Origin of the sequence: Roseovarius roseus, assembly GCF_043355935.2 — a bacterium.
In the GTDB taxonomy this organism is placed as follows: Bacteria; Pseudomonadota; Alphaproteobacteria; order Rhodobacterales; family Rhodobacteraceae; genus Roseovarius; species Roseovarius roseus.
Genome location: NZ_JBHFPE020000004.1, coordinates 221009 through 331879 on the forward strand (window position 1 = coordinate 221009; position 110871 = coordinate 331879).

The following is a 110871-nucleotide window of genomic DNA, read 5'->3' on the forward strand; positions in this document are numbered from 1 at the left end:
ATGCCGGCATTGTTGACGATGGCGCCAAGGCCTTCGGGACCCAGCGTTTCGCGGACGCGGGCGACCAGGTCGGCGCGCGCCTCGGCGTCGGACAGATCGCCCTGGAAATGATCGGTGGCGCCCGCATGCCAGGGGCAGCGATTGTCGAAGGCGGTACGCGAGACGGTCATCACCCGCCACCCGGCGGCCTGGAACGACTTGACGGTCGCGTGACCAATACCGCGGCTTGCGCCTGTCAGAAGCAGGGTTTTCGTGCTCATAAGGGGTCCCCTGGATCATGGCCTGCATTATGCGGCCCGCGCAGGAGTAGTAGACCCGGTGCGGCCCATGTCAACGGCTGACCCGGCGCGCAGCGGCGCCCGCGTCTAGATGTATGACCGTTCGCTCAGGGGCACATCCGCAATCTCGCGGATCAGCATACCGGTCAACACGTCCTCGGCGCGGTTGAGGGTGCGCCCCGGATTGCTGACCATGTGAATGTCGATGGCGGGCAGATTCGTCTCGGGCGGCAGTTGCCAGAGCCGTCCCGCCGCCACGTCGCGCGCGGCAACGTGGACGGGCAGGGCGCCGATGCCGACATTCGTCATGATCATGCGCCGCACCTCGGAAAGGCTGGACGACACGCCCTTGAGATCGGGCCGCATCCCGGCCTGCTGGCGCAGGCGCGCGAGCTCGTAAAGGGGACCAGCGGCGGAATCGGTCTGGAATGACACCGCCTGCTCGCCGCGCAGATCGCGCAGCTTGAGGCCGGTCTTGCCAAAGAGATGATGGCCTGGCCCGCAGTAATGGCCGAAATATTCGCGGTAAAGCACGCGGTAGTCCAGCCCATGCGCCGGATGCGACACGAGGCAGAGGCCGAACGCCACGCGATTGTGCAGCACGCGCGCGATGACTTCCTCGCTTTCGGCGATCGACAGCGTGTAGGTGACATCGGGATGCGCGGCGTTGAACCGCTCCAGCACGGCATCCAGATGCGGGCTGATGACGTGGCTGGCCAGCGCGATCGAGACATGGCCGGTCACCTTATCCTCGGCCGCGCCCAGAAGGGTGGGCAGCTGCGTGACGGCGCCGAACATCGTGCAGGCCTCGCGATAAAGCGTCTCGCCCGCCGGGGTCACACTGAAGTGCGTCGATGAGCGGTTGATCAACCGGCGCCCTACCTGATCCTCCAGCCGCTTGAGCGCCGAGGAAATCGTGGGCTGTTTGAGGCCGAGAAACGTGGCCGCGGGCGTGATGCCGCCCTCATCCACCAGCACCATGAACGTGCGCAGCAGGTTCCAATCCAGATTCCACGCAAAGCGATGCTCATAAAGCGGCGTCATAGGTTTCATCAATCCAACGCATTTCTTTTATTTATTTGCACGATGTTTGGCCCCTGTGCAAACATCTTGTCAGACCAGACCGCCGGGGCGGGCGCGGCGCGATGCGCGGCGCTTGGCCGGGTGATCTGTGCCTGCCAAAAAAGAAAACCCAAGGGGAGAGACCAACATATGACCACACCTACATCCATGATCCGCCGCACCTTTCTGGCGACCACCGCCCTCGCCGCCGCGGCCCTGATCGCAGGCCCCGTCGCCGCGGACGAGCTGGAAGGCATCAAGGAGCGCGGCGTTCTGAAGATTGCCATGACGGGCCAGTACCCGCCCTTCAACTTCGTCAACGAATCCAACGAGGTCGTCGGCTTCGATCCGGCCATCGGCACCGAGATCGCCAAGCGCATGGGCCTCGAGACCGAGATCGTCACCACCGCCTGGGACGGCATCATCGGCGGCCTGATCGCCAATAAATATGACGCTGTCGTCGGCTCGATGTCGATCACCGAAGAGCGCGACAAGGTCATCGACTTCGTCGGCCCCTACTATACCACCAGCCGCGCGATCTTTACCAATGCCGGCTCGGACCTGACCACGGTCGAGGGTCTGGATGATGCGGTCGTCGGCGTCACCCTGGGCGAGACGCACGAGGAATGGGCGCGCGAGCAGGGCTATAACGTCAAGACCTACAAGGGCCTGCCGGAACTGCTGCTGGAGCTGACGAATGGCCGCGTCGATGCCATCGTGAACGATTCGATCCCGGTCATGCTTGCCATGAAGAGCGGTCAGTATGACCTTGCCGTGATCGAGGATCCGTCGGCCGAAAAGGTCGGCGCCGGTATCGCCATCCGCGAGAACAACCCCGAACTGGCCGCGGCCATGCAGGAGGCGCTGGACGCGATGATGGAGGACGGCACCTACATGGAAATCGCGAACGAGTGGGTTGGTGGCGACATCCGCTGATAGGCACTGACTTTCAGGCCCGCCGGACGCTTTGGCGGGCCTGAACTATCGTTGAGGCGCGAGACGACCATGACCACCACTTACGGACATCTGACATGGGAGGACGTGCGCGATGCCGACAAGGATCGCGTCGTGATCCTCTCGGTCTCGGCGACAGAGGACCACGGCCCGCACATGCCGCTGGATACGGATACCGTTCTGGGCATGGCCGTGGCCGAGGGCGTGGCGACGGCCGCACCGGGCGAGGTGTTCGTCATGCCGCCCATCCCATATGGCTTCAACGAGCATCACAAGGATTTTCCCGGCGTCATCTGGATCCAGCCCGAAACGCTGATCGCATTCGTGACGGACGTCACCAAGTCCCTGGCGCATCATGGCTTTCGCCGGATCCTGCTGCTGAACTCTCATGGTTCGAACCATCCGGTACTGGACCTTGCTGCGCGCAAGACGGTGATCGAGACGGGGATCATCTGCGTTTCTGCCTCCTACTGGAACCTCATGTCGGATCGCATCAACGAGATCCGCGCGTCGGATCTGGGCGGGATCGCCCATGCGGGTGAATTCGAGGCAGCCATGTATACGCACCTGCACCCCGAGCGCGTGGACCTGTCAAAGGCCGCTACGCAGAACCTGCACGATCCGAAGTCGAAATTCTTCAATCTCGACCTGGCGGGCAAGGGCGGCGGCGCGATGCTGATGCGCTGGTGGTCCGAAGTGTCGCCCGATGGCACGATGGGCGATCCCACCGTCGCCACGCCCGATAACGGCAAGAAATTCCTGGAGGCGGCCATCGAAGAGACGACCGCACTCATCCGCGAAATCCGCGCGCTGCCCATTCTGGAGCGCACGGACCATCACTGAGGGCGCACGCCCCTGACACCTGGAGACCGCCCTTGGACATCGACCTGATCCTGCGCGTTTACCCCTTTTTCCTCGAGGCTGCCTGGGTCACGGTGCAGCTCTCGGTGCTGACCTGCTTGCTGGGCCTTGCATGCGGAGCCGTCGGAGCGGCGGCGCGGCTGTCACGGCTGGCGCCGATCCGGTGGATCGCAGCTACCTATGTCAGCCTCTTTCGTGGCACACCGGCGCTGATCCAGATCTTCATCCTCTATTTCGGCGGCCCGCAGATCGGCATCAACCTCGATAGCTTCGCGGCGGGCACCATCGCGCTGGGCGTCAATATCGGCGCCTACATGACCGAGACGATCCGCGGCGCCATCATATCCGTCGACCGCGGCCAGACCGAGGCGTCGCGCACGTTGGGCATGAGCCGGGCGCAGACCATGCGCAAGGTGGTCTTGCCGCAGGCCGCGCGCATGATGATCCGGCCCCTTGGCGTCAATATCAACGCACTGATCAAGGGCACGGCCCTCGTCGCGCCGATTTCGGTGATCGAGCTGACCTACACCGCGCAGCGCTTCATCGGCTCCACCTACAAGCCGTTCGAGATGTTCCTGCTGGCGGGCATTCTCTACATGGCAATCATCTATGTGGTGGGCCATGGCATCAAATGGCTCGACCGCCGGGCACAGATCGTATGAGCCGCGCCGCATTGACAGGAGGCCGCCATGGGTCTTGATTTCACAGTCGTCCCCGAATATTTCGACGTGCTTTTGTTGGGCATGGCCTGGACCGTCGCCATCACCATCGGCGCGGGACTGCTCAGCTTTTTTGGCGGCATCATATTCGCCGTGATCGCGCTTTATGGCCACTGGATCATTCGGCTGCCATTCCGTCTCTTTGCCTGGCTTTTCATGGGCACGCCGCTCCTCTTGCAGCTCTTCCTCATCTATTTCGGCCTGATCGAGATCGGTATCGACCTGCCGGCCTTCGTTGCCGGTGTGATCGGCCTGGGTCTTCATTTCGCGGTCTATAATTCCGAGCTGATCCAGGCGTCGATCCTGGCCGTGGACAAGGGGCAGTACGAGGGTGCGCGCACGCTGGGCCTGTCGCGCGGGCAGACGCTGCGCCGGATCGTGATCCCGCAGGCGGTCCGCGCGGTGATCCCGCCCATGGGTAACAACATGATCGCGCTTCTCAAGGACAGCGCTCTGGTGTCGGTGATCGGCGTGGCCGAACTGACGCTGGCCGCGCAGCAGGCGATCAGCCGTACCTATCGCCCCTTCGAATTCTATATCGCCGCCGCCGCCTGCTATTACGTCGTCAACCTGTGCCTTGAGGCCGGATTGCGCCGCCTCGAGCGCCGCATCGCGGCCTCGCGCTAAGGAGCCCCCCATGACAGATACCCCCTTCATCCAGATCCGCCACGCCGCCAAAAGCTTTGGCGCGCTGGAGGTCCTCAAGGATATCAACCTGACGGTCGAGCGCGGCCAGATCGTGGCCATCATCGGCCCCTCGGGTTCGGGCAAATCGACCCTCCTGCGCGCCATCAACGAGCTGGATCCGCTCAGCTCAGGCGAGGTCTGGCTGGAGGGCGTGCAGATCAACAAGAAGCTGCCCCATCGCCAGTATGAAAAGCACGTGAACCAGGTGCGCCAGGACATCGGAATGGTGTTCCAGCACTTCAACCTCTTCCCGCATCTGAACGTGCGCGACAATATCACGCTGGCGCCCAAGATGCTGAAGGGCCTCAGCACCGAAGAGGCCAACAAGCTGGCCGAGGAACAGCTGGCGCATGTGGGCCTGTCGGAGAAGATCGACGTCTTTCCCTCCCGCCTTTCGGGTGGGCAGAAGCAGCGCGTCGCCATCGCCCGCGCACTGGCGATGAAACCCAAGGTCATGCTCTTCGACGAGGCGACATCGGCGCTCGATCCCGAGTTGGTCGAGGAGGTCAACCAGGTGATGAAGACGCTCGCCGAAGAGCACATGACGATGATCATCGTCACCCACGAGATGGATTTCGCGGCCAGCGTCTGCGACCGCGTCCTTTTCATGGATCAGGGCGTGGTGGTCGAGGAAGGCCCGCCCGATGTGATCTTCAAGAACCCCCGCGAAGAGCGCACCAAGAATTTCCTGCGCAAGCATCTCAGCCGCTAGGGCCCTCAAATGTCACATCTTTTCTACCAGACAAAATCGCCCCGCCCGGTGCTGGACCGCGCCGAGGGCATCTACATGTATGCCGAGGACGGCAAGCGTTATATCGACGGCTCGTCAGGTGCGATGGTGTCGAATATCGGCCATTCCAACCCCGCAGTGCTGGACGCGATGCGCGCCCAGATGGAGAAATCCACCTTCGGCTATCGCCTGCATTTCCAGACCGAGGCCTCCGAGGAGCTGGCAGAGAAGATCACCCGGCTGACGCCCGCAGGTCTCGACAAGGTGTTCTTTGTCTCGGGCGGCTCCGAGGCGGTGGAAAGCTGCCTGAAAATGGCGCGGCAATATGTGCTGACCCGAGGAGAGGCGCAGCGCTACAAGGTCATCTCGCGCTATCCCAGCTATCATGGCTGCACGCTGGGGGCGCTGAGCATCACCGGCATGTCGACCATGACATCGCCCTTCGATCCGATGATGGCCCGCATGCCCAAGATCCCGGCGCCGCGCGCTTATCTGGACGGACTCGACCCCGAAGATCCCGCGACCGGCCTGCACTACGCGAATATGCTGGAACAGAAGATCCTCGACGAGGGCCCCGAGACCGTCATGGCCTTCATTGTGGAGCCCGTCGGCGGCGCGTCGACCGGCGCGCTGGTCCCACCCGCGGGCTATATGCAGCGCATCCGCGAGATCTGCGACCAGTATGGCGTGCTGCTGATCCATGACGAGGTGATGACCGGGGGCGGGCGCACCGGCGCCTTCTTTGGCGCCGAGCATTGGGGCACCGCGCCCGATCTCATCTGCCTCTCGAAAGGCTTCGGCGCGGGCTATGCGCCCTTGGGTGCGATGATCGCGCGCGAGGATATGGTCGAGGCGGTGATGGAGGCGGGCGGCTTCATCCACGGCTTCACCTATGCAGGGAATCCGCTCTCCTGCGCGGCAGGCTCGGCCGTTCTGGACGTGATCGAGAAGGAGGGCCTCGTCGCCAATTCCGCCGCGATGGGCGACAAGCTGGCCGAGCGTCTGCGCGGCCTGATGCAGCGCTATCCCCTGATCGGCGACGTGCGCGGCAAGGGCCTTCTGACGGCGTTCGAGCTGATGGCGGATCGCGCCACCAAAGAGCCGCTGCCGAAGGGCCTCAATGCGCATAGCCGCCTCGTCGATATCGCCTACGACAACGGGCTCATCATCTATTCGCGCCGCACGCGGGGCGGGACGTCGGGGGATCATTTCCTTGTCTGCCCACCGATGATCGTGACCGAGGATCAACTGGACGAGATGACGGATATGCTCGACCGCTCACTGGCGCAGTTCATGGCCGAAATGCCCAAGGAAGCGGCGGAATAGATGTCCAGGATCATCATCACCTGCGCGATCACCGGCTCGATCCACACGCCCTCGATGTCGCCCTACCTGCCGATCACGGCGGACGAGATCACCGAGCATTCCATCGGCGCCGCCGAGGCGGGGGCGGCGATCCTGCACCTGCATGCGCGCGATCCCGAGGATGGCCGCCCCTCGGCCGCGCCCGCGCATTTCAATGCCTTCCTGCCGCGCATCAAGCAAAGCTGCGATGCCGTGCTGAACCTGACGACAGGGGGCAGCGCGACCATGACGCTGGATCAGCGGCTTGCCGCCCCGCTGGTGGCCGAGCCGGAGATGTGCAGCCTCAATATGGGCTCGATGAATTTCGCGCTCTACCCGGCGGCCGAGAAGATCACCGAGTGGAAATACGATTGGGAGAAGCCCTTTCTCGAGAATTCTGACGATCTGATCTTCAAGAACACGCCGCGCGACATGGCCCACATCCTGACCGAGATGGGCGAAAAGCGCGGCGCGCGGTTCGAGTTCGAGTGCTACGAGGTGGGGCATCTTTATATGCTGAAGCATTTCGTGGATCGCGGGCTGGTCAAGGGGCCGCTCTTCATCCAGTTCGTCTTTGGCGTGCTGGGCGGGATCGGGCCGGACCCCGAGAACCTGACGCATATGAAGGCGATCGCCGACAAGCTTTTTGGCGACGATTACACCTTTTCCGTGCTGGCGGCGGGCCGCCACCAGATGCCGCTGATCACCATGTCAGCGATTCTCGGCGGCCATGTGCGCGTCGGGCTTGAGGATTCGCTGATGATCTCGCGCGGCACGCTGGCGAAAAACAATGCCGAGCAGGTTTCCAAGATCCGCCGCATTGTCGAAGACCTTGGCCGCACCGTCGCCGCACCTGATGAGGCGCGCGCAATGCTTGGGCTCAAGGGCGGGGACCGGACAGCGATCTGAGCGTCAGGCGGATTGTCGCGACAAACCCTTGGTATAACGGGCGCTTGGGCGCCTCTCCTCATCTATCGCTATAAGGTGCAGTCAGCGATTGTCAAAGAGCGCGGGGGCCCCGTCGTGCCGCCGCAGGATGTCGGTGATCGCCTCCTGCGGGGCCTCGATGCAGACGGTCAGGCGCAACGGATCATGCGCCAAAGTGCGCCGGTCGTGCACCGATTGCCACGGCAATCCGGCGCGCAGCGCGCCGCCATTGCCCTCAACCACACCAACGCCACCGGTGACGTTATGGAGCAGCTTGCTGCCCGCGCCGAAGAGATGCGGCGGGGTGACCGAGCCGTAACATTGCAGGCTGATCCAGCTTGCGACGACCACAGGCGCAGTCAGGATCAACTCTAGCACGCCAAAGGCCTCGTCGGCGTGCAGGATTTCAGCGGTATCAACCCGCTCTTTCAGGGCCAGCTCGCGGCTCAGGCGCAGCGTTTGGGCATCCGGCCCATGCGCATGCAAATTTCCTAGCGCATCGCGTAAAAGCTTGCCCGCATAGACCGGCCCGGTCGCCTCGACAAAGGCAAACAAGGATTCGGCGGTCAGGTTGAACCGGCCCCAGGCACTCGCCGCGCGCGCGGCAAGGCGCGCCGAGAGGGCGGCGCTGACCTCGTCGGGGCCGGTGGCGCTGCTGGTCGGGCTTTGGGTCAGGAGAACCGGCCGCCGCGGGTCGTCCACGTCCGGCGCAAAGGCGCGGTGCAAAGTGGTCAGGCCGAAAAATCCGGCAAAGCCGAGCGTCTGGATTGACGGGCCAACCCCTCCAGCGCGCGGCGAAACACTTCGGAGCGCACGTCGATGCAAAAGGCTGTCTGCAGGCTGGGGCGCGCATGCTGCAGTTTTACCGCCGCGCCTGACAACTGCGGGGCCAGTGCGCGTTGCGCCGCGCGCTTGGCGGCCTCCTGCAGCACGGCAAGGGCGATCTGAGCCCATTCATCGGCGATCTTGGGCGCATAACGGGTCAGCAACGCCTGCGCCCACAGGATGCGGATGGTGAGCATGTCGGTGGTGATGGGATCCACCCCGCTCGAAAGTTCGGCCTGCCAGAGGCGCTGGCGCGCCAAATGTGCCCAGCCGCCAAGGCCCTGCAACAGTTGGTGAAAACAAGTCTGCGCCGCCTCCATCGCCGGCAAAGCTGGGCGGGCCAGTCGATGCCCGAGGCGTCGGCGGCCAGCTTGGCAACGGTGGGCAGGGCGCGCGGCGGGATGTCCGGCGCGAGCGCTGCCCGTTTGAGCGCGGCGATATCGCCGGGCGCGCCCTTCGGGGAGGTTTTCAGCGCGGCGGCAATGTCTGCGTCGATGACAGTGCCATCCGCGATTTTGGCCGCAGACGCCTCGGGCACCATCGTGGCGCGGGCCCCGGCGACGCGGGTCAGCAAGGCAGACACGTCATCCAAAGGCATGCTCGACTGGCCAATATAGGGGTTGACCGCGACCGAAGAGGAGAGCGGCCAGAGCGGCGGGATCGCGCGGACGGCCCCCCCCCTCGGACATGGCGATCAGATCCAGACGCGGGCAGAAGTAGCCGGCATAGGTATAGGCCTTCATGTGGTGGCGGGTGTGGGCTAGGCCCAGCCGCGCAGCAGCCGGTCCTCGACCGCGTTGATGTAAAGTCCGTTCGAAAGATGGATGCGCAGGCCCTTCGCTGCCGGGCGGTGCGACCAGAGCGGCAGCGCCGCCTGCGCCAGCGCGACAAGGCCGAAGCTGAGCAGCGCCAGCAGGATCAGCGTCCATTCCAGATCGCCCGGCGGCGGCGTCATGGGCAGGGTGCCCGAGGTTATCCAATCGGCCAGCCGCTGGAGTACCACATAGCTGGCCACCGCGATGCCCGACAAAAGCGCTGTGCGCTGCGTCGGCGCGCGGGGTGCCGCATCGGCAAGTCCCTGCGCCAGCAGATAGGCGACACCGAAGATCAGGATCGCCCCCAGCGCCCGCGCCTGCGGCGATTTCGCGCCAAAGCTCAAGGCAAGATCCGTGGCGACGTAGACGCAGACATAGATCGCGATGGCCGGCGCAAAGGCGCGCGCGCCATTGGACAGGCTGGGCACCGCCACTGGGCCGGAACGCCGGGTCGACGCGACCAGCGTGACCGCACCACCCGAGGACAGGAACGCATGCGCCCTGTAGAGTGAATGCGCCACGATATGCAGCAAGGTCAGCGGGAAAAGTGCGATGCCGCATTGCAGGATCATGAAGCCCATCTGGGCTACAGTCGACCACGCCAGGGATGCCTTGACCGTCGGCTGGGTCAGCATCACCAGCCCGCCGAAAAGCGCGGTAAAGCCGCCGATCAGCACCAGCCCGGCCAGCACGGCAGCCGTGCCGCCCTCACCGGCGCCCAATGCGATGAGCCGTTTCATGGCCCACACCCTGTCCGAGTAGCCGGTCAGCGTCGTCGGCACCCCCGCGCGAGAGGGCGCCCCTGGCGATCGCAGCGCGCTATTGGTGGCGCATCCGGTGATCGTGCCTGCCTCCGAAAGCCCGCTGCGCGCGGGGTTCGACATACTCTGCACGCGGCTTCGGGTCGAGCCGGTGCTGGCTGCCGAGGTCGATGAGATGGCGATGATGCGGCCTCTGGCGTGCGAGGATATCGGGCTGGCCGTGCTGCCGCCCATCGTGGTCAAGAACGAACTGGCGTCGGGCCTTTTGCGCGAGGCGGCGCAGGATATCGGCCTGTCCGAGAAGTTTCACGCCTTGACGGTGCGGCGGCAGCTTCCCAACCCGCTGCTGGCACCGCTTCTGACGCCGCGCTAGGCCCCACCGATCCGCGCCGCGACCGCATTGGCTGAGGCCAGCGCGCCTTCCATCAGGCCGCCCATGTCATCGGCCATTTCGGCCCCGGCAAAGAGCAGCCTCCCGTCCCAGAGGCCGGCGACCGCGCGCGGCAGGCCATAGGCTGGATGCATGCGCGGGGGATGGCGGTCCGCCTCGGTCGCCGTCTCGGGCGCGGTGGCCCAGTCCATGAGTGCGGTGGCAATCGGCGCCCGCGCTGCAGGGCCAAAGAGGCGCGCCAACTGGTCGATTGCGGCGTCCTTGAGCGCTTGGGCATGATCCCTGCGCTGATCTGCGGGCACGCCGACAAAGCCAAAGAGCGCGGCGGGGGCGCCATTCGGCCCCGACGCGTCGTGGATTTCGGCGAGCGGTCCGATCGCGCTGACCGCGTCGCCCGAGAGTGCCGCGTCCCGCCAGAAGGGCGCGTCATAGGCTGCGACGAACTTGGCATGGCCGGCCATCCATGTGGGGATCGCGGTGAGGGCGCGCATCGCGGGTTCCGGCAGCGCGGGCGATGTGGTGAGGCGCGCCGCAATCCGGGGCGGTAGGGCCAGAACGGTCGTCCCCGCACGGCAGATACGGCCATCCTCCAGCGTGACCTGACCCGCCTCGGACAGTGCCTGCGCGGGCGCCGAGAGGTGCAGCCGCTCCTGCGGCAGGGTGCGGGCCAGCGCGTCGATCAAGCGCGCCGCGCCGCCCTCGATCCGCAGCGCGCCCGCCATCGAGGCATAGCCCGCGCCCTTGTGAACTCGGCCAGCCGCATCCTCAGCCAGGGACAGTCCTTGGGAATACTGGGCAAAGCTGCGCAGACCCAGATCCTTCAGCAACGCCGCCATGCGGGGCTGACCGGGCCAGAGCCATGAGGGGCCCAGCTCGACCGCCCCGCCGGGCAGCTTCAGCGCGTCGATGCGCCCGCCCAAGCGGTTGCGCGCCTCGAACAGTTGAAAATCGATTCCGTCATTCTGAAGCTGCCGCGCCAGTGCCAGACCGGAGAGGCCGCCACCGATGATCGCCACGTCGGTCTGCATGTCATTGGCCCTTGCGCTGGTCATGTTGCGGCTGATTTGGCACGCAGGGCAACGCGCGGCAAGGCCCCGGGGGTATTTCGAGACCCTTGGGAGAAGCGGCTCGGGTAGGGACAGGTCGCGTCACCCCAACTGATATGCGGATGGCACCGCACGGATCGAGAGGTTTGAGGTCGCGCAGCTGCGGCGGTATGCGTCAAATCTCGTCGATCTCGAACACCCATTCGCCCGGCGCGATGCGGTTCTCGATCTGGCGCTTGATCCAGTCGTCGATCTCTTCGGGCGCGAAGAGGCCGCAGCGCGACAGCGCGCGGCGGTGGTCGATCGCGTCGCCCAGATATTCCAGCATCACCGCCGAGGCCGCAGGCTTGCGCCCCCGGCGCATCGAGCCGCCCGTCTGGACGCCGCGCAGATGACCCGGGCGCGGTGTGTAGGATGGGTAGAGCATCAGCTGCGTGATCGAACTGGCGGCCAGCACGTCATGCTCGATGATGTGAATCCGGTGGCCAAGGTGAAAGGCGAGCCCTTCATATTTGCCCACGAACCTTTCATGGTCGCGGTCGGGGTCGATCCCGGTCTCGATATTCTTCCACAGATAGCGTCCATCTTCTTCCGATATGACGGCAAGCGAGCGGGTGATCTTTCCGGGATACCCGAAGGTATAGAAATAGCGGAAATACCAGCCGGTATAGCGTGCCATCTCGCCCGAGAGGCGATGGAGCCGCTCCAGCGCATCGTAATACTGAGGCGCGGCGGGGCTGCGCGGTGTGGGTTTGCGGAGCGAGATCAGGCTGGCGAAACGGGGCGGGTCCATCAGCAACTCCGATTCGGTCACGCCGAAGAAGTCGCAGATCCGCTGCATGTTATGCCGCGAGGGCCGCACGGTTCCGGCCAGATACTTGTTGAATTGCTGCCGATTGATGCCCAGCCGCCTGCAAACCTCGGCAATCGAGGGCAGCAGGCTGCAGGCATAGGCGAGATTGCTAGCGAAAGGATCATGGGTCATGTGCCTATCGCATAGTGACGCACAAATAGTGTCAAGTGCCGCGTATTTGCGAAATTGCGGGAGCGGCGGCAGAAGCGTTTACTTGACCCGAAATCACACCTCAAGACATGGGTGCGCCACATGCAGACAGTCACTGAATTTCCCCACCCGGTGCGCGAGATCGAGCATACCGAAATCACGATGCCGGACGGCACGCGCCTCGCCGCGCGGATATGGATGCCGGAGGATGCAGAGGGCGCGCCGGTGCCCGCGATCCTCGAATACCTACCCTACCGCAAGAATGACGGAACGCTCGCGCGCGACATCGCCCGCGCGCCCTATATCGCGGGGCATGGCTATGCCTATGTGCGGGTCGATATCCGCGGCTGCGGCGAATCCGAAGCGGTGATGAAGGATGAATACACCGCATCCGAGCTTCAGGATGGCTGCGACATCATCGCCTGGATGGCCGAGCAGACCTGGTGCGATGGCAATGTCGGCATCGTCGGCATCTCCTGGGGCGGCTTCAACGGGCTTCAGATCGCTGCATTGCAACCTCCAGCGTTGAAGGCGGTGGTCACGCTCTGCTCGACCGATGATCGCTATGCGGACGACATTCACTACATGGGCGGGACGATGCTCTGCGAGCAGATCAGCTGGGCGGCGACGATGTTCTGCTTCAACACCGTCGCCCCCGATCCGCGCCATGTGGGCGAGCGCTGGCGCGAGATGTGGATGGACCGGCTGAAGGGCAGCGGCCTCTGGCTCAAGAACTGGCTCGGGCATCAGACGCGCGATGCGTTCTGGAAACACGGCTCGATCTGCGAGGATTATTTCGCCGTGCAGGTGCCGGTCTATGCCGCCTCGGGCTGGGCCGATGGCTATCCGCGCACGGTGTTTCGCCTGATGGAGAACCTGACCTGCCCCCGCAAAGCGCTGGTTGGCCCTTGGGCGCATAAATACCCCCATATCGGCGCGCCGGGCCCCGCCATCGACTGGCTGAGCGAGGAGCTGCGCTGGTGGGATCAATGGCTGAAGGGTCGCGAGACCGGCGTCATGGACGAGCCGCAGATGCGGCTCTTCATGCAGGATCACGCAGCGCCGCAAGGCAGCTACGCGGCGCGCGAGGGCCGCTGGGTCAGCGAGCCGTCCTGGCCCTCGCCGAATGTCTCCCGCGTGGCGTGGTCAATGGCCGAGGATGGCTCTCTGGCGCGGGACGACGCGGGGCAGGGGACGGCGCATGTGTCGACCCCCGCGACGGTGGGCCTGCAGGCGGGGAAGTGGTGCTCTTACGCCAACCATGGCGATCAGCCGGTCGATCAGGGGCCGGATGACGACGCGAGCGTGACGTTTGAGACCGCGCCGCTGGAGGCTGATTTCGAGATTGCGGGCGATGCGACGCTCGACATCACCTTCACCTGCGACAAGCCCGTGGCGCTGATCGCCGCGCGGCTTGTGGACGTGGCCCCAAATGGCAGTGCCACGCGCATCAGCTACGGAATGCTGAATCTCACGCATCGCGATAGCCACGAGCATCCCGAGGATCTCGTGCCGGGTCAGGGCTACACTGCCCATGTTCCGCTGAAACATGTGGCCCAGACGCTGCGCAAGGGGCACAAGCTGCGCCTTGCGCTCTCGAACACCTATTTCCCGATGGCCTGGCCCGCGCCCGAGCCTGCGGTTCTGACGCTCGATCTGGCCCATTGCACCCTGACCCTGCCCGAGCGGAGCGGCCCCGATGGCGAGCTGCGCGATCTGGGTACGCCCGTCGCGGCGCCGCCCCTCCAGACCGACACGCTGGAAAAGGGCGGTTTCGACTGGAAGGTCGAGCGGCTGGAAAGCGGCGGCGCGCGTGTCATCATCACGGATGATGACGGCACCTTCCGCATCGTGGATAATGACCTGACCGTCAGCACGAAATGCGTCGAGACCTACGAGCTTGCCAGCCCCCATGACCATGCCCCGACTGCACATATCATATGGAAGCACAGCTCGAGGCGCGGCGACTGGGCCACGCGCTCCGAGACCGAGACGCATGTGACGACGACGCACACCCACTGGCTGATCCGTGCCAAGCTACGTGCATGGGAGGGCGAAACGCTGGCCCATGAAGAAGAATGGAACGAGAGCATAGCGCGCGACCACGTCTAGGGCGCGCGCACCGCAAAATGAATGACGGGCGTCCAGCGAGGCGCACCGCGAAACCCCAAGGAGGATAGAATGTCCAAGACCACACACACCATCACCCTCGGCCGGCGCGGCTTCCTGCAAGGCGCCGCCGCAGCGGGCCTTGCGGCCGGCACCATGCCGCTGTCCAATGCGCTCTATGCCCAGTCGGGCAGCGTGCTGCGCGCCTTTTCCTATGCCGATATCGACAAGCTGGACCCCGGTTTCTACCAGAACGGCTACAATGTCGACGTGATGAACTGCATCTATTCCAAGCTGGCGCGCTACAAGCCGGGCCGCGAATGGGAGATCGAACTGGAGGCCGCCGAGGAGCTGGAGCAGATCGACGACACGCATATCCGGTTCAAGCTGAAGCCCGGCATCATGTTCTCGGGCGGCTATGGCGAGATGACGGCCGAGGACGTGAAATTCTCGTTCGAGCGTGTGCTGGAGCATGACAGCCCGGTCAAGGGCGATTGGGGCCCGCTGCAATCGGTCGAACTGGACCCCGAGGACAAATACGCCGGTACCATCGTGCTGGAAAAGGCGTTCCAGCCGCTATGGACCATCACCATCCCCTACGGCGTCGGCCATATCGTGTCGAAAAAGGCCGTGATGGAAGCCACCGGCGATGGCAGCGATTTCAACATGACCCCGCCGGCCTTCTCGGGGCCCTACATGCTCGATGAATGGAAGCCGAACCAATACGTCAAGATGGTGCGCAATCCCGACTATTCCGGCGATCTCAAGCCCGGTTATGACGAAATCCGCATCATCCCGATGGACGACGAGAAGGTGGCCGAGCGCGCCTATGAGGCGGGCGATCTGGACTATACCGCGATCACCCTGTCGAGCCTCGCGAACTACAAGGCGAACCCGCCCGCTAACACGACGATCGAGGAATACCCGTCTCTCTACTATGTCTGGGTGGGCATGAACCTCGAAAACGACGTGCTGAAGGACGAGAATCTGCGCAAGGCGATCCAATACGCGATCAACGTGCCGCAGATCATGGATGCCGCCTATTTCGGCGAGGCCGCGCCCTCGACCGGCCTCATCGCGCCCGGTCTCACCGGCCACCGCGAGCAGTCCATCGTGCCGCCCGAGGGCGATCTGGACAAGGCGCGCGCGTATCTGGAGAAGGCGGGCGGCGCCCCGTCGCAGCCCATCACGATCGACACGCTGAACGCGACGACATGGAAGACCATCGCCGAGGTCATCCAGGCGCAGTTGGGCCAGATCGGTATCCAGGTGCAGGTCAATGTGCAGGATAGCGGCTCGTTCTGGACGCTGGGCATGGAGAGCGAGGGCGAGCGCTGGAAGGACATGCAGTTGGTCATCAACCGCTTCTCGATGCTGCCGGATCCGTTCTATGCGACCTCGTGGTTCACCACCGAGCAGGTCGGCGTCTGGAACTGGGAGCGGTTCTCGAATCCCGAATTCGACAAGCTGCACGAGGCCGCGCTGAGCGAAGAGGATAGCGAGAAGCGCGCCGAGATGTATCGCCGGATGCAGGACATGATGGAGGAGTCGGGCGCCTACCGCTTCCTCACGCATGAGGGCAGCCCGGTGATGTTCCGCGATGATGTGGAACCCGCGTTGCGGCCTGATGCCCGCCCGCTTTACCTGGGCTTCAAGCCAGCCTGAGCCGCGCCTGACCTCGGCGGCCCGGCCCCTGACCGCATGACAGGGGCCGGGCCACGCCATGTTGATGACCCCCTTGCCGCGTCCGCGCGCGGCGCAAAAGAAAGGCCGCGAATTTCATGGCACTCTACGCATTCCAGAGGGCCCTGCTGTCTGCGCTGATCATCGTGGTCGCGGTGACGCTGCTCAACGTGATGCTGCACCTCGTGCCGGGCGATCCGGCGGTGATGGTCCTCGGGCCGCGCGCCACGCCTGAACTGATCGAGCAGACGCGGCAGGCGATGGGCCTTGATCGACCCTTTGCCGTTCAGATGATGACCTTCTTCGGCAATCTCCTGCGCGGCGATATGGGCATCGACGTATTCACCGGCCGCTCGGTCACGACCATTGTGTTGGAGGCGTTGCCTTACACGCTGGCCCTGATCAGCGTGTCGATCCTCTGGGCCGCAGCCATCGGGATTCCGCTGGGCGCTTATTCGTCGATCCGGCGCAACACCTCGATCGACCGGATCACGGGTATCCTGTCGGTTGGCACGATTTCGATCCCGTCCTTTGTCATGGCCCTTTACGGCGTGCTGATCTTCGCGGTCTGGCTGGGCTGGCTGCCGGCCATCGGTGCGGGCGAGGGGTTTGGCGATCAGATCATCCACCTTATCCTGCCTGCCTTCGCCGTCGGCGTCAGCTGGGTCGGCTATATCGCGCGCATCGTGCGCGCCGCGATGCTGGAGGTCATGGGCGAGAACCATGTGCGCATGGCCCGCGCCTTTGGTCTGACCGAGCAGCGCATCACCCGCGCCTATGTGCTGCGCATCGCCGTGCTGCCCGCCGTCACACTGATCGGGGCAGGGGTCGCGCATCTCTTCTCGGCGGCGGTTTTCGTCGAGGTGATCTTTGCCCGCCCCGGCATCGGCGCGCTGATCGTCTCGGCGGTGAACGAGCGGAATTATCCCATCGTTCTGGGCGCCGTGCTGATCACCACGGCGATCATCGTTCTGGCGACGCTGATCTCGGATCTCATCATCGCGTGGCTGGATCCGCGCCAGCGCGAGGGGCTGTGACATGAGCGAGACCGCATCCTACAGCCAGCCCTCGGCCTTGCGCATCTATCTGGGCCAGCTGGCGCAGAACCCGATGGGCCTGATGGGGCTGATCCTTGTGCTGATCATCGTCGGCACCGCCATTTTCGCGCCTTGGCTGGCCCCATACGATCCCAACCAGATCATGATCGGCCCGCGCATGGGCCCGCCCTCATGGGCGCATTGGCTGGGCACGGATCATCTGGGCCGGGACCTTCTGAGCCGGGTGATCGCGGGCGGGCGCATCGCCATGCTGGTCGCCATCGCCACGCTGGGCGCGGCGATGACCATCGGCCTCGCGCTGGGGTTGATCGCGGGATACGGGCCGAAATGGCTGGACAACATCCTCTTGCTGGTCTTCGACGCGATCCGGTCCTTTCCGGTGATCGTCTTCGGCCTTGCGGTCGTCACGCTGATCGGCCCATCGCTCTATACCGTGATCCTGGTCGTGGCGATCACGTCGATCCCGATCTATGCGCGCATCGTGCGCACCCAGACGATGGCGCTGCGCAATGCCGAATTCATCCTGGCCGAAAAGGCGATGGGCGCCAGCACCTTCCGCATCCTCGGGCTTCACGTGCTGCCCAACGTGCTGGGCCCGCTCCTGATCCTGGCCTCGATGGACGTGCCCATGGTCATCGCGACCGAGGCGGGGCTCAGCTTTCTCGGGATGGGCGTGCGCCCGCCTGCGCCCAGCTGGGGGACGATATTGAACGACGGCTACAATTTCATCCGCAATTCGCCCTGGCCGGTGATCGCCGGATCGGTGCCGATCATCCTCGTCACGCTGGGCTTTACCTTCCTTGGCGAAGCGCTGCGCGACATCTTTGACCCCAAGCTGAGGCGTGATCCATGAGCGCAGGGACCCTTCTGGATGTGCGGGGCCTCTCGATCGAGTTCGCCACCCCGCGCGGGCGCCTGCGGGCACTGCGCGATATTGACCTGACCGTACCCAAGGGCCGCATCATGGGGCTGGTAGGTGAGAGCGGTTGCGGCAAGTCCACGCTGGCCTACAGCCTTGCGGGGCTCCTCTCGGCCAATGGAGAGGTGACGGGCGGGCAAATCCTGCTGAACGGCGCGGACGTCACCAAGATGTCCGAGCGGCAGCTGCGCGATATTCGCGGGCAGCGCGTGTCGATGATCTTTCAGGACCCGATGACGGCACTCAACCCGGTCATCACCATCGGGCGGCAGATGCTGGATATCCAGTATCGCGACGCGGGCTCCAAATCGCAAAAGCGCCAGCGCGCCGCCGATATGCTGGACCGGGTCGGAATCCCCGACGCCGCCGCGCAGCTGGGCGCCTACCCGCACCAGTTTTCGGGCGGGATGCGCCAGCGGGTCTGCATCGCGATGGCCCTGTTAACCAGGCCTGACCTTCTGATCGCGGACGAGCCGACAACGGCGCTGGATGCCACGCTGGAGGTGCAGATCATCGAACTGCTGAAAGAGCTGCAACAGGAGATCGGCTGCGCTATCGTCTTTGTCTCGCATCACCTCGGGACGGTGGCCGAGCTGTGCGACGATGTGACCGTCATGTATGCGGGCGAGGTCGTCGAGCAGGGCAGCGTCGGCGATGTGTTCCACCGCGCGGCGCATCCCTATACGCAGGCGCTGTTGGAATGCGATCCGGCCCGGATCAAGGTGGCGACGCGTCACCTGCCGACGATTGCCGGCACGCTGCCCGATCTGGTGGACGTGCCGCCGGGCTGCATCTTTGCCGGGCGCTGCACCCATGCGTGGGATCGGTGCCGAACCGAACATCCCGGCCCCTATAGCGCCGACAGCGCAGGGCATCGCGCGAAATGCCATCTTCTGGACAGGGAGGGCCCGGCATGAGCGCGCTTCTGGAGGTCGAAAACCTTTTCATCCGCTACCCCGCGATGGGCCGTGTCCGCGCCGCCCTCACCGGCGCGGAGGCCGAGTTCGACGCCGTCGCCGGTGTCTCGTTCACACTTGGCAAGGGCGAGACGCTGGGCCTTGTCGGCGAAAGCGGATCTGGTAAATCCACCATCGCGCGCAGCCTCATGGGCCTCAAGCGGGCGCATTCCGGCACCGTTCGCTTTGACGGGCGCGACATCACCGCCGCGGGCGCCGCGGAATACGCGCGGCTTCGGCGCGAAATTGCGATGATGTGGCAGGATCCTGTCGGCTCCCTCTCGCCGCGGCTGACGGTGGGCAGTCTTGTGACCGAGCCGCTGAAAATTCACGGCAAGAGCGCCGATATGGGCCGCGAGGCCGCGCGCCTTCTGGAAATGGTGGGGCTGCCTGCGCATTTCGCGGGGCGGTTTCCCCATCAGCTCTCGGGCGGGCAGGCGCGGCGTGTGGGCGTGGCGCGCGCGCTGGCACTGGACCCGCGCCTTGTCATCGCGGACGAGCCGACGGCAGGCCTGGATATGTCAGTGCAGGCCGAGGTGCTGAACCTCCTGGCTGAGATGCAGGAGCGGCTGGGCATCGCGATCCTGGTGATCACGCACAACCTGAACGTCGTGCGGCATATCACTGACCGGATGGCCATCATGTATCTGGGCCGCTTTGTCGAACAGGGGCCGACCGGCGAGATATTCAGCACGCCGCGCCACCCCTACACCGAGGCCCTACTCTCCGCCAATCCCGAGCCTGACCCCGATGCCGCTCATGCGCGTATCACCCTGACCGGCGAGATGCCCAGCCCAAGGCAGCGGCCCACGGGCTGCGAATTTCATGGCCGCTGCCCCAAGGCGCGTGATCTGTGCCGCAGCGAGGCGCCGGGCCGCACGCAGATGGGCGACGATCACAGCTATACCTGCCATTTTCCGGTCTGCAGCTAAGGGTCGCGCGGAAGCGGGATCGGCCCGCCCGGCGCCCATATCAGGTGCCGGGTTCGTGCCCTAGCTGCAGATCTGCGTGGCGCGCTTGCCGTATTCAGAATAGGCATCCCAGAATCGCTCATCACTGGCGCGGTCCGACTGGCGAACATCTTGGGCCGCCTGCGGATCACCATAGAATTTCACTGCGCGCAACTGGTCCGAGCGGCTCAGGCTCTGGTCCGCCACCGCCTGAATGCAGCCGCAAAGCTGGTTCGTGCGCGCCCTGCGATCCGAAGCAAGACAGGCTGACCGGATCGGGCCGCTTGCAGTCGGGGCATAGATGGGAGCCGGCGCGCGCGCGTTGCCAGCCCTTTCAAAACGATTCACGCCGCCGCAGGCTGCAAGGCTCAGCATCAGTCCGACGATCAGGGTATTTCTCATCCGTGTGCCTCAATTCGTGCCGTTTTTTCTGCCCGTTGCAGGGCGGGCCTGCCCGTGCCTGTTTGCCCGATCCGCGCCCGGTTTTCAATTCGGAAGATGCGGTGGGCTGCCTCATGCGCATAGCGGTGCGGACAGGGGGCACGGGCGCTGCCGATCCACCTTGACCAGACATGCAATCCCATACATATCCCGTTGCATGACAGACCTTGCACATATCCGCAATTTTTCCATCGTGGCGCATATCGACCACGGTAAATCCACGCTGGCCGATCGCCTGATTCAGCAGACCAACACGGTCGCGGAACGGGACATGAAGGAACAGATGCTGGACAGCATGGATATCGAGCGCGAGCGCGGTATCACCATCAAGGCGCAGACCGTCCGGATCAACTATACCGCCAAGAATGGCGAGGAATACATCCTGAACCTGATCGACACGCCCGGCCATGTCGATTTCGCTTATGAGGTCAGCCGCTCGATGCGCGCGGTCGAGGGATCGCTTCTGGTGGTGGACTCGACGCAAGGCGTGGAGGCGCAGACGCTGGCCAATGTCTATCACGCCATCGACGCCAATCACGAGATCGTGCCGGTCCTCAACAAGATCGACCTGCCCGCCACCGATTGCGAGCGTGTGGCCGAGCAGATCGAGGATGTGATCGGCATCGACGCCTCGGGCGCGATCCGGGTCAGTGCCAAGACCGGGCAGGGCATCATCGAGACGCTGGAGGCGATCATCGAGCATCTGCCGCCGCCGACCGGGGACGTCAACGCACCGCTCAAGGCGATGCTGGTCGACAGCTGGTATGACCTCTACCTGGGCGTTGTTGTGCTGGTGCGCATTATGGACGGCGTTCTGAAAAAGGGCGACCGGGTGCGCATGATGCAAAACGGCAGTGTCCACCAAGTCGAGCGTATCGGCGTCTTTCGCCCCGCGATGACCGTTGTCGACAAGCTGGAGCCGGGCGAGATCGGCTTTATCACCGCGTCGATCAAGCAGGTGCGCGACACCAAGGTCGGCGACACCATCACCCATGACAAGGCGCCTTGCGCCACGCCTCTGCCGGGTTTCAAACCGTCGGTGCCGGTGGTGTTCTGCGGCCTCTTTCCTGTCGATTCCGCCGAGTTCGAGGACCTGCGCGATGCCATCGAGAAGCTGGCGCTGAACGATGCCTCCTTCAGCTACGAGATGGAGACCTCCGCGGCGCTTGGCTTCGGTTTTCGCTGCGGATTCCTGGGGCTCTTGCATCTTGAGGTCATTCGCGACCGGGTGGAACGCGAGTACAACATCGAGCTGATCACGACCGCGCCGTCGGTCATCTACAACGTCTACATGAAGGACGGCACGCTTTTGCCGCTGCACAACCCGGCGGACATGCCGGATCTGAGCACGGTCGATCATGTCGAGGAGCCGCGCATCAAGGCGACCATCCTCGTGCCGGATGAATATCTGGGCGATGTGCTGAAGCTCTGCCAGGACCGGCGCGGCATTCAGGAGGATCTGACCTATGCCGGCGCGCGCGCCATGGTGGTATATGATCTGCCGCTGAACGAGGTTGTCTTCGACTTCTACGACCGGCTGAAATCGGTGACCAAGGGCTATGCCAGCTTCGACTACCAGATGACCGGCTATCGCACCGACAATCTGGTCAAGATGTCGATCCTCGTGAATGACGAGCCGGTCGATGCGCTGAGCATGATGGTGCACCGCGACCGCGCCGAAATGCGCGGGCGTGCAATGGTCGAAAAGCTCAAGGACCTGATCCCGCGCCACATGTTCAAGATCCCGATCCAGGCGGCCATCGGCGGCAAGGTCATCGCGCGCGAGACGCTGTCTGCGATGCGCAAGGACGTGACGGCCAAATGCTATGGCGGCGATGCCAGCCGCAAGAAGAAGCTGCTGGAAAAGCAGAAGGCGGGCAAGAAGAAGATGCGCCAGTTCGGCAAGGTGGATATCCCGCAAGAGGCGTTCATCTCGGCGCTCAAGATGGATAACTGACCCGGTCAGGCAACCAGCATCTGGGATGCGGGCCGCGCCCGGATAGTGGACATCGGCCAATCTTCGGGGTGGTGGACCAATCCGCGCAGGACGGGCGTGAAGTGGCAGATGTCGATCTGCTTTCGCAGCGCAGCGGTGCCGCGCAGGCGGCGCGCGGTGACCTGGTTCGGCCAGATATCATTGGATGGCGGTATGTGGCTGTCAGCCCGCCCTTCGATGCCACGGGTCAAGCAGCGCAGTATGGCACGCGGACGCGTATTCGTCGCGATGGGGGCGCTGGCCGTGACAACCGAGCAAATACGGTTTCCGACACAGACCATCGCATCGACCCGAGGTGCCCGATCTCCCGTCAGGGCCGTGATGGCCGTGCGTAACGCGGATTGCGCCAATTGCATGCTATGCGCCCCATCGGGAAGCGGGGCTGTTACGGAGTAGCTGTAGGTCGAATCGATGGATGTATGGCTCATGCCGCCAATCTGCCGTCTATGTCTTAAGGTATCATTGAGCCGGACTGATCACGCGGCAAAGCGCGCAAAAAAGGGGCAGCCCAAACCGCCACCCCCTTGTTCGATGTCGTCGGCGGCGTTCAATCCGCCTCGTCTTCGATTGCTTGGCCCGTGTTTTGAACATCTTGGCCAAAGCCTTCGACGGTGTTGCACGCGGCAAGGCCAGCGATTGCGATCAGGGCGATTACGAATTTAGGCATGTCATATCTCCTGTTGGGGTATCAACGCGACAACGCAGCCGCGAAGCCAACGGTTCCCGCCTGACGACATGACATGGATCAAAGCGGCGGCATACCTTGCGCGTTAGGGTGCGCCTATCTGAACACCGTCCATGAAGGAGCCTTGTCATGTGGATGCTCGCCAGTTTTCTGAATATAATCATCGGCACCACCCTGGCAGGGATCGCCGTCATCGTCGCGCTGGTCGCGGGCTATGATGACATGAATGGCGTGATCGTCGCCGCCGTTGTCGGCTTTGTCATCAGTCTTCCCGTGACGTGGTATGTTGCGCGGCAGATCATGCATCTGCGCAAGGGCCAAAAGATTTGACAGACCCGCGTCTGTCCATGTCGTAGATGTGTTCGGAACTGTCGGGGCGTGCTGTCATGCGCGCCCCTTTTAATTGTGGGGCAAGCCTCCGAATGAGAACCGCCCCCGAACCGAAGGGCACGGAGGCGGCGGAATTCAACGAGGCGCCGTCAGGCGTGGTGGTGGATCAGCCGTGCTGCTTGGCTTCGGCGGGCTTGGCCCCAGAAGGCTCTGCGATCTTGGCCTTGGGGTTGAGCGGATCGTCCTGACGCTGAACCGAACCCTCGAAATGGGCGCCGGACTCAATGGCGATCGTCTTGTGGATGATGTCGCCTTCGACGCGGGCGGTCGAGGTCAGGCGCACCTTCAGGCCGCGCACGCGCCCCACGATGCGGCCATTGATCACGACGTCATCGGCGATGACTTCGCCCTTGATCGTCGCGGTCTCGCCGATGGTCAGCAGGTGCGCGCGGATGTCGCCCTCGACGGTACCTTCGACCTGGATGTCGCCGGTCGTCTTCATGTTGCCGGTCACGTGCAGGTCCGAGGACAGGACCGATGCGGGCGGCTTGGCCTTGGGGGCCTGCGCCTTGTAGTCGCCTTGGGGCGCTGCGGGCTTCGACGCGTCCTGCGGCTTGTCATGGCCTGCCGGCTTGGGCGCGTCGGCCTTTTGCGGGCTCGGGTCGTTGATTTTGCTTTTAGAAAACATCTCTCGCAGCCTTGATATATGTCATTGGGTTGACGGCATTGCCGTTAACGCGAACCTCATAGTGTAAATGGGTGCCGGTTGACCGTCCAGAGTTTCCCATATCACCGATATGGTCTCCACGCGAGACTCTTTGTCCCTTCGTCACGCGGATTTTAGATTGGTGCGCATAGCGGGTTTCGATACCGAAGGCGTGCTTGATCTTGACCAGCCGTCCATAGCCCGAAAGCCAACCTGCATGGGTTACGACGCCATCGGCGGTCGCGTAGATCGGCGTGCCCGTGGGCCCGGCCATGTCAGTGCCCGCATGCATCCGGCCCCAGCGCTTGCCAAAGCCAGACGTGTAGCGGAACGCGCTTTTGAGGGGCAGGGCGAAGGGCGCCTTTTCGGCGGCGATTCGGTAGAGGTTCAGGCGATCCATCTGGTTGAGGATGCCATTGGCGCGCGCGGCGTCGGGCGAAGGCTCCTCGCCGCGGGTCGAAAAGCTGAGCGGCATGAGCGGGCCGCCCTGACCGGAATAGCCCTTGCGCACGGTATCGAGCATCGTGTCGGTGTTCATGCCGGCGGCACGGAACATCTTGTCCAGCGGCTCGACCGAAATGGTCATCGCATCCTCGAGCTGGCGGAAGATCTGATCGTTCTGATCCTGCATCAGGCGGATCTGCGCCTGCATCTCGTCGGCCTGGAGAAGCGCATCCTGCGCGTCGGCGGTGATCTGATCACGCTCGGCGGCGGTATCGGCCAGCGCGGCCGTCAGAAAATCGACGGGGCTGGAGCCGGTCTCGCTATCCTGCGCCAGCGGGCTGTCGGCGCCGGAAGTCTCAAGCTGCGCGGTCAATGTCTCGGTCTTGTCGCGGGCGGTGTCCCGCTCCTGCATTGTGCGGCGCAGGGTGGCCTGGATGACCCCGATGCCGGTCTCCATCTCGCGGCGGCGCGTTTCAGACGCCAGAAGTTCGGATTGCATCACCGAGATCTGCTCGAGCGCCGAGTTGAAACGCTCCTGCGCGTCGCGGGCCTCGGCGGCGCGCTTGTCCCGCTCGGCGCTCAGATCGTTCAGGCGCCGCTCGTAGGTGCGCTGGTCGCGCTTGGCCTGCTCACGAAAATTGCCCGACCCGATGCTGTCCATCAGCAGAATGGCAGTGGCGATGATGGCCCAGCCAACGATCAGCGATACGCCGGTGAAGGCGATCAGCTGTGTCGCGGGCCGCAGCCGCATGAAGCGCGTGTCGGTGTCCGAGCGCAGGAAGATCCGGCGTTCTGGAAAATGGCGCTCAAGAAATGCATGAGTTGCGATTGCGATACGTGTACGCAAATGTCCGTCCCCGATTATTCCGTTACGTCCCGTCGCTGGCGCGCGTCGTTGGGTAGGCTGCGCAGCACCTTGGGCTTTTGCTTAGCCAGCACAGGCAAGATGGGCAACTCTTTTGCAGCCAATCGCGGCCAAACGGCGGCGGGGGGCCGATAAATGGCAGATTATTGCCGATCTGCAACGGCTTGAGCGAGGATTTGCAGGCTTTGGCTGCGCCCCGATGCCGCAGAGGGCGCCGCCCCCTTGCGCTGGACGCGCCGCGACACGGGGGGCTAGTGGCAACCCCCTCGGCAAAGGGGATGGGTATTTTCACCAAGAAAAAACACGGGCAGGCGAAGCCGTCTGCCGGCCTTTTGTGAGGCGGTCAGGCACCGCGCGGATCAAAGTGCGCGCACGGCGTCCAGCACCTCGCTCGCATGTCCGGGCACCTTCACTTTGGGCCAGATTCGCGCAACCCGGCCATCCGCGCCGATCAGGAAGGTGCTGCGCTCGATCCCGAGAAATGTCTTGCCGTACATCTGCTTTTGCTTCCAGACGCCATAATCCTCGCAGGCTGTGCCCTCGGCATCGGAGGCCAGCGGCACGGTCAGGTCGTGCTTGGCGGCGAATTTCTCGTGCTTGGTCACGGTATCCTTGGAAATGCCGACCACCTTGACGCCCGAAGCCTCGAATTCCGGCAGAAGCGCCGAGAAGTCGCGCGCCTCGTTGGTGCAGCCGGGCGTGTCGTCGCGCGGGTAGAAAAAGAGGACCACGGGCGCGCCCGAAAGCTCCGTAAGCTGAATTTCGCCGCCGCCGCCCAAAGGAAGCGTGAAATCGGGCGCCATGTCTGAAATATCGGGCATCTGTGATCCTTGGGTCTACTTGTGTTCGTGATATATTAGTGTGGTGCTGGCCGAATGCAAAAGGCAGCACGCACGAGCTATCAGGCGCTCCGCTGTCACCGCCATCGCCCCCGAAGGAGCAAATGAGCAAGTATCCTCCCTCTCATCCTCCGGCCGAGCCTCGCGCACCGGATGCACAGGCTGCGCACAAGTCGCGCCACGCGCGCCGCAGGCGGCGGCGCAAGGCCGGGCTGTGGTCGCTGCTGAGCATGGCCGTGCTGGCGGCGGCGGTCGCGGTCTTTGCACTGTCCTATCTTGGTGCGCCTGTGGTTGTGCCCGACTGGCTGCGCAGCCGCATTGTCGAGCGGATCAACGCGGAGGCGGGCGGCCTGAACGTGGATCTGCGCGAGATGGTCGTCGTGGTCGACGAGGGCTGGACCCCCCGCCTTGCCTTGCATGACGTCACGCTGCGCGGCCCGGATCGCCGCGTCATCGCCACCCTGGCCGAACTGGGCGGCACTGTGGCGCTGCGCCCGCTGCTGCAGGGACAGGTTCAGCCTTCGCAAATCCGTCTGTCGGGTTTGCAGGTGAGCCTGCGGCGTAATGATGAGGGCGATGTCGGTCTCAAGCTGGGCGGCGCCGCCCCTGCGAACGGGGCGGTCGGCCCGGCCGCACCGCGCGATGTCAGCGGCCTCATCGCGCAGGTGGACGAGGCGCTGACACGCCCCGCCATGGCCTCTTTGCGCCGGGTGCATGCGGACAACATGACCCTGCGCTACGAGGATGCGCGCACTGGCCGGGCCTGGACCATCGACGGGGGCAAACTGGCCGCGACGCGCGAGGGCGGCACGCTGCGCATGCGCGGGGATTTCACCGTACTGGGCGCGCGCGCCTATCCCAGCACGCTCGAGATGAGTTTCTCCAGCCGGATCGGCAGCAGTGCGGCGCAGCTGGGGCTGAACTTCTCGGACCTGCCGGCGGGCGATCTGGCGATGCAATCACCGGCGCTGACATGGCTCGATGCGCTGGATGCGCCGATCTCGGGCGCGCTGCGTGCCCGGCTGGATGCCGAAGGTCAGCTTGGCCCGCTCAATGCCAGCTTGCAGATCGGCAAGGGCGCGCTGCGCCCCACCGCAGGCACGACGCCCATCGAATTCGATGCGGCGGGCAGCTATTTCACATATGATCCCAAGGCGCAGACGATCACCTTCGAGGCGGTTTCGATCGAGAGCAAATGGGTCTCGGCGCGCGCCGAAGGCATCGCCCACATGATTGGTGGGCAAAGCGGCTGGCCCGATGAATTCTTGACCCAGCTCCGGGTGACCGACATCACCGCCGATCCGGCCGACCTCTATGATGCGCCCGTCGCGTTGGACGGCGCGACGCTGGACATGCGGCTGCGGCTGGCGCCGTTTCATCTTACGATCGGCCAGCTGAGCCTTTCGGACCAGGGGCGGCACCTGGTGCTGGAGGGCGACCTGCGCGGCGGCGAGGCGGGCTGGGATCTGGCGCTGGACGGGCGGATGGACCAGATCGACCGCGACCGCCTGATGGAGCTGTGGCCCGAGGCGGCCGTTCCCAAGACGCGTACATGGGTGTCGCAGAACGTGTCCGAGGCGCAATTGCGCAACGTGCAACTGGCCGTTCGCTCACCCCCAAAGAATCGGGCGGATGTTTTTCTCGGGTTCGATTTCGAAGGGCTCTCTACCCGCTTCATGAAGGAGATGCCGCCCCTTCAGGAGCTCTCTGGCACGGCGCGGCTGCTGGACGGGCGCTTTGCCATTACTGCCGATAGCGGTTGGATCCAGCCGGACGAGGGCGGGCGCATCGACATATCCGGCACCAGTTTCGCCGTTCCCGATGTCGAAGTGCACGAAGCGCCCGCCGAGGTTCAGGTGCGCACCAACAGCAGCATCACCGCCGCGCTGTCCCTGATGGACAACAAGCCATTCGAGTTTCTGAGCAAGCAGGGCAGGCCTGCCGCGCTGGCCGAGGGCAGCGCACAGGTCGCGGCGCAGTTGGGCTTTCCGCTGAAAAAAGAGCTCAAGACACACGAGGTCGATTTCGATGTGCAGGGCAGGCTGAGCGATGTCAGCAGCGATGTTCTGGTCCCGAACCGGGTGCTGAGCGCCGAGGCGCTAACCGTCAGGATCAATGAGGACGGTTTGCGGGTGGCCGGCGATGGTCGCTTGGGCGAGGCGCCATTCACCGGTGCCTATACCGCCGCGCTGGGGCCGGACTCGACCGGCAGCCAGGTCAAGGGGACCGTCACGCTCGATCAGGCCTTTGCGGATGAGTTCGGGATCGGCCTGCCGCCGGGCAGCCTCGGGGGCAGCGCCAAGGGCGATGTAACCGTGGATCTGGCCAAGGATGGCACGGGCAGCTTCGTGCTGACCTCCGATCTGGCGGGGCTGGGCCTGTCCCTGTCGCAACTCAACTGGAGCCTGACGCGCGCGTCGCGCGGCGCGCTGGAGGTGCGGGGCCGTCTGGGCACGCCGCTTCAGATCGAGGCGCTGTCGCTGGACGCGCCGGGCCTGAGCGCGGCGGGGAGCGTCAGCCTGACGGATGCGGGCCAGTTGGATCGCGCGACCTTCTCGCGCGTCTCGGTCGGCGGCTGGCTGGATGCGCCGGTGACGCTGGTCGGGCGGGGCAAGGGCGCGGCGCCCGGCGTCGAGGTAACGGGCGGCGAGGTGGATCTGCGGCGCGCCGATCTGGCCGGATCGGGCGGCGGCACGGGTCAGGGCGGGCCTGTCTCGCTGGCGCTGAGCCGCCTGATCGTCTCGGATGGTATCGCGCTCAGCGACTTTCGCGCGCAGCTGGACACGGCCAATGGCGCGGACGGCACCTTTACCGGGCGCCTCAATGGCGGTGCACAGGTCCGCGGGCGGGTCGTGCCGCAGGACGGGCGCAGCGCCTTTCGCATCGTCACCGAAGATGCGGGCGGCGTTCTGGGCTCGGCTGGTGTGCTCAAGCAGGCGCGCGGCGGCGAGATGGAGCTGATCCTGACGCCTGCCGGGGCGCCCGGCACCTATGAGGGGCAACTGACCGGCGGCGACATCTGGCTGACCGATGCCCCCGCGCTGGCTGAACTCCTAAGCGCGATCAGCGTGGTCGGGCTGCTGGAGCAAATGGCGGGCAGCGGCATCCATTTCAGCGATGTCGACGCACGTTTTCGGTTGGGGCCGGAGCGGCTGACGCTTTACTCCGGCAGTGCGGTGGGCGCATCGATGGGCATTTCGATGGACGGCTATTACTATCTCGCGAACAAGCAGATGGACATGCAGGGGGTGGTGTCGCCCCTTTATATCGTGAACGCCATCGGCGGCATGTTCACCCGGCAGGGCGAGGGGCTGGTGGGCGTGAATTATACGCTGAGGGGCGGGGCGGCGGCGCCGAAGGTGTCGGTCAATCCCTTGTCGCTGTTGACACCCGGCATGTTCCGCGAGATTTTCCGCCGCCAGGCGCCCAGCCCGCCCGATGCCCGCCCGCCTGGAACCGCAGGGTCCGAGCCGGAGGCCAGCGCGCCAGCACCATCGCCCCCGCGCCGACAGGACCTGGGCGGCCAGGGCGGTATCAACAGCCGGTAGTCTCGGCCGCAATTAGTAGAGGCCGCGCGATGCAGCTGAGCGACTTCGATTATGATCTGCCGGACGATCTGATCGCCGTGCGCCCCGTCCGTCCGCGCAGTGCGGCCCGCCTGCTGGTGGCCGATGGCCCGGATCTGACCGATGCGCATGTCGGCGATCTGCCGGACTGGTTGCGTCCGGGTGATCGCTTGGTGCTGAACGACACACGCGTCATTCCGGCGCGCCTGTCGGGGCTGCGCACCCGCGACGGCGCGCAGGGCCGCACCGAGGCCCGGATCGAGGTGACGCTACTGCAACCGCGCCCCGATGGCGGGTGGAGCGCGCTGATCAGGCCGCTGAAGAAGTTGCGCGAGGGCGAGGTGGTGGTTTTCTCGGACCGGCTGAGCGCCACGCTGGTCGCCAAGGAGGACGGGCAGGGCGCGCTGACCTTCAACCTGAGCGGCGACGATTTCGACGCCGCGCTGGCCGAGGCGGGCGCGATGCCCCTGCCGCCTTACATCGCTGCGCGCCGCGCTGCGGACGCGGCGGACAAGGACGACTACCAGACCGTCTGGGCGCGCCACGCGGGCGCCGTTGCCGCGCCTACCGCATCACTGCATTTCGACGCGCCGCTGCTGGAGGCGCTGGCCGCGCGCGGCGTTGCCATGACACATGTGACGCTGCATGTGGGCGCCGGCACCTTCCTGCCCGTCAAGGTCGAGGACGTGACCACCCACAAGATGCATGCCGAATGGGGCGAGGTGACCGAGACCGCCGCCGCCGAGATCGCCGCGACCAAGGCCGAGGGCGGGCGCGTCATCCCGGTGGGCACCACCGCCCTGCGCCTGATCGAAAGCGCGGCGCGCGCCAGCGGCGCCATCGCGCCCTGGACGGGCGAGACGGATATCTTCATCTATCCCGGCTTCGATTTCAAAGTCACCGATGCGCTGATGACCAATTTCCACCTGCCCAAATCGACGCTGATGATGCTCGTCTCGGCGCTGATGGGGCAAGACGAGCTGCGCCGGATCTACGCTCATGCGGTCGCTCAGAGATACAGGTTTTTCTCCTACGGCGATGCATCCTTGTTGATCCCGCGCTGAAACGCTGCCAAGGGCGAGGGCGACACGACCGTCCTTGAGTCGCATTCAAGGCAGACACACCGCGCATCTCCGGGCCAGATTGCCCGGCGCATGACCCCGGGAGAGACGACATGTTCAAGGTTCTATCAGGCGCATGGGCGCTTCTCTTTGGCATGATGCTGCTGCAGGTCGGCAACGGCATGCAGGGCACCCTTCTGGGTATCCGCGGTGAGATCGAAGGGTTTTCAACCTTCGCGATGTCGCTGGTCATGTCCGGGTATTTCGTCGGCTTCCTCTTTGGCTCGCGGCTTGCGCCCGAGATGATCCGGCGTGTGGGCCATGTGCGCGTGTATGCGGCGCTCGGCTCACTGATCTCGTCGGTGATGCTGCTTTATCCCACCTGGACGGACCCCTGGGCCTGGGGCCTCGCGCGCGTGCTGATCGGGTTTTGCTTTTCGGGCGTCTATGTGACCGCCGAGTCGTGGCTGAACAATTCGGCCAGCAATGAGAACCGCGGCAAGGCGCTGTCGCTTTACATGATCGTGCAGATGATCGGAATCGTCTCGGCGCAGGGCCTGATGATCGTCGCCGATCCGGGCGGCTTTATCCTGTTCATCATCCCGTCGGTCCTGATTTCGATCTCCTTCGCGCCGGTTCTGCTGTCGATCAGCCCGACTCCGGCCTTCGAGGCGACCAAGCCGATGACGCTGCTGCAGATCTATCACACCTCGCCGCTGGGCTGCGTGGGCATGTTCCTGCTGGGCGGCATCTTCTCGGCGCAGTTCGGTATGGGCGCGGTCTATGGCGGCAAGGCGGGGCTGAGCGTGGGCGAAATCTCGGCCTTCGTCTCGGCTTTCTATGTCGGCGCGATGCTGATCCAATATCCGCTCGGCTGGCTTTCCGACTGGATGGATCGCCGTCTGTTGATCATGATCGCCAGCGCAGGGCTGGCAGCTGGGGCGGTCCTCGCCATGATCTTCGGCGCGAATTTCACGATGCTGCTGACCGCGGCCTTTATCGTGGGCGGCCTCTCCAACCCGCTGTATTCGCTGCTGATTGCCTATACCAACGACTTCCTCCAGCATGAGGATATGCCGGCGGCGGCCAGTGGTCTCGTCTTCATCAACGGCCTCGGTGCCATCGCGGGCCCGGTGACAACCGGCTGGATGATGTCAGTGATGGGGCCGCGCGGATTTTTTCTCTATATCGCGATCCTAGGCGCGGCCATGGCCATCTATGCCGCGTACCGCATGACACAGCGCCCGACACAGGTCGTCGATCCGGTCGAAGGGTACACGCCGGTCATGCCCTCATCGTCGCCAATGGCCGTGACCTATGCTCAGGAATACGCCGTTGATGTCGCACAGGAAGAAGAGGCCGAGGAGGCCGCCCGCGAAAGCGCGGCGTGAGCGGAATTTCGCGTTTGTAGCAATACTTTACTGTCCATGGCCGCCGTCATGGCGGTAATCTGACAGATACGGCGGCGCGGCAATTGAGGAGTTGAACCCGTGACGGCACCAGAGGAAATCCTTGCCTTCTGGCTCGATGATGTCGGGCCCAAGGGCTGGTACGCGCCCACCGATGCGCTGGACGCGCAGATCCGGGACCGCTTCGAACCTGCATTGCAAAGCGCGCGCAACGGCGCCTATGGCCTCTGGCTGACCTATCCCACCGGAACGCTGGCCTATATCATCCTCATGGACCAGTTGCCGCGCAACATGTTCCGCGGCGCGGGCACGGCCTTTGCCACGGATCGCCATGCGGTCGCCGCCGCCAAGGCCGCAATCGGGCGCAAGTGGGACATGATGATCGACGAGCCTGCCCGCCAGTTCTTCTACCTGCCGCTCATGCATTCCGAGAACCTCTGCGATCAGGAGCGCTGCATCCGCCTGATTTGTGAGCGTATGCCCGAGACGGACGACAGCCAGCTTTTGCACGCGCGGGCGCATCGCGAGGTGATCCGCCAGTTCGGCCGCTTCCCCTATCGCAATGAGGCGCTGGGCCGCAGATCCACGCCGGCCGAGACGGCCTATCTCAAGGCGGGGGCCTACGGGCACACGGTCCGCCAGCTTCAGCAGAAAGACGCCGCCTGACTAAGAGCGGGTCAAACCGAAATCAGACCGCTACCCCGCCGCATCCGACCTGTTCGGGTGCGGCGTTTGCGTTGTGCCTGCGCGCAAGGTGGTTTAGCATTGAACTAAATAGCATCCCAGTTCAGCATTCCGGAGACCCACATGGCCCCCAAATCCTTTGACCTGATCGTGATCGGCGCCGGTCCCGGCGGCTATGTCGCCGCTATTCGTGGCGCGCAGCTGGGCCTCAACGTCGCCATTGTCGAGCGTGAGAATATGGGCGGCATCTGTCTCAACTGGGGCTGTATTCCGACCAAGGCGATGTTGCGCTCCTCCGAGGTGTTTCACCTGATGCATCGCGCCAAGGAATTCGGGCTGAAGGTCGAGAAGGTGGATTACGATCTCGACGCCGTCGTCAAACGCTCGCGCGGGGTGGCCAAGCAGTTGTCGGATGGCATCGGTCATTTGATGAAGAAGAACAAGATCACCGTCTTTCGCGGCGAGGCGACGCTGCCGGCCAAGGGCAAGGTCGCGATCAAGATGGACAAGGGCGATGACGAGGAGCTGACGGCAAAGAACATCGTCCTTGCCACCGGCGCCCGCGCGCGCGAGTTGCCGGGGCTGGAAGCCGATGGCGATCTGGTCTGGACCTATCGCCACGCGCTCCAGCCCGTGCGCATGCCCAAGAAATTGCTGGTCATCGGCTCGGGCGCGATCGGGATCGAATTCGCCAGCTTCTACAACACGCTTGGCGCCGAGACGACGGTGGTCGAAGTGATGGACCGTATCCTGCCCGTCGAGGATGCCGAGATCTCGAAATTCGCGAAAAAGCAGTTTGAAAAGCAGGGGATGACCATCCTGCAGAAGACCGGCGTGAAAAAGCTGGACCGCGCCAAGGGCAAGGTGACCGCGCATATCGAGGCGAATGGCAAGACCGAGAAACACGAGTTCGACACCGTGATCTCGGCTGTCGGGATCGTCGGCAACACCGAGGGTCTTGGGCTGGAAGAGCTGGGCGTCAAGATCGACCGCACCCATGTGCTGACCGATGAATACTGCCGCACCGGCGTCGACGGCCTCTATGCCATTGGCGACATCGCCGGCGCGCCATGGCTGGCGCACAAGGCCAGCCATGAGGGCGTCATGGTGGCCGAGCTGATCGCGGGCAAGCATCCTCATCCCGTCAAACCCGCCAGCATCGCGGGCTGCACCTATTCCAACCCGCAGATCGCGTCTGTCGGCTATACCGAGGCGAAGGCCAAGGAGCTGGGGCATGAGATCAAGGTGGGGCGCTTCCCTTTCATCGGCAACGGCAAGGCTATCGCGCTGGGCGAGGCCGAGGGCATGGTGAAAACCATCTTTGATGCCAAGACCGGCGAGCTCTTGGGCGCACATATGATCGGGGCGGAAGTGACTGAACTCATTCAGGGATATGTCGTTGGCCGCCAGTTGGAGACGACCGAGGAAGACCTGATGAACGCCGTTTTCCCGCATCCCACGCTGAGCGAGATGATGCACGAAAGCGTCCTCGACGCCTACGACCGCGTCATCCACATGTAAGCGGCAATGCCGTCGCTCAACCGGATCGTGATGCAGCGAACCTCGCGCGAATGGCTGGAGGCGCTGCCTTTGCTTGCCATGGATGCGGCCGAGATTTCAGGCAAGAACGGGCGGCGCTACACGTTTCGCAGTTACACGCGCTTTCGCTATCCCGAGTATGACATCTGCGAGGGTCCGTTCCTGTCGCAGGACGGTCTGGTGCAGAAATTCGACATCGTGCTGGCCAATCAGGTGTGGGAGCATCTGGACCGCCCCTATGCCGCCACGCGCAACGTGCTGCGAATGCTGCGGATGGGCGGCTATTTCTGGCTCGCCGTGCCATTCTTCGTGCGCTACCACGGTGCGCCTCACGACTGCACGCGCTGGACGGCGCGCGGACTGACCAATCTGCTGATCGAGGCGGGGTTCGACGCGGCGCAGATCAAGGCGGGACAGTGGGGCAACCGGCAGGCGGCGGCCCGCAACCTCGAGGACAAATGGCCGCCAGTCTACGACCCCGCGATCGATGATCTGACCAACGATCCCGATTATCCCATCTGCGCCTGGGCGCTGGCGCAAAAGATCTAGCGCGTCTTGGCCTTTAGCCAGTCGCGCAGCGCCTCGGCATTGTTATGCGTTTCGTCCTTGGCGCCGTAGATCAGGGTCACGCGGCCCCTCCGGGCCCGCTCTGCCAGATCGGCGGCGGCGCTGCAGTTGCTGAGCTCGGAATGATAGCGGCGCTGGAATTCCTCCCACTTGTCCGCATCGTGGTCGAACCACTTGCGCAACGCGTCGCTGGGCGCGACCTCCTTGCACCAATCGTCGAGGGCCAAATCCTCCTTGGAGACACCGCGCGGCCAGATCCTGTCGACCAGCACGCGATAACCATCATTTTCCGCCATCTCGTCATAGGCGCGGCGTGTGCGTATATCCATGATAAGCCTCCTTTCTGCGTGAACGCCAGCAGGCAGGCAAAGTTTCAAATCTTCACGTTCCACTTATGTTCGTTAATACGGGTTGGAACGGCGGGCGCGCTACACTATCTGTGTAGCCTCAAACTTGGGGGCACCATGGCCGAGCTGAAAAACATCGAAGTGCGCGGCGCGCGCGAGCATAACCTGAAGAATATCGACGTCGATATCCCCCGCGACCAACTGGTTGTGATCACGGGCCTTTCCGGCTCGGGCAAGTCTAGCCTCGCCTTCGACACCATCTATGCCGAGGGCCAGCGCCGCTATGTCGAATCGCTGAGCGCTTATGCGCGCCAATTCCTCGACATGATGCAAAAGCCGGATGTCGATCATATCAGCGGGCTGTCACCCGCGATCAGTATCGAGCAGAAGACGACGTCCAAGAACCCCCGCTCAACCGTCGGGACCGTGACCGAGATTTACGACTACCTGCGACTTCTATTCGCCCGTGCGGGCACACCCTATTCGCCTGCCACCGGCAAGCCGATCGAGGCGCAGCAGGTGCAGGACATGGTCGACCGGATCATGGGCATGGAGGAGGGCACGCGCGCCTATCTGCTGGCCCCGATCGTGCGCGACCGCAAGGGCGAATACCGCAAGGAATTCATTGAGCTGCGCAAGAACGGCTTTCAGCGCGTCAAGGTGAATGGCGAGTTCTACGAGCTGGATGAGCCGCCCACGCTGGACAAGAAGTTCCGCCATGATATCGACGTTGTGGTCGATCGCCTCGTAGTGAAAGAGGGCCTTGAGACGCGGCTGGCCGATAGCCTGCGCACCGCTTTGGACCTCGCCGATGGCATCGCCGTTTTGGAAACCGCGCCCAGCGAGGGCGAGCCGGAGCGCGTGACCTTTTCCGAGAAATTCGCATGTCCCGTGTCGGGGTTCACCATCCCCGAGATCGAGCCGCGCCTCTTTTCCTTCAACGCACCGTTCGGGGCCTGCCCGGTCTGTGACGGCCTCGGGGTCGAGCTCTTCTTTGACGAGCGGCTGGTGGTGCCCGACCAGAACCTCAAGATCTATGACGGCGCGCTGGCCCCGTGGCGCAAGGGCAAGAGCCCCTATTTCCTCCAGACGATCGAGGCGATCGCGCGGCACTACGAATTCAACATGAAGACCAAGTGGAAGGACCTGCCCGCCCATGTGCAGCAGGTTTTCCTGCATGGCTCGGGCGAGGACGAGATCGCGTTCCGCTATGATGAGGGCGGCCGCGTCTACAATGTCAGCCGCGTTTTCGAGGGCGTGATTCCGAACATGGAGCGCCGCTATCGCGAGACGGACAGCGCCTGGGTGCGCGAGGAATTCGAGCGCTACCAGAACAACCGCCCCTGCGGCGCCTGCGAGGGCTACCGCCTGCGCGAAGAGGCGCTGGCGGTCAAGATCGCGGGCCTGCATATCGGCCAGGTCGTGCAGATGTCGATCCGCGAGGCGCTGGAGTGGGTGACCGAGGCGCCGGCGAGCCTCAGCAACCAAAAGCAGGAAATCGCCCGCGCGATCTTCAAGGAGATCCGCGAGCGGCTGGGGTTCCTGAACAATGTCGGCCTCGAATACCTGACGCTCAGCCGCAATGCCGGCACGCTTTCGGGCGGCGAGTCGCAGCGCATCCGGCTGGCCAGCCAGATCGGCAGCGGGTTGACTGGCGTCCTCTACGTGCTGGACGAGCCCAGCATCGGCCTGCATCAACGCGACAATGACCGGCTGCTGGGCACTCTGAAAAACCTGCGCGATCAGGGCAATACCGTGATCGTGGTCGAACATGACGAAGAGGCGATCCGCGATGCGGATTACGTCTTCGACATCGGTCCCGGGGCGGGCGTGCATGGCGGGCAGGTGGTCAGCCACGGCATTCCCTCGGCGGTGGCCGCCGATCCGAACTCGATCACCGGGCAATACCTTTCGGGCACCCGCGAGATTTCGGTGCCGGCCAAGCGCCGCAAGGGCAATGGCAAGAAGCTGAAGGTCGTTAAGGCGACGGGCAATAACCTGAAAGACGTGACCGCGGAATTCCCCTTGGGCAAGTTCGTCTGCGTGTCGGGCGTGTCGGGCGGGGGCAAGTCCACCCTGACCATTGAGACGCTGTTCAAGACCGCCTCGATGCAGCTCAACGGCGCGCGCCAGACGCCCGCGCCCTGCGAGACGATCAAGGGGCTGGAGCATCTGGACAAGGTCATCGACATCGACCAGCGTCCCATTGGGCGCACACCCCGCTCGAACCCGGCCACCTACACGGGCGCCTTCACGCCGATCCGCGACTGGTTCGCCAATCTGCCCGAGGCCAAGGCGCGCGGCTACAAGCCAGGGCGGTTCAGCTTCAACGTCAAGGGCGGGCGCTGCGAAGCGTGTCAGGGCGACGGTGTCATCAAGATCGAGATGCATTTCCTGCCTGATGTCTATGTCACCTGTGAGACCTGCCAGGGCGCGCGATACAATCGGGAAACCTTGGAAATTCGCTTCAAAGGCAAGAGTATAGCCGACGTTCTTGATATGACGGTTGAAGATGCGCAGGAGTTCTTCAAGGCGGTGCCGAGCATCCGCGAGAAGATGGATGCATTGGTGCGCGTCGGGCTTGGATACATCAAGGTCGGCCAGCAGGCGACGACCCTCTCAGGCGGTGAGGCGCAGCGCGTGAAGCTTAGCAAGGAGCTGGCCAAGCGCAGCACGGGGCGCACGCTCTATATCCTCGACGAGCCGACGACGGGCCTGCATTTCGAGGATGTGAAAAAACTGCTGGAGGTGCTGCACGAGTTGGTGGATGGCGGCAATACCGTGGTGGTGATTGAACATAACCTCGACGTGATCAAAACCGCTGACTGGATCATCGATATCGGCCCCGAAGGCGGCGATGGCGGCGGTGAGGTCGTCGCGGTTGGCACGCCCGAGTCCGTCGCGGCCGAACCGCGCAGTCATACCGGCCATTACCTTGGGCCCATGCTGCGCCCCCGCAAGGTGGCCGCGGAATGAGCTGAGCTCCGTCCGGTGTCATATGCGCCGGGCGGTGCGCTGCTTTGCTTTCGGCTGCGCGAACCAGGCCTGGGCCGTTTTCAGATCGGCGGGCTTGCCCAGGAAATAGCCTTGGGCCAGCGGGACACCCAGACCATGCAGGGTGTCGAGTTCGGCCTCCGTTTCGATCCCCTCTGCGACGATGGCGGCGTTGATTTCAACCGCGAACCGCACCAGGGCAGCGCCAAGTGAGCGGCGCACGATGTCCGCGTCGATACCGCTTGTCAGGGACATGTCCAGCTTGATGATGTCGGGATGCAGGCGCACGATATGTTGCAGACCCGAATAGCCCGCGCCCGCGTCATCGATGGCAAGGCGCACGCCCCGGAAGCGCAGCGCATCCAGTTCTTGCAGCAGGCAGTCATAATTTTCGACCATCGCGTGTTCGGTCACTTCCAGCACGATCCGCTCGGCTGGCCAATTGGCGAATACTGCGCCCAGCCGCCCGGAGGCGACAGTGGCCGGCGACGCATTGACCGAAACATAGACATGGGCGGGCAGCTGCGCCAATGCGGTCAGGGCGTCTTCGATCACGCAGATTTCCAACTCCACCTGCAGGCCTACACTAGCCGCCTCATCGAACCACAGGTTCGGCGGGCGATAGGGTTGCGCGCGAAAGCGGCAGAGCGCCTCAAACCCCTTTGGCCGACGCGCGGCGGCATCCATGATGGGCTGGTAGACGATGTCAAAACTGCGCGCCGTGAGGACGTCGCTGATGCTGCCATGCACAGCGTCATGGATGACGCGCGCCGCGATCTTCTCGTTGACCTGCTCGGCCGAGAGCCCCGCGAAGGCGCGCATGACCTCCAGATCGCGCGGCGTCAGGTCGGGCTTGGCCGTGCGGCTGAGGCAGCAGAACATGCCATAGGCGCTGCCGTCGCGGCGGCGTATCGGCACGCTGACATGGCTCTTGATAGGGATGGCATGGGTCAGCGAAAGGCCTTTGCACAACGGCTCGTCCGCGGTGTCGGGGATGAGTTCCGGCAGGCGGCCCGCCAGAATATGGCGGCAATAGACCTGATCGAGCGGCATCGTGGTGCCAACATGAGCCAAATCCTCCAGACCCGGCGCGCTGACCGCGCGAAAGATCAGATCGTCCCCGATGAATTCGGACAGATAGGCGATTTCCATGCCCAAATGACCGCGCACGAATTCAAGTGCGGCATCGATCGTCTCATCCCCGCTGCCGCGGACGACCCCTATAACGTCCGGGATCAGGCTGGCGATATCGCCAGCGAGGAGAGGGGTGGCAGTAGACGGCTTGGTCAGCATACGGGGCACCTGGCGTTGCAAGGAGCCGTCAGTCTTGGGCGATACCTGCAACCAAACCGTTACCGTCGGCGCCATCTCCCGCGGAAGATGGGGACAAGTTTATCGATCCACCCTGGCCTTGCTCCGCGCATCCGTATCTCCGGGGCGCGGGCGACGCGGACGCTCAGAGCTATCGCCGAGGAAGTGCCCCAAGGGCCGCAATCCCTCGATCTCGTCGCAGACGATCTTGACCACGATCAGGACGGGCACCGCGACGACCATGCCGACGACCGACCAGATATAGGCGAAAAACGCGACGATGAGGAACAGGATCGGCGTGTTCAGCTGCATACGGCGCGAGATCAGGAGCGGCGTCACGAGCTGCCCCTCGATAGACGTGAGCGCCATGTAGGTCAGGAAGACGCCAATCGTCTCCCACCCCGTCGAGAGCGATACGAAGGCGACGAGGGCCGCAATGCAGGCACCGGCGACCGCACCAAGAAAGGGCACGAAATTCAGCGCAAACCCCATCACCCCGATCGCGATGGCGTTGGGCACGCCCCAGAGATACATGGCGGTGCCGATCGACAGGCCCAGGATTGCGTTGATGATGGCGATACCGCCCAGGTAACGGCCCAGCCGGTCCTCGATGGTCTTGATGATCTCGACGGCGCGGCGCTTGTCCTTGAGCTTGGGCAGGCTTTCGACCGTGCGCAGAGCAAAGAAATCACCCGAGCCAATCAGGAAGAAGGTGAGGAAGATGGCAAAAATGACCTGGCTCAGCACCTTCGGCGCCATCGTCAGGATCGTGAGGGAGGTGGACGTCTCCGAGACGACCTCGACCTCCATCGTGGGCTTTTTATTATCATTGCCGACCGCTTTGTCGATCGCCTCGGCGGCATCGTTCACCTTTTCCAGCGCCCCGGTGCTTTCGCCGAGCTTGCTCTGCATCTCCTGAATGAGGCGGGGCAAATCATCGACAAGATTGCTGACCGGCTCGAAGAACCAGGCAATGGCAATACCGACGCAGACGAAGAGGAAGGCGGTGAAAATCCCTGCAATCAATATGCTGGGCAGTCCCAATCGCTCGAGCATGCGGCGCGGGCGGCTGAAGACGAAATACGAGAGGATCGCGGCAGTGACCGGGATCAGGAAGTTGGCAGCCGCCACCAGAGCCGCCACCAGAACGACGATGAAAATGCCGATCAGCGGCACATAAATGCGTTTCTGCGCCTTCATTTCGGCAATGTCCCCCAAGTGACCGCTTGTCGCGTTCATTCAGGTCATAACGCCGGCGCCACAGGATCGGTTCCGCAGCCTTTACCTTGCCGCGGAACCAAATCTATCCTAGCCGCGCCCGCGAGCCGAGAAGCGCGGGAGCATGGCGCTGAAATCGCGGCCCCGCCCACCTTCTTCCTCGACAAAGCGGGCATAGATCTCGCGCGCGGCGGTGCCCATCGGCGTGTCGGCATCGACGGCCTCGGCGGCCTGCTGGGCAAGGGTCAGGTCCTTGAGCATCAGCTCGGCGGCGAAGCCCGGCTTGTAATCATTGTCGGCTGGGCTTTTGGGGCCGATGCCGGGGGCGGGGCAATAGGCGTTCATGGTCCAGCTATAGCCCGAGGACGTGCTGACCACGTCGAACATCGCTTGCCGGTCCAGCCCCAGTTTGTCCGCCAGTGCAAAGGCCTCGCATGTGGCGATCATGGTCGCGCCGGCGATCATGTTGTTGCAGATCTTGGCCGCCTGGCCGTTGCCGGACGGGCCGCAATGGACGGCCTTCTGACCCATGATGTCGAACAGGGGCCGCGCGGTCGCGAAAGCCTCGGCATCGCCGCCGACCATGAAGGTCAGCGTGCCGCCCGCCGCGCCGCCGACACCGCCCGACACGGGCGCATCCAGCGCGAGAAGGCCCGCCTGCTGCGCGTCGCGCGCCACGTCGCGGGCACTCGCCACATCGACGGTCGAGCAATCGAGAAGGATGGCGCCCTTGTCCATCGCGGGAATGACCTGGGCCGCGACGCTGCGCAGGACATCGCCATTGGGCAACATGGTCAGGACGACCGACGCACCGGCGGCGGCCTCTTCGGCGCTGGCCGCGACGGCGACGCCTTCGGCACTGACGCCTGCCGGATCAAAACCCGTCACATCATGGCCCGCCGCAGCCAGATTGGCCGCCATCGGCCCGCCCATATTGCCCAGCCCGATAAATCCGATTTTCATGACAAGCCCTCTCATATATCTGAAATTTCGTGCAGATTAGTCCCATAGGATGGGCGGCACAATGCGCAGGGGCGCGGAATTCGGTCGAATTCCGCCAAGCGCAAAACAATGGTTTTGCCCGGCCTAGAGACCGTCGTGGAATTCCTCGATCAGATGGGCGACCACTTCGCGCAGCGCGCCGTCGCGATCCTTGCCTGCCGTCGCGGCGGCCTCGAAGGTGCGGCGCTGGCGGTCGGCGCTGGTGCCTTGGGCGGCCATGCTGCGCGCATGCGTCACCTCCGCAACCGAGCCGAAATGCGCGGCGTCCTCCTCGATCAGCTCTACCATTTCGTCCATCAGCACGGGCATGGGGACGATCTGGCCCAGGCCGAAATCGATCAGCCCCTCGCGCACGCCATAGCGCTGTGCGCGCCAGCGGTTTTCCGAGATGAGAAACGTCTCGTAAATGCGCCAGCGCTGATTCTTGACGGAAAGCCGCCAGAGCATCCGCGCCAGCCCCTGCGTCAGCGCGGCCAAGGTCAATGCATCCTCCATGCGGGGCTGGACGTCGCAGATGCGCGACTCGATTGTCGGAAACTTGGACGAGGGGCGCAGGTCCCACCAGATTTTCGAGGCATCCTCGATCACGCCCAGATCGGTGAGGACATGGGTCGCGCGTTCGAACTCGCCAAAACTGCTCATGCGCGGCGGCAGACCGGTGCGGGGCAGATTGTCGAAGACCGTCAGGCGATAGCTGTCGAGGCCGGTATCGTGCCCCTGCCAGAAGGGCGACGAGCAGCTGAGCGCCAGAAGATGCGGCAGAAAATAGCTGAGCTGGTTCATGATATCGATGCGCCGGTCCGGCGCGCCAACGGCCACATGCACATGCATGCCGCAGATCAGCATACGCCGCACGACCCCCGCCAGATCGGCCGAGAGATCGTTATAGCGGTCCTTGTCGGTATGCTTTTGCTCGCGCCAGCGCGAAAAAGGATGGCATGAGGCCGCGATGGGCGCGAGGCCGAATTTCGAGGCTTCGCGGGCGATACAGCTGCGCAGGCGGCGCAAATCCTCGCGCGCGTCGCTGACTGTCGCGCAGACCTTGGTGCCGATCTCGATCTGGCAGTTCAAGAATTCGGGGCTGACCTGATCCTGCAACTCGCCACGGCACGCCTCCATCAGCGCTTCGGGCGCGTCGGTCAGCGCCATGGTCTCAATATCGACGAGAAGATATTCCTCTTCGATGCCGATGGTGAAGTCGGGCTCGTCCAATCCCATGCGCGCCTCCTGTGCAGGAGGTCCAGCAAAGCGCAGGTCGCGCGCCGTGCCAAGAAAATTCGAATTTTCTTAGGCAAAAGCCTTCATAAAGGCTTTTGGCGCCCGGATGTGCCCGGGCGCCAAAATGTCATCAATCCGCGAGTTTGAAGTGGAACTCGCCGCCTTCCTTGATTCCGCTGGGCCAGCGCGACGTGACGGTCTTGGTCTTGGTGTAGAACTTGAACGCGTCGGGGCCGTACTGGTTGAGATCGCCAAAGGCCGATTTCTTCCAGCCGCCGAAGGTGTAGTGGGCCAGCGGCACGGGGATGGGGAAGTTGATGCCGACCATGCCGACATTGACGCGGTTCGCGAAATCGCGCGCCGCATCGCCGTCGCGGGTAAAGATGGCAGTGCCGTTGCCCATCTCGTGATCCGAGGCCAGTTTCAGCGCCTCTTCATAGCTGCCCGCGCGGATCGTGGTCAGGACAGGACCGAAGATCTCCTGTTTGTAGATATCCATGTCGGGCGTCACTTTGTCGAAAAGGTGCGGCCCGAGGAAAAATCCATCCTCATAGCCCTGCAGGCTGAAGCCGCGCCCGTCGACGACCAGCTCGGCGCCCTGATCGATGCCGGACTGCACCATGCCTTCGATGCGCTTTTTCGCCTCGGCGGTCACGACGGGGCCGTAATCCATCTCGGTGTCCGAGGTGTAGGGGCCGACCTTCAGCTTCTCGATGCGCGGCACCAGCTTCTCGATCAGCTTGTCGGCGGTTTCCTCGCCCACCGGGACCGCGACCGAGATCGCCATGCAGCGCTCTCCCGCCGCGCCGTAGCCGGCGCCGATCAGCGCATCGGCGGCCTGATCAAGGTCGGCGTCGGGCATGATGATCATGTGGTTCTTGGCGCCGCCAAAGCACTGCGCGCGCTTGCCGTTCGAGCAGGCACGACCGTAGATATACTGCGCGATCGGGGTCGAGCCGACAAAGCCCACGGCTTTGATGTCGTCATTGTCGAGGATCGCGTCGACCGATTCTTTGTCGCCGTTGACCACCTGGCAAATACCATCCGGCAAGCCCGCCTCGGTCCAAAGCTCGGCCAGCATGAGCGGGCAGGAGGGGTCGCGTTCGCTGGGCTTGATGATGACGGCGTTACCGGCTGCAATCGCCGGGCCCATTTTCCACATCGGGATCATGGCGGGGAAGTTGAAGGGCGTGATGCCCGCAACAACACCCAGCGCCTGGCGCATCGAGTAGATATCGATGCCGGTCGAGGCGTTGCCGGAATATTCGCCCTTCAGGAAATGCGGCGCGCCGATGCAGAATTCGATCACTTCCATGCCGCGCTGCACATCGCCCTTGGCGTCGGGGATGGTCTTGCCATGCTCGCGGCTGATCGCCTCGGCCAGCTTGTCCATATCGCGGTTGATGAGGCGCACGAACTCCATGAAGATGCGGGCGCGCTTCTGCGGGTTGACCGCTTCCCATTCGACCTGGGCCTTGGCGGCGTCGGCGACGGCCTGGTTCAGCTCGTCCACGGAGGCAAGCGGCGTCTTGGCCTGCACTTCGCCGGTGGCGGGGTTGTAGACATCGGCAAAGCGGCCCGATGTGCCCTTGACGTGCTTGCCGTTAATGTAATGCGTGAGTTCGGTGGTCATGAAAGCCTCCCATTTGCGATTGTGCGCAGCATAGTCTTGCAAAATTGCGCAGAAAAGAGGCAATATTACCAAAGCTATTTTGCGTTTTTGCAAAGGTACTGCCATGCAGCCTCAATGGGACGATCTGAGGATATTTCTGGCCGTCGCGCGCCTTGAGAGTCTCTCGGCCGCCGGGCGCGTGCTCAAGATCGACCCGGCCACCGTGGGGCGGCGCATCACGCGGCTGGAGGAGGCGCTGCGCGCGCCGCTTTTTGCCAGGTCGCCGCAGGGATATGCGCTGACGGGCGAGGGGCAGCGTCTGATGGGCCACGCCGCCCGCGCCGAGCAGGAAATGACCGCCGCCTTCGAGGATCTGTCGGGGCAGGGCGCGCAGCTGAGCGGGCAGATCCGGCTGGGCTCGCCCGATGGGTCGGCCAACTTCCTGCTGCCGCAGGTCTGTGCGCAGATCGTCGAGCAGAACCCGGATCTGGAGGTGCAGATCGTCGCGCTGCCGCGCGTCTTCAACCTGTCGCGGCGCGAGGCGGATATGGCCATCGCCGTCAGCGCGCCACTGGCCGGGCGTCTGAGCGTGCAGAAGGTGACCGATTACCGGCTGAGCCTGGTGGCGTCGCGCGACTACCTGCGCAACTCGGCGCCGATCAACAGCGTCGAGGATCTGCGCGATCACCGGATCGTTGGATACATTCAGGACATGATCTTTGACAAGGAACTGGACTACATGGCGGAGGCCGGGCTGCCGCGCGTCGATCTGGCCAGCAACTCGGTTTCGGTGCAGTTCAGCTGGATCCGGCAGGGGGCGGGAATCGGCATCGTGCATGATTTCTCGATCCCCTTCGGCCAAGGCTTGGTGCGGGTGCTGCCGCATGAGGTCAGCCTCACGCGCAGCTTTTATCTGATCCGCCATGTGGACGACCGGCGGCTCGACCGGCTCAACCGTTTTGCCGAGGCGCTGGCGGCGGGGATGCGGCGCGAGGTCGCCCGGCTGGAGGGGCAGGGGTGACGCGCGCTTGACAGATGCTGCGGTGCCATTACGCTGGATCAACCGGCGGGCATTCCGCGGGCACTGCCGGACGCAATGCCGGAGATCACAAGGGGGCGCTAGATCATGCTGGTTTCACAAATTCTCAAGGCCAAGGGCGATGCCGTCTTCACCATCTCGCGGAAGACTCTCATCTCGGATGCGGCGGCCACGCTGGGCGCGAAAAGCATCGGTGCGCTTGTCATCACCGATGGCAAAAAGGGCGTTGTCGGCATTCTGTCCGAGCGAGACATCGTGCGCGCGCTTGGCGATCGGGGGGCAGGGTGCCTCTCTGACAGTGTCGAGGCGCTGATGACGCCCGATCCGTTCTGCGCCGGTCTGGGCGACACGGGCGAAGAGGTGCTGGGCCGCATGACCGAGGGCCGGTTCCGCCACATGCCTGTGCTGAAGGATGGTGAACTGGTGGGTATCGTCACGCTGGGCGACCTGGTCAAGGCACGGCTGGAAGAGCTGGCGATGGAGAACGCGTCGATGCAGGGCATGATCATGGGCCATTGAGCCGCTGCGCCCTTGCAATTCGCGGGCGCCTCGTGCCTTTTGGCGCAAATTACAGACGGATGACCCCTCATGCGCATCGGCCTCTACCCCGGCACCTTTGATCCTGTCACGCTGGGTCATATCGACATCATCCGACGCGCCGCGCGGCTGGTCGACCGCCTGGTGATCGGCGTCGCCATCAACCGCGACAAGGGCCCGCTTTTTACCTTGGACGAGCGTGTGGCGATGCTGGAAGCGGAGGCGGCGCGCATCACCGCCTCGAGCGAGGCCGAGATCGTCGTGCATCCGTTCGAGAACCTGCTGATCAACTGCGCGCGGGATGTGGGCGCGCAGGTGATCGTGCGCGGCCTGCGCGCGGTCGCGGATTTCGAATACGAGTTCCAGATGGTCGGCATGAACCGCGCGTTGGACGCGGATATCGAAACCGTTTTTCTGATGGCCGATACCGGCCATCAGGCCATCGCATCCAAGCTGGTCAAGGAAATCGCGCGGCTGGGTGGGGACGTGTCGACATTCGTGACCCCGGACGTCAACGCGGCGCTTCTGGCCAAGTTTGGCTGAGGCCCGAGGCGAGCCGCCTCAGCGCCAGAAGGCGAGCCATTCGATGAGATCGCCCAGCTTGGCCCCGAGAAAGATCAGCCCGCTCATGCCTTGGAGATAATAATCCAGCACCAGCGCCAGCACGATCAGCCCGAAAAGCCAGAGCGCGATGCGGTCGGTCATGTCAGCGCCCTTTCAAATGGCATACGGCCCCGCGCCTTGGTACAGACGGGGGCCGCATCTGGCAATATCGCGGCGGCTTAGCCCAGCCGTCCCATCAGCGCGGCGACGTCGGCCATGCGGCAGGAAAAGCCCCATTCGTTGTCATACCATGCCAGGACGCGGACCAGCGTGCCGCCGACGACCTTGGTCTGCTCGGGGGCAAAAATGCTGCTTTCCTCGGTGTGGTTGAAATCGATGCTGACCTTGGGCGCGGGATCATAGGCCAGAATGCCCTTCATCGCGCCTGCCGCAGCTTCGGCCACGACGGCGTTGACCTCCTCGGCGGTAACGGATTTCGAAGCCACGAAGGTCAGGTCCACCGCCGAGACATTGGGCGTCGGCACGCGGATGGCCGAGCCATCAAGGCGGCCTTTCATCGCGGGCAGCACCTCGGACAGGGCCTTGGCCGCGCCGGTGGAGGTGGGGATCATCGACATCGCCGCGGCGCGGGCGCGGTAGAGGTCCTTGTGGCGGCGGTCCAGCGTGGGCTGATCGCCGGTATAGGAGTGGATCGTGGTCATGATGCCACTCTCGATGCCGATGCCCTCATGCAGCACCTTGGCCAGCGGGGCGAGGCAGTTGGTGGTGCAGGAACCGTTCGAGATCATGCGCTCGCTTGGCCGAAGATCGCCATCGTTGACGCCCATCACCACGGTGCGGTCCACGTTCTTGCCGGGGGCCGACAGCAGAACCTTGCCCGCGCCACGCTCAAGATGCTTTTTCGCCTTCTCGCCATCGTTGAAGTTGCCGGTGCATTCCAGCACGACGTCGCAGCCGTCCCAGTCCAGCTCGTCCATCTCGTAGGTCGAGAACATCTGGATCGCGCCGCGCCCCAGATCCATCGTGCCCTCGCCGATGGTCACCGTGCCGGGAAACCGGCCATGCACGCTGTCGAAGCGGATCAGATGCGCTGCCGTCTCCAGCGGACCGGTGGCATTCAGTTTGACCACCTTGATGTCCTCGCGGCCCGTCTCGCTGATATGGGCGAGGGTGGCGCGGCCGATGCGGCCAAATCCATTGATGCCGACATTGATGGTCATGGGGATGAACTCCTTGGCAGGTTTTAGCGTTTGCTGGCATATACGGGCGCGCGGGCCGTGCTGAAAGGTCAAAATGCCCGCCTTTTGGGATGTTAGCGCTATATTACCTGAGCGGCCTTGCACCTCTGCTGTGCTCGGCTACCTTGCCACGAAAGATTACGGGACCAGAATATGAGCGGACTACTGGCGCTACTCGATGATGTGGCGGCCATCGCCAAGGTGGCGGCGGCCTCCGTCGATGACGTGGTGGGGCAGGCGGCCAAGGCGGGCGCCAAGGCGGCCGGTGCGGCGATCGACGACGCCGCGGTGACGCCGAAATACGTGCATGGCTTTGATGCGGCCCGCGAGTTGCCGATCATCTGGCGCATCGCGCGGGGATCACTGCTGAACAAGTTGGTGTTTCTGCTGCCCGCCGGGCTTGCGCTGAGCGCTTTTGCGCCCTGGGCTGTCACGCCGCTTCTGATGCTGGGGGGCTGCTATCTGTGCTTCGAGGGCGCCGAAAAGGTGGCCCATGCGCTGGGATGGGCGCATCACGAGGAAAGCCACATGAAGACGGAGCCCGACGATCCGGCCCATCTGGAAGAACAGAAGGTTGCCGGCGCGATCAAGACCGATTTCATCCTCTCGGCCGAAATCATGACCATCGCGTTGGCCGCAATTCCGCCCAGCAGCTTCTGGATGGAGGCGGGCACGCTGGCCGCTGTTGCCGTGATGATTACCGCGGCGGTCTATGGCGCGGTCGCGCTGATCGTGAAGGCCGACGATTTGGGCCTGTTCATGGCAGCCAAGGGGCAGCTTGGCGCGACGCGCGGTCTGGGCCGCGGGATCGTGGCCGCGATGCCCAAGGTTCTGGCGCTGCTGGTGATCATCGGCACGGCGGCCATGCTCTGGGTGGGCGGCAACATCATCCTGCACGGGCTGGCGAATCTGGGCTTTTCCTGGCCCTATGACCAGATCCACCATCTGGCCGAAATGGCCACCCATGGGCTGGAGCAGGGGCGGGCAGCTGTGCAATGGACACTTGTCGCGGCGATGGACGGTGTCGCGGGGCTGGCGCTGGGCATGGTGCTGATCCCTATCGGAACCAATGTCATCACACCGATCTGGCAACGGATGCGAAAGCTCAATCCGGTGGTCTGATCTTAACCAATTGGAAACCACGTCCGGCGCAGGCTGTGCGCATGCACATGCCCGCACGATATCTTGAGCACGAGGTTTGGGAAGACTATTTGGAAAATAGTCTTCCCTCATCACATCAAAGCAGCGATTTCACCTTTTCGGCGACCGCCTCGGCCGTGATGCCGAACTTCTCGTAAAGGACATCGGCGGGGGCCGAGGCGCCGAAGCTGTCCATGCCGACAAAGCCGGACTTGGCCGCGCGGCCGCGCTCACCGCAGAGCCATTTGTCCCAGCCCTGCCGCACGGCGGCCTCAACGGCGACACGCACCGGACCTGCGGGCAGCACGCGCTTGCGCACCGCCTCGTCCTGCGCCTCGAAAAGCTCCATGCAGGGCATCGACACCACGCGGCACCCGATCCCCTCGGCCTGCAGCAGATCGCGCGCCTTCATCGCGATCTCGACCTCCGAGCCGGTGGCCATGATGATCGCCTGACGCTTGCCCTCCGCATCGGCCAGCACGTAGGCGCCCTGCGCGGTCAGGTTCTTGTTGCGGTGCTCGGTCCGCAGGGTGGGCACGTTCTGGCGCGTCAGCGACAGGACAGACGGCGTCTCCTTGGTGGTCAGCGCCAGTTCCCATGCCTCGGCGGTCTCCACCGTATCGCAGGGGCGGAAGACCCAAGTGTTGGGCGTCGCGCGGCTGATTGCAAGGTGTTCGACCGGCTGGTGCGTCGGGCCGTCCTCGCCCAGACCGATGCTGTCATGGGTCATGACAAACACGGTGGGCACGCGCATCAGCGCGGCAAGGCGCATCGCAGGGCGGGCATAGTCGGTGAAGCACATGAAGGTGCCGCCATAGGGCCGGATGCCGCCATGCAGCGCCATGCCATTCATCGCGGCGGCCATGCCATGCTCGCGGATGCCCCAATAGACATAGCGGCCCTTGCGGTTATCGGTGTCGAAAACGCCCAAATCCCCCGTCTTGGTGTTGTTCGATCCGGTGAGGTCGGCCGAGCCTCCGACGGTCTCGCGCATGATCGGGTTCACGACCTCCAGCACCATCTCGCTGGATTTGCGCGTGGCGACCTTGGGGCCCTCCTCGCTGATCTGTTTCTTCAGCGCCTTGATGCGCGCGCTCAGCTTCTTGGGGGCGTCGCCGTTGAGGGCCCTGGTGAATTCGCTCTGACGGCGCTCGGTCGTTTCGGCAAAGCGGGCTTGCCACGCCTTGCGTTCGTCAGCGCCGCGTGCGCCGATCGCTTCCCATGCCTTTTTTACATCGCCCGGCACTTCGAACGGGCCGGTGGTCCAGCCATAGGCGGCCTTGGCGGCGGCCATCTGATCCTCGTCGGTCAGCGCGCCGTGGCCTTTGGACGTGTCCTGCGCCGCGTGACCCAGCGCGATATGCGTCTTGCAGGCGATCATGCTGGGCTTTTTCGAGCCCTTGGCCTTGGTGATCGCCGCGTCGATCTCGTCCGGATTGTGCCCGTCGATCTCGATCACCTGCCAGCCCGCGGCGCGGAAGCGCTTGACCTGATCGGTGCGGTCCGACAGCGATACCTTGCCGTCGATGGTGATATCGTTGTTGTCCCAAAAGACGATCAGCTTGCCTAGGGAATGACGCCCGGCCAGCGTGATGGCTTCCTGGCTGATCCCCTCCATCAGGCAGCCATCGCCGGCGATGACATACGTGTGGTGATCGACCAGCTTGCGGCCATGCCGCGCGCGCAGCATCTCTTCGGCCATGGCAAAGCCGACCGAGTTGGCGATGCCCTGGCCCAGCGGGCCGGTGGTGGTCTCGATCCCCTTCGCATGGCCATATTCCGGATGGCCCGCCGTAATCGCGCCCCATTGGCGAAAATTCTTGATCTGCTCCAGCGTCATGTCCTCGTAGCCGGTCAGATGCAGCAGCGAGTAAAGCAGCATCGAGCCATGGCCAGCGCTGAGGATGAAGCGGTCGCGATCCGGCCAATCGGGTGCGGAGGCGTCGAATTTCAGGTGCTTTTCATAAAGCACGGTGGCGACATCGGCCATGCCCATCGGCATCCCCGAATGCCCCGAATTGGCGGCGTGGACCGCGTCCAGCGTCAGGGCGCGAATGGCGGTCGCTTTGGACCAGTGATCGGGATTGGCTTTGGCGAGGGCGGTAAGATCCACGGCAGCGGTATCCTTATGGAAGGGGGCTTGTCTGCCCGCCTCAATACCAGCCCGGCCCCGAAGTTCAAGCGCCGCCACACCGGACACAGGCGCACCGCCGCCTTCCGCCGCAAGGGGGGAAGCCTTTTTGCAAGCCATTCGCTAGACTTGGCACCATTAGGGCATGTTGCGATTCGGCGTGCCCTGTAGGAGAGTTGGGGCAGACAGTTGAAAAGGACATTGACGCGATGAGCGATATCGACGCGATGCAAAGCCGTATCATGGCGGCGCTGGACCGGATCGGGCAAGGGCTGGACGGGCTGGGAGCGACGAATGATCAGGCCGGCGACCCGGGCGAGGTAGAGGCCCTGCGCCAGCAGGTCGAGGATGAGCGGCTGGCGAATGCCCAGCTGGAAGAGCGCGTAAAGCAGCTGAGCGCCCGCGCCCGCGAGGCCGAGGCCAGCCTGGAAGAGTTCAAGGCCGCCGCCAGCGAGGCCAAGGCCGAAGAAGACACGCGCGCCAAGACCCTACGCAAGATCGACGGCAATCTGCAATCGCTCCGCCATGCCAACCAGCAGCTGCGCGACAACAACGCCAAACTGCGCGATGCGAATGCCAAGGGCGTGGCCGAGCCGCATCTGATCAACAAGGCGATGATGGCCGAACTGGACGGCCTGCGCGCCACCCGCGCCGCCGACCGGGCCGAGATGGACGCCATTCTTGGCGAGCTTGCCCGTATGGGTGTGACAGGGGATGGCAGTGCGGACGGGTCCGAGAGCGCCAAGGCCAGTGGAAACGGAATGGAGGAGGCATGATGCCCGAAGTTGACATCGAAATCGGTGGCCGCACTTTCCAGGTTTCCTGCCAGGCCGGGGAGGAGCATTTCCTGCACTCCGCCGCCAAGATGCTGGATGACGAGGCATCGGTGCTGGCCGCGCAGATCGGACGCATCCCCGAGGCGCGCATGCTGCTGATGGCTGGCCTCATGCTGGCCGACAAGACCGCTGGCCTGCAGGACAAGCTGGCCGAGATAAGCGACACGCTGGCCGAGCGCGAAGCGGAACTGGCTGGCCTGCGGGACGCGCCGCCGCCTGCGCCCGAGCGCGTCGAGGTTCCGGTCGTGCCCAGCTCTATCACCGACACGCTGGCCGAAATCGCCGCCCGCGCCGAGGCGCTGGCCGAGACGGTGGATGGCAAGAAGGCCGGTTGACACCTCTGCAAGCCGATGGCGAGGGGGTGTGACGTGGCAGGGCGGCGGGATGCCGCCCTGACGTGTTTCACGTGCAGAACATAGGCCGAACATCTCTTTATCTTGCGCGCAGGGGGCGCTATGGTCCCGCCCATGAGCAGTTTTGACGAATCCGACGCGTTCGAGAGCGCCTCCCTGTCTTCGCGCGCAATGGCCGCGCGGCCCGCGCCGTATCTTGATGGCCTGAATCCCGAACAGCGGCTGGCGGTCGAGACGATGGACGGCCCCGTCCTGATGCTGGCAGGCGCCGGCACGGGCAAGACCAAGGCGCTGACGACGCGCATCGTGCACCTTCTGAACACCGGACGCGCGCGCCCCAATGAGGTGCTGGCCGTCACCTTCACCAACAAGGCCGCGCGCGAGATGAAGACCCGCGTCGGCGCACTCCTGGGCCAATCCATCGAGGGGATGCCGTGGCTGGGCACGTTTCACTCGATCTGCGTCAAACTGCTGCGCCGCCATGCCGAGCTGATCGGCGTAGAGGGCGGTGGAAATCTGGCTGACGTGATCGAAGCCCCGGCGCGCGACGTCACGCTGAAGTCGAACTTCACCATTCTCGACACGGACGACCAGCTGCGTCTGCTCAAGCAGTTGGTGCAGGCCGCCGGCATCGACGATAAACGCTGGCCCGCCCGCCAATTGGCCGGTGTCATCGACAACTGGAAAAACCGCGCCTGGACGCCGGACCGCGTGCCCGCCGCCGAGGCGGGCGCCTATAATGGCAAGGCCGTCACGCTCTACAAGCAATACCAGCGCCGCCTGATCGAGTTGAACGCCGTGGATTTCGGCGATCTGCTCTTGCACGTCGTCACGATCTTCCAGACGCATGACGACATCCTCCAGCAGTATCAACGCTGGTTCAAATATATCCTCGTGGACGAGTATCAGGATACGAACGTCGCTCAATATCTATGGCTGCGCCTATTGGCCGGCGGTCACAAGAATATCTGCTGCGTCGGCGATGACGACCAGTCGATCTATGGCTGGCGCGGCGCAGAGGTGGGTAATATCCTACGGTTCGAAAAGGATTTTCCCGGCGCGCATGTGGTCCGGCTCGAGCAGAATTACCGCTCGACGCCGCATATCCTGGCTGCCGCCTCGGGCGTGATCGCGGGCAATCAGGGGCGGCTTGGCAAGGAGCTTTGGACGCAAGAACAGGAGGGCGAGAAAGTCCGCCTCATCGGCCATTGGGACGGCGAGGAAGAGGCGCGCTGGATCGGCGAGGAGATCGAGGCGATGCAGCGCGGCACCCGCGGCCAGCGCCCTTATGGTCTTGACGATATGGCCATCCTCGTTCGCGCTTCGCATCAGATGCGCGCTTTTGAGGACCGCTTTCTGACTATCGGCCTGCCCTACCGCGTCATCGGTGGCCCGCGCTTTTACGAGCGGATGGAGATCCGCGACGCGATGGCCTATTTCCGCTGCGTGACCTCGCCTTCGGACGATCTGGCCTTCGAGCGGATCGTGAACACGCCCAAGCGCGGCCTCGGCGACAAGGCGCAGCAGAAGATGCAGGTGACCGCGCGCGAGAACGGCGTGCCGCTGATCGAGGGTGCGCGCATTCTGGTCGCGGAGAAAGGCCTGACCGGCAAGGGCGCGCGCGAGCTGTCGCTGCTGCTGGATGGGCTCACCCGCTGGGGCCGCATGGCCGGGGATGCCGCGATCAGCCATATTGAGCTTGCCGAGATCATCCTGGACGAATCCGGCTATACCGAGATGTGGCAGAACGACAAGACGCCCGAGGCGCCGGGTCGGCTCGAGAACCTCAAGGAACTGGTCAAGGCGCTGGAGAATTTCGAGAACCTCACCGGCTTTCTCGAACATGTCAGCCTCATCATGGACAATGAGAGCGAGAATGAGGGCCAGAAGGTCAGCATCATGACCCTACACGCCGCTAAAGGCCTGGAATTTCCCGCCGTCTTCCTGCCCGGCTGGGAGGATGGCCTTTTCCCCTCGCAGCGCTCGATGGACGAAAGCGGTCTCAAGGGCGTCGAGGAAGAGCGCCGCCTTGCCTATGTGGGCATCACCCGAGCCGAGGAGATCTGCACGATTTCCTTTGCGGGTAACCGACGCGTCTTTGGTCAGTGGCAATCGTCCTTGCCCTCGCGTTTCATCGATGAGCTGCCCGAGGATCATGTCGATGTCCTGACCCCGCCCGGCCTCTACGGTGGCGGCTACGGCGCGGCGGGCATGGCAGGGTCGATGGGCGGCGTGCAGAACAGCATCGACGCCAAGGTGGCCGAGGCGAATGTCTACAATTCCCCCGGCTGGAAGCGGATGCAAGCGCGGGCGGGCCAGCGCCCCACGGCGCAGCCGCGCGAATCGACCTCGCCGGTGATCGACATGGCCGCCGCCTCGTCCCACACGGTGGGCGAGCGGGTGTTCCACCAGAAATTCGGCTATGGCGAGATCATCGGCCTCGAGGGCGACAAGCTGGAGATCGCGTTCGAGAAGGCGGGCACAAAGAAAGTCGTCGCCCGGTTCGTCACCAGCCCGGATGACGTGCCCTTCTAGCGCGTCCCGGCTTCTTCTTGCCAGAAATATCCCCGCCGGAGGCCCCAAATCTCTTTTGGCGTCTGGCCTGTCATCAGGCGTTGTGCGGCGGTATCGAATCCGCCACAGTGAAACTTCCAAGGTGCTGCGCAACCGCGCGGAGAATTGGGAAGCCGGTGCAAATCCGGCACTGCCCCCGCAACGGTAAGGGTGGGCGAGACGGTGCAAGACCACTGGGCGTGAACGCCCGGGAAGGGCGCCGGATCATGGGCCAATCGCGGCCTGGCCCCCGAAGTCCGGAAACCAGCCTTGGGAGTGACGTCAAACCGCGTGGGGCGGTGTGGACGCTGCTGCCGGGCCTCGTTCCTCGCATGTCAGCCTCGCACGCCATCCTGCGCCCCAAGTGGCCCGGGGTGCGGCCAAGGAGTGGATAAGACATGGGTGTAGTACAGATCCTGCATGGTCTGGAGCGTAGCGACGCCGTGGGCGCGGATGCGGATGCGGTGGCGCGGCTGGGCTTTCTGGAATGGGCCTTTGCCCTGCCGGGGGCCGCCACGCCGGAGGCGGCGCGCGCCGCGCTGAAGGCCGCTCCGGACGAGGCGCGCAGCCCGGCGGCACGGGCGTTTGTCGGCTTTCTTACGGAGGCCACGGTTTATACCGCGCCCCGCGTCCGGCGTGGCCGCGCGGCGCGTTTGCACTAGGCAGCGCGCTACCGCGCGTGCCAGCGGTCCTTGATCGCGGCATAGAGGCTGGAGGCGGCGAATAGGATCGCGGCGGCACAGACGATGGTCGGCCCGGTGGGCGTGTCCAGCGTGTAGGATGCCCTAAGCCCGGCCCATGCCGCTGCCACGCCCAACCCGGCGGCGATGACGGCCATCGCCTCGGGTGTGCGGGCGAATGGGCGTGCGGTGGCCGCAGGGATGATCAGCAGGGCAGTGATCAGCAGCGCGCCCACCACCTTGATCGCCACAGCCACCACGATGGCCAGGGCGAGGGTCAGGATCAGTTCCTCGTGCTTGGGGTCGATCCCGTCAGCGCGGGCCAGATCCGGGTCCAGCGTCGCGGTCAGGAGCGCCGACCAGCGCCAGCTGACCAGTGCCAGAACCAGCGCCGCGCCGCCCCAGATCACCCCCAGATCGCCGCGCGAGACCGAAAGGATATCGCCAAAGAGAAATGACATCACGTCGATGCGCACCCCTTGCAGAAAGGACACGCCCACGAGGCCGAATGCCAGCGCCGAATGGGCCAGCACGCCCAGCACCGTGTCCACGCCGCGCCCGCGCCCCGAAAGGGCCGTGACCAGTGTCGCCATCGCCAGCGCGACCACCAGCGCACCGGCAAAGATCGGCAGGGACAGTGCCAGCGACAGGGCGACGCCCAGAATGGCCGCATGGGCGGTCGCATCCCCGAAATAGGCCATGCGCCGCCAGACGACAAAACACCCGAGGGGCGCCGCGGCCAGTGATGTGCCGATCCCGGCCAGCGCCGCGCGGGTCATGAAGTCATCGAGCATCAGTCACCTACCTTTGCGTGCGGTGCGCCATGATCATGCGCGCATTCCTCGCCATGGACATGGTCGTGATGGTGCCGGTAGAGCGCCAGCGCCCCTTGCGTGCCTTCGCCGAAAAGGGCCCGGTAGACGGGCGCCTCGGCCACGACTTCGGGCGTGCCTTCGCAGCAGACATGCCCGTTGAGGCAGATCACGCGGTCGGACGCGCTCATCACGACATGCAGATCATGGCTGACCATCAACACGGCGCAGCCCGTCTCGCGGCGCACATCTTCGATCCGGCGGTAGAACGCGGCGGCGCCGGGCTGGTCGAGGCCCGCGGTCCCCTCGTCTAGCATCAAAAGCTGGGGGTTCCGCAGCAGGGCGCGCGCCAGCAGGACGCGCTGAAACTGCCCGCCTGACAGGCCTGCCATGGGGTGCCCACCGATATCGGGCACGCCCGCGCGCTCCAGCGCATCGCGGGCGGCCTCGCGGCTGACGCGGCGCGGAAGGCTGAGAAAGCGCGAGACGGTGATCGGCAGCGCCGCATCCAGCACCAGCCGCTGCGGCACATATCCCAGCCGAAGGTCCGGGCGACGCGTGATGCGCCCCGCGCTGGGGCGCACCCCGCCCAAGAGGGCGCGTAAGAGCGTAGACTTGCCCGATCCGTTGGGGCCGACGATGGTCACGATCTCGCCGGGGGCCATGGCGAAATCGACGTTCTGCAGCACGGTGTTCCGGCCATACCGCACGCTGAGCCCCTTGGCTTCGATCAAGGGCTGGGTCATGCGGTGGCGCCTGCCGGGGCGCTCTCACGGCACCGGGGGCAGAGCCCGACGGCCTCGCGCACCGTGCGCTCGATCTGGAACCCCGCATCACCCGCTGCGCGCGCCAATTCGCCCGCCTCGGGATCGGTGTCCACCTCGACAACGCGCTGGCAGGCGCGGCAGATCAGGAAAACGGGGGCGTGGCTTTGATCGGAATGGGTGCAGGCGGTAAAGGCGTTCAGCCGCTCGATCCGGTGGGCCAGCCCGTGACTGACCAGAAAATCAAGCGCACGGTAGGCGACGGGCGGCTGCGCGCCCAGACCCTCGGCCCGCAACACCTCCAGAATGTCATAAGCCCCGAGCGCCTTGTGCTCGCCCAGCAGAATCTCGAGCACGCGCCTACGGACGGGCGTGAACTGCAGACCTTGCGCGGAACATTGCCGCTCGGCGGCGCGCATGCCGGCCTTGATGCAGCCGTCATGGTCGTGCGTTTCAAAAGGGTCTATCGTCATGGCGCGGAGTCCTGGCTTTGGGCACAAAGAAGGTTGATATGTTATACTATATCATGTACCTCACTGCGAAGTGTTACATAATCACATGAGGTCAGGATGTCCACGCAAAGATACAAATCCCTTCTTCTGGGCACAGCGGCGCTATCGGTTTCGGCCAGCATCGCGGCAGCCGAGGTGCCAAACGTGGTGACGGATATCGCGCCTGTCGCATCGCTGGCCGCCCGTGTCATGGACGGGCTGGGCACGCCCCAGCAGATCGTGCAGCCCGGCGCGTCGCCCCATGGATACGCCATGCGCCCCTCTGAGGCGGAGGCGCTGTCGGGCGCGGATGCCATCTTCTGGATCGGGCCGGAGCTGACGCCATGGCTGGACCGCACGATCCACACCGTTGCGCCGAACGCGGACGTCACCGAGCTGCTTCACGCGCCTGAGACCTTCGTTCTGGCCTTCCGCAGCGGCGCAAGCTTTGCCGAAGAAGGCGAAGCACATGACGGGCATGAGGACCATAGCGAGCATGTGGATGAGGCCGATGAGAACGGCCACGACCATGAGCATGAGGCCGATGACACCCATGAAAGCGATGAAGGCCATGCCGGGCACGATCATTCGGGGGATGACCCGCATGCTTGGCTGGACCCAGAGAACGGCAAGGCATGGCTGGGCGTGATCGCAGGCAAGCTGTCGCAGCTGGACCCGGAAAATGCCGAGGTCTATGCCGCCAATGCCGCCGAGGGGCGCGCAGAGATCGATGCGGCTGCCGCTGAGGTCGAAACGCTGCTAGCGCCGGTGGCGGATGCGCGCATCGTCGTCTTTCATGATGCTTACCACTACTTCGAGCATCGGTTCGACCTGCACGCCGTCGGCGCCATCGCCGCAAGCGATGCCTCCGATCCCGGCCCCGCACGGATCGAGGAAGTGCGCGGTGTCATCGAGGACATGAACGTCACCTGCGTTTTGTCCGAGCCGGCGTTCAATCCGGCCTTCGTGGACACGGTGACCGAAGGCGTCAGTCTGCGCAAAGGCGTGATTGACCCGCTGGGCGCCGATCTGGAGCCGGGCCCGCAGTTTTATCCAGAGCTGATCCGCGACGTGGCCCGACGGCTGGCGGCATGCGCAGGTTAGGCGCGATCCGAACAGGGGGCGGGTGGACCGCCCCCCGCACGATCGGCGCGCTGGCGCTGATCGCGGCGCTTGCCATGCCTTCGGGGCGCGGCGAGGCGCATCCGCATGTCTTCATCGACGGGGCCTTGTCGCTGATCTTTGACGATCAGGGGCGGCTGGCGGCGCTGCGTATTGGCTGGTCCTATGATGAGTTCTATTCGCTCGTGATGATCGAGGATAAGGGCCTCGATGCCGATGGCGACGGCACGCCAGAGCCCGCTCAGTTGGAGGCGTTTGCTGGCAACGACGTGGATTGGGCCGCAGGGTTTCCGGGGGATGTGACGCTGATGCGCGATGGCGCGGCGGTCACATTGAAGGGCCCCGTGCGGCACCGAGCCTATTTTGAAAACGGCCGGATCGTCACGACACATGTGCGCCCGCTGAGCGCGCCGCTCGACTTGGGCGAGGGCAATGTGATGGCGCAGCTTTACGATCCCAGCTTTTTCGTGGCCTATGACGTGCCTGCGCTGCCCACGATCGAAGGGGCCGAGGGCTGCGCCGTGACGCGGCAGGACGCCGACACGGACAAGGCCTATGAGGAATACGGCGACAAGCTTGCCTCGGTGGATATCGGCGAGGATCCCTATGTCGAGGTCGATCTGGGTGATATCGGCGTTCTTTTTGCAGACAGGTTCATCGTGACATGCGCCGCACCCTCCTGATCCTCGTGCTGATCGGCGCGGCACTTGGCGCGGCTTTGTGGACGGGCATGGATGCCTCCGTCGCGCGGTGGTCCTCTTCGTGGCAGCGCGAGTTCCAGAACGGGCTGGCGGGGGCCTTGCGCGCCCTGCGTAGCGGTGATGCGGGCGCTTTCGCGTGGCTGATGGGGCTGTCATTTGCCTATGGCTTTGTCCATGCGGCGGGGCCCGGCCATGGCAAGCTGCTGATTGGCGGTTATGGCATGGCGGCCCGCGTGCCTGCGGTGCGCCTGTCGCTGATCGCCATGGCGTCATCCTTGGGGCAGGCGGGCACGGCCATCGCGCTGGTCTATGGCGGGATGCTGCTGCTGGGCTACACCCGCGCGCAATTGACCGGTCTTGCCGAAGGGGCGATGGCCACCGTCTCGGCCGCCGCGATCGGGCTGATCGGTCTTTGGCTGATCCTGCGTGGCATGCGCAAGCTGCTGCTGCGGCGCCGCCCCGTGCACACCCACGGCGCCGAGTGCGGCTGCGGCCACAGCCACGCGCCGACGGCGGAGGAGGTGGCGCAGGCCCATGGGCTGCGCGGCACGCTTGCGCTGATCGGTGCGGTGGCGATCCGCCCCTGCACCGGGGCGCTGCTGCTATTGGTGCTGACATGGCAGATGGGCATCCCCGCCGCGGGAATCGCCGGAACGCTGGCCATGGCGCTGGGCACCGGGGCCGTGACCGTCGCCGTGGCCCTCATGGCAACTTTCGCGCGCGAAGGCGCGCTCGGCTCGGGCGCAAAGGGTAGCGTCATCCAGGGCGCCATGCCGATTATGGAAATCGCCGCTGGCGCCTTCATCGCGCTGATATCGCTGCAAATGCTGGCGTGGCTCTGAGGCTTGGGGCAGGCGGCGGTGGTAGGCCCGGCAGGACTTGAACCCGCAACCAAAGCGTTATGAGCGCTCTGCTCTAACCAGTTGAGCTACAGGCCCGCCTGCCGCGTTTCCTACGCAGCGGGCGCGCCCGCGTCAAGGCTTTGAGATTGCGCCTGTCGCCGCGATAAGCTAGGCCCTCCGTCAAATCTGAGGAGAGCCTTATGTCCGATCCCAAGACTGGTGTGAGCTATGCCGATGCCGGCGTCGATATCGATGCGGGCAATGCCCTTGTCGAGCGGATCAAACCCGCCGCCAAACGCACCGGGCGGCCCGGCGTGATGTCGGGGTTGGGCGGCTTTGGCGCGCTCTTCGATCTCAAGGCGGCGGGCTATCACGACCCTGTTCTGGTGGCGGCGACGGACGGCGTCGGAACCAAGCTGCGCATCGCCATCGACACCGGCCATGTGGACGGCGTGGGCATCGATCTGGTCGCAATGTGCGTCAACGATCTGGTCTGCCAGGGGGCCGAGCCGCTCTTCTTCCTCGACTATTTCGCCACCGGCAAGTTGGAGATGGATCAGGCGGCGCGTATCATTGAGGGCATTGCCGAAGGGTGCGCGCGCTCGGGCGCCGCGCTGATCGGCGGTGAGACGGCCGAGATGCCGGGCATGTATCCGGCGGGCGATTTCGACCTAGCCGGTTTTGCCGTCGGCGCGATGGAGCGGGGCGCGGCCCTGCCCGAGGGCGTGGCCGAGGGCGATGTCCTTTTGGGGCTTGCCAGCGACGGCGTTCATTCCAATGGCTATAGCCTCGTGCGCAAGCTGGTCGAAATGTCGGGCCTTGGCTGGGACGCGGATTGCCCTTGGACCGAGGGCACGCTGGGCGCCGCATTGCTGACGCCGACGCGCCTTTACGTGAAACCCGCGCTGGCGGCGATCCGTGCTGGCGGCGTGCACGCGCTGGCCCATATTACCGGCGGCGGCCTGACCGAGAATCTGCCGCGCGTTCTGCCCGAGGATCTGGGCGCCGATATCGATCTGGGCGCATGGGAATTGCCGGGCGTTTTCAGCTGGCTGCGCGAGACCGGCGGCATGGATGAGGCCGAGCTGCTCAAGACCTTCAACTGCGGGATTGGCATGATCGTCGCCGTGGACGCCAGGCAGGCGGATGCGCTGGAGGAGTTGCTGGCCGAGCAGGGCGAGACGGTGGACCGCCTAGGCCGTGTCACCAAAGGCGCGGGCATCCGCTATAGCGGCGAGCTCAAGTGACGAAACGCGTCGCCATTCTTCTGTCCGGCGGCGGCTCGAACATGGTGGCGCTGGTAGACAGCATGACGGGCGATCATCCTGCGCGCCCCGCGCTGGTCCTGTCGAACCGCGCCGATGCGGGCGGGCTGCAAAAGGCCGCCGCGCGCGGTATCGCGACCGAGGTGGTCGATCACCGCCCCCATGGCGAGGATCGCGCGAGCTTCGAGGATGCGCTGCATAGCGCGATCATGGCGCATGAGCCGGATATCATCTGCCTCGCGGGGTTTATGCGCGTTTTGACCGAAGGCTTTGTCAGCCGCTGGCAGGGCCGAATGATCAATATTCACCCGTCGCTTCTGCCCAAATATCGGGGCCTTCATACCCATCAGCGCGCGCTTGACGCGGGCGAGTCCGAGGCGGGCTGCACCGTGCACGAGGTGACGGCGGCGCTGGATGATGGCCCTATCCTGGGGCAGGCCCGCGTGCCCGTCGCACCGGGCGACACCGCTGAGACCCTCGCCGCCCGCGTGCTGGAAGCCGAGCATCGTCTCTATCCGGCAGTCCTGCGCCGCTTTGCTGCCGGGGACCGCACGCCGATCCATCTGCCCTAGGCGCCGCGTTCGGCGCCGACCCCGTTTCAATCCGCGCCGATCCGGCCTATAGCGGCGCAACAAACCAAAGCGAAAGAAGCCGTTCCCTTGATCCAGACCCTCACCACGACCGAAGAGCTGGCCGAATTCTGCGCCCGCGCCGCCGAGTATCCCTACGTCACCGTCGACACCGAATTCCTGCGAGAGCGGACGTATTACTCCAAGCTCTGTCTCGTGCAGCTGGCGTTTCCGGGCGAGGATGACGAGAACGCGGTGCTGGTCGACCCGCTGGCCGAGGGTCTGTCGCTGGAGCCACTCTACGCGCTCTTCCGCGATGAGAGCACGGTCAAGGTGTTCCATGCCGCGCGCCAGGATCTGGAGATTTTCTACGTCGATGCGGGCCTCATCCCGTCGCCCCTCTTTGACACACAGGTGGCCGCGATGGTCTGCGGGTTTGGCGAGCAGGCGGGATACGAGACGCTGGTAAAACGCATCGCCAAGGCGCAGGTCGACAAATCCTCGCGCTTTACCGATTGGTCGCGCCGCCCGCTGAGCGATGCACAAAAGAAATACGCACTGGCCGACGTCACGCATCTGCGCAAGATCTACGAGTTTTTGGCCGCCGAGCTGGAGAAATCGAGCCGCGACAAATGGGTGGCCGAGGAGATGGCCGTGCTGAACGCGCCCGAGACGTATGTGACCCGCCCGGAGGACGCATGGCAGCGGATCAAGACGCGCAACAATGGCGGCAAATACCTGGCCATTGTGCGCGAGCTGGCGCGGTTTCGCGAGGAGTACGCGCAGGCGCGCGACGTGCCGCGCAGCCGGATCTTCAAGGACGACGCGCTGGTTGAACTGGCGGCGACCAAGCCCGCGAATATCCAGGATCTGGGCCGCTCTCGCCTCTTGCTGCGCGAGGCCCGCAAGGGCGAGATTGCCGATGGTATCCTCAAGGCGGTGGCCGATGGGCTGGCGACACCCGCCAGCGCACAGCCGCAGCCCGATCTCAGCCGCGAGCGGCTGCAGGTGAACCCCGCCATTGCGGATCTTCTGCGCGTCCTGCTCAAGGGTGTGGCCGACCGCGAGGGCGTGGCGTCCAAGCTTATTGCGACGGCGGCCGATCTTGACGCCATTGCTGCCGGTCAGCGCGATGTGCCCGCGCTCAGCGGCTGGCGGCGCGATGTGTTTGGCGCGGAGGCGCTGCGCCTTTGCGCGGGTCAGATCGCCTTGCGCGTCAAGGGCAGCACGATCGAGACCGTCAAGCTGTAAATCTAACTGAAAGCGAGCTGCAAATCAGCGGCGCGAGACGGCGCTGTTGGTCTGCCCCAAGACACGGATTTCACTCGACTCCAGCAATGTCTGGGTCGAGATGAAGTGGCCTGCGCTGACCCGCCTGGTCTGCTCGGGGCCTTGCGGTGTGTCGTTGCGCTGAACCGCGCGCAGCGTGTAGGTCAGAACGCCGTTCACCGGCTCGCCCTTGTTCTCGGGCATGAGGCGCACATCATACGCCCCCTGGCGCAGCGACAGGCCCGTCGCCTTGACAATCGCGCCGCCGGACGAACGCTCGATCACGACATTCTCGACCGCGTAAATCGCAGTGCCTTCATAGGTTTCCGCGTCGGACTTGCGCTGAAAGATGCTGTTGCGCCGCTCTTCGGGGATCAGCGGGTTTGCCGCTGCCTCTGCTGCGGTCGGCGCGGGCGCCGTGCGGCTGCTGCCGAACCAGTTGGCCGGGTTCGCGCGCGAGTCGCGAAACCCCGAACAGCCCGCAAGGGTCAGGCTGGAAATCGTCACGAGGGTCACCAGTCTGCGCATCGGCAAAGGTCCTTGTCAAAGGGTCTGAAACTCGGCGGACCCTAGCAGGACGCAGCGCCCAAGCGCAAGCGCGCACGCCCGTTTCCAGCGCCTTGGATGCGCATGGCCGGGCTGGACCTTTGCCCCGCGCGCGCCTAACTCTGGGCCAACGAGCAAGAAGGAGCGGAGCATGGCCCAGCCGGCATTCGAAGAGATCGTCGAGGATTTCGAGTTTCTGGAGGATTGGGAGGATCGCTATCGCCACGTGATCGAAGCCGGGAAGGCGATGGAGCCTCTGGACGATGCGCTGAAAGTGTCCGCCACCCGCGTCGAGGGCTGCGCGAGCCAGGTCTGGCTGCATCCGCAGATCGAGGGCAGCACCTTCCGCTTTGATGGCGACAGTGACGCGCTGATCGTGCGCGGTCTCATCGCGGTGCTGCGGGCGCTTTACAATGACCTTCCCGTCTCAGAGGTGCCGCGCGTCGATGCGGGCGGCGAGCTGGCGCGGCTGGGCCTGACCGATCACCTCTCGGCACAGCGCTCGAACGGGCTGAGGGCGATGATCGAGCGGATCAGGGCCGTGTCGTCTGAAGCGTCGAGCGCGGGGTGAGGACGGCATATGAGTATTTGAAACCAAGATGAAGCAGGGGCGCGCCTTGGCTTCATCTTGGCAAAAATACTCAATCGCGGCCCGATATCAGGCGAACCGCTCGGTAAACGAGGCGCGGAAAATATGTGACAGCTCGTCCAGCGGAGCCTTTGAGCTGCCCATGCGCACCGCGTCTCCGGTGAATTTGCCGACACTGGTCACGGTCACGCCTGCCTTGGCGGCCTCCGTCATCAGCGCCTCGGCTTGGTCGAAATTGCAGGCGACGAGGTAGCGGGCCTGATCCTCGCCGAAGAGTGTGGCGGTATCGTCACTATCCAAATGCACGCCCACGCCCGCCGCCTCGGCCATTTCGAAGGCGGCAAGGGCAAGGCCGCCATCCGACAGGTCGGTGCAGGCGGTGATCAGGCTGTGATTGTCGCGGATGAAGTCGCCATTCCGGCGCTCGGCGTCGAGGTCGACATGGGGCGCATCGCCCTCGGCGCGGTTGAAGACTTCGGCCAACAGGGCCGACTGGCCCAGATGCCCGTGCGTGTCGCCGACCAGCAGCGCGACATGGCCCTCGCGTGCCTGGCCAATGATGGCATGGTCGGGATGGGCGATGAGGCCCACGGCGCCGATGGTCGGCGTCGGCAGGATCGCCGCGCCGTCAGTCTCGTTATAAAGCGACACGTTGCCCGACACGATAGGCATGTCGAGCGCGGCAACGGCCGCGCCGATCCCTTTGATCGCGCCAACAAGCTGGCCCATGATCTGCGGCTTTTCAGGATTGCCGAAATTCAGGTTGTCGGTGCTGGCCAGCGGCTTGGCGCCAAGCGCGGTCAGATTGCGATAGGCCTCGGCCACCGCCTGCTTGCCGCCCATCTCGGGGTTGGCCTGCACGTAGCGGGGCGTGACATCAGAGGTGAACGCCAGCAGCTTGTCGGTGCCATGCACGCGGATCAGACCACCGCCCAAGCCGGGGCCGCGCACGGTATCGGCCATGACCATCGTGTCATATTGCTCGTAGACCCAGTCGCGGCTGCAATAGTTGGGCGAGCCGATCAGGGCGCGCAGCCCGTCGATGGGGTCGATCTGCGGAACCGATGCCGCGTCCAGCGCCTCGGCAGGGACGGGCGCATCCCACGGGCGGTCATATTCGGGCGCGGTGCCCGACAGGGCCGCCAGCGGCAGGTCTGCCTTGACCTCGTTATTGTGCATGATGAGAAAGCGGTCCTCGGCGATCGTCTCGCCCACGATTGCGAAATCCAGGTCCCACTTCTCGAAGACGGCGCGCGCCTCTGCCTCCAACGACGGCTCGAGCACCATCAGCATGCGTTCCTGGCTCTCGGACAGCATCATCTCGTAGGCGGTCATGTTCGTCTCGCGCTGCGGCACGGCTTCGAGGTTGAGCCGCACGCCAAGGCCGCCCTTGTCGCCCATTTCCACGGCCGAGCAGGTGAGGCCCGCGGCGCCCATATCCTGGATCGAGATCACCGCGCCGGTTGCCATGAGTTCCAGCGTGGCCTCCATCAAGCGCTTTTCGGTGAAGGGGTCACCCACCTGCACGGTGGGGCGCTTTTCCTCGATCGTGTCGTCGAACTCGGCCGAGGCCATGGTCGCGCCGCCAACGCCGTCGCGGCCCGTCTTGGCGCCCAGGTAGACCACCGGACGGCCAACGCCAGAGGCTGCAGAGTAGAAGATCTTGTCGGTCTCGGCGAGGCCAGCGGCAAAGGCATTGACGAGGCAGTTGCCATTATAGGCCGGATCGAAGCGCAGCTCGCCGCCCACGGTGGGCACGCCGAAGGCGTTGCCATAGCCGCCGATCCCCTCGACCACGCCATGGACCAGTTGGCGCGTCTTGGGGTGGTCCGGACTGCCGAAGCTGAGCGAGTTCATCGCTGCGATGGGACGCGCGCCCATGGTGAAGACGTCGCGCAGGATGCCGCCCACGCCTGTCGCCGCACCCTGGTAGGGCTCGATGTACGAGGGGTGGTTGTGGCTTTCCATCTTGAAGACCACGCACTGCCCGTCGCCGATATCGACGATGCCGGCGTTCTCTCCCGGACCGCAGATCACCTGGGGGCCCTCGGTGGGCAGGGTGCGCAGCCATTTCTTGGAGGATTTATAGCTGCAATGCTCGTTCCACATGGCCGAGAAGATGCCGAGCTCGGTGAATGTCGGCTCGCGCCCGATGATCTCTAGGATACGCTCGTATTCGTCCGGCTTGAGCCCGTGAGCGGCGATCAGATCAGGGGTGATGTCCGGCTCGGTCATGGGATGATGTTCCTTCGGGCTGTCGGTTCTAAGGCGTTTGGCGCCTCTTTATTCGATTGAGCGCGAGGGGGGAAGGGGGGCTTGGCCATTGGACGTGGTGGGCCGGGCGGGGCCTTGACTGCCGCGCGCTGCCTGCGTCCTATGCAGGCAAAGGGAGGCGCATCATGCAGATCAAGAACAATCCGTGGCGCGGCAAGGGCCTGCCCGAGAACGCACTGGCCGATATCCCGTGGCCCAGCACCGATGCCGAGGCGCCGCGTACCCTTCTGGCGCGCTGTCCTGCGGCGGGCGCGACGCCCTTGGTGACAGCCGAGGGCTTCGGCCCCTCGGTCTGGGTCAAGGACGAGCGCGGGCGCATGAACCTCGGCAGCTTCAAGGCCCTCGGCGCGGCATATGTCATTGCGCATGAGGCGCAGGAGGCGGCGGGCCAGATGGAGGACCGAGACATGATGCGCATCCTGGATGGACGCACCTATGTCACCGCCAGTGCGGGCAATCACGGCATGTCCGTCGCTGCCGGAGCGGCAATTTTCGGCGCGCGCGCGGTCATCTATCTGGCGGCGCCGGTGCCGGAGAGTTTTGCGGACCGCCTGCGCGCGCGCGGCGCCGAGGTGGTGCGCGCCGGGGACAATTACGAGGCCAGCATGGCGGCCGCGCAAAAGGCGGCGGACGAGAATGGCTGGACGCTGCTCTCGGACAGCTCGTGGCCGGGATATACCGATCTGCCGCATCGCCTGATGGAAGGGTATCTGGCCATGGCCGCAGAAGCATCCGAGCAGATGCCGCAAGCGCCGACGCATATCCTGCTGCAGGCCGGTGTCGGCGGTCTGGCTGGGGCCTGCGCCGCGCATTTCCGTACCGTCTGGGGTGATGCTCCCCGCATCATCGTGGTCGAGCCGGAAGCGGCGCCGGCCCTTTTCGATAGCATCGAGGCGGGAAAGTTCGTGCCGAGCGACGGGCCGGTCTCGAATATGGGCCGCCTTGATTGCAAGGAGGCGTCACTGATCGCGCTGAAAGGACTGGCGCGCGATGCGGATGCCTTTGCGCTGATCTCGGATGACGAGGCGGCGGCGGTGTTGCCCGAACTGGCGGCGCTGGGGCTCGATACCTCCGAATCGGGCGGCGCGGGGCTGGCGGCGCTGTCGCATCTGGGCCTGCCCGAGGATGCCCGCGTGCTCTGCATCCTTAGCGAAGGGCCCGCCGAGTGACGCGCGGTTTCGCCCGCGCCGAGTTCGCGGCCCGGCTGGCGTCCGCGCAGGCGCGCATGGATGCGGCCGGGCTGGGCGCGCTCTTGCTGACGACCGAGCCGGAAATTCGCTATTTCACTGGCTTTCTGACCCGGTTTTGGGAGAGCCCCAGTCGCCCCTGGTTCCTCGTCCTGCCAGTATCGGGCGCGCCCATCGCCGTCATTCCCAGCATCGGCGCCGCGCTGATGGCGCAGACATGGGTGGCCGATATCCGGGTCTGGCCCGCGCCGGACCCCGAGGATGACGGGATCAGCCTTCTGGCGGCCACCTTGCGCGAGGTGGGCGGGCCGGTGGGCATGCCCTCGGGGCCCGAGAGTTATCTGCGCATGCCGATGGCCAGCTTTGCGGCGGTCAAGGCGGCGGCGGGGCTGGAGTTTGCCCATGACCACGGCATCGTCGCGAGCCTGCGCGCGGTAAAATCCGAGGCCGAGATCGCCAAGATCGCTCGCGCCTGCGCAATCGGCAATCGCGCCTTTGACCGGGTTTCGGAGATTGCCCGCGAGGGGCGCGCGCTCAGCGCTGTTTTCCGGGATTTCCAGCGCCTTTTGCTGGAGGAGGGGGCTGACCTTGTGGCCTATATTGCGGGTGGCGCGGGGCCAGATGGCTATGGCGACGTGATTTCGCCCGCCTCAGACGCGCCGCTGGTGCGGGGTGACGTGCTGATGCTGGATACGGGCGCCGTCTGGGATGGATATTTTTGCGATTTCGACCGGAATTACGCAGTAAGCGCGGCCTCCGGCAATGCGGCGCTGGCTCATGCGCAGCTGGCCGAGGCCGTGCAGGCGGGACTGGAGGTCGCGCGCCCCGGCGCGCGCGCCTGCGATGTCTACGCCGCGATGGCCGCGATCACTGGCGCGGGCGAGGGATCGGGGCGGCTGGGCCACGGCCTTGGCATGCAACTGACCGAGGGGCTATCGCTGATCCCGCAGGACCGGACCGAGCTGGTGCCGGGTATGGTCATCACGCTGGAGCCCGGTGTCACGACGGGGCCGGGCACGATCATGGTGGCCGAGGAGGATATCGTCATCCGAGAGGGCGGCGCCGAGCGGCTGACCCGATTTGCTTCGGCAGAGCTGCCGGTGGTTTGAGGCGAAGAAGCTTCCTCAATTGTCGTCGCGCCGTTCCTCGGCCTTGGCCCGGTTCCAAAGGGCGTCCATTTCGGCCAGATCGCTCTGATCGGGCGTCTTTCCTGCCTCGGCCAGCAGCGCCTCGATCCTGGTAAAGCGTCTTGTGAACTTGGCATTGGCGCGTCTGAGCGCCGCCTCTGGGTCGATCTTCATGTGGCGCGCCAGATTGGCCATGACGAACATCAGATCTCCGAACTCTTCCTCCGCATGGCCCTTATCACCGCTGGCATGGGCCTCGGCCAGCTCGGCCACTTCCTCGGTGATCTTGTCCAGCACGCCATTCATATTCGGCCAGTCAAAGCCGACGCGCGCCGCGCGTTTCTGCAGCTTGACCGCGCGAAGCAAGGCGGGCAGGCCCAAGGCAACGCCGCTGAGAGTTCCGGTTTCGGCCCGCGACGCGCGTTCGGCGGCTTTGATCACCTCCCAGTCGCGGGTCTGCTGCTCGGCGCTCTTGTCGCGGCTCTCATTCCCGAAGACATGCGGATGCCGCGCGACCATCTTGTCCGCGATGCCGTTCGCGATGTCATCGAAGCGAAAAAGGCCGCGGTCCTCGGCGATCTGCGCATGAAAGACGACCTGCAAGAGCAGATCGCCCAACTCACCCGTAAGATCGGACCAATCGGCGCGCTCGATCGCGTCGGCGACCTCATAGGCCTCCTCGATCGTGTATGGGGCAATGCTGGCGAAATCCTGTTCGATATCCCAAGGGCAGCCGGTTTCGGGATCGCGCAGCGCGCGCATGATCGCCAGAAGGCGCGGCAGGCCGCCCTTGGGGTCGTGGATGAGGGCATCGGTCACTGTCATCTCCTTCCGCTGGCGGGCTTGCATCTGGAGGGGTTTGTCTTACAGGGTGCTGCATCGGCGCAAGAGCGAAAGGGGCCATCATGGGACTGGAAGACGCAAGCAGCACGGTTGATGAGGCATTCACCCGGCAGGACAATCGCGGTCTCAGCTTCGAGAATACCTTCGGCGGTGCCACGTCATTCTTGCGGCGGCGCTATACCAAGGATCTGACCGGCGTCGACATCGCCGTGACGGGCGTGCCCTTTGATCAGGCGGTGACCAACCGCACCGGGACGCGCCTTGGCCCGCGCGCGATCCGCGAGGCAAGCACGCTGCAGACCGCCGATGCGCCCTATGGCTGGGGGTATGATCCGATGGAGGCATTGAACATCGTCGATTACGGCGATCTGGCGTTCGATTACGCGATGGTGCCCGAGTTTCCGGGGCTTCTGACCCAGCATATCAAGGGCATCCTCGATGCGGGTGCGGCCAGTGTCGTGCTGGGAGGGGATCATTACATCAGTTTTCCCATCCTGAAGGCCTATGCCGAGAAGTTCGGCCCGATGGCCTTGCTGCATTTCGACGCGCATACGGATACGTGGGCCGACGATAATTTCGACCGGATCGACCACGGCACCATGTTCTACAAGGCGATCAAGCTGGGCCTGATCGATCCGGCCAAGTCGGTGCAGGTGGGCATCCGCACCACGGTGCCCGATACGATGGGCATGAACATCATTGACGCGCGCGACGTGCATGAGGGCGGCACCAAAGCGGCGGTGGAGAAGATCAAGGGCATCCTCGGCGATGCGCCGGTCTATCTGAGCTTCGACATTGACGCGCTGGACCCTGCCTTTGCCCCCGGCACCGGCACGCCGGTCTGGGGCGGGCTGACCAGCGCGCAGGCGGCGATCATGCTGCGCGATCTGGCGGGGATCGACCTCAAGGGCGGGGATATCGTCGAGGTCTCGCCGCCGTTCGACACGACCGGCGCGACGGCCATTGCGGGGGCGCATGTGGCGACGAATATCATTTGCCTGCTGGGGTGGAACGATCACGGCGGCGGCGCATGAGGCGGATCAGGGAATGAGTATTTTCCTCCAAGATGAAGGCGCGGGCGCATGAGGTGGGTAGCCTTGGCAGTTCTGCTTGTGATTCTGGCGCTGTTGACTTGGATCAGGCTGGCGCCGGATGATGTGGCCCGCTGGCATGTGTTGCCCGAGGCGGTCGAGGACAAGGATCTGGAAGGCGGCGTGATGCTCCGCGTCACCGGTGATCTGGCGGCGCTGGACAAGATCATCCGTGCCGAGCCGCGCACACATGTCCTGGCCGGGTCGGTCGCCGAAGGGATGGTGACATATGTCACCCGCTCGCGCGTCTTCGGCTTTCCCGACTACACGACCGTCCAGCAGCAGGGTGAGCAGATCGCCCTCTACGCGCGGTTGCGCTATGGCAAGTCAGATATGGGCGTCAACAAGGCCCGCGTGGAGCGTTGGCTGACTGCTCTGCGGCAGGGATGAACTGAGGCAGCCATCGCTGATCTTGCGCCACATGGGTACGTTCAGCGACATCTGGCACTGCGCCATGAAGGTCTTGCCGTCGACATGGAGGCAGGTCATTTCACCCAATTCGACACGCGCGCCGGATTTGTCGGTGCAGTAGCAATCGATTGTCTTGCCGCCCATCGTGCCATCGGCCAGCGCCGGGGCGGCGGCCAGGAAAAGGGCGAGGGTGAGTGCGTTGCGCATGGCGGGAAGTATATCACGCCTCCGCGTCTTGACCAAAACATTTGAATGAAGGACATGGGGGCCATGGTTCCATTCGACAGGTTAGAGCAGATCGTGCAGCGCTTCGAGTTTCTCGAGGCCAAGATGTCTGCGGGCGGCGGCGATATTGCCGCGCTGGGCCGCGAATATGCCGAGCTGCGGCCCGTGGTCGAGGAAATCCGCCACTACAAGACGCTTCTTGCCGATATCGAGGGCGCCCGCGCCATGCTGGGTGATCCCGAGATGCGCGAGCTGGCCGAGGATGAGCTGGAAGAGCTGGAGGAGCGCCTGCCGGATGTGGAGGCGGCGCTGCAGCTGAGCCTCTTGCCCAAGGATGAGGCCGATGCGCGCCCTGCGATGATCGAGATCCGGCCCGGCACCGGCGGCGAGGAAGCTGCGCTGTTCGCAGGTGACCTTCTGCGCATGTATCAGCGCTATGCGGAAAGCAGGGGCTGGAGCCTCGAGATCATCGAGATGAGCCAGACCGAGCTGGGCGGGATCAAGGAAGTCGTAGCCCATGTGAAGGGCAACCACGTCTTTGCCCGGCTCAAGTTCGAAAGCGGCGTTCACCGGGTCCAGCGCGTGCCGGAAACCGAGAGTGGCGGGCGCATCCATACCAGCGCGGCAACTGTGGCGGTGCTGCCCGAGGCTGAGGATGTGGATATCCGGATCGATCCCAATGATTTGCGGATCGACACGATGCGCAGTTCGGGTGCGGGCGGGCAGCATGTGAACACCACCGATTCGGCGGTGCGGATCACGCATATTCCCAGTGGCATTGTCGTCACCAGCAGCGAGAAATCCCAGCACCGCAACCGCGAGATCGCGATGCAGGTGCTTAAGACGCGGCTCTATGATGCCGAGCGGAGCCGTGTTGATTCGGCGCGCAGCGCCGACCGCGCCGCGCAGGTCGGCAGCGGCGATCGCAGCGAGCGCATCCGCACCTACAACTTTCCGCAGGGCCGGATGACGGATCACCGGATCAACCTGACGCTCTACAAGCTCGACCAAGTCATGCAAGGCGATCTGGACGAGGTGATCGACGCGCTGACCGCCGATGCGCAGGCGCAGATACTGGCCGAGATGGGGGCGTGAGCCCTGTGCGCAGTATCGCGCAGGCGGTGCGCGAGCTGGCAGCCGTGTTTGAACAGGCCGGCATCGACAGCGCGGCGCGAGATGCGCGAGTGCTAATGGCGGGGGCGCTGGGCATTGGGACGGGACGGCTGTCCCTGCATGAGGGCGACGCGTTGGCGCCTGATACGGAAGCGCGGTTGCGCGACTACGCCGCCCAGCGGCTGGAGCGGCGGCCCATATCGCATATCCTGGGGCGGCGCGCATTTTACGAGCATGAGTTCGAAGTCACGCCCGACGTGCTGGACCCGCGCCCCGAAACCGAGGCTTTGGTGAGCGCGGCACTGTCCGGCCCGTTCGATAGCGTTCTGGATCTGGGCACGGGGTCGGGGGCCATCTTGCTGTCGCTGCTTGCTGCGCGACCTGAGGCGCGTGGGGTCGGCACAGATATCAGCCAAGCCGCGCTCGGCGTGGCGGGGCGCAATGCGGCACGGCTGGACGTGGCAGACCGCGCGAAGCTGATCCGGTCGGACTGGTTCGGGGCGGTCACGGGCCGGTTCGATCTGATCGTGTCAAATCCGCCTTACATCGCCGCCACAGAAATGGCGGACCTCGCGCCGGAATTGGCATATGAGCCGCGCGTGGCGCTGACAGATGAGGCCGACGGACTGACGGCCTATCGCGCGATCTGTGCCGGGGCAGGCGCGCATCTGGCCGCAAACGGCCGCGTTATGGTTGAAATCGGCTGGAAGCAGGGCGCCCGCGTGGCAGAGCTGATGCAGGAGGCGGGCCTTGCCGATGTGCGTATTCTGCCTGATCTGGACGGGCGCGACCGTGTCGTTTGTGGCCGCGCCGAACCCTAGCACTGACGTTGGGATCGGGCAAAGACCGCGCAGGAGGTCGAAAAAGCGCTTCAAAACCGGCGAAATTGCATAGTTTTCCCTTGTGTGGGGGGCTGTTGCGTGGTTAGTGGAGGGGTCGACGCGGTGGATACCCAAATCTCGGGTGGTCCCGCGCGACGCCAAGCCAACATAGCCGAACCCGGTTTTATGCATGTGCGCATCGGGCGCCTCTCGGGTTTACCACGGTTCTAGAAACAAGGCTGGACAGCAGACCTATGAGATCATCGAAGTCACGTTCGCGCAACAAGTCGAACAGAAACCGCCCCAATTCGGTCGGCAACGTCGTCAACCGCGTGTTCGACAGTTCCGGCCCGGAGGGCAAGGTGCGCGGCACGCCGCAGCAGATCATTGAGAAATACAACCAGTTGGCGCGCGATGCCCAGTTGGCGAATGACCGGGTTGCGACCGAGAATTTCCAACAGCATGCCGAGCATTACCTGCGCCTTCTTGGGGCCGCGCAGAAGGAGCTGGACGCCAAGCGCGATCAGGATGCCAAGCGCGAACAGCAGGAGCGCGAAAACCGCGAGCGCCAGGCCGAGCGCGACCGCGAGCGGAATCAGCGCGACGAGAACCGCAATGATGCCGGGGATGCGCCGCAGCCCGATGCCCACGACACGCAGCAGGGCGAGGACGAGGGTGGGAGCACCCTGGTCGAGACGCCCGAAAGTAAGGCGCCTCCCAAACGCGCGCCGCGAAAGCCGCGTCAGAAGCCATCCGGCCCCGACGAGGGCGCTGCACATGGCGGCGAGCGCGCGCAGGATCACGGCGAGCGCAGCGATGGAGGGCCCGACGATGCGGACGCCCCCAAGTCCAAGCCGCGCCGTCCGCGCAAGCCGAAATCCGAGCAGGGCGACGGACAGAGCGGTGACGCATCACCCCCGTCATCCGAGACGGCGGCGGAATAATCGAGCCATAGCGATGATATTTGCAGGACCGGGCGTTGCAGACTTGCGGCGGCCGGTCTTGTCGTTTTCGGGGGGCGATCCCGTCAGCCGGCCACAGGACGATCCGCGTAGCGCGTGGGCTGCGCAAAAAAAAGGCCGAGCACTAAGCTCGGCCATAGTCCAACAGGGAGGTATGACGGAGACGCCGTAGCGGCGTTCCCGTCAAAAGAGCAGTTAGTGCCTGTTTGGGGGCCAATCAAGAAAAATTCCAAGATCTTGTGTCATGGCCGCTATGCAGAAAATGCATAGCAGGTGAAAACGTCAGCTAATCTTCTGATCTTTCACGGTTTTGCGGTAGGCAAAGATCTCTTGCTGGACGAAGTCGCGAAAGGCGGCAATCCGCTGAGAATGGCGCAGTTCCTCGGGGTACGCGAGGAAAACCGGCACTTCGACTGATTCTACCTCAGGTAGTACGCGAACGAGGCCCGGAAAATCATAGGTGAGGTAATCGGGCAGCACGCCGATTCCCAGATGGTTGAGCACCGCCTGAAGCACGCCGAAGTAATTGTTCACCGTCAGCATCGAGGCGATGTCGTTGGCAACCAGCTCCTTGACGAGGTAGGTCGCGGCGCTGACCTGCGCTGAATTGATGTTCTGGCAGATCAGCCGGTGATCGCACAGATCCTCGACGCTGGTCGGCGCGGCAGTCTTGGCCAGGTATTCTGGCGAGGCGTAGAGCCCCATATGCACGCCCATCAGGCGCTTGCGGATCAGGTCGGCCTGGCTGGGCTCTTTCATGCGGATGGCGACATCGGCCTCGCGCATCGGCAGGTCGAGGACGCGCTCCTCCAACATGAGGTCGATCTTGAGATCGGGGTATTTCTCGTAGAGCTTGGCCAGGCGCGGGGCCAGCCACAGGGTGCCGAAGCCGATCGTTGTGGTCACGCGCAACTCGCCAAACACCTCGTCCTCGCTGTCGCGGATGCGGGCGGTGGCGGCATCGAGGCGTTTGACCATGGCGCGGGTCGCGTCGAACAGCAGCTCGCCCTGCTCGGTCAGAATCAGGCCGCGCGCGTGGCGGTGAAACAGCGTCGCGTTCAGCGCCTCTTCCAGCGACCGGACCTGGCGCGAGACCGCCGATTGCGACAGGTGCAGCTGATCGCCCGCATGGGTCAGGCTGCCGGCATCGGCCACGGCGTGAAAAATTCTCAGCTTGTCCCAATCCATCGCGCCCTGTCCCATCGGCTGTTAATTGCTGACAGCCTTAGCAAAGAAATCCCCCTCCTGCATAGAATCATCGCGCCGCGCGGTGGATTGAGCGCGCAACTGCGGCAGATCGGTATGGCGTGGCTGCGTGGCGGCGATTAGGGTCGCGCCCACGCGCAACATGCGTTCGGTGGAGAGATTGGCGATGGCGGTAGGGATTTTCGACAGCGGTCTGGGTGGGCTAACGGTGATGGATGCGGTGGCCGCGCGCCTGCCGGATCAGGCGTTGGTTTACCTTGGGGACAACGCCCATGCGCCTTATGGCGTACGCACCGCCGATGATATCCACGCGCTAACGCGCGCCGGGGTCGAGCGGCTCTGGGCCGAGGGCTGCGATCTTGTCGTGCTGGCCTGCAACACCGCCTCGGCGGTTGCGCTGCGCCGCATGCAGGAGGCGGGCGTGCCCGAGGGCAAGCGCGTGCTGGGCGTCTTCGTGCCCCTGATCGAGGCCCTGACCGAGCGTCAATGGGGCGACAATTCGCCGCCCCGCGAGGTGAATGCCCGCCATGTGGCACTGTTTGCAACGCCCGCGACGGTCAGCAGCCGCGCGTTCCAGCGCGAGCTGGCCTTTCGCGCCATCGGCGTCGATGTCGAGGCGCAGGCCTGCGGCGGTGTCGTGGACGCGATCGAGGAGGGTGACATGATCCTGGCCGAGGCGCTGGTGCGCAGCCATGTCGACGCCTTGCGCCGCAAGATGCCGCAGCCGCAGGCGGCGGTGCTGGGCTGCACGCATTACCCGCTGCTGCAGGACGTCTTCCAGCAGGCGCTTGGCCCCGAGGTCACGGTATTGTCGCAGCCCTCGCTGGTGGCGGATAGCTTGGCCGATTATCTGACGCGGCGCCCGGCGATGGCCGGGCAGGGCAGCGGCCTGCAGTATCTGACCACGGGCACCCCGGCCCGCGTGTCTGACCGCGCGACGCAGTTCCTGCGCCGCCCCGTCCGGTTCGAGGCCGCCTGAGGGAGCAATTGCCCGGCGCGCCGCGATGGCGTAAGCCTGCGGAAACTTGGTTGCGCGCAGTATCGAAAGGCCCGTCTCATGCACAATATCGCCATTCTGGGCGCCTCGGGCTATACCGGCGCCGAGCTGGTCCGCCTGATCGCGGTCCATCCCGAGATGCGGATCACCGCGCTCGCCGCCAATTCCAAGGCGGGGCAGAGCATGGCCGAGGTTTTCCCGCACTTGCGGCATATGGATCTGCCGGACCTCGCGACGATCGACCAAATCGACTTCTCCGGCATCGATCTGTGCTTTTGCGCGCTCCCGCACGCCACCAGCCAGGAGGTGATCGCGGGCCTGCCGAAGGATCTGAAGATCGTCGATCTCAGCGCCGACTTTCGCCTGCGCGATCCCGAGGTCTATCAAAAATGGTATGGCCACGCGCATGCCGCACTCGATTGTCAGGCCGAGGCGGTCTATGGGCTGACGGAGTTCTACCGCGACCAGATCCGCAGCGCGCGGCTGGTGGCCGGAACCGGGTGCAACGCGGCGACGGGGCAATACGCCCTGCGACCCTTGATCGCAGGCGGCCTGATTGATCTCGACGATATCATCATCGATCTCAAGACCGGCGTCAGTGGGGCGGGCCGCAGCCTGAAGGAGAATCTGCTGCATGCCGAGCTGAGCGAGGGCGCGCATGCTTACGGCGTCGGCGGCACGCACCGCCATCTGGCGGAGTTCGATCAAGAATTCTCGGCCATTGCAGGGCGTTCTGTAAAGGTGCAATTCACACCGCATTTATTGCCTGCAAACAGAGGGATAATCGCCACTGTTTATGTAAAGGGTGGGGCGCAGCAGATCCATGAGGCGCTGCGGGACGCCTACGCGCCCGAGCCGTTCCTTCAGGTGCTTCCCTTCGGAGAGGTGCCCAGCACGCGGCATATTCGCGGCAGCAATTTTTGTCATGTCGGTGTCAGCGGCGACCGTATCCCGGGGCGTGCCATCGTCATTGCGGTGCTGGACAATCTGACCAAGGGGTCGAGCGGTCAGGCCTTGCAGAATGCCAACCTGATGTTAAATTTGGACGAGACGACTGCGCTGATGGCGCCGCCCGTCTTTCCCTGAACTCTGCTTGAGGAACCAACCGCATGGCGATGAAATCGCTCAAGAAAAAGCGCAGGGTCCAGATCGTCTCCGTGGCGGCGGTCGCGCTGGTCGTGTCGACGGGTTTGATTGGCTATGCGATGCGCGACGGGATTAACTTCTTCCGCTCGCCCACGCAGGTTGTGGCCGAGCCGCCGGGTCCGGGCGAGGTCTTCCGCATCGGGGGGCTGGTCGAGACGGGCAGTCTGCGGCGCGGCGTGGGCTCGGAAGTGACGTTCAGCGTCACGGATGGTGGGGCCAGCGTGCCCGTTGCCTATGTCGGCGTACTGCCCGATCTTTTTGGCGAAGAGCAGGGCATGGTCGGCCTTGGCAGCTATGACGGCCAGACCTTCCGCGCGACCGAGATCCTGGCCAAGCATGACGAATCCTACATGCCCAAAGAGGTTGTGGACGCTCTGAAAGAGCAGGGCGTCTATCAGGAGCCGGTCGGCCAGTAAGCGCAGCATTAACCATTTGACTGGCAGTTTCTGCACGAGGTCGGGGGCGGTCCCCGGCAAGTGAAGTGCAGGGGTGCCAATGGACCAAGTGCGCGAAATCGCCCGAGAAATCGTTGCCCGCGAGGGTGGCTACGTCAATGATCCCGATGATCCCGGTGGTGCGACCAAACATGGTGTGACGGTGCATACGATGCGCCGTCTGGGATTGGATCTGAACGCGGACGGGCACATAGATGCGTCGGACGTGCGCCAGATCAGTGCCACGCAGGCCGAGCAGATTTTCGTGCAGCATTACTACGAGGGCCCCGGCATCAACCGGCTGCCGCCGGTCCTGCGCGCCAGCGTTTTCGACATGTATGTCAATGCGGGCGCGAACGCGGTGCGTATCCTTCAGCGCCTCCTGTGCCAGATGGGTCAGCAAGTGGCCGTCGATGGCGTGATCGGCCCGCGCACCGCCGAGGCCGCGCAGATCGCCGCGCAAACCGCGCCGCATCACATCGCCGACGCCTATGCCATTGCGCGGCGCAATTATTATCTGCGTATCGCGGACAAGCGCCCCACCAGCCGCAAGTTTGCCCGCACGAAGGCGGGCGGCAAGGGCGGCTGGATCCTGCGCGCCGAAGAGTTCATGTCGCCGCGCTATCATCTCAGCCCCGCGGAATTTCGCGCGCGGGTGGCGGCATGGCAATGATGGAGCGCATCCTGACGCTGCTCTTCGGCGACGGGCGCAACGTGGTGGCGCGCACCGCCGAGGTTTTCCGCGAGAATGCCGAGGCCGGGGCAAAGCGCCGCACAGAAGAGCGCGGCGCGGCGGTCAGCCAGTTCGACGCCGAGTTCGGGGCGGGGCAGCAGGGCCTCTTTGACCGGATCATGGACGGCGTCAATCGCCTGCCGCGTCCGGCACTGGCCCTTGGCACGCTGGGCCTTTTCGTTGCGGCAATGGTCGATCCCGTCTGGTTCGCCGCGCGGATGCAGGGCATCGCGCTGGTGCCCGAGCCGCTCTGGTGGCTTTTGGGGGTGATCGTTTCGTTCTATTTCGGCGCGCGCCATCAGTTCAAGGGTCAGGCCTATCGCCGCTCGATCGTGCAAAGTGCCGCCCAGGCACCCCGCATCGCCGCGAGTATCCGGGCGCTTGAGTCGGCCCATGCGGGCGGAGCCGAGGATGCGCCCGAGGAGGCCGCCGAGGCGCCCAACCCCGCCCTGCGCGCCTGGCGCGAGCAGGAGCGGTAGCCGCCCGCGACAATCTGAACCGCCCCGCATGATTTTTCTCATTGGTGGAGAAGGCGCGGGGCGGTTATAGAGGGGCATGATTACAGAACTCGGCCATTTCGCCCTTATCCTCGCCCTCGCCCTGGCCTGCGTGCAGGCCACCGTCCCGCTGATTGGCGCCCATAAACGCTGGAGCGGCTGGATGGCCGTCGGCGATACGGTGGCGGGCCTTCAGTTTCTGATGATCGCGATTTCCTTCGCGGCGCTGACACATGCCTTCGTCACTTCGGATTTCTCGCTGCGGCTGGTGACGCTGAACAGCCACTCGGCCAAGCCGATGCTTTACAAGATCACCGGTGTCTGGGGGAATCACGAGGGCTCCATGCTGCTCTGGGTGCTGATCGTGGCGCTCTTTGGCGCCTGTGCTGCGTGGTTCGGGGGCAACCTGCCGCCGGGTCTGCGGGCCCGCGTGCTGGCTGTTCAGGGCATGATCGGGATCGCGTTCCTCGCCTTCATCCTGTTCACGTCCAACCCCTTCCTGCGCCTCGCCACGCCGCCGCTGGACGGGCAGGATCTCAACCCGCTTCTGCAGGATCCGGGCCTCGCGTTCCACCCGCCCTTTCTCTATATTGGCTATGTCGGCCTTTCGATGACCTTCAGCTTTGCCGTGGCTGCCCTGATCGAGGGGCGGGTCGATGCGGCCTGGGGCCGCTGGGTGCGGCCCTACACGCTGGCGGCTTGGGTTTTCCTGACCATCGGCATCGCGATGGGCAGCTGGTGGGCCTATTACGAGCTGGGCTGGGGCGGTTTCTGGTTCTGGGATCCGGTGGAAAACGCCAGCTTCATGCCGTGGCTCATCGCTGCCGCGCTGCTGCATTCGGCCATCGTGGTGGAAAAGCGCGAGAGCCTGAAAAGCTGGACCATCCTTCTGGCCATCATCGCCTTCGGTTTTTCCATGATCGGCGCGTTCATCACGCGCTCGGGGGTGCTGACCTCTGTCCATGCCTTCGCCAATGACCCCGAGCGGGGAATGTTCCTGCTGGGAATCACGGCGCTTTTCATGATGGGCGGTCTGACCATGTTCGCGGCCCGCGCGGGCGCGATGCAGGCGCGGGGGGTCTTTGCCCTGTCCAGCCGCGAATCCATGCTGGTGGCGAATAACGTGCTACTGGGCGTGGCGGCCTTCGTCGTCTTCGTCGGAACCATCTGGCCGCTGGTGGCGGAACTGTTCTTTGATCGCAAACTGTCGGTCGGCGCGCCCTTCTTCAACATGGCCTTCACGCCCTTCATGATCCTGCTGGGTCTGCTGCTGCCTATCGGGGCGATGATGCCGTGGAAACGTGGGCAGATGCGGCGCGTGTTGCGACAGCTGGCTCCGGCGATGGTGCTGGCGTTGGCGGTGCTGGGCCTGGCATGGGCCATCCAGACCGGGCGCAGCCTGATGGGGCCAGTCGGATTGGCGCTGGCGACATGGCTGGTCGCCGGTTCGGTGATCGACCTCTGGTCGCGCACCGGAAGCCGCGGCGATATCGCCAGCCGGGCAGGGCGCCTTGCACGCCTGCCGCGCGCCGATTGGGGCAAGGCGACAGCTCATGCGGGCCTTGGTGTGACCATGGCGGGCATCGCGGGCCTTCTGGCTTGGGAGGCCGAGGATATCCGCGTGGTCAATGTCGGCGAGAGCTTTGATCTGGCCGGCTATACCATCACGCTCGAGGATGTGCGCCGCAGCGAAGGACCAAACTATCTGACCACGACTGCGGATATGCGCCTGTCGCAGGACGGCGAGACGCTCAGCATGCTGCAACCGGAAAAGCGCTTTTATCCCGTGGCCGAGATGCCCACGACCGAGGCGGCCATCGATAACGGGTTCTTTCGCGATGTCTATGTCGTGATTGGCGATCCGCAGGATGACGGCGGCTGGGCTGTCCGCACCTATTACAAGCCGCTCGCCAACTGGATCTGGGGCGGGGCGATCCTGATGGCCTTGGGCGGCGCCTTGTCGCTGAGCGATCGGCGCTACCGCGTCGCCGCGGGCGCGCGTAAAGTGCCCCAAGCGGTGCCGGCCGAATGAGACGGCTTGCCCTAATCCTCGCGCTGATTGCAAGCCCCCTCATGGCCGTGCAGCCTGACGAGGTTCTGGACGATCCGGCGCTTGAGGCGCGTGCGCGTGCGCTCTCCGAAGGGCTGCGTTGCCTGGTTTGCCGCAATGAGAATATCGATGCATCGAACGCACCCCTCGCGCGCGACTTGCGGCTGTTGGTGCGCGAGCGGCTGATGGCGGGCGACACGGATGACGAGGCGATCAATTACATCGTGGATCGTTACGGCGAATATGTCCTGCTCAACCCGCGCGCGACGGGCAGCACGCTTTTTCTGTGGCTGGCCGGACCGGCCATGTTGCTGCTAGGGGCGGGAATTGCCGTGATCTACATCCGCAAACGGGGTCAGGCAACGCCCGAGGACGGTCAGCTCAGCGATGACGAGGCCGCACGCCTGCGCGACATTCTGAACAGATGAGCCCGAGATGAGCCGCTATTCCGTCATCACGCTTGAGATCGACGATGCCGTTGCGGTCCTGCGGCTTGACCGACCCGAGAAGATGAATGCGCTCAACGCGCAGATGCGGGCCGAGATCACGGATGCGGTGATTGCGGCGGGAAAGTCCGCGCGTGTGCTGGTCATCACCGGCAATGGCCGCGCCTTTTGTGCGGGCCAGGATCTGAGCGATGCGGGAAACGCGGCGGCGCTGGATCTGGAGCGTGTGCTGCGCGATGAGTACGCCCCGATGCTGCGCGCCATCGCCGAATGCCCGATCCCGACCATTGCGGCGGTCAACGGCGTGGCTGCCGGCGCCGGCGCCAACCTGGCCCTCTCTGCTGATGTGGCCATTGCCACCGACAGCGCCACCTTCATTCAGGCATTTACCCGTATCGGATTGATGCCTGATGCTGGCGGCACCTATTGGCTACCGCGCCAGATGGGGGCGGCCAAGGCCATGGGCGCGGCCCTCTTCGCCGAGCCGATCAGCGCCCGCGATGCCGCTGACTGGGGCATGATCTGGGAGGCTGTCCCGGACATGGAATTCGACAGCCACTGGCGCGCCCGCGCAGCGCATCTGGCGGCAGGCCCGACCGAAGCTTACCACCATCTCAAGGCCGCCCTGCGCGCCAGCTGGCAAAACTCCCCCGAAGCGCAACTGGATGTCGAGGCGCGACTGCAAGGCGCGTGCGGCCAGACCCGCGACTTCAAGGAAGGCGTCATTGCATTTCTGGACAAGCGCAAGCCATCCTTCGAGGGGCGCTAGGCCAAGCGGGCTGCGATGGAGGCCTGTTTCTTCATCGCTTGCGCCTTCAGCGGCGTCAGAAGGTCGGCGGGGTGTTGGCCCAAAGGATGCGTGCGCGCGTCACGCCGGGGTTGCGATAGCCGTGCTTGCGATGCGACTTGAAATGAAACGCGTCACCAACGCCCAGGAGGAACACCTCGTCGTCCAGAAGGAGTTCGATCTGGCCTTCAAGGACAAATCCCATTTCTTCGCCGACATGGTCGATCTGCCCGTCGCTTGATCCGCCCGGCTCGACGATGTGGATATTGCATTGCAGCATGTGATCGGGCGTGCAGGGGATCACCCGTTCTAGGCTGAGGCCGGTGCCCTGCCGCACCATGTCGATCTCCAGTATCGGCCGGGCGCCCGCGCGCGACACCGACCGTTCCGCCGCATCCTGTTCGTCAAAGAAAACATCTAGGTTCAATCCCAGTGTCTGCGTGACCCGGTGCAACAGCGCCAGTGATGCCTCGGCCTTGCCGTTCTCGACCTTGGACATGTGTCCCTCGGACGTGCCGCTGCTTTCCGCCAACTCCTTGAGCGTCATGTTTTTCAGCCGTCTGGCCGACTTGATCCGTGGACCGATCATCTGATCTCCTTCGCACAGGGCCGTCGCGTTCGCTTTTACAAGAGGCTATGCCAGCGTTTCACCTCCAATATCAAATCGCTGTGCGATGACATATGCAAGATACTTGCATGGACGCGCGGAATACGCATAGGCTGATGGCAGGAGGATGCGCTCTTGAGGAGGGGCGCGAACAGAAAAACCGGACAGGGCGCCGTGGGGCTTTCGCGTGCGCACCCGTTCGGAGAAACAGGGAGACAACCAATGACAAAACACTCAGCTTTCAACTATCTGTCCGCACCGATGCGCAAACTTGCGCTGGCTGGCACGATCGCCGCTGCCGGTCTGGGCGTAGGGGCCCCGGCGCTGGCCCAATCCGTTCTCAAGGTCGTTCCGCACGCCGATCTGCGCAATATCGACCCCATCTGGACGACGGCCTATATCACGCGAAACCATGGATACCTCGTCTTCGACACGCTGTTCGCGATGGACGAGAACCTTGAAGTCCAGCCGCAAATGGCCGAGGGCCACGAGGTCAGCGAGGACGGCCTGACCTACACGATCACCTTGCGCGACGGGCTGCAGTTCCACGATGGCGCGCCCGTTACCGCCGAGGACGCGGTGGCCTCGATCAAGCGCTGGGGCCAGCGCGACGGCATGGGCCAGAAGCTGATGCGCGTCACCGAAAGCATCGAGGCGGTCGATGACAAGACCTTCACCCTGACCCTGACTGAGCCCTATGGCCTCGTGCTGGCGTCCTTGGGCAAGATTTCGTCGAATGTGCCGTTCATCATGCCCAAGCGTCTGGCCGAAACCGACCCGAACGCGCAGATCGAAGAGATCATCGGCTCGGGCCCGTTCAAGTTCGTCGCCGACGAGTGGCAACCGGGAAACCAGGTGGTCTACGAGAAATTCGCCGAATATGTCCCGCGGGATGAGCCGGCCAGCTATGCCGCCGGCGGCAAGGTCGCCAAAGTCGATCGCATCGAATGGCGCTATATCCCCGACGCCGCCACTGCCAGCCAGGCACTGATGGCCGGAGAGGTAGACTACTATGAGCAGCCCGCCGTGGACCTTTTGCCGATGATCCAGTCGGATCCTGGTATCAAGGTCGAGACGGTCGATCCCTTGGGTACCCAGGGCGTTATCCGCTTCAACTTCAAGCACCCGCCCTTCGACAACAAGCTGGTGCGGCAGGCCGCGATGTGGTCGGTTCAGCAGGCCGATTACATGTATTCCATCATGGGTGATCCCCAATATTTCGAAGAGTTCTGCGGCGCTTATTTCATGTGCGGCGGCCCCTATGAGACCGATGTGGGCAGCGAAGCGCTTCGCGAGAAGGATATCGAGAAGGCCAAGGCACTGCTGGAAGAGGCCGGGTATGACGGCACGCCTGTCGTGATTCTGGACCCGACCGACGTGCCGGTGGCACATGGTCAGGCGCTGGTCACCGCGCAGGCGCTGCGCGACATCGGCATGACCGTCGAGCTTGCGGCGCTGGACTGGGCGACGATGACCTCGCGTCGCGCGGTGCGGGAATCGCCCGAGAACGGCGGCTGGAATATCTTCCCGACCTGGTGGCTGGCGGCCGATCAGCTGAACCCGATCACCAACATCTCGGTCGCGGCGTCGGGTGACAATGCCTGGTTCGGCTGGCCCGAGAACGAGAAGATCGAGGAGCTGCGCAACGCCTTCGCCGCCGAGACGGATGTCGAGAAGCAAAAGGCCATTGTCGAAGAACTGCAGGCCGAACTCTATGATTTCGTGCCGTACATCCCGACCGGGCAATACTACCAGCCGACCGCCTATCGCGACAATGTGAGCGGCGTCCTGGAGGCACCGGTGCCGTTCTTCTGGAACATCTCGGTCGAATAAACTCTCCCTGACTTGGGCGGCGCGTGGCATAATGCGGGCGCGCCGCCATTTTTCACAGGGACGGAGCGCACCCCATGATTGCCTATGTCATCCGCCGTTTGCTGGCCACAATCCCGATCATGGCGCTGGTCGCCGTGTTCGTGTTCATGCTGCTGCATCTAAGCCCCAGCGACCCGGCGCTGATCATCGCGGGCGATTTCGCCACGCCTGAACAGGTGGACGAGATTCGCCGCCAGCTGGGCCTGAACGAACCGCTTTACCGGCAGTTCATCGGCTGGGCCGGCAACCTTCTGCAGGGCGACATGGGCAAATCCATCTATTCCGGCCTGCCGGTCACAACGCTGATCGGCCAGCGGGTCGAGCCGACCCTGATGCTGACCCTCTGCACGATGCTCATCGCCATCACGTTGGCCATCCCGCTGGGTGTGATCGCCGCATGGAAGGTGGGCACCTGGATCGACCGTCTTGTCATGACGCTGGCCGTCTTCGGCTTTTCGGTGCCGGTCTTTGTCATCGGCTACCTGCTGATCCTCGGGGGCTCACGCAAGCTGGGCTGGTTCCCGGTGCAGGGCTATACCAGCATCTTCGACAGCTTTACCGGGTTTCTGTCACATATCACGTTGCCCGCGCTGGCGCTCGGTGCGGTCTACATGGCGCTGATCGCGCGCATGACCCGCGCCACCATGCTGGAAGTGCTGAACGAGGATTACGTGCGCACCGCCTATGCCAAGGGCCTCGCGACGCGCAAGGTACTGGTAAAGCACGCGCTGAAAAACGCGATGGTGCCGATCAGCACGACGATCGGCCTGGGTGTTGCGCTGCTGATCGGCGGTGTGGTGGTGACCGAGACGGTCTTTGCCATTCCCGGCCTCGGGCGCCTGACGGTTGATGCCGTTCTGCGCACGGATTATCCGGTGATCCAGGGCGTGATCCTCGTCTTTTCCTTCACATATGTCCTTCTCAACCTGCTGGTCGATCTCAGCTACGTGCTCTTCGATCCGCGCATTCGCTACTGACGCCGGAGCCATCGCATGACCGACACGATCAAGGATCCGCCCCTTTCGGCACGCCTGCGCCACCGCGCCGGCGTGGTGGGCGAGAGCCTGCGCCGCAATCCGACCATGCTATTCGGCCTCACCGTGCTGGTGGTCATGGCGTTGATGTCGTTCCTTGCGCCGTATCTCGGCCTGCCCAGCCCGATGGAGCAATCGCCGCGCGACCGCCTGCAGGACCCGTCGGGCGAGGCGTTCTTCGGCACCGACATGTATGGCCGCGATCTTTTCAGCCGCGTCTTGCACGGCGGGCAGGTGTCGCTGGTTGTGGGCCTTTCGGTGGCGGCGCTCTCGACCGGCTTCGGCCTTGCCATTGGCCTCATCTCGGGCTTCATGCGCAAGGTCGATGCGGTGCTCATGCGGGTGATGGATGCGCTGATGTCGATCCCGTCGATCCTCTTGGCCATCGCGCTGGTGGCACTTTGGGGTAGTAGCGTGCCGAACGTGATTCTGGCCCTGACCATCCCGGAAATTCCGCGCGTGGTGCGCCTTGTGCGGTCAGTTGTCCTGATGCTGCGCGACCAGCTTTATGTGCAGGCGGCCATCGCCGCGGGCACCTCGACACCGCGCATCCTCATCCGGCACATCCTGCCCAACACCATCCCGCCGCTGATCGTGCAGGCCACCTATATCTGCGCGCAGGCGGTGATTTTCGAGGCGTATCTCAGCTTTGTCGGCGCCGGCACCCCGCCCGAGATCCCCAGTTGGGGCAACATCATGGCCGAGGGTCGGATGTTCTTCTTCCAGTCGCCGGGCATCATCCTCTACCCCGGTGCGTTCCTCGCGATCACCGTCTTCGCCATCAACACCTTCGGCGACGGTCTGCGCGACTCGCTGGACCCGCGTATGCAAAGGAGCGTCTGAGGCATGGCCGACACCGATACGATCTACGCGCCCCGCCAGTTCGACCGCAACGCCGATCCGGTGCTGGAGCTCGATGATCTGCGCACCTATTTCGACACCCGCGACGGGGTGGTCAAGGCGGTCGACGGGCTCAGCTTTGCCGTGCGCCCCGGCGAGATCCTCGGCATCGTCGGCGAGTCCGGCTGCGGCAAGTCGATCACCTCGCTCTCGGTCATGCAGCTGGTGCCAAGCCCGCCCGCGCGCTACGCCTCGGGCGAGATCCGCTATAACGGCCGCGACCTCTTGAAGGCCAGCGAGGCCGACATGCGCAAGATCCGCGGCAACGACATCTCGATGATCTTTCAGGATCCGATGTCGTCTCTGAACCCGGTGCTGAGTATCGGCGATCAGTTGACCGAGGCGATCATGCTGCATCAGGGGCTTAGCCCGAAGGCAGCGATGGACCACGCGCAGGAGATGATGGAGCTGGTCCACATCCCCGAGCCGCGCCGCCGGCTGGGCGAGTACCCGCACCAGCTTTCGGGCGGCATGCGCCAGCGCGTGATGATCGCGATGGCCCTCTCGTGCAACCCGTCGGTCCTGATCGCGGACGAGCCGACAACGGCGCTCGACGTGACCATTCAGGCGCAGATCCTCGCCCTGATGGAAGAGATCCGCGACAAGCTGAAGACGGCGATCATCCTCATCACGCATGATCTGGGCGTCGTCGCCGAGATGTGCGACCGTGTGCTGGTGATGTATGCCGGCCGCAAGGTCGAGGAGGCCGACGTGGTCGAGATCTTCGAGCGCCCGCAGCATCCCTATACGCGCGGCCTCATGCGCTCGGTGCCGCGCATCACCGGCGACGAAGCGCCCGAAAAGGGCGCGCGGCTGTCAGAGATCCCCGGCATCGTGCCCGCGCTGACGGATCTGCCCAAGGGCTGCACCTTCGCCGCGCGCTGCCCCTTCGCGCAGGATCATTGCCGCGCCGAATACCCGCCGCTGGAGCTCAAGAAGCCCGACCATCTGGCCGCCTGCTGGGAAAGCGCCAACCTACCGGACTGGACCGCATGAACACCGAAACACCGCTTCTCGAGGTCAGAAACCTGGCCAAGCATTTCCCGATCAAGGGCGGATTGCTGAACCGCGAGCAGGCGCGCGTCTATGCCGTCGACGGCATATCGTTCAGCGTCAACGCAGGCGAGACGCTGGGCATTGTGGGCGAATCTGGCTGCGGCAAATCCACGGTGGGCAAGACGATCCTGCGGCTGGAGGACGCGACCGAGGGGCAGGTGCTGCTCAAGGGCGAGGACATCACGCATCTGAGCCGCAAGGAGATGCTGAAACATCGCCGCGAGATGCAGGTGATCTTTCAGGATCCCTACGCCTCGCTCAATTCGCGAATGCGCGCGCAGGATATCGTGGCCGAGCCTCTGGGCAATTTCGACACCGGCAGCCGCCGCGCGCGTCTGGAAAAGGTGGCCGATCTTTTCGCGCGCGTGGGCCTCAGACCCGATGCGATGCACCGCTTTCCCTACGAGTTCTCGGGCGGCCAGCGCCAGCGCCTCGGCATCGCGCGGGCTTTGGCGCTCGAGCCCGAGATCATCATCGCGGACGAGCCTGTCTCGGCGCTCGATGTGTCGGTGCAGGCGCAGGTCATCAACCTGATGATGGACCTGCAGCAGGAGATGGGCCTCAGCTACCTCTTCATCGCGCATGATCTGGCGATCGTGCAGCATATCAGCCACCGCATCGGCGTGATGTATCTGGGCAAGATGGTCGAGATCACCGACAAGCGCAGCCTCTTTCGCGACCCGCAGCACCCCTATACGCAAGCGCTGCTGGACAGCGTGCCGGTCCCTGACCCGCGCAAGCGCAAGGCGCGTACCGTGCTCAAGGGCGACGTGCCCAGCCCGCTGAACCCGCCCAAGGGGTGCAGTTTCAACACCCGTTGTCCTTTCGCCTTCGAGCGCTGCTTTCACGACGAGCCGAAGTTGAAAGAGGTGGCACCCGGTCACATGGCCGCCTGCCACCTTCAGGACAAATAGCCAAGGAGCCGCCTCATGAGCGATACCATAACCGGCCTCGAGCTGACCAAGCGTCTCATTGCCTTCGACACGATCAACCCGCCCGGCAACGAGGCGGAGTGCATCACCTATCTGGCCGGCCTGCTCGAGCCTGCGGGGTTCGAGCTGACTTGGCATGACTGGCGCCCGAACCGGCCCAACCTCATCGCGCGCCTGCCCGCAACCGAGCCTGCGCGCCGCGCGCCGCTGGTCTTTTCGGGACATGTCGATACCGTCCCGCTGGGGCAGGCGAAATGGAGCGTCGATCCCTTCGCGGGCGAGGAAAAGGACGGCAAGCTCTACGGGCGCGGCACCACCGACATGAAATCCGGCGTTGCGGCCTTTGTCGTCGCGGCCCTGCGGCTGGCCGAGATCCAACCGCGCCGTGCAGAAATCCAACTGATTGTCACTTCAGGCGAAGAGACCGGCTGCGAAGGGGCCGCCGCGCTGGCCGAGAGCGGTCTCTTGGACAAGGCCGCCGCGCTGGTCATCGCCGAGCCGACGGACAACCGCGCGCTTTGCGGGCACAAGGGCGCGCTCTGGATGAACCTCGTGCATGACGGCGTCACTGCCCACGGCTCGATGCCTGACAAGGGCAAAAACGCGATCTTTGCCGCCGTCGAGAGCATCGAGCGGCTGCGCGGCCATGATTTCGGGATCAAGCCGCATCAGGTGATGGGCGGCCCGACGCTGAATGTCGGCAACATGAGCGCGGGGCTCAACGTCAATTCCGTGCCGGATCTGGCGCGGGTCGGCGTCGATATCCGCTCGGTCGTAGGGCAGACCAATGCCGAGATCCGCGCCGATCTTCAGCGCCTTCTGGGCGACGAGGTCCGCATGGAGCCGCTGACCGACATGGACAATGTCTATACCGATTTCGAGGATCCCTGGCTCGCCAGCGCCTTCGACGTGGCCGAGCAGATCCTCGGCACCGAGCGCGAGGTGGCGACGGCGACCTATTTCACCGATGCCTCGGTGCTGAAGCCGGCGATGGGCAATCCGCCGACCCTGATCATGGGGCCGGGTGCGATGTCGATGGCGCATCAGACCGATGAGTACTGCGAAATCGCGCGGCTCGATCCCTGCATCGATGTCTTCGAGCGGCTTGGCCGCGATCACATCGCCTGATGCCGCGCTGCCTTGTCTGTGGGGCCGAGGTCAGCCGCAATACCGTCCATTGCCGATCCTGCGGCACAGTCCAGCCGCAGCGCCGGCTGGGCGGAACTATCGCGCTCGGGGTGCTGGTCGGCGGGTTGGTGATCGCGGCGCTGGCCGCGATCCTGCTCTAGCACACTATTGGGTCGATCGGCCCGAGCGGGCCGCCCATCGCCATCTCGACGAAGCGCGCCGCCGCCAGCAGCTCCGCCTCGCCGCGCGGCTGACCGATGAGTTGCAGGCCGACGGGCATGCCTCGCGGACCAAGGCCCACGGGCACCGACATGGCGGGCAACCCCGCCGTCGTGGCCAGAAAGTTGAAGCGCAGCCAATCCATGTAGCCCGAGAGCGTCTGGCCGCCGACCTCGCGCACCCATTCCTCGGATTGCGGATGCGGCATGTTGCCGACCACGGGCAGGGCCAGCACGTCGAAACGCTCGAAAAAGGCAAGCATGGCGTCGTAGATCGCCGTGCGGGCGATCTGTGCCTCGGCGACATCCTGAATTGTCAGGCTTTCGCCGAATCGGATGTTCTCTCTCAGCGTGGGCTTCAGATGCTCTCGCACATCGGGGCGCATCGTGCGTGCGACAGTCGCCCAGCTGATGCCGCGCAGGGTGTGATAGCACCGCTCGAGGCCGGTGGCATCGGGGCAGGCCTCCTCGACGCGCGCGCCGCTGCGTTCCAGCCGCTGCATCGCCTTGCTCAGGTGATCCGCCATCTCGGGATCGACGGGGCAGACCCCGCCCAGATCGGGGGCAAAGCCGATGCGCAACTTGCCTTCGGCCCGCTGCACAGCCGTTTGAAACGGCGCATCCGGCGCGGGGTACGAGATGGGAGAGCGGGGCTCGTACCCGGCCATCGCGTCCAGGAAAAGCGCGCAATCCATGACCGAGCGCGCCATCGGCCCCTGCGCGCTCTCGATCAGAAAGCCCGCAGTCGGAGAGCTGCCGCCCGCACGCCCGGGGCTGGGCCGCATCCCGACGATCCCGCAGTAGGCCGCCGGAACACGCAGCGATCCGCCATGATCCGTCCCGTGGCTGAGCCAGACCTCGCCCGCCGCCAGCCCGGCCGCCGCCCCGCCCGAAGAGCCACCCGCATTCATCATGGTGTCCCACGGGTTCTTCGTCGCGCCGAAGACATCGTTGAACGTATTGGCCCCGGCGCCCAGTTCGGGTGTGTTGGTCTTGCCTACCACCAGCGCGCCACGCGCCTCCAGCCGCTCCACCAATGGGTCACTGGCCGCGGGAACGTGATCGGCCAGCCCCCTTGTGCCATAGGTCGTGCGCACGCCCGCGACCGGCGTCAGATCCTTGATGCCGATGGGCAATCCCGCAAGCCAGCCGGGCGCATCCTTCTCGCCCTCGGTCAGCGCGGCAATCGCAGCCTCGGCGCGGTTCCAGCAGGTGACAGGCATGGCATTGATGCCCGGCTCGACCGCTTCAGTGCGCGCGCGGGATGCTTCGATCAGATCACCCGGCGTGACCTCGCCCTTGCGCAGGAGCGCCACAATTTCATGCGCCTCGCGCGCGCAAAGATCGGGCCCGGTGAAGGGGTGTGATATGTCGGTTATCATGGCGCCCTCCCGGCTGTCAGCGCGCACCGGCGCCAGAGCCAAAATAGACAGTGAAGTTGACCGGATTCAACAGCTCTTGATGCAGGCAGGACCGGCTTTTCCTTGCGCGCGCATGCCCCCCGCAGCATTTCGGTCCGGATCATGATGGCAAAAGGGCTTGCGCCGCTGCCAGATCAATCGCAGGAGAGGGGCCAGCAGCGGGTGCCAAACAACACATGATTGCATATTTTCTTCTGTTCGGGTCGGCCCTGGTGGCAGCGACGATCCTGCCGATGCAATCCGAAGCGGTTTTGGCCGCTCTGTTGATAGCTGGTGATCATCAGGTGACTGGCTTGCTCTTGGTGGCGACAGTGGGGAACGTATTGGGCTCGGTCATCAATTGGGCTTTGGGGCGATATCTGCTGCGCTTCAGGCACCGGCGATGGTTTCCGACATCCGAGGGCCAGCTTGAGCGCGCGCAGAACTGGTATCGTCGCTATGGCAGATGGTCCCTTCTGGGCAGTTGGCTGCCTCTGGTCGGCGATCCGCTGACAGTCGTCGCAGGCGTCATGCGAGAGCCCATCGTGCCATTTCTTCTGCTGGTCACCATCGCAAAGGGAACGCGGTACATCATTCTGGCGCGGCTGACCCTGGCGTGGCTCTGACGTCCTCCATGTACGTGCCTCTCAAACGGCCAGCAACTGGCCGGAAATTTCATTGCTGGCCTGCGAGCCAGGGTGGGCGCGCTGGGTGACAGGCCCGCAATTTCGCGGCGTTTCGCTCGGGCAAGACGCACGAGTGTGGGGCGCCGTAGACCCGGATTTCTGATAGGCACGTTCGTCGGCATTGGAGCCAAGCGGCATCATTTCGGCTGCGACCGCTGCACGTTGAGAGGCAGGACAAGCCGAATGTCTCGACCACGGCGAACTTGTGGCCGGGAAAACCAGCACTGCCCAACAGCGGAAAAAAGATCATTTAGCGCCGCAAGGGTCATTTCGCATCATGCGTAAGCGGGCCACCGCGCAACTAAAACGGCATGGCCCTTGCAAATCCCCCGATACCAGCGCATATCGGGCGTGCGACGTTACCTTTATCGGCATCACTGCTCCTTTTCGAGTCAGTCATTCGATCTTGCACTGACATGGCCGACCTGCCGCATCTCGCGGGCAGTAAATTCAAAGGAGTACGACGATGGCTACTGGCACCGTCAAATGGTTCAATACAACTAAAGGCTTCGGCTTCATCGCGCCCGATGGCGGCGGCAAGGACGTATTCGTCCATATTTCCGCTGTCGAGCGGGCAGGCCTGACCGGCCTCAACGATGATCAGAAAGTGACTTTCGACATCGAAGCTGGTCGTGATGGCCGCGAAAGCGCGACCAATATCGCGCTGGCCTAAGGCCTGCCCCTCGGGGCACATCGCGATGACGACACGATGAGAAGGGCGCATTCGCAAGGATGCGCCTTTTTCGTGCTGTCAACGCATTGCTTTCAAGCGCAATTCGGGCGCAGTGGGGTCGTCTTGCGCGAACTCGCGCCGCAGATTGGATCGCGCTGCTGACCGAACAGAGGTTCGGCCACCATGCGGCGCGCATCCCGCTCTTTCCAAACTACAGGGCATCTTGACCCCCGTCGCTTCTACGCGATGAAGGGGAGCTGCGTTAACTGCACGCGTCTCAGGCCGTCCGGCAGTGCGATTTTCAGATCCTCAGTCTCATCCGTGATGTCCGCGCGCACCAGCCCGACACCGATCAGGCGGTTCAGCCGGCGAGAGTGACAGGCCTCGCTGACATGGCCGACCACGTCGGAGCCAAGATACAGATCGGCCGGATGTCTGGCCGCTTCGCCGACGCCCTCGATGAATACCCCCACGCGCCGCCGTGCCGGGCCGCGTTTCTTCTGTTCTTCGAGCGCTGCGCGTCCGATGAAATCATGCCCAACGCTCAAATCGATCAGCGGGCCAAAGCCCATCTCGTAGGGCGTCGCGGGATAGTCCTGCACCCGCATATCCGCCCCGTAGGAGATCAGCCCGCTTTCCAGGCGCTCGATATCGTTTGGCGCTCCTGGGCCGATGTCAAAAGGTGCGCCAGCCTCCTTGACCCGCATCCAGAGGTCCGTGCCGCGGCTGCGGTCGGTGAGATAGAGCTCGTACCCGCCCTGTTTTGACCACCCGGAGCGGGCGAGAACGAGGGGGATATCGCCCAGCATGGTCTCGCGGAAGGCGAAATGCTTCATCTCACGCACCCAATCGCCAAAGAGGTCGGCGATCACCTCCACCGCCAGAGGCCCCTGGATGGCCATGGGCGAGACGTCAGGCTCGTGCACCGTCACATCCAGTCCGCGTTCGCGCGCGATTGCCAGCGCCCAAAGGTGAATGTCGCTGTCGGCCACCGATAGCCAGTAACGGTCCTCGGCGAGCTTCAGCAGGACCGGGTCGTTGATGAGCCAGCCGTCATGATCACAAAGCGGAACGTAGCGGCCCTGTCCGATTTCTGTATTGGAGAGGTTCCTCGGCGTCAGGATCTGGGCAAGGCGCCCAGCATCCCGGCCCATCAGCTCGACCTGGCGCTGCCCGGCCACGTCCCACATGGAGACGCCTGTCAGCAGCCGATCGTATTCACCGTCCGGATCCCCGAAATGGCCAGGCAGATACATGTGGTTGTAGACCGAAAAACTGCGCACACCGTCGCGCACGGTCGCGTCGAAATAGGCCGATTTGCGGACGTTCGGGCCGATCGTTATCTCGAATGTCATGACATCTTCCCGTATGTGCTCCGCTTTCCGGTTACCACGGGCGCCGGTATTTGCCAGCGCTGAATCAGGGGCGGCGGAAGATTCGGGTCAAGATAGCCTGCAGATCCCGGTGCGGCACCCGCAGGGTCTGCTCAGCCAAGAGGGGCACGGGCCCGGCTGGGTCGGTGTCACGATCACGCCGGCTCCATCGAACCTCTCGACCTCGTCGATAATGTGGTTCCAAGCCTCAGCTCCAATCTCGGCGCTGTCAATGAGCGGGAAAAACCTGTGCACCGTCACCACGACGTCCGGAGGCGCCATCCGGTCCAAGGCCGCCTCGACCATGCCATCTGCCGGGCCAAGATCTGCGCAGATGGGTCTTCCACGCAGAGCCAGCCTCGGATCTCGTGACGCCAGATCTGGGTGCCTGAGCCGGACGTGACTGAGGCTGCTCTGCAATCACGTGGCGGTCTGACCTCTGCCACGACCGCTCACGTTCAGCTTAGCCGTCCTTTGTGGCGAAAAGGACGTTCGCTGCGGCAAAGAGGCGGTCGTGGCGCACATTCTTGCGCGCGGCGGGCAGATCGGATTGCCGCAGGGAGCTGGTCTTGCCGACCACGGCGCATTGCGTGGTCGCAGCCTGGGCTGGCCGCTGCAGGGCGAGGGCGGTCAGGGTCTCCTCCAGTTCCTGAACGCTCGGCGTCGCATGTGCCTGGAGCGAGACGCTGATGCGCAGTTCAGCCGCGTCCATCATCCGGTAGGCGTGATCGCTGAGGATACGGCGGATCTCCGTGATAACCTGGTTGCGCTCGGCCACCTGGCGGAAATCCAGGGCCATCACGATGCGGCCGTCTTCCGTCACGGCGATGGCCGGCTGCTCGGGGCGCACCATCTGAGCAAGGCGCAAGCGCATCGCGCCTAAAAGCTGCGCATACATCGCCTCGCCCAAACTGCGGCGCAGGGCGCGGGCGCCTTTCAGCCGGATCGTGACCAGCCCCGCGATAATGCCATTGTTGTCGCCGCGGGCCAGCGCCGTCGCCTCGCGGCGAAAATGGCTGAGCCGGGCCAGCCCGGTTTGCGGATCACGCGGGCGGTCGGCCCCTTCGCGTTCCTCCATCAGCATGCGGACGCGCTCATGTTCGAGAAATGCGGCGGCGATGGGCACCGACAGCAAGTTCAGCAGCGCCATGGGCAGGGCCGCCGTGGCAAAGAACGCCGCACAGACCTCCCAAGGCAGCAGGATTGCCGCGGTCATATGGAGGGAGACGATCAGGCCGAAGCCGAAGAGCTGGGTCACCCGGCGGGGCTGCAAGCTGAGCGTTGCCCGGTTCCACGCATATCCCGCCGTGCAGGCAATGATCATGCCCATGATCCCCGAGGCCATGCCGATCCCGCCGATGGAGGCGCGCGTCACCACAGCCATGCCGAGACAGAGGAGGGCACCGCGCCAGCCCAGGAACGCGCCCGCCAGCGCGATGGGCACGTTGCGCATGTCGAGGATGACACCAGGCAGCATTTCCAGTGGCGCGCTCATCTGCAGCATCGCGACCAGCCCGAAGGCAAGACCAAGCAGCGTCTGCGCCCTTGAGGGGCGCATGCGTATGCGGACCATCCCGTAGAGCGATGACAAAAAGGCGACAAGCGCCAGAGATCCGATGAATTGCGGCAAGAGCAGCATGACTTTCCCCCTTTCGAGCCGAGGGGGTCTGTCTAGTGCGAAGACACGCAAGGATGTCTTAACGGATAAAATCCAACGGAAAAATGGCGCGGTCCGGGCCTGCGGGTCGCCTCAGCCCTGATCGCCGGAGGGTGGCAGGATGAACCCATTGACGGGATAAACGCCGCCAAAAGCGTCTGGATTCGACTCCAAACGCACGGCCGACCAGTCGCCCTTGTCCGACACGTCGATGACGGCCATGCCCTGGCTGATCTGATCGCGGTGCCAGTTGGCGTGATCGACAAGGATGCGATCCTTGGACACCACCTCGGAGACGACCGCGACATGGCCCATCGGCATGGACGGGGTCGAGCGGAAGGACATGACCGCGCCAACCATCGGCGTGTTGCTTTGATTGAAGCTGTCCTTGGCCTTGCCCCACCAGGTATGAGCGTTGCCGCGGATATTGATGCCGCTGACATTGCGCGCGAAGGGCACGCACCAGACGCGCTGACCCTTGGCGCGCAGGGCGGCAGCCTCGCGCAGGGCCATGGCTTCGCGGACCGGATCGATCCCGCCGGAACTGGCCTCTTCCATCTTGGGGGCGCCTGCGCAGGCCGAAAGGGCAAGGGCGGCAAATACCAGCAGAGGCGCGGCGCGCCGTGCGGGTCGGGTGGTCTGCGTCGTCATTCGGTCCCTCGTCTTTCGATTTGCCTGCGGCACCTTGGCGGCGCTCTGGGTCACGTTTTGCTACAATTCTTTGTCAAACCGAAGTGATTAGTATTTTCTTGGCGAAAAACCGCCAAGGGCGACGCACAAGTCAGCCGGATCAAACGAAAAAAGGCCCCGCAGGATGCAGGGCCTTTCAGATAGCGGAGGAGAGATATCAGCGGCGGCGACGCCCGCCGGTGCGGCCCGCGCGGCCACGGCCCTCTTCACCGGCCTTGGGAGGCTGCTTGTTAAAGCGGATCCACTCGCCGCCATGGGCATCATTATTGGTCAGGAAGTTGGCGGCGCGGATGGCTTCCATCTCCGAACCGGGCTTGGGCAGGGTGCTGCCCAGGCCGAAAAGCTGGCAGAAGGTTTCGTCATCCATGTCCTCGGGGATCTCGAGGCCGGTGGCGGCAACTTCGGCGCGCTTTTCGGCGATCTTGGACGCCGGGACGGGCAGGGCGACCGGGTTCATGATGGCCGAGGTCATGCCTGCGCCCATCGCCATCGGCAGAAACGCGTTGTTGATGCCGTGGCGGTTGGGCAGGCCAAAGCTGATGTTGGACGCGCCGCAGGTGGTGTTCACGCCCAGCTCTTCGCGCAGACGGCGCACGAGGGTAAAGACCTGCAGGCCGGCGGTGCCCATCGCGCCGATCGGCATGACCAGCGGATCGACCACGATGTCATGCGCAGGGATGCCGAAATCGGCGGCGCGCTCGACGATCTTCTTGGCGACCGCAAAGCGCACATCGGGATCCTCGGAAATCCCGGTGTCGTCGTTGGAAATGGCGACGACCGGCACGTTGTATTTCTTGACCAGAGGCAGCACGAATTCCAGCCGCTCTTCCTCGCCCGTCACCGAATTGAGCAGCGGACGGCCTTCGCAGGCCTTCAGCCCCGCTTCCAAAGCGGCAGGCACCGAGCTGTCGATGCAGAGCGGCAGATCGACAAGGCCCTGCACCAGTTCGACGATCTTGGTCATCAGCGGCGGCTCGGTCTCGTTCGGGTTGGGGTTCGAGTTATAGACCACGCCCGCATTGATATCGAGGACGGTCGCCCCGCAATTGGCCTGCGCGACGGCGTCCTTCTCCACGGTCGAGAAATCGCCCGCCTCCAGTTCAGCCGCCAGTTTCTTGCGGCCCGTGGGGTTGATGCGCTCGCCGATGACGCAAAAGGGCTCGTCAAAGCCGATGACGGCGGTTTTCGTTTTGCTCTCGACGATAGTGCGGGTCATGTGTGTTCCTTGATTACTTGTTTTACTTGGCCGAGGCGGGCACGCCGGAGGCGCCTGCATTCTCGATGGCCCATGTCGCATTCGCCTTGATACCGCCCAAGGGAAAGAAATGCACGTTGGTGATGTTGAAGTCGGGGTTGGCCGCCTTGTGCGTCGCCAGTGCGCTGATGACATCGGTGGGCTCGTAGGGCAGCAGCAGCTTGGTTACGTCCATCGCGCGCTTCTGCAGCACCTTGAGCGACGGGCCGACGCCGCAGGCGATGGCGAACTTGATCAGCGTCTGCAGCTTGGCGGGGCCGGCGATGCCGATATGGATGGGCAGGTCGATGCCGTTCGCCTTCAGCGTGTCGGCCCATTCTATGATCGGCCCGGCCTCGAAGGCGAATTGCGTGGCCAGCGCCATTTCGGCGTCCGAGCTCTCGGAAAACGCCTGCTTCCATTTCAGCGCCGCGCTGACATTGTCCATGCCGCCATCGGGGTCGATGTCGCGGTTGCCTTCGGGGTGGCCAGCGACATGGAGGCGCTTGAAGCCTGCCTTGCCGAACTCGCCCGATTCCAGAAGCTGAATCGAGCTGTCGAACTCGCCTTGCGGCTCGGCAACGCCGCCGGCCAGCACCAGCGCCTGATCGACGCCCGCCTCGCCCTGATAGCGGGCGATCCAATCGGCCAGCATCGCGCGGTCCTTGATGATGCGCGCGGGGAAATGCGGCATGACCGGGTAGCCATCCCTGGCCAGACGCTTGGCCGTGGCGACCATGTCCTCGATCGGCGTGCCCTCGATATGGGCGATATAGACGCGCGTGCCCTCGGGCAGCAGGTCGCGGAAACTCTCGACCTTCTCGGCGGTGCGCGGCATCACCTCGATCGAGTAATCCTTGAGCAGGGCCTCGACAGCGGCGGGCGGCGTGGCGTGGGCGGGGGTGCTGCGCTTCTTGAAGTTCAAAAGGGCCATGATAGCCTCCTTAATCCCGGTTGGGGTCATGCCTGAGAGGATGCGTCTGCGGCATTCCAGCCGTCATTGGCGATCAGCACCTTGATGCGCTCGCGGTCGTATTCGGCTTCAATCCGGGCGGCCTCGGATTCGGCCACCTCGGCGGGCTCGCCTTCCACATCATAGGGGGCGGCCTTGCGCCATTCGGCGAGGTAGTCTTCACTGCCATCCGCGCCTATCTTCATCGCGGCGCGGTCGATGGCCTGCTCGAATCGCTCGGGCAGCTGCTTTTTCGCGCCCCGGCGGCCCTTGCCGACGATGACCTGCGCGGGAATGTCCCGCCAGTAGACTATGGTGACATCGACCATGGTGATTCCCCCGTTTCTCGCCCCTGTCTAATGCACGCCCAGCGGCCTCCGGCGCCTGTTTTCGACCGAAAGTATGTGTTGCGCGACGCGGTATTGTTAACCGAGCCGTCCTGGCGCGGCCATGCGAGCATACCCCCATAATTTTCATCTCCTGCATGAGGCGCAACGCCACGCCGCGCGTAGCGGGCTTGCGCAGAGGGCGCATAGGCCATAACTTGGAGGTAACTCAAAATGGAGGGCGTTCCCTATGACGCCCAAGCGTCCCGAAGGTGCGGGCGCTGTCCCGAAACCGGTTGAAAGCCCCGCGCCGAAACCGCCCGACCGCCCGCCGCTCTATGCGGCGCTCGATCTGGGTACAAACAGCTGCCGGATGCTGATCGCGGAGCCCCGCGGCAGTCAGTTCCGCGTGATCGACAGTTTCAGCAAGTCGGTGCAGCTGGGTGCCGGTTTGGAAAAGACCGGCCAACTGTCGCGCGCCTCGATCGGGCGCACGATACAGGCGCTGCGCGTATGTCAGCAGAAACTCAAGCGCCACAAGGTCCAGTCGATGCGGCTGGTCGCCACCGAGGCGACGCGCCGCGCGGGCAATGGTGCGGCGTTCATGGCGCGCGTGCGGCGCGAGACGGGCTTGACGCTGGATGTCATCTCGCCGCTGGAAGAGGCGCAACTGGCCGTCGTCAGCTGCGCGCCCCTCGTCGCGCCCGAGACGGATCAGCTTCTCGTTGTCGATATCGGCGGCGGCTCGACCGAGCTTGTCTGGATCGACCTGACCGAAGTGCCGCCCCATGACCGCCGCCGCGCCATCATGCGTCTGCATGGGGGCTTCAACGCCGGTAATGGCGGTGACGGACCGCGTGCCCGTGTCGTCGATTGGATCAGCGTGCCCCTGGGCGTCGCGACGCTGCGCGATCAGTTTCACGATGTGGACGACGATGCGGCCCGCTTTGCCCTGATGAGCTGGTTCTTCGAAGAAAATCTCACCGAATTCGCACCCTACAAAAGCGAGCAATCGCGCAAGGGTTTTCAGATCGTGGGCACCAGCGGCACCGTCACCACCGTCGCGGCGAGCCATCTGAACCTCAGGCGTTATGACCGCAACCGGGTGGATGGGCTGCGCATGACCTCCGATGAAATAGATACCGTCATTCGCGGGTATCTGGCCCTCGGCCCTGAGGGGCGGCGCAACGATCCGCGGATCGGGCTTGACCGCCACGCGTTGATCATGTCTGGGGCAGCGATACTGCAGGCGCTCCTGCGCTGCTGGCCCACGGACCGTCTCTCGGTGGCGGATCGCGGCCTGCGCGAGGGGATGCTCTATGCGCAGATGTCGGCAGATGGCGTGCTCAGCACCCAGGAGGATGCATGAACAAGGGACCGGATGGCAAGAATACGTCGGGGCGCGGTCAGCGCGACCTGACGATCAAGGTCAAGTCCGCGCGCGGGCGCAAGGCCTCGTCAACCCGCTGGTTGCAGCGGCAGCTGAATGATCCTTACGTCAAGCGCGCGCAGGCCGAAGGCTATCGCGGCCGCGCCGCCTACAAGATCATGGAGCTGGACGACAAGTTCCGCTTTCTCGTGCCGGGCGCGCGCGTCGTCGATCTGGGCTGCGCGCCGGGCGGCTGGGTGCAGGTGGCCGTGCCGCGCATCAACGCGCTGGGTGAAAAGGGCGGCAAGGCCGTTGGAACCATCCTTGGCGTGGACCTTCAAGAGATCGAGCCGATCGCGGGCGCGACGCTGCATACGCTGGATTTCATGGCAGATGGCGCGGATGAGCAGGTCAAGGAATGGCTGGGCGGCAAGGCCGATGTGGTCATGTCCGACATGGCGGCGTCCTCCTCGGGGCACAAGCAAACCGATCACTTGCGCATCATCGCACTTTGCGAGGCGGCGGCCTATCTTGCCTTCGACGTGCTGGAAGAGGGCGGCACATTCGTGTCGAAAGTGCTGGCAGGCGGCGCCGAGGGCGAGTTGCAGAAACTGCTCAAGCAGCGATTTACCAAGGTGGCCAACGTCAAGCCGCCAGCATCACGCTCGGACAGTTCCGAAAAATTCGTGATCGCCACGGGTTTTCGCGGCTGAGGGTCCTCACGCCCGAAGAGGGTGGTAGATCAGCACAGCTTTTGCCAAGAGGCCTTGGCGCGGCGGGCGATTTCGGCCAGCGCGCCTGGATCCGGCGGCGGCGCCGCATCCTTGCGCTGCGCGATGCGCGCGGCGCGGTTTTGTTGCCGGATCAGCTCGAACAGGCGCGCGTGGCGCGTGCAGGGCGATAAAGGCATCGCAAAATTTTGCATACGGATCCTCCGGCGGCGAACCTCACTCAGCTTATTCCATCCTATATTAATAAGGGTTTAATGAGGCCGAGGCATGGCATGGGCCGGGCGGCGCTCCAGTCTTTTGGCGGGCATCACGGTTATGTGAGTGATCCTGTTTCAGGTCCGCCCCGTAAATCTCATATCGCTGATAACGGCGACACTCAGAGAGGAGATTTACCTAATGATCCGCAGAACATTCATGGCCCTTGCCGCATCGACCGCACTGGCACTGCCCGCCTTCGCAGACAATCACTCGATGGATATTGTCGACACCGCCGTCGAGGCAGGCTCGTTCAGCACGCTGGTCGCCGCCGTCGAGGCCGCAGGTCTGGTCGAGACGCTGAAGGGCGAAGGCCCGTTTACCGTGTTCGCCCCGACCGATGATGCATTCGCTGCTTTGCCGGAAGGCACCGTCGAGGACCTGCTCAAGCCCGAGAACAAGGACAAGCTGACCGCGATCCTGACCTACCACGTGGTTTCGGGTGAAGTCATGTCGGGCGACCTGAGCGACGGCATGACCGCAGCCACGGTCGAGGGCAGTGACGTCACGATCAAGACCGAAGGCGGCGTGATGGTCAATGAAGCCAACGTGACTACGGCCGATATCGAAGCGTCCAACGGTGTCATCCATGTCATCGACAGCGTTCTGATGCCGTCGATGTAAAGACCGGCACGCGGCACGGGTTGGATCCATGCCGCATAGCTGATCTGAAACGAGAAACGCCGCCGAAGATCCCTTCGGCGGCGTTTTTCATTGAACTGAACCTCCTCAGGCAGAGCGGCGGAACTCGGTCACCGAGGTGACGGCAAACCGCCCGCCCTTCAGCTTTTGCAACTTGCCCTGCCGCAAGAGCTGACCGAATGAGCGCAGCCCATCTTCGCGCGAGAACTCATCCTCCTGCGCCTCGCGCAGTTTTTGCATCAGCATCGGGCGCGAGAACTGGGGCATCCCCTCGACATCGGCCATATAGGCGGCCGCGGCTTCGAGCATGTCGGTCAGGCTGTTCGCGCCCATCTGCTCGGCAAACTCGGCAAAACCGGGCGCATCCTCTTGCATCGCATGCTGCGGACGCTCAATCTCGGGGGCCGGTGCGGTGGCCAGATCGGCGCGCGTGATGCGGCGGGGCTGGACGGGCTGCGTGGGCGTATCGACGCGCTGTTCGGCGACCAGTTTCAGCGGCGCGGGGCGCGCTGCGGGATTGGCGCTGGGGCGCGGGGTCATGCCGGAGGCAATGGCGCGAGGGCGCCGCGGCCGCACGGCGCTTTGCAGGTCCTTACGGTAGGGCTGATCGTCGACATCGGCTTCCATGGCGCTCCCTGCGCGGCGCTCGGCCCGCGTGGCGGCGACGGCGGCGCGCAGATGCTGGATCGCGCTACGGCGCTGGTTGGCCTCGGGTTTCTCCAGCTGCGAGTCGGCCTCGTCAAAGATGCGCGCGGCCTGCGCCTCCGACGCCGGCGTGCCCAAGTGATTGGCGCGCATGGGGGCGGGCTGCTCGGCCTGCGTCTCATTGGCATCGTCTTCGATGGTGTCTTCTTCGGCCAGGTCGGTTTCGGCGTCATCTTCTTCGGCGCGGTCGTCATGCTCTGGAATCGACTGAGACTGGACCATGTCATCATCATTCTCGTCATCGGCCTCTTCGAACGTGGCATCTTCGGTCTGAGTATCCTCATCCACCGGCGCATGTGTCACGTCGGTGATGATCGTCTCCGGGACGCGGGCGTTCTGCAACTCGGCCTCGACCTCTGCCAACTCGCGCTGCAGCTCGGCCTCGGCTTCGGGGCTCAGATCGGCGGGGCGCTCTGCCGCGCCCATATCCTCCTCCAGATCGCTGCCTGCGAGGGCCGCGTCCAGATCGCTGCGCTTCATCTTGATGACGCGGGCCGTCAGCGGGCGCTCGGCGTCTTGCAGGTCAGCCTGCTCGTCCTGATCATCCTCGTCTATATCATCAGCAGTCCCACCGGCGAACGTATCGGTGGCGGGCCGGTCGCTGCCCATCGCATCGGCCAAGAGCTGTGACAGGGTGTCGTCATCGCCGGAAAGGGCGTCGTACTCATCTTCGCCAAAGATGTTTTCATCTTCTTCGATGGTCTCGTCATCGCGGGCCGCCTCGGCGGCGCGCAGCATTTCCTCGAGATCCTGCTCGTCCTCCTCATCATCTCCGTCCAGAGATGCGTCCTCTGCCATATCCTGCTCGGCTTCGGCTTCAACCTCGGGTTCGTCTGCGGCAGCAAGACGGGTGAGGACATCGCCATAATCCGTATCGGCGACCTCTTGCTCGGGCGTGCTTTCAGGCTCGGACGCCTCGGGGGCGGCGAGGATCTCGTCCTCGCTGTCGTCTTCGGCCTCATCCTCGCGGTCGGCTTCGGATTGCTGCGACGGCGCGGGCTCGGACGCGTCTGACATCTCGGACGCCAGGTCCTCATCATCTTGCTCCAGCGTGTCCGGCACCGTGCTGTCCGTCTCTTCGACGCCCATGTCGTCTTCCCAGGCATCGGCCATATCCGCTGGCACCGCGGCAAATGCCTCGTCGGCATCATCCTCCATTGCAGCTTGACCAGCCAGGGAGGTGTCAGACTGCGCGGTATCGGTCAGGAAATCCTGCGCATGCTCATCCTCGTCAAAGCCGGGCGCAGCATATCCCGTGCCGGCAGGCGCGGCCACGGCGCGGATGCGGCGCAGCTTGTCGGCAATGCTCTCGCTCACTGCGGTGGCGGCTGGCGCCTTGAAGGCCGGTTCGCGCGGCGCATCTGCGATGGGCGCCGCCGGGAACTCGTCCGAGCTTGCGTCGGCGTCCATTTGCGGCGCGGCAGCCTGAGGGGTGGATGACGCGGCCTCGGCCGTCTGGTCAGGCCCGGCAGGGGGCTGTGCTGCGGGCGCGTCAGTCCGGGGCGCTTCGGCAGCAGGAAGCGAGGCAGGATCGGCGCGCAGGTGGATCTTGCCATCGGTGCCGCGTGCCTCCACCCGGCGCGAGATTTCGCGCTCGGCGATGCGGGCCAGCATCTCGGCATCGGGGCTGGGCGGTTCGGCCCCGAAATACCGGTCATCGGCGGCAAGATCGCGGAAATACTCGGCAATCGCCTTCATGGTGTCGAACGAGTCGTCAAAGCCTTCCAGTGTGCACGAGAACGTGCCGTAGGAGACCGTGAGGATCTTGCTGTTGCTGACCATAATAAACTCGCCTTTCCTTGACTGCGAAGCCAATCTTTACCATGGCAGGCTAGCCCAAAGAGGCCCGAATCTGCGATCATCAGCGTATCATTTCATGGCAAGATTGTGATTTGTTTCCCGTCTGGCGATAAGTCCTAAGGAATTTAGCATGATTGTTCACAAAACGGGTCCAATCGCCCTGATCGGGGGCGCGGAGGTGCCCGGCCATGTGGTGGAGCGAGTGTTAAACATGTCTTGCAGGGTCGTCGCGGCCGATGGCGGGGCGGCCACGGCGCTGGCGCATGGGTCTGTGCCCGAGGCGGTGATCGGCGATTTCGACTCGCTGACGGATGCCGTGCGTGACGCGCTGCCCGAGGCCGCGCTGCATGAGGTGACCGAGCAAGACAGCACCGATTTCGAGAAATGCCTCAGCCGAATCGACGCGCCTCTGATCATAGGCGCGGGGTTCTCCGGCGCGCGGGTGGATCATCAGCTGGCCGTCTGTAACGTGCTGGTGCGCTGGCCCGCGCGCCGCTGCGTGCTGATGAGCGAGGATGACGCGATGTTCCTGGCGCCGCCCACGATGGCGCTGGATCTGCCTGAGGGCAGCCGGGTGTCGCTTTTTCCCATGGGCGTGGTCGAGGGGCGCTCGGAGGGGCTTAACTGGCCGATCGGGGGGCTGGTGCTGACGCCCGACGGTCAGATAGGCACGTCGAACTACGCGACCGGGCCGATGCAGCTTAGCGTCACCGCGCCCAAACTGCTGGTCATTCTGCCCGCCGCGCATCTGGAGGACGTGGTGCAGATGTTGATGGAGAACCCCGCGCGTTGGCCTTGAGCTTCAGGGCTGGGGAAGGGGCCGCCGCTCCAGATGCCGCTCGCGGAGGAAGACGAAGAGGCCCGACGCCACGATCAGCGCGATGCCGCAGAAGGCCATCATGTCGGGCAGATCACCAAAGATCCAAAAGCCGAAAGCGGTGGCGGTGACGATTTCCAGATATTGCACCGGCGCCAGCGTCGAGGCGGGCGCGAATTTGAGCGCGAAGCTGATGCAGATATGGCTGACCGTCGCGGCAAGGCCGAGGCCGACCAGCAGCCACATCTCGCGCGCGGCGGGCCAGACGGGATCGAACTGCGCAAGGCCCGAGCCGTTCAGCGCCACAAGAACCGGCAGAGCCAGCACCAGCGCGGCGATGCCGGTATAGGCTTGCAAGGTGATAGGGTGCATCCGGGTCGCCATGCGCCGGGTGAGGATCATGTAGAAGGCAAAGAGTAGCGCGGTGACGAGCGGTAGCAGCGCGGGGGCGCCCACGTCCTGAAAGCTGGGCCGGATCACCAGCATGGCGCCGACGAAGCCGATGGTGCAGGCGATGTAGCGGCGCGGGCCGATGGCTTCACCCAGCAGAAGCCCGCCAAGCAGCGTCAGGATGAAGGGCTCGACGAAGAAAATGGCGATGGCATCGGCCACCGGCATGAACTGGAGCGAGTAGAAGAAGCAGCCCGTCGCGATCAATAGGAGCGCGGCGCGCACGAGGTGCAGCCCACTCTCGGCGCGGCCGGGCATATGCAGCCAGCCCATCGCCCAGGCGAGCGGTGTGAGCAGCAGCGCCTGCGCGAAGAAGCGGATCGCGGCCACCTGCGCCACGGGCAGCGCGCTGCCGATCAGCTTGGCAAAGCTGTCCATGATGGGCGCGGTCAGCGAGAAGGCGACCATCAGCAGGATGCCAAGCGTGACGCGCGCGGCGGGCAGGGCGGTCAGGGGGTGCGCGGCCTGCATGGCGCGCTCAGCAATTGGGCACGTTGACGGCCAGGCCGCCAAGCGAGGTTTCCTTATATTTCTCGCTCATGTCGGCGCCGGTCTGACGCATCGTCTCGATGCAGGCATCTAGCGGCACCAGATGCGTGCCATCGCCCCGCATGGCGAGGCTGGCCGCCGAAACTGCCTTGATCGCGCCCAGACCGTTGCGCTCGATGCAGGGCACCTGGACAAGCCCCTTCACGGGATCGCAGGTCATCCCGAGGTGATGCTCAAGCGCGATCTCGGCCGCATTCTCGATCTGCATCGGCGTGCCGCCCATCACGGCGCAAAGCCCGGCGGCGCCCATCGCGGCGGCGCTGCCCACCTCGGCCTGGCAGCCCGCCTCGGCGCCCGAAATACTGGCGTTGAACTTGACGAGGCCGCCGATGGCGGCGGCAGTCAGCAGGAAATCTTCGACATGCGCCTCGGACGCGCCGGGGTAATGATCGAGGTAGTACCTGATGACCGCAGGGACGACGCCCGCCGCACCGTTGGTGGGCGCGGTCACGACCTGCCCGCCAGCCGCGTTCTCTTCATTCACGGCCATGGCGTAACAGCTCATCCAGTCGTTGATCTTGTGCGGCGCGCTCAGGTTCGTGCCGCGCTCTGCGATCAGGGCGTCGCGGATGCCCTTGGCGCGGCGTTTCACATTTAGCCCGCCGGGCAGGGTGCCATCGGTGGTCATGCCGCGCTCGATGCAATCATTCATCACTTGCCAGATGCGTTTGACGCCGGCGGTCATGTCCGTTTCGCCCTTGCGCGAGATCTCGTTGGCCTTCTTCATCTGGGCGATGGTTTTGCCCGAGGTCTCGCACATCTGCAGCATCTCGGCGGCGGATTTGAACGGGTAAGGGACGGGGGCGCCTTCCTCTGTGTTGCGGCCTGCGGCCAGCTCGGCCTCCGTCATCACGAAGCCGCCGCCGATTGAGTAATAGGTCTCCTGCAGGATGGTGTCGCCCTGACTGTCGGTCGCCATCAGAACCATGCCATTGGCATGACCGGGCAGGTTGGGGCCGAAATCGAACAACAAATCCTCTTTGGGATTGAAGGTCAGCGTCCCCAGGCCGTCGGGGGACAGCGTGTGCGTCTCGCGGATCTGCTCCATCACCTCTTCGGCACGCTCATGGTCATAGGTTTCGGGCACGAAACCCGCGAGGCCGAGAATCGTCGCGCGGTCCGTTGCGTGGCCGATGCCGGTAAAGGCGAGGCTGCCATGCAGCGAGCCCTTGACGCCGTGGGGGGTGAAGGGTGCGGCGCGCATCTTGTCCAGGAACCGTGCGGCGGCCACCATGGGCCCCATCGTGTGCGACGACGAGGGGCCAATGCCGACCTTGAACATGTCGAAGACGGATAGAAACATGGCGGCCTCCTTGGGGCGTTTCGCAATTTCGCCCGTTGTGACAGCCTACACGCACCCGGCCTATACCGAAAGCGACATGCGCGGACGGAGTTGGGACTTCGGCGCTTGAGGGGCTTTGCCCCTCGCCGAGAATTTTCGGTGAAAATTCCCGGCTCACCCCAGGATATTTGTGGCAAGAAGAATGGTCTCAGGTGCGATGGCGGCGGCGAATGCCGGCCGGGCGGCCGGGCAGGCTGAGCGTGGCGTCCATGCGGGGGGTGCGCGATATCACGCGGCCCTTGGCGATGACGCAAAGGCGCGCGGCGCGCAGGCGCAGCGCCTCGGTGGGTGTCGCGGCGTCGAGGATGACGAGCGAGGCTGATGCGCCCTCGCGCAGGCCGTAGTCGTCGAGGCCCATGATCTTGGCGCTCTCGGTCGTGACCATCGCGTAGCAGCGCGCCATCTCTTCGGGCGAGGACATCTGGGCGACGTGGAGGCCCATGAAGGCCACGTCCAGCATGTCGGCGGTGCCCAGAGGATACCACGGGTCAAGCACGCAGTCCTGGCCCCAGCCGACCGTTATGCCATGCGCCTGCATTTCCTTGACCCGCGTGAGGCCGCGCCGTTTGGGGAAGGTGTCGTGGCGGCCCTGAATCATGATGTTGATGAGCGGGTTTGGCACGGCCGAGACTCCCGCCTCGGCGATGAGGGGCAGGAGTTTGGAGACGTAGTAATTGTCCATCGAATGCATCGAGGTGAGATGGCTGCCATTGACGCGGCCATGCAGGCCGAGACGCTGCGTTTCATAAGTCAGCGTCTCGATATGGCGGCTCATCGGATCGTCGGTCTCATCACAATGCATGTCGACGCGCAGGCCGCGGTCGGCGGCCATCTCGCACAGGTCGCGGACGGAGGCGGCGCCATCCGCCATCGTACGCTCGAAATGGGGGATGCCACCCACCACGTCGACGCCCATGTCGAGCGCGCGGATGGTGTTGTCGCGCGCGGTGGGGTCGCGGTAGAGGCCGTCCTGCGGGAAGGCTACAAGTTGCAGGTCGATATAGTCCTTAACTTGCTCGCGCACCTCCAGCATGGCGCGCACGCCCTTGAGGGTGTCGTCGCAGGTGTCCACATGGCTCCGGATCGCCAAGAGGCCCATGGAGGCGGCCCAGTCGCAATAGGTGAGGGCGCGGGCGATCATCTCGTCTTCAGTCATCACCTGCTTGAGCTCGCCCCAGAGTCCGATCCCTTCGAGCAGGGTGCCCGAGGCATTGATGCGCGGCGTGCCGTAGGATTGCGTGGCGTCGAGGTGGAAATGCGGGTCAACGAAGGGCGGGCTTACCAGATCGCCAGCGGCGTCGATCACCTCGCCCGCCTCAGCGTCCAGTTGGCCGATGGATTTGATGCGGCCCTTCTCGATCCCAATATCGGCCACCCGGCCATCCGGCAGCGTACCGCCCTTGACGATGATGTCGAACATCAGCGCTCTCCTTTGTTGAATGGGACCATGAGGGCGGCTGGCACCTCGGCCCGGCGCGACATGACGACGAGGGCAAGGATCGACAGGAAATAGGGCATCATCAGGAACACCTGGTAGGGGATGCCCGCGCCCAGGGGCGTCTGTTGCAGGCGGATCTGCGCAGCATCGAAGGCGGCGAAGAGGATGGCGCCGAGGAGCGCCTTGCCCGGTTTCCACGCGCCAAAGACGACGAGGGCGATGCAGATCCAGCCGCGCCCGTTGACCATCTCGAAGAAGAAGCTGTTGAAGGCGGACATGGTGAGGAACGCGCCGCCGATCGCCATGAGGCCACTGCCGACCATCACGGCGCCCATGCGGATCGCGGTGACCGAAAGGCCCTGCGCCGCCACCGCCTGCGGGTTTTCCCCAGCGGCGCGCACCGCGAGGCCCAGCGGCGTGCGGTAGAGCGTGATCGACACGATGGCGACCATCGCGAAGGCCAGATAGGTCAGTGGTGTTTGCGCGAAAAGCGCGGGGCCGATCAGGGGGATGTCTGACAGGATCGGGATTTCCAGCGGCTGGAACGCCTCGATCTTGGGCGGGGATGTGACCTCGGGCAGGGCAAGGCGGTAGGCGTAATAGGTGCTGGAGGTGGCGAGGAGCGTGACGCCGAGGCCGACCACATGCTGCGACAGGCCGAAGGGCACCGTGAGGGTCGAATGGACAAGGCCGAAACCCATGCCGACGACAAAGGCGACCATGACGCCGGGC

Annotated in this window: 107 protein-coding genes, 1 tRNA gene, 2 pseudogenes and 1 riboswitch (2 of these 111 only partly in view); of the genes and pseudogenes, 66 read left to right on the forward strand and 44 right to left on the reverse strand. The window is 64.4% G+C overall.

The window, feature by feature from the left end; translation table 11 throughout:
• Together ACEWPL_RS09365 and ACEWPL_RS09370 are read right to left on the reverse strand one after the other, a co-directional pair.
• Window positions 1-260 carry the beginning of an SDR family NAD(P)-dependent oxidoreductase gene (locus ACEWPL_RS09365; RefSeq protein ID WP_393931659.1) on the reverse strand. The gene continues 472 nt to the left of window position 1, outside the view, so 260 of the gene's 732 nt are visible here — the first part of the coding sequence; it begins with the start codon at window positions 258-260; its stop codon lies off the left edge, out of view.
• A gap of 105 nt (window positions 261-365) precedes the next feature.
• Window positions 366-1331 (reverse strand): LysR family transcriptional regulator, encoded by a 966-nt coding sequence (locus ACEWPL_RS09370; protein ID WP_393931661.1) that lies wholly within the window; start codon window positions 1329-1331, stop codon window positions 366-368.
• A 159-nt stretch (window positions 1332-1490) separates the two neighbouring features.
• Here ACEWPL_RS09370 and ACEWPL_RS09375 point away from each other — a divergent pair, with 159 nt between their 5' ends.
• The 7 genes from ACEWPL_RS09375 (at window position 1491) to kce (ending at window position 7544) form a co-directional block, all read left to right on the forward strand.
• Window positions 1491-2276, forward strand: coding sequence for a transporter substrate-binding domain-containing protein (locus ACEWPL_RS09375; RefSeq protein ID WP_393931663.1), 786 nt, complete (start codon window positions 1491-1493; stop codon window positions 2274-2276).
• 69 nt (window positions 2277-2345) lie between these two features.
• Window positions 2346-3137 (forward strand): creatininase family protein, encoded by a 792-nt coding sequence (locus ACEWPL_RS09380; protein ID WP_393931665.1) that lies wholly within the window; start codon window positions 2346-2348, stop codon window positions 3135-3137.
• Window positions 3138-3169: 32 nt separating this feature from the next.
• Window positions 3170-3817 carry an amino acid ABC transporter permease gene (locus ACEWPL_RS09385; protein WP_393931667.1) on the forward strand — a complete coding sequence of 216 codons (648 nt, stop codon included), beginning with the start codon at window positions 3170-3172 and terminating at the stop codon, window positions 3815-3817.
• Window positions 3818-3844: 27 nt separating this feature from the next.
• On the forward strand, window positions 3845-4501 hold the full coding sequence (locus ACEWPL_RS09390) for an amino acid ABC transporter permease (RefSeq protein ID WP_393931669.1): 657 nt from the start codon (window positions 3845-3847) through the stop codon (window positions 4499-4501).
• A gap of 10 nt (window positions 4502-4511) precedes the next feature.
• Window positions 4512-5273, forward strand: a complete 762-nt coding sequence (locus ACEWPL_RS09395; RefSeq protein ID WP_393931671.1) for an amino acid ABC transporter ATP-binding protein — start codon at window positions 4512-4514, stop codon at window positions 5271-5273.
• Between the two features lie 9 nt (window positions 5274-5282).
• The gene (locus ACEWPL_RS09400; RefSeq protein WP_393931673.1) at window positions 5283-6617 is read left to right on the forward strand and encodes an aminotransferase family protein; all 1335 of its coding nucleotides are present in this window, start codon (window positions 5283-5285) and stop codon (window positions 6615-6617) included.
• Window positions 6618-7544 carry a 3,5-dioxohexanoate:acetyl-CoA acetone transferase gene (gene kce, locus ACEWPL_RS09405; RefSeq protein WP_393931675.1) on the forward strand — a complete coding sequence of 309 codons (927 nt, stop codon included), beginning with the start codon at window positions 6618-6620 and terminating at the stop codon, window positions 7542-7544.
• A 3-nt stretch (window positions 7545-7547) separates the two neighbouring features.
• On the opposite strand, the pseudogene ACEWPL_RS09410 reads toward kce, so the two are convergent.
• Both ACEWPL_RS09410 and ACEWPL_RS09415 read right to left on the reverse strand, forming a co-directional pair.
• Window positions 7548-9130 (reverse strand): annotated as a pseudogene (locus ACEWPL_RS09410) (putative inorganic carbon transporter subunit DabA).
• 17 nt (window positions 9131-9147) lie between these two features.
• Window positions 9148-9894 (reverse strand): annotated as a pseudogene (locus ACEWPL_RS09415) (proton-conducting transporter transmembrane domain-containing protein); the annotation flags it as partial.
• 133 nt (window positions 9895-10027) lie between these two features.
• On the opposite strand from ACEWPL_RS09415, the gene ACEWPL_RS09420 reads away from it, so the two are divergent.
• A complete protein-coding gene (locus ACEWPL_RS09420) occupies window positions 10028-10336 on the forward strand; it encodes a LysR substrate-binding domain-containing protein (RefSeq protein ID WP_393931677.1) in 309 nt (102 codons plus the stop codon).
• On the opposite strand, the gene ACEWPL_RS09425 is transcribed toward ACEWPL_RS09420, so the two are convergent.
• Both ACEWPL_RS09425 and ACEWPL_RS09430 read right to left on the reverse strand, forming a co-directional pair.
• Window positions 10333-11406, reverse strand: coding sequence for a flavin monoamine oxidase family protein (locus ACEWPL_RS09425; protein ID WP_393931679.1), 1074 nt, complete (start codon window positions 11404-11406; stop codon window positions 10333-10335). The genes ACEWPL_RS09420 and ACEWPL_RS09425 overlap by 4 nt on opposite strands.
• A 169-nt stretch (window positions 11407-11575) precedes the next feature.
• On the reverse strand, window positions 11576-12385 hold the full coding sequence (locus ACEWPL_RS09430; RefSeq protein WP_393931681.1) for a helix-turn-helix domain-containing protein: 810 nt from the start codon (window positions 12383-12385) through the stop codon (window positions 11576-11578).
• A 120-nt stretch (window positions 12386-12505) separates the two neighbouring features.
• Here ACEWPL_RS09430 and ACEWPL_RS09435 point away from each other — a divergent pair, with 120 nt between their 5' ends.
• The 6 genes from ACEWPL_RS09435 to ACEWPL_RS09460 all read left to right on the forward strand — a co-directional run bounded on the left by ACEWPL_RS09435 (window position 12506) and on the right by ACEWPL_RS09460 (window position 20060).
• Window positions 12506-14515, forward strand: a complete 2010-nt coding sequence (locus ACEWPL_RS09435; RefSeq protein WP_393931683.1) for a CocE/NonD family hydrolase — start codon at window positions 12506-12508, stop codon at window positions 14513-14515.
• A gap of 69 nt (window positions 14516-14584) precedes the next feature.
• Window positions 14585-16177 (forward strand): ABC transporter substrate-binding protein, encoded by a 1593-nt coding sequence (locus ACEWPL_RS09440; protein ID WP_393931685.1) that lies wholly within the window; start codon window positions 14585-14587, stop codon window positions 16175-16177.
• 116 nt (window positions 16178-16293) lie between these two features.
• A complete protein-coding gene (locus tag ACEWPL_RS09445; protein ID WP_393931687.1) occupies window positions 16294-17232 on the forward strand; it encodes an ABC transporter permease in 939 nt (312 codons plus the stop codon).
• Between the two features lies 1 nt (window position 17233).
• Window positions 17234-18106: an ABC transporter permease gene (locus ACEWPL_RS09450; RefSeq protein ID WP_393931689.1), complete on the forward strand. Its 873-nt coding sequence runs from the start codon at window positions 17234-17236 to the stop codon at window positions 18104-18106.
• Complete coding sequence (locus tag ACEWPL_RS09455) at window positions 18103-19089, forward strand: ABC transporter ATP-binding protein (protein WP_393931691.1); 987 nt, start codon at window positions 18103-18105, stop codon at window positions 19087-19089. Before ACEWPL_RS09450 ends, ACEWPL_RS09455 begins: the two co-directional genes overlap by 4 nt.
• Complete coding sequence (locus ACEWPL_RS09460; RefSeq protein ID WP_393931693.1) at window positions 19086-20060, forward strand: ABC transporter ATP-binding protein; 975 nt, start codon at window positions 19086-19088, stop codon at window positions 20058-20060. The genes ACEWPL_RS09455 and ACEWPL_RS09460 overlap by 4 nt, the downstream gene beginning before the upstream one ends.
• Window positions 20061-20120: 60 nt before the next feature.
• On the opposite strand, the gene ACEWPL_RS09465 is transcribed toward ACEWPL_RS09460, so the two are convergent.
• Window positions 20121-20480: a hypothetical protein gene (locus ACEWPL_RS09465; protein ID WP_393931695.1), complete on the reverse strand. Its 360-nt coding sequence runs from the start codon at window positions 20478-20480 to the stop codon at window positions 20121-20123.
• 196 nt (window positions 20481-20676) lie between these two features.
• Here ACEWPL_RS09465 and lepA point away from each other — a divergent pair, with 196 nt between their 5' ends.
• A complete protein-coding gene (gene lepA, locus ACEWPL_RS09470; protein WP_393931697.1) occupies window positions 20677-22476 on the forward strand; it encodes a translation elongation factor 4 in 1800 nt (599 codons plus the stop codon).
• A gap of 5 nt (window positions 22477-22481) precedes the next feature.
• On the opposite strand, the gene ACEWPL_RS09475 is transcribed toward lepA, so the two are convergent.
• Both ACEWPL_RS09475 and ACEWPL_RS09480 read right to left on the reverse strand, forming a co-directional pair.
• The gene (locus ACEWPL_RS09475; protein ID WP_393931699.1) at window positions 22482-22943 is read right to left on the reverse strand and encodes a hypothetical protein; all 462 of its coding nucleotides are present in this window, start codon (window positions 22941-22943) and stop codon (window positions 22482-22484) included.
• A gap of 119 nt (window positions 22944-23062) precedes the next feature.
• Window positions 23063-23182 carry an entericidin A/B family lipoprotein gene (locus tag ACEWPL_RS09480; protein WP_393931701.1) on the reverse strand — a complete coding sequence of 40 codons (120 nt, stop codon included), beginning with the start codon at window positions 23180-23182 and terminating at the stop codon, window positions 23063-23065.
• 147 nt (window positions 23183-23329) lie between these two features.
• Here ACEWPL_RS09480 and ACEWPL_RS09485 point away from each other — a divergent pair, with 147 nt between their 5' ends.
• On the forward strand, window positions 23330-23530 hold the full coding sequence (locus tag ACEWPL_RS09485; protein WP_393931703.1) for a CTP synthetase: 201 nt from the start codon (window positions 23330-23332) through the stop codon (window positions 23528-23530).
• A 166-nt stretch (window positions 23531-23696) separates the two neighbouring features.
• Here the strand turns inward: ACEWPL_RS09485 and ACEWPL_RS09490 are convergent, their stop codons facing one another.
• The 3 genes from ACEWPL_RS09490 to ACEWPL_RS09500 form a co-directional block, all read right to left on the reverse strand.
• Entirely contained in the window at window positions 23697-24218 is a 522-nt protein-coding gene (locus ACEWPL_RS09490; protein WP_393931705.1) for a bactofilin family protein, read from the reverse strand.
• Window positions 24208-25527 carry a DUF5930 domain-containing protein gene (locus tag ACEWPL_RS09495; protein ID WP_393931707.1) on the reverse strand — a complete coding sequence of 440 codons (1320 nt, stop codon included), beginning with the start codon at window positions 25525-25527 and terminating at the stop codon, window positions 24208-24210. The genes ACEWPL_RS09490 and ACEWPL_RS09495 overlap by 11 nt, the downstream gene beginning before the upstream one ends.
• A 377-nt stretch (window positions 25528-25904) precedes the next feature.
• A complete protein-coding gene (locus ACEWPL_RS09500) occupies window positions 25905-26366 on the reverse strand; it encodes a peroxiredoxin (RefSeq protein WP_393931709.1) in 462 nt (153 codons plus the stop codon).
• 122 nt (window positions 26367-26488) lie between these two features.
• Between ACEWPL_RS09500 and ACEWPL_RS09505 the strand changes: the two genes are divergently transcribed.
• From ACEWPL_RS09505 to ACEWPL_RS09530, 6 genes are all read left to right on the forward strand, one after another.
• Complete coding sequence (locus tag ACEWPL_RS09505) at window positions 26489-29932, forward strand: YhdP family protein (protein WP_393931711.1); 3444 nt, start codon at window positions 26489-26491, stop codon at window positions 29930-29932.
• A gap of 29 nt (window positions 29933-29961) precedes the next feature.
• Window positions 29962-31014: a tRNA preQ1(34) S-adenosylmethionine ribosyltransferase-isomerase QueA gene (gene queA, locus ACEWPL_RS09510; RefSeq protein ID WP_393931713.1), complete on the forward strand. Its 1053-nt coding sequence runs from the start codon at window positions 29962-29964 to the stop codon at window positions 31012-31014.
• 110 nt (window positions 31015-31124) lie between these two features.
• Window positions 31125-32402 (forward strand): MFS transporter, encoded by a 1278-nt coding sequence (locus ACEWPL_RS09515; RefSeq protein ID WP_393931715.1) that lies wholly within the window; start codon window positions 31125-31127, stop codon window positions 32400-32402.
• 99 nt (window positions 32403-32501) lie between these two features.
• Entirely contained in the window at window positions 32502-33086 is a 585-nt protein-coding gene (locus tag ACEWPL_RS09520) for a DUF924 family protein (RefSeq protein WP_393931718.1), read from the forward strand.
• Between the two features lie 141 nt (window positions 33087-33227).
• Complete coding sequence (gene lpdA / locus ACEWPL_RS09525; protein WP_393931720.1) at window positions 33228-34625, forward strand: dihydrolipoyl dehydrogenase; 1398 nt, start codon at window positions 33228-33230, stop codon at window positions 34623-34625.
• 6 nt (window positions 34626-34631) lie between these two features.
• The gene (locus ACEWPL_RS09530; RefSeq protein ID WP_393931722.1) at window positions 34632-35192 is read left to right on the forward strand and encodes a class I SAM-dependent methyltransferase; all 561 of its coding nucleotides are present in this window, start codon (window positions 34632-34634) and stop codon (window positions 35190-35192) included.
• On the opposite strand, the gene ACEWPL_RS09535 is transcribed toward ACEWPL_RS09530, so the two are convergent.
• Window positions 35189-35539: a DUF488 domain-containing protein gene (locus tag ACEWPL_RS09535; RefSeq protein ID WP_393931724.1), complete on the reverse strand. Its 351-nt coding sequence runs from the start codon at window positions 35537-35539 to the stop codon at window positions 35189-35191. The genes ACEWPL_RS09530 and ACEWPL_RS09535 overlap by 4 nt on opposite strands.
• 135 nt (window positions 35540-35674) lie before the next feature.
• Here ACEWPL_RS09535 and uvrA point away from each other — a divergent pair, with 135 nt between their 5' ends.
• The gene (uvrA, locus tag ACEWPL_RS09540) at window positions 35675-38533 is read left to right on the forward strand and encodes an excinuclease ABC subunit UvrA (protein ID WP_393931726.1); all 2859 of its coding nucleotides are present in this window, start codon (window positions 35675-35677) and stop codon (window positions 38531-38533) included.
• An 18-nt stretch (window positions 38534-38551) separates the two neighbouring features.
• On the opposite strand, the gene ACEWPL_RS09545 is transcribed toward uvrA, so the two are convergent.
• From ACEWPL_RS09545 to ACEWPL_RS09565, 5 genes are all read right to left on the reverse strand, one after another.
• The gene (locus tag ACEWPL_RS09545) at window positions 38552-39844 is read right to left on the reverse strand and encodes a sensor domain-containing phosphodiesterase (protein ID WP_393931728.1); all 1293 of its coding nucleotides are present in this window, start codon (window positions 39842-39844) and stop codon (window positions 38552-38554) included.
• A 99-nt stretch (window positions 39845-39943) separates the two neighbouring features.
• Window positions 39944-41062 (reverse strand): AI-2E family transporter, encoded by a 1119-nt coding sequence (locus ACEWPL_RS09550; RefSeq protein WP_393931730.1) that lies wholly within the window; start codon window positions 41060-41062, stop codon window positions 39944-39946.
• A 108-nt stretch (window positions 41063-41170) separates the two neighbouring features.
• Window positions 41171-42043, reverse strand: coding sequence for a 3-hydroxyisobutyrate dehydrogenase (gene mmsB / locus ACEWPL_RS09555; protein ID WP_393931732.1), 873 nt, complete (start codon window positions 42041-42043; stop codon window positions 41171-41173).
• 123 nt (window positions 42044-42166) lie between these two features.
• Window positions 42167-43300 (reverse strand): carboxylate-amine ligase, encoded by a 1134-nt coding sequence (locus ACEWPL_RS09560; RefSeq protein ID WP_393931734.1) that lies wholly within the window; start codon window positions 43298-43300, stop codon window positions 42167-42169.
• A gap of 130 nt (window positions 43301-43430) precedes the next feature.
• Window positions 43431-44933, reverse strand: coding sequence for a CoA-acylating methylmalonate-semialdehyde dehydrogenase (locus ACEWPL_RS09565; RefSeq protein WP_393931736.1), 1503 nt, complete (start codon window positions 44931-44933; stop codon window positions 43431-43433).
• Between the two features lie 103 nt (window positions 44934-45036).
• Here ACEWPL_RS09565 and ACEWPL_RS09570 point away from each other — a divergent pair, with 103 nt between their 5' ends.
• The 3 genes from ACEWPL_RS09570 to coaD all read left to right on the forward strand — a co-directional run bounded on the left by ACEWPL_RS09570 (window position 45037) and on the right by coaD (window position 47031).
• Window positions 45037-45933 carry a LysR family transcriptional regulator gene (locus ACEWPL_RS09570; protein WP_393931738.1) on the forward strand — a complete coding sequence of 299 codons (897 nt, stop codon included), beginning with the start codon at window positions 45037-45039 and terminating at the stop codon, window positions 45931-45933.
• A 105-nt stretch (window positions 45934-46038) separates the two neighbouring features.
• Window positions 46039-46470: a CBS domain-containing protein gene (locus ACEWPL_RS09575; protein ID WP_393931740.1), complete on the forward strand. Its 432-nt coding sequence runs from the start codon at window positions 46039-46041 to the stop codon at window positions 46468-46470.
• Window positions 46471-46539: 69 nt separating this feature from the next.
• Window positions 46540-47031: a pantetheine-phosphate adenylyltransferase gene (coaD, locus tag ACEWPL_RS09580; protein ID WP_393931742.1), complete on the forward strand. Its 492-nt coding sequence runs from the start codon at window positions 46540-46542 to the stop codon at window positions 47029-47031.
• An 18-nt stretch (window positions 47032-47049) separates the two neighbouring features.
• Here the strand turns inward: coaD and ACEWPL_RS09585 are convergent, their stop codons facing one another.
• Window positions 47050-47193 carry a hypothetical protein gene (locus ACEWPL_RS09585; RefSeq protein ID WP_393931744.1) on the reverse strand — a complete coding sequence of 48 codons (144 nt, stop codon included), beginning with the start codon at window positions 47191-47193 and terminating at the stop codon, window positions 47050-47052.
• 77 nt (window positions 47194-47270) lie between these two features.
• Entirely contained in the window at window positions 47271-48272 is a 1002-nt protein-coding gene (gap, locus tag ACEWPL_RS09590) for a type I glyceraldehyde-3-phosphate dehydrogenase (RefSeq protein ID WP_393931746.1), read from the reverse strand.
• Between the two features lie 171 nt (window positions 48273-48443).
• Between gap and ACEWPL_RS09595 the strand changes: the two genes are divergently transcribed.
• Window positions 48444-49412, forward strand: coding sequence for a DUF808 domain-containing protein (locus tag ACEWPL_RS09595; protein ID WP_393931748.1), 969 nt, complete (start codon window positions 48444-48446; stop codon window positions 49410-49412).
• A 115-nt stretch (window positions 49413-49527) separates the two neighbouring features.
• Here ACEWPL_RS09595 and tkt read toward each other — a convergent pair whose 3' ends face one another.
• The gene (tkt, locus tag ACEWPL_RS09600; protein WP_393931750.1) at window positions 49528-51543 is read right to left on the reverse strand and encodes a transketolase; all 2016 of its coding nucleotides are present in this window, start codon (window positions 51541-51543) and stop codon (window positions 49528-49530) included.
• 227 nt (window positions 51544-51770) lie between these two features.
• On the opposite strand from tkt, the gene ACEWPL_RS09605 reads away from it, so the two are divergent.
• The 4 genes from ACEWPL_RS09605 to ACEWPL_RS09620 all read left to right on the forward strand — a co-directional run bounded on the left by ACEWPL_RS09605 (window position 51771) and on the right by ACEWPL_RS09620 (window position 55965).
• Window positions 51771-52337 (forward strand): coiled-coil domain-containing protein, encoded by a 567-nt coding sequence (locus ACEWPL_RS09605; RefSeq protein WP_393931752.1) that lies wholly within the window; start codon window positions 51771-51773, stop codon window positions 52335-52337.
• Window positions 52337-52732: a cell division protein ZapA gene (locus ACEWPL_RS09610; protein WP_393931918.1), complete on the forward strand. Its 396-nt coding sequence runs from the start codon at window positions 52337-52339 to the stop codon at window positions 52730-52732. Before ACEWPL_RS09605 ends, ACEWPL_RS09610 begins: the two co-directional genes overlap by 1 nt.
• 132 nt (window positions 52733-52864) lie before the next feature.
• On the forward strand, window positions 52865-55285 hold the full coding sequence (locus ACEWPL_RS09615) for an ATP-dependent helicase (protein ID WP_393931754.1): 2421 nt from the start codon (window positions 52865-52867) through the stop codon (window positions 55283-55285).
• 102 nt (window positions 55286-55387) lie between these two features.
• Window positions 55388-55590, forward strand: a riboswitch (cobalamin riboswitch).
• Window positions 55591-55701: 111 nt separating this feature from the next.
• Complete coding sequence (locus ACEWPL_RS09620) at window positions 55702-55965, forward strand: hypothetical protein (RefSeq protein WP_393931756.1); 264 nt, start codon at window positions 55702-55704, stop codon at window positions 55963-55965.
• 8 nt (window positions 55966-55973) lie between these two features.
• Here ACEWPL_RS09620 and ACEWPL_RS09625 read toward each other — a convergent pair whose 3' ends face one another.
• Genes ACEWPL_RS09625 through ACEWPL_RS09635 form a run of 3 tightly spaced genes read right to left on the reverse strand, consistent with a single transcriptional unit; the run spans window position 55974 to window position 58032 of the window.
• On the reverse strand, window positions 55974-56777 hold the full coding sequence (locus tag ACEWPL_RS09625; RefSeq protein ID WP_393931758.1) for a metal ABC transporter permease: 804 nt from the start codon (window positions 56775-56777) through the stop codon (window positions 55974-55976).
• Window positions 56777-57541, reverse strand: a complete 765-nt coding sequence (locus ACEWPL_RS09630) for a metal ABC transporter ATP-binding protein (protein ID WP_393931760.1) — start codon at window positions 57539-57541, stop codon at window positions 56777-56779. Before ACEWPL_RS09630 ends, ACEWPL_RS09625 begins: the two co-directional genes overlap by 1 nt.
• Complete coding sequence (locus tag ACEWPL_RS09635; RefSeq protein WP_393931762.1) at window positions 57538-58032, reverse strand: Fur family transcriptional regulator; 495 nt, start codon at window positions 58030-58032, stop codon at window positions 57538-57540. The genes ACEWPL_RS09630 and ACEWPL_RS09635 overlap by 4 nt, the downstream gene beginning before the upstream one ends.
• A gap of 96 nt (window positions 58033-58128) precedes the next feature.
• Here ACEWPL_RS09635 and ACEWPL_RS09640 point away from each other — a divergent pair, with 96 nt between their 5' ends.
• Genes ACEWPL_RS09640 through ACEWPL_RS09650 form a run of 3 tightly spaced genes read left to right on the forward strand, consistent with a single transcriptional unit; the run spans window position 58129 to window position 60715 of the window.
• Complete coding sequence (locus ACEWPL_RS09640; RefSeq protein WP_393931764.1) at window positions 58129-59154, forward strand: zinc ABC transporter substrate-binding protein; 1026 nt, start codon at window positions 58129-58131, stop codon at window positions 59152-59154.
• Window positions 59142-59855: a DUF1007 family protein gene (locus ACEWPL_RS09645; protein ID WP_393931766.1), complete on the forward strand. Its 714-nt coding sequence runs from the start codon at window positions 59142-59144 to the stop codon at window positions 59853-59855. Before ACEWPL_RS09640 ends, ACEWPL_RS09645 begins: the two co-directional genes overlap by 13 nt.
• Window positions 59837-60715 (forward strand): nickel/cobalt transporter, encoded by an 879-nt coding sequence (locus tag ACEWPL_RS09650; protein ID WP_393931768.1) that lies wholly within the window; start codon window positions 59837-59839, stop codon window positions 60713-60715. The genes ACEWPL_RS09645 and ACEWPL_RS09650 overlap by 19 nt, the downstream gene beginning before the upstream one ends.
• A gap of 19 nt (window positions 60716-60734) precedes the next feature.
• On the opposite strand, the gene ACEWPL_RS09655 is transcribed toward ACEWPL_RS09650, so the two are convergent.
• Window positions 60735-60811: transfer RNA gene (locus tag ACEWPL_RS09655), tRNA-Ile, on the reverse strand.
• Between the two features lie 104 nt (window positions 60812-60915).
• Here ACEWPL_RS09655 and purM point away from each other — a divergent pair.
• From purM to rnd, 3 genes are all read left to right on the forward strand, one after another.
• Window positions 60916-61962, forward strand: a complete 1047-nt coding sequence (purM, locus tag ACEWPL_RS09660) for a phosphoribosylformylglycinamidine cyclo-ligase (protein WP_393931770.1) — start codon at window positions 60916-60918, stop codon at window positions 61960-61962.
• Window positions 61959-62552, forward strand: a complete 594-nt coding sequence (gene purN, locus ACEWPL_RS09665) for a phosphoribosylglycinamide formyltransferase (RefSeq protein ID WP_393931772.1) — start codon at window positions 61959-61961, stop codon at window positions 62550-62552. Before purM ends, purN begins: the two co-directional genes overlap by 4 nt.
• Before the next feature lie 90 nt (window positions 62553-62642).
• The gene (gene rnd, locus ACEWPL_RS09670; protein ID WP_393931920.1) at window positions 62643-63800 is read left to right on the forward strand and encodes a ribonuclease D; all 1158 of its coding nucleotides are present in this window, start codon (window positions 62643-62645) and stop codon (window positions 63798-63800) included.
• Window positions 63801-63824: 24 nt separating this feature from the next.
• Here the strand turns inward: rnd and ACEWPL_RS09675 are convergent, their stop codons facing one another.
• Window positions 63825-64346, reverse strand: coding sequence for a hypothetical protein (locus ACEWPL_RS09675; RefSeq protein ID WP_393931774.1), 522 nt, complete (start codon window positions 64344-64346; stop codon window positions 63825-63827).
• Window positions 64347-64515: 169 nt separating this feature from the next.
• Here ACEWPL_RS09675 and ACEWPL_RS09680 point away from each other — a divergent pair, with 169 nt between their 5' ends.
• Window positions 64516-64935, forward strand: a complete 420-nt coding sequence (locus ACEWPL_RS09680) for a SufE family protein (RefSeq protein WP_393931776.1) — start codon at window positions 64516-64518, stop codon at window positions 64933-64935.
• An 87-nt stretch (window positions 64936-65022) separates the two neighbouring features.
• On the opposite strand, the gene purL is transcribed toward ACEWPL_RS09680, so the two are convergent.
• A complete protein-coding gene (gene purL / locus ACEWPL_RS09685) occupies window positions 65023-67188 on the reverse strand; it encodes a phosphoribosylformylglycinamidine synthase subunit PurL (RefSeq protein WP_393931777.1) in 2166 nt (721 codons plus the stop codon).
• A 164-nt stretch (window positions 67189-67352) separates the two neighbouring features.
• Between purL and ACEWPL_RS09690 the strand changes: the two genes are divergently transcribed.
• Complete coding sequence (locus ACEWPL_RS09690; protein WP_393931779.1) at window positions 67353-68396, forward strand: pyridoxal-phosphate dependent enzyme; 1044 nt, start codon at window positions 67353-67355, stop codon at window positions 68394-68396.
• On the forward strand, window positions 68393-69523 hold the full coding sequence (locus ACEWPL_RS09695; RefSeq protein WP_393931781.1) for a M24 family metallopeptidase: 1131 nt from the start codon (window positions 68393-68395) through the stop codon (window positions 69521-69523). Before ACEWPL_RS09690 ends, ACEWPL_RS09695 begins: the two co-directional genes overlap by 4 nt.
• A gap of 15 nt (window positions 69524-69538) precedes the next feature.
• Here ACEWPL_RS09695 and mazG read toward each other — a convergent pair whose 3' ends face one another.
• Window positions 69539-70366, reverse strand: a complete 828-nt coding sequence (gene mazG, locus ACEWPL_RS09700) for a nucleoside triphosphate pyrophosphohydrolase (RefSeq protein ID WP_393931783.1) — start codon at window positions 70364-70366, stop codon at window positions 69539-69541.
• An 80-nt stretch (window positions 70367-70446) separates the two neighbouring features.
• Here mazG and speB point away from each other — a divergent pair, with 80 nt between their 5' ends.
• Entirely contained in the window at window positions 70447-71418 is a 972-nt protein-coding gene (speB, locus tag ACEWPL_RS09705; protein WP_393931786.1) for an agmatinase, read from the forward strand.
• Between the two features lie 63 nt (window positions 71419-71481).
• On the forward strand, window positions 71482-71865 hold the full coding sequence (locus tag ACEWPL_RS09710; protein ID WP_393931788.1) for a DUF1499 domain-containing protein: 384 nt from the start codon (window positions 71482-71484) through the stop codon (window positions 71863-71865).
• Here ACEWPL_RS09710 and ACEWPL_RS09715 read toward each other — a convergent pair.
• Entirely contained in the window at window positions 71803-72093 is a 291-nt protein-coding gene (locus ACEWPL_RS09715) for a hypothetical protein (protein ID WP_393931790.1), read from the reverse strand. The two genes, ACEWPL_RS09710 and ACEWPL_RS09715, sit on opposite strands and share 63 nt — an antisense overlap.
• Window positions 72094-72156: 63 nt before the next feature.
• Between ACEWPL_RS09715 and prfA the strand changes: the two genes are divergently transcribed.
• The 3 genes from prfA (at window position 72157) to ACEWPL_RS09730 (ending at window position 74989) form a co-directional block, all read left to right on the forward strand.
• Entirely contained in the window at window positions 72157-73206 is a 1050-nt protein-coding gene (gene prfA, locus ACEWPL_RS09720; protein WP_393931792.1) for a peptide chain release factor 1, read from the forward strand.
• The gene (gene prmC / locus ACEWPL_RS09725; RefSeq protein ID WP_393931794.1) at window positions 73203-74045 is read left to right on the forward strand and encodes a peptide chain release factor N(5)-glutamine methyltransferase; all 843 of its coding nucleotides are present in this window, start codon (window positions 73203-73205) and stop codon (window positions 74043-74045) included. Before prfA ends, prmC begins: the two co-directional genes overlap by 4 nt.
• 254 nt (window positions 74046-74299) lie before the next feature.
• Window positions 74300-74989, forward strand: a complete 690-nt coding sequence (locus ACEWPL_RS09730; protein WP_393931796.1) for a DUF4167 domain-containing protein — start codon at window positions 74300-74302, stop codon at window positions 74987-74989.
• Between the two features lie 300 nt (window positions 74990-75289).
• Here ACEWPL_RS09730 and ACEWPL_RS09735 read toward each other — a convergent pair whose 3' ends face one another.
• Entirely contained in the window at window positions 75290-76195 is a 906-nt protein-coding gene (locus tag ACEWPL_RS09735; protein WP_393931798.1) for a LysR family transcriptional regulator, read from the reverse strand.
• A gap of 184 nt (window positions 76196-76379) precedes the next feature.
• Between ACEWPL_RS09735 and ACEWPL_RS09740 the strand changes: the two genes are divergently transcribed.
• The 8 genes from ACEWPL_RS09740 (at window position 76380) to ACEWPL_RS09775 (ending at window position 83285) form a co-directional block, all read left to right on the forward strand.
• Window positions 76380-77192 (forward strand): glutamate racemase, encoded by an 813-nt coding sequence (locus ACEWPL_RS09740; RefSeq protein ID WP_393931800.1) that lies wholly within the window; start codon window positions 76380-76382, stop codon window positions 77190-77192.
• Between the two features lie 78 nt (window positions 77193-77270).
• Window positions 77271-78296: an N-acetyl-gamma-glutamyl-phosphate reductase gene (gene argC, locus ACEWPL_RS09745; RefSeq protein WP_393931802.1), complete on the forward strand. Its 1026-nt coding sequence runs from the start codon at window positions 77271-77273 to the stop codon at window positions 78294-78296.
• A 29-nt stretch (window positions 78297-78325) separates the two neighbouring features.
• A complete protein-coding gene (gene ccmE, locus ACEWPL_RS09750) occupies window positions 78326-78772 on the forward strand; it encodes a cytochrome c maturation protein CcmE (protein WP_393931922.1) in 447 nt (148 codons plus the stop codon).
• Between the two features lie 79 nt (window positions 78773-78851).
• On the forward strand, window positions 78852-79463 hold the full coding sequence (locus ACEWPL_RS09755; RefSeq protein WP_393931804.1) for a holin-associated N-acetylmuramidase: 612 nt from the start codon (window positions 78852-78854) through the stop codon (window positions 79461-79463).
• Window positions 79454-80002: a holin family protein gene (locus ACEWPL_RS09760; RefSeq protein WP_393931806.1), complete on the forward strand. Its 549-nt coding sequence runs from the start codon at window positions 79454-79456 to the stop codon at window positions 80000-80002. The genes ACEWPL_RS09755 and ACEWPL_RS09760 overlap by 10 nt, the downstream gene beginning before the upstream one ends.
• Before the next feature lie 76 nt (window positions 80003-80078).
• A complete protein-coding gene (locus ACEWPL_RS09765) occupies window positions 80079-82052 on the forward strand; it encodes a heme lyase CcmF/NrfE family subunit (protein WP_393931808.1) in 1974 nt (657 codons plus the stop codon).
• Complete coding sequence (locus ACEWPL_RS09770; protein WP_393931811.1) at window positions 82049-82498, forward strand: cytochrome c-type biogenesis protein; 450 nt, start codon at window positions 82049-82051, stop codon at window positions 82496-82498. The genes ACEWPL_RS09765 and ACEWPL_RS09770 overlap by 4 nt, the downstream gene beginning before the upstream one ends.
• Window positions 82499-82505: 7 nt before the next feature.
• Window positions 82506-83285, forward strand: a complete 780-nt coding sequence (locus tag ACEWPL_RS09775) for an enoyl-CoA hydratase-related protein (protein WP_393931813.1) — start codon at window positions 82506-82508, stop codon at window positions 83283-83285.
• Window positions 83286-83340: 55 nt separating this feature from the next.
• Here ACEWPL_RS09775 and ACEWPL_RS09780 read toward each other — a convergent pair whose 3' ends face one another.
• Entirely contained in the window at window positions 83341-83892 is a 552-nt protein-coding gene (locus ACEWPL_RS09780) for a cupin domain-containing protein (RefSeq protein ID WP_393931815.1), read from the reverse strand.
• A 240-nt stretch (window positions 83893-84132) separates the two neighbouring features.
• On the opposite strand from ACEWPL_RS09780, the gene ACEWPL_RS09785 reads away from it, so the two are divergent.
• From ACEWPL_RS09785 to ACEWPL_RS09815, 7 genes are all read left to right on the forward strand, one after another.
• Entirely contained in the window at window positions 84133-85743 is a 1611-nt protein-coding gene (locus ACEWPL_RS09785; protein ID WP_393931817.1) for an ABC transporter substrate-binding protein, read from the forward strand.
• Window positions 85744-85817: 74 nt separating this feature from the next.
• Window positions 85818-86759 carry an ABC transporter permease gene (locus tag ACEWPL_RS09790; protein ID WP_393931820.1) on the forward strand — a complete coding sequence of 314 codons (942 nt, stop codon included), beginning with the start codon at window positions 85818-85820 and terminating at the stop codon, window positions 86757-86759.
• A gap of 15 nt (window positions 86760-86774) precedes the next feature.
• Complete coding sequence (locus ACEWPL_RS09795; protein ID WP_393931823.1) at window positions 86775-87659, forward strand: ABC transporter permease; 885 nt, start codon at window positions 86775-86777, stop codon at window positions 87657-87659.
• A gap of 3 nt (window positions 87660-87662) precedes the next feature.
• A complete protein-coding gene (locus tag ACEWPL_RS09800; protein ID WP_393931826.1) occupies window positions 87663-88712 on the forward strand; it encodes an ABC transporter ATP-binding protein in 1050 nt (349 codons plus the stop codon).
• A complete protein-coding gene (locus tag ACEWPL_RS09805) occupies window positions 88709-89686 on the forward strand; it encodes an ABC transporter ATP-binding protein (RefSeq protein WP_393931828.1) in 978 nt (325 codons plus the stop codon). Before ACEWPL_RS09800 ends, ACEWPL_RS09805 begins: the two co-directional genes overlap by 4 nt.
• A gap of 15 nt (window positions 89687-89701) precedes the next feature.
• On the forward strand, window positions 89702-90832 hold the full coding sequence (locus ACEWPL_RS09810; RefSeq protein ID WP_393931830.1) for a M20 family metallopeptidase: 1131 nt from the start codon (window positions 89702-89704) through the stop codon (window positions 90830-90832).
• Window positions 90832-90993 (forward strand): hypothetical protein, encoded by a 162-nt coding sequence (locus tag ACEWPL_RS09815; protein ID WP_393931832.1) that lies wholly within the window; start codon window positions 90832-90834, stop codon window positions 90991-90993. Before ACEWPL_RS09810 ends, ACEWPL_RS09815 begins: the two co-directional genes overlap by 1 nt.
• Here the strand turns inward: ACEWPL_RS09815 and ACEWPL_RS09820 are convergent.
• Window positions 90990-92432, reverse strand: coding sequence for an amidase (locus tag ACEWPL_RS09820; protein WP_393931834.1), 1443 nt, complete (start codon window positions 92430-92432; stop codon window positions 90990-90992). The genes ACEWPL_RS09815 and ACEWPL_RS09820 overlap by 4 nt on opposite strands.
• Before the next feature lie 215 nt (window positions 92433-92647).
• Between ACEWPL_RS09820 and ACEWPL_RS09825 the strand changes: the two genes are divergently transcribed.
• Entirely contained in the window at window positions 92648-93076 is a 429-nt protein-coding gene (locus ACEWPL_RS09825; RefSeq protein ID WP_393931836.1) for a YqaA family protein, read from the forward strand.
• A 526-nt stretch (window positions 93077-93602) separates the two neighbouring features.
• Entirely contained in the window at window positions 93603-93809 is a 207-nt protein-coding gene (locus ACEWPL_RS09830; RefSeq protein WP_393931838.1) for a cold-shock protein, read from the forward strand.
• 239 nt (window positions 93810-94048) lie between these two features.
• Here ACEWPL_RS09830 and ACEWPL_RS09835 read toward each other — a convergent pair whose 3' ends face one another.
• The 6 genes from ACEWPL_RS09835 to ACEWPL_RS09860 all read right to left on the reverse strand — a co-directional run bounded on the left by ACEWPL_RS09835 (window position 94049) and on the right by ACEWPL_RS09860 (window position 100044).
• Window positions 94049-95164 (reverse strand): glycine cleavage T C-terminal barrel domain-containing protein, encoded by a 1116-nt coding sequence (locus tag ACEWPL_RS09835; protein ID WP_393931840.1) that lies wholly within the window; start codon window positions 95162-95164, stop codon window positions 94049-94051.
• A 481-nt stretch (window positions 95165-95645) separates the two neighbouring features.
• The gene (locus ACEWPL_RS09840) at window positions 95646-96821 is read right to left on the reverse strand and encodes a LytS/YhcK type 5TM receptor domain-containing protein (RefSeq protein WP_393931842.1); all 1176 of its coding nucleotides are present in this window, start codon (window positions 96819-96821) and stop codon (window positions 95646-95648) included.
• Between the two features lie 111 nt (window positions 96822-96932).
• The gene (locus ACEWPL_RS09845) at window positions 96933-97490 is read right to left on the reverse strand and encodes a CHAP domain-containing protein (RefSeq protein WP_393931844.1); all 558 of its coding nucleotides are present in this window, start codon (window positions 97488-97490) and stop codon (window positions 96933-96935) included.
• Between the two features lie 196 nt (window positions 97491-97686).
• A complete protein-coding gene (locus ACEWPL_RS09850; protein WP_393931846.1) occupies window positions 97687-98745 on the reverse strand; it encodes a methyltetrahydrofolate cobalamin methyltransferase in 1059 nt (352 codons plus the stop codon).
• Window positions 98746-98767: 22 nt separating this feature from the next.
• Complete coding sequence (locus ACEWPL_RS09855; RefSeq protein WP_393931848.1) at window positions 98768-99697, reverse strand: methylenetetrahydrofolate reductase; 930 nt, start codon at window positions 99695-99697, stop codon at window positions 98768-98770.
• A gap of 26 nt (window positions 99698-99723) precedes the next feature.
• Entirely contained in the window at window positions 99724-100044 is a 321-nt protein-coding gene (locus ACEWPL_RS09860) for a virulence factor (protein ID WP_393931850.1), read from the reverse strand.
• A gap of 247 nt (window positions 100045-100291) precedes the next feature.
• Between ACEWPL_RS09860 and ACEWPL_RS09865 the strand changes: the two genes are divergently transcribed.
• Both ACEWPL_RS09865 and ACEWPL_RS09870 read left to right on the forward strand, forming a co-directional pair.
• Complete coding sequence (locus tag ACEWPL_RS09865; protein WP_393931852.1) at window positions 100292-101410, forward strand: Ppx/GppA phosphatase family protein; 1119 nt, start codon at window positions 100292-100294, stop codon at window positions 101408-101410.
• Window positions 101407-102123, forward strand: a complete 717-nt coding sequence (locus ACEWPL_RS09870) for an RlmE family RNA methyltransferase (RefSeq protein WP_393931854.1) — start codon at window positions 101407-101409, stop codon at window positions 102121-102123. Before ACEWPL_RS09865 ends, ACEWPL_RS09870 begins: the two co-directional genes overlap by 4 nt.
• 29 nt (window positions 102124-102152) lie before the next feature.
• On the opposite strand, the gene ACEWPL_RS09875 is transcribed toward ACEWPL_RS09870, so the two are convergent.
• Window positions 102153-102335, reverse strand: coding sequence for a hypothetical protein (locus tag ACEWPL_RS09875; protein WP_393931856.1), 183 nt, complete (start codon window positions 102333-102335; stop codon window positions 102153-102155).
• A gap of 202 nt (window positions 102336-102537) precedes the next feature.
• On the opposite strand from ACEWPL_RS09875, the gene ACEWPL_RS09880 reads away from it, so the two are divergent.
• On the forward strand, window positions 102538-103020 hold the full coding sequence (locus ACEWPL_RS09880; protein ID WP_393931858.1) for a fasciclin domain-containing protein: 483 nt from the start codon (window positions 102538-102540) through the stop codon (window positions 103018-103020).
• A gap of 105 nt (window positions 103021-103125) precedes the next feature.
• Here ACEWPL_RS09880 and ACEWPL_RS09885 read toward each other — a convergent pair whose 3' ends face one another.
• On the reverse strand, window positions 103126-105525 hold the full coding sequence (locus ACEWPL_RS09885) for a hypothetical protein (RefSeq protein ID WP_393931861.1): 2400 nt from the start codon (window positions 105523-105525) through the stop codon (window positions 103126-103128).
• A 148-nt stretch (window positions 105526-105673) separates the two neighbouring features.
• Here ACEWPL_RS09885 and ACEWPL_RS09890 point away from each other — a divergent pair, with 148 nt between their 5' ends.
• The gene (locus tag ACEWPL_RS09890) at window positions 105674-106342 is read left to right on the forward strand and encodes a thiamine diphosphokinase (RefSeq protein WP_393931863.1); all 669 of its coding nucleotides are present in this window, start codon (window positions 105674-105676) and stop codon (window positions 106340-106342) included.
• A gap of 3 nt (window positions 106343-106345) precedes the next feature.
• Here the strand turns inward: ACEWPL_RS09890 and ACEWPL_RS09895 are convergent, their stop codons facing one another.
• From ACEWPL_RS09895 to ACEWPL_RS09910, 4 genes are all read right to left on the reverse strand, one after another.
• The gene (locus ACEWPL_RS09895; protein ID WP_393931865.1) at window positions 106346-107281 is read right to left on the reverse strand and encodes a DMT family transporter; all 936 of its coding nucleotides are present in this window, start codon (window positions 107279-107281) and stop codon (window positions 106346-106348) included.
• Window positions 107282-107288: 7 nt separating this feature from the next.
• A complete protein-coding gene (locus ACEWPL_RS09900) occupies window positions 107289-108662 on the reverse strand; it encodes an L-serine ammonia-lyase (protein WP_393931868.1) in 1374 nt (457 codons plus the stop codon).
• 187 nt (window positions 108663-108849) lie between these two features.
• A complete protein-coding gene (locus tag ACEWPL_RS09905; protein WP_393931870.1) occupies window positions 108850-110121 on the reverse strand; it encodes an amidohydrolase family protein in 1272 nt (423 codons plus the stop codon).
• On the reverse strand, window positions 110121-110871 hold the 3' portion of the coding sequence (locus ACEWPL_RS09910) for an ABC transporter permease (RefSeq protein ID WP_393931873.1). Its footprint extends 194 nt past the window's final position; the window shows 751 of its 945 coding nt (coding positions 195-945); its start codon lies beyond the right edge, outside the window — the gene reads right to left on this strand; the stop codon is at window positions 110121-110123. Before ACEWPL_RS09910 ends, ACEWPL_RS09905 begins: the two co-directional genes overlap by 1 nt.

Coding starts and splice junctions, on each gene's coding strand:
- coaD (WP_393931742.1), top strand. CDS start 46,540: ATGCGCATCGGCCTCTACCCCGGCACCTTTGATCCTGTCACGCTGGGT.
- ACEWPL_RS09425 (WP_393931679.1), bottom strand. CDS start 11,406: ATGACCAGCGCAAGGGCCAATGACATGCAGACCGACGTGGCGATCATC.
- ACEWPL_RS09820 (WP_393931834.1), bottom strand. CDS start 92,432: ATGATAACCGACATATCACACCCCTTCACCGGGCCCGATCTTTGCGCG.
- mmsB (WP_393931732.1), bottom strand. CDS start 42,043: ATGAAAATCGGATTTATCGGGCTGGGCAATATGGGCGGGCCGATGGCG.
- ACEWPL_RS09675 (WP_393931774.1), bottom strand. CDS start 64,346: ATGCGCAGACTGGTGACCCTCGTGACGATTTCCAGCCTGACCCTTGCG.
- purM (WP_393931770.1), top strand. CDS start 60,916: ATGTCCGATCCCAAGACTGGTGTGAGCTATGCCGATGCCGGCGTCGAT.
- ACEWPL_RS09760 (WP_393931806.1), top strand. CDS start 79,454: ATGGCAATGATGGAGCGCATCCTGACGCTGCTCTTCGGCGACGGGCGC.
- ACEWPL_RS09505 (WP_393931711.1), top strand. CDS start 26,489: ATGAGCAAGTATCCTCCCTCTCATCCTCCGGCCGAGCCTCGCGCACCG.
- ACEWPL_RS09895 (WP_393931865.1), bottom strand. CDS start 107,281: ATGCAGGCCGCGCACCCCCTGACCGCCCTGCCCGCCGCGCGCGTCACG.
- ACEWPL_RS09690 (WP_393931779.1), top strand. CDS start 67,353: ATGCAGATCAAGAACAATCCGTGGCGCGGCAAGGGCCTGCCCGAGAAC.
- ACEWPL_RS09460 (WP_393931693.1), top strand. CDS start 19,086: ATGAGCGCGCTTCTGGAGGTCGAAAACCTTTTCATCCGCTACCCCGCG.
- ACEWPL_RS09765 (WP_393931808.1), top strand. CDS start 80,079: ATGATTACAGAACTCGGCCATTTCGCCCTTATCCTCGCCCTCGCCCTG.
- ACEWPL_RS09790 (WP_393931820.1), top strand. CDS start 85,818: ATGATTGCCTATGTCATCCGCCGTTTGCTGGCCACAATCCCGATCATG.
- ACEWPL_RS09870 (WP_393931854.1), top strand. CDS start 101,407: ATGAACAAGGGACCGGATGGCAAGAATACGTCGGGGCGCGGTCAGCGC.
- ACEWPL_RS09480 (WP_393931701.1), bottom strand. CDS start 23,182: ATGCCTAAATTCGTAATCGCCCTGATCGCAATCGCTGGCCTTGCCGCG.
- ACEWPL_RS09730 (WP_393931796.1), top strand. CDS start 74,300: ATGAGATCATCGAAGTCACGTTCGCGCAACAAGTCGAACAGAAACCGC.
- ACEWPL_RS09395 (WP_393931671.1), top strand. CDS start 4,512: ATGACAGATACCCCCTTCATCCAGATCCGCCACGCCGCCAAAAGCTTT.
- ACEWPL_RS09610 (WP_393931918.1), top strand. CDS start 52,337: ATGCCCGAAGTTGACATCGAAATCGGTGGCCGCACTTTCCAGGTTTCC.
- ACEWPL_RS09635 (WP_393931762.1), bottom strand. CDS start 58,032: ATGACGATAGACCCTTTTGAAACGCACGACCATGACGGCTGCATCAAG.
- ACEWPL_RS09390 (WP_393931669.1), top strand. CDS start 3,845: ATGGGTCTTGATTTCACAGTCGTCCCCGAATATTTCGACGTGCTTTTG.
- ACEWPL_RS09840 (WP_393931842.1), bottom strand. CDS start 96,821: ATGCTGCTCTTGCCGCAATTCATCGGATCTCTGGCGCTTGTCGCCTTT.
- ACEWPL_RS09845 (WP_393931844.1), bottom strand. CDS start 97,490: ATGACGACGCAGACCACCCGACCCGCACGGCGCGCCGCGCCTCTGCTG.
- ACEWPL_RS09500 (WP_393931709.1), bottom strand. CDS start 26,366: ATGCCCGATATTTCAGACATGGCGCCCGATTTCACGCTTCCTTTGGGC.
- ACEWPL_RS09785 (WP_393931817.1), top strand. CDS start 84,133: ATGACAAAACACTCAGCTTTCAACTATCTGTCCGCACCGATGCGCAAA.
- ACEWPL_RS09875 (WP_393931856.1), bottom strand. CDS start 102,335: ATGCAAAATTTTGCGATGCCTTTATCGCCCTGCACGCGCCACGCGCGC.
- purL (WP_393931777.1), bottom strand. CDS start 67,188: ATGACCGAGCCGGACATCACCCCTGATCTGATCGCCGCTCACGGGCTC.
- ACEWPL_RS09770 (WP_393931811.1), top strand. CDS start 82,049: ATGAGACGGCTTGCCCTAATCCTCGCGCTGATTGCAAGCCCCCTCATG.
- ACEWPL_RS09400 (WP_393931673.1), top strand. CDS start 5,283: ATGTCACATCTTTTCTACCAGACAAAATCGCCCCGCCCGGTGCTGGAC.
- uvrA (WP_393931726.1), top strand. CDS start 35,675: ATGGCCGAGCTGAAAAACATCGAAGTGCGCGGCGCGCGCGAGCATAAC.
- ACEWPL_RS09370 (WP_393931661.1), bottom strand. CDS start 1,331: ATGAAACCTATGACGCCGCTTTATGAGCATCGCTTTGCGTGGAATCTG.
- speB (WP_393931786.1), top strand. CDS start 70,447: ATGGGACTGGAAGACGCAAGCAGCACGGTTGATGAGGCATTCACCCGG.
- ACEWPL_RS09815 (WP_393931832.1), top strand. CDS start 90,832: ATGCCGCGCTGCCTTGTCTGTGGGGCCGAGGTCAGCCGCAATACCGTC.
- kce (WP_393931675.1), top strand. CDS start 6,618: ATGTCCAGGATCATCATCACCTGCGCGATCACCGGCTCGATCCACACG.
- ACEWPL_RS09780 (WP_393931815.1), bottom strand. CDS start 83,892: ATGATCGGTCCACGGATCAAGTCGGCCAGACGGCTGAAAAACATGACG.
- ACEWPL_RS09810 (WP_393931830.1), top strand. CDS start 89,702: ATGAGCGATACCATAACCGGCCTCGAGCTGACCAAGCGTCTCATTGCC.
- ACEWPL_RS09890 (WP_393931863.1), top strand. CDS start 105,674: ATGATTGTTCACAAAACGGGTCCAATCGCCCTGATCGGGGGCGCGGAG.
- ACEWPL_RS09860 (WP_393931850.1), bottom strand. CDS start 100,044: ATGGTCGATGTCACCATAGTCTACTGGCGGGACATTCCCGCGCAGGTC.
- ACEWPL_RS09595 (WP_393931748.1), top strand. CDS start 48,444: ATGAGCGGACTACTGGCGCTACTCGATGATGTGGCGGCCATCGCCAAG.
- ACEWPL_RS09490 (WP_393931705.1), bottom strand. CDS start 24,218: ATGTTTTCTAAAAGCAAAATCAACGACCCGAGCCCGCAAAAGGCCGAC.
- ccmE (WP_393931922.1), top strand. CDS start 78,326: ATGAAATCGCTCAAGAAAAAGCGCAGGGTCCAGATCGTCTCCGTGGCG.
- argC (WP_393931802.1), top strand. CDS start 77,271: ATGCACAATATCGCCATTCTGGGCGCCTCGGGCTATACCGGCGCCGAG.
- ACEWPL_RS09795 (WP_393931823.1), top strand. CDS start 86,775: ATGACCGACACGATCAAGGATCCGCCCCTTTCGGCACGCCTGCGCCAC.
- ACEWPL_RS09570 (WP_393931738.1), top strand. CDS start 45,037: ATGCAGCCTCAATGGGACGATCTGAGGATATTTCTGGCCGTCGCGCGC.
- ACEWPL_RS09625 (WP_393931758.1), bottom strand. CDS start 56,777: ATGCTCGATGACTTCATGACCCGCGCGGCGCTGGCCGGGATCGGCACA.
- ACEWPL_RS09645 (WP_393931766.1), top strand. CDS start 59,142: ATGCGCAGGTTAGGCGCGATCCGAACAGGGGGCGGGTGGACCGCCCCC.
- ACEWPL_RS09465 (WP_393931695.1), bottom strand. CDS start 20,480: ATGAGAAATACCCTGATCGTCGGACTGATGCTGAGCCTTGCAGCCTGC.
- ACEWPL_RS09605 (WP_393931752.1), top strand. CDS start 51,771: ATGAGCGATATCGACGCGATGCAAAGCCGTATCATGGCGGCGCTGGAC.
- ACEWPL_RS09375 (WP_393931663.1), top strand. CDS start 1,491: ATGACCACACCTACATCCATGATCCGCCGCACCTTTCTGGCGACCACC.
- mazG (WP_393931783.1), bottom strand. CDS start 70,366: ATGACAGTGACCGATGCCCTCATCCACGACCCCAAGGGCGGCCTGCCG.
- ACEWPL_RS09550 (WP_393931730.1), bottom strand. CDS start 41,062: ATGAAGGCGCAGAAACGCATTTATGTGCCGCTGATCGGCATTTTCATC.
- ACEWPL_RS09830 (WP_393931838.1), top strand. CDS start 93,603: ATGGCTACTGGCACCGTCAAATGGTTCAATACAACTAAAGGCTTCGGC.
- ACEWPL_RS09515 (WP_393931715.1), top strand. CDS start 31,125: ATGTTCAAGGTTCTATCAGGCGCATGGGCGCTTCTCTTTGGCATGATG.
- ACEWPL_RS09615 (WP_393931754.1), top strand. CDS start 52,865: ATGAGCAGTTTTGACGAATCCGACGCGTTCGAGAGCGCCTCCCTGTCT.
- ACEWPL_RS09880 (WP_393931858.1), top strand. CDS start 102,538: ATGATCCGCAGAACATTCATGGCCCTTGCCGCATCGACCGCACTGGCA.
- ACEWPL_RS09455 (WP_393931691.1), top strand. CDS start 18,103: ATGAGCGCAGGGACCCTTCTGGATGTGCGGGGCCTCTCGATCGAGTTC.
- ACEWPL_RS09800 (WP_393931826.1), top strand. CDS start 87,663: ATGGCCGACACCGATACGATCTACGCGCCCCGCCAGTTCGACCGCAAC.
- ACEWPL_RS09775 (WP_393931813.1), top strand. CDS start 82,506: ATGAGCCGCTATTCCGTCATCACGCTTGAGATCGACGATGCCGTTGCG.
- lpdA (WP_393931720.1), top strand. CDS start 33,228: ATGGCCCCCAAATCCTTTGACCTGATCGTGATCGGCGCCGGTCCCGGC.
- ACEWPL_RS09545 (WP_393931728.1), bottom strand. CDS start 39,844: ATGCTGACCAAGCCGTCTACTGCCACCCCTCTCCTCGCTGGCGATATC.
- ACEWPL_RS09900 (WP_393931868.1), bottom strand. CDS start 108,662: ATGTTTCTATCCGTCTTCGACATGTTCAAGGTCGGCATTGGCCCCTCG.
- ACEWPL_RS09475 (WP_393931699.1), bottom strand. CDS start 22,943: ATGAGCCATACATCCATCGATTCGACCTACAGCTACTCCGTAACAGCC.
- ACEWPL_RS09485 (WP_393931703.1), top strand. CDS start 23,330: ATGTGGATGCTCGCCAGTTTTCTGAATATAATCATCGGCACCACCCTG.
- ACEWPL_RS09805 (WP_393931828.1), top strand. CDS start 88,709: ATGAACACCGAAACACCGCTTCTCGAGGTCAGAAACCTGGCCAAGCAT.
- lepA (WP_393931697.1), top strand. CDS start 20,677: ATGACAGACCTTGCACATATCCGCAATTTTTCCATCGTGGCGCATATC.
- queA (WP_393931713.1), top strand. CDS start 29,962: ATGCAGCTGAGCGACTTCGATTATGATCTGCCGGACGATCTGATCGCC.
- ACEWPL_RS09885 (WP_393931861.1), bottom strand. CDS start 105,525: ATGGTCAGCAACAGCAAGATCCTCACGGTCTCCTACGGCACGTTCTCG.
- ACEWPL_RS09850 (WP_393931846.1), bottom strand. CDS start 98,745: ATGACCCGCACTATCGTCGAGAGCAAAACGAAAACCGCCGTCATCGGC.
- ACEWPL_RS09620 (WP_393931756.1), top strand. CDS start 55,702: ATGGGTGTAGTACAGATCCTGCATGGTCTGGAGCGTAGCGACGCCGTG.
- ACEWPL_RS09825 (WP_393931836.1), top strand. CDS start 92,648: ATGATTGCATATTTTCTTCTGTTCGGGTCGGCCCTGGTGGCAGCGACG.
- ACEWPL_RS09735 (WP_393931798.1), bottom strand. CDS start 76,195: ATGGATTGGGACAAGCTGAGAATTTTTCACGCCGTGGCCGATGCCGGC.
- ACEWPL_RS09640 (WP_393931764.1), top strand. CDS start 58,129: ATGTCCACGCAAAGATACAAATCCCTTCTTCTGGGCACAGCGGCGCTA.
- ACEWPL_RS09560 (WP_393931734.1), bottom strand. CDS start 43,300: ATGGGATTGGACGAGCCCGACTTCACCATCGGCATCGAAGAGGAATAT.
- ACEWPL_RS09680 (WP_393931776.1), top strand. CDS start 64,516: ATGGCCCAGCCGGCATTCGAAGAGATCGTCGAGGATTTCGAGTTTCTG.
- ACEWPL_RS09575 (WP_393931740.1), top strand. CDS start 46,039: ATGCTGGTTTCACAAATTCTCAAGGCCAAGGGCGATGCCGTCTTCACC.
- ACEWPL_RS09740 (WP_393931800.1), top strand. CDS start 76,380: ATGGCGGTAGGGATTTTCGACAGCGGTCTGGGTGGGCTAACGGTGATG.
- ACEWPL_RS09445 (WP_393931687.1), top strand. CDS start 16,294: ATGGCACTCTACGCATTCCAGAGGGCCCTGCTGTCTGCGCTGATCATC.
- ACEWPL_RS09565 (WP_393931736.1), bottom strand. CDS start 44,933: ATGACCACCGAACTCACGCATTACATTAACGGCAAGCACGTCAAGGGC.
- ACEWPL_RS09855 (WP_393931848.1), bottom strand. CDS start 99,697: ATGGCCCTTTTGAACTTCAAGAAGCGCAGCACCCCCGCCCACGCCACG.
- ACEWPL_RS09585 (WP_393931744.1), bottom strand. CDS start 47,193: ATGACCGACCGCATCGCGCTCTGGCTTTTCGGGCTGATCGTGCTGGCG.
- ACEWPL_RS09430 (WP_393931681.1), bottom strand. CDS start 12,385: ATGACCCATGATCCTTTCGCTAGCAATCTCGCCTATGCCTGCAGCCTG.
- ACEWPL_RS09535 (WP_393931724.1), bottom strand. CDS start 35,539: ATGGATATACGCACACGCCGCGCCTATGACGAGATGGCGGAAAATGAT.
- ACEWPL_RS09630 (WP_393931760.1), bottom strand. CDS start 57,541: ATGACCCAGCCCTTGATCGAAGCCAAGGGGCTCAGCGTGCGGTATGGC.
- prfA (WP_393931792.1), top strand. CDS start 72,157: ATGGTTCCATTCGACAGGTTAGAGCAGATCGTGCAGCGCTTCGAGTTT.
- ACEWPL_RS09435 (WP_393931683.1), top strand. CDS start 12,506: ATGCAGACAGTCACTGAATTTCCCCACCCGGTGCGCGAGATCGAGCAT.
- ACEWPL_RS09380 (WP_393931665.1), top strand. CDS start 2,346: ATGACCACCACTTACGGACATCTGACATGGGAGGACGTGCGCGATGCC.
- ACEWPL_RS09450 (WP_393931689.1), top strand. CDS start 17,234: ATGAGCGAGACCGCATCCTACAGCCAGCCCTCGGCCTTGCGCATCTAT.
- ACEWPL_RS09650 (WP_393931768.1), top strand. CDS start 59,837: ATGCGCCGCACCCTCCTGATCCTCGTGCTGATCGGCGCGGCACTTGGC.
- ACEWPL_RS09530 (WP_393931722.1), top strand. CDS start 34,632: ATGCCGTCGCTCAACCGGATCGTGATGCAGCGAACCTCGCGCGAATGG.
- ACEWPL_RS09440 (WP_393931685.1), top strand. CDS start 14,585: ATGTCCAAGACCACACACACCATCACCCTCGGCCGGCGCGGCTTCCTG.
- ACEWPL_RS09835 (WP_393931840.1), bottom strand. CDS start 95,164: ATGACATTCGAGATAACGATCGGCCCGAACGTCCGCAAATCGGCCTAT.
- gap (WP_393931746.1), bottom strand. CDS start 48,272: ATGACCATCAATGTCGGCATCAATGGATTTGGCCGCATCGGCCGCGCC.
- ACEWPL_RS09755 (WP_393931804.1), top strand. CDS start 78,852: ATGGACCAAGTGCGCGAAATCGCCCGAGAAATCGTTGCCCGCGAGGGT.
- ACEWPL_RS09715 (WP_393931790.1), bottom strand. CDS start 72,093: ATGCGCAACGCACTCACCCTCGCCCTTTTCCTGGCCGCCGCCCCGGCG.
- ACEWPL_RS09905 (WP_393931870.1), bottom strand. CDS start 110,121: ATGTTCGACATCATCGTCAAGGGCGGTACGCTGCCGGATGGCCGGGTG.
- ACEWPL_RS09865 (WP_393931852.1), top strand. CDS start 100,292: ATGACGCCCAAGCGTCCCGAAGGTGCGGGCGCTGTCCCGAAACCGGTT.